The organism is Micavibrio sp. TMED2 (assembly GCA_002168225.1).
GTDB lineage: Bacteria > Pseudomonadota > Alphaproteobacteria > TMED2 > TMED2 > TMED2.
In genome coordinates this window covers 1,780,936-1,896,278 of record NHBH01000001.1, presented here as the reverse complement: position 1 = coordinate 1,896,278, position 115,343 = coordinate 1,780,936, and the positions used below count along the sequence as shown (strand labels likewise).

Annotated in this window: 107 protein-coding genes, 2 tRNA genes and 1 pseudogene (2 of these 110 only partly in view); 46 read left to right on the top strand and 64 right to left on the bottom strand. The window is 57.8% G+C overall.

Annotated elements, in window-relative coordinates; all coding sequences use genetic code 11:
* Both CBB62_09025 and CBB62_09020 read left to right on the top strand, forming a co-directional pair.
* Positions 1 to 2,149, top strand: a pseudogene (locus CBB62_09025) (hypothetical protein); it begins 443 nt to the left of the window's first position.
* Complete coding sequence (locus CBB62_09020; protein ID OUT42403.1) at positions 2,149 to 2,523, top strand: hypothetical protein; 375 nt, start codon at positions 2,149 to 2,151, stop codon at positions 2,521 to 2,523. The pseudogene CBB62_09025 and the gene CBB62_09020 overlap by 1 nt, the downstream one beginning before the upstream one ends.
* A gap of 78 nt (positions 2,524 to 2,601) precedes the next feature.
* Here the strand turns inward: CBB62_09020 and CBB62_09015 are convergent, their stop codons facing one another.
* Positions 2,602 to 3,204, bottom strand: coding sequence for a superoxide dismutase (locus CBB62_09015; protein OUT42402.1), 603 nt, complete (start codon positions 3,202 to 3,204; stop codon positions 2,602 to 2,604).
* A 219-nt stretch (positions 3,205 to 3,423) separates the two neighbouring features.
* On the opposite strand from CBB62_09015, the gene CBB62_09010 reads away from it, so the two are divergent.
* Positions 3,424 to 4,275 carry a hypothetical protein gene (locus CBB62_09010; GenBank protein OUT42401.1) on the top strand — a complete coding sequence of 284 codons (852 nt, stop codon included), beginning with the start codon at positions 3,424 to 3,426 and terminating at the stop codon, positions 4,273 to 4,275.
* Between the two features lies 1 nt (position 4,276).
* Here CBB62_09010 and CBB62_09005 read toward each other — a convergent pair whose 3' ends face one another.
* The 4 genes from CBB62_09005 to CBB62_08990 all read right to left on the bottom strand — a co-directional run bounded on the left by CBB62_09005 (position 4,277) and on the right by CBB62_08990 (position 11,801).
* Positions 4,277 to 5,662: a methylenetetrahydrofolate--tRNA-(uracil(54)-C(5))-methyltransferase (FADH(2)-oxidizing) TrmFO gene (locus CBB62_09005; GenBank protein ID OUT42720.1), complete on the bottom strand. Its 1,386-nt coding sequence runs from the start codon at positions 5,660 to 5,662 to the stop codon at positions 4,277 to 4,279.
* A gap of 109 nt (positions 5,663 to 5,771) precedes the next feature.
* The gene (locus tag CBB62_09000) at positions 5,772 to 7,559 is read right to left on the bottom strand and encodes a hypothetical protein (protein OUT42400.1); all 1,788 of its coding nucleotides are present in this window, start codon (positions 7,557 to 7,559) and stop codon (positions 5,772 to 5,774) included.
* 12 nt (positions 7,560 to 7,571) lie between these two features.
* Positions 7,572 to 8,795 carry a hypothetical protein gene (locus CBB62_08995; protein ID OUT42399.1) on the bottom strand — a complete coding sequence of 408 codons (1,224 nt, stop codon included), beginning with the start codon at positions 8,793 to 8,795 and terminating at the stop codon, positions 7,572 to 7,574.
* A 144-nt stretch (positions 8,796 to 8,939) separates the two neighbouring features.
* Positions 8,940 to 11,801 carry an excinuclease ABC subunit A gene (locus CBB62_08990; protein OUT42398.1) on the bottom strand — a complete coding sequence of 954 codons (2,862 nt, stop codon included), beginning with the start codon at positions 11,799 to 11,801 and terminating at the stop codon, positions 8,940 to 8,942.
* Positions 11,802 to 12,087: 286 nt separating this feature from the next.
* Here CBB62_08990 and CBB62_08985 point away from each other — a divergent pair, with 286 nt between their 5' ends.
* From CBB62_08985 to CBB62_08955, 7 genes are all read left to right on the top strand, one after another.
* The gene (locus CBB62_08985; GenBank protein ID OUT42397.1) at positions 12,088 to 12,585 is read left to right on the top strand and encodes a single-stranded DNA-binding protein; all 498 of its coding nucleotides are present in this window, start codon (positions 12,088 to 12,090) and stop codon (positions 12,583 to 12,585) included.
* A 124-nt stretch (positions 12,586 to 12,709) separates the two neighbouring features.
* Entirely contained in the window at positions 12,710 to 15,538 is a 2,829-nt protein-coding gene (locus CBB62_08980; GenBank protein ID OUT42396.1) for a DNA gyrase subunit A, read from the top strand.
* Positions 15,538 to 16,083, top strand: coding sequence for a pantetheine-phosphate adenylyltransferase (locus CBB62_08975; protein OUT42395.1), 546 nt, complete (start codon positions 15,538 to 15,540; stop codon positions 16,081 to 16,083). The genes CBB62_08980 and CBB62_08975 overlap by 1 nt, the downstream gene beginning before the upstream one ends.
* A 66-nt stretch (positions 16,084 to 16,149) precedes the next feature.
* Positions 16,150 to 16,225, top strand: a tRNA-Lys gene (locus CBB62_08970).
* Between the two features lie 118 nt (positions 16,226 to 16,343).
* Positions 16,344 to 17,066, top strand: a complete 723-nt coding sequence (locus tag CBB62_08965; protein ID OUT42394.1) for a hypothetical protein — start codon at positions 16,344 to 16,346, stop codon at positions 17,064 to 17,066.
* Positions 17,066 to 17,533: a hypothetical protein gene (locus tag CBB62_08960; GenBank protein OUT42393.1), complete on the top strand. Its 468-nt coding sequence runs from the start codon at positions 17,066 to 17,068 to the stop codon at positions 17,531 to 17,533. Before CBB62_08965 ends, CBB62_08960 begins: the two co-directional genes overlap by 1 nt.
* A 308-nt stretch (positions 17,534 to 17,841) precedes the next feature.
* Entirely contained in the window at positions 17,842 to 20,634 is a 2,793-nt protein-coding gene (locus tag CBB62_08955; GenBank protein OUT42392.1) for a hypothetical protein, read from the top strand.
* A 2-nt stretch (positions 20,635 to 20,636) separates the two neighbouring features.
* Here CBB62_08955 and CBB62_08950 read toward each other — a convergent pair whose 3' ends face one another.
* Positions 20,637 to 20,957, bottom strand: coding sequence for a hypothetical protein (locus CBB62_08950; protein OUT42391.1), 321 nt, complete (start codon positions 20,955 to 20,957; stop codon positions 20,637 to 20,639).
* Between the two features lie 148 nt (positions 20,958 to 21,105).
* Between CBB62_08950 and CBB62_08945 the strand changes: the two genes are divergently transcribed.
* Together CBB62_08945 and CBB62_08940 are read left to right on the top strand one after the other, a co-directional pair.
* Complete coding sequence (locus CBB62_08945) at positions 21,106 to 23,310, top strand: hypothetical protein (GenBank protein ID OUT42390.1); 2,205 nt, start codon at positions 21,106 to 21,108, stop codon at positions 23,308 to 23,310.
* 134 nt (positions 23,311 to 23,444) lie between these two features.
* Positions 23,445 to 24,209, top strand: a complete 765-nt coding sequence (locus CBB62_08940) for a hypothetical protein (protein OUT42389.1) — start codon at positions 23,445 to 23,447, stop codon at positions 24,207 to 24,209.
* A gap of 21 nt (positions 24,210 to 24,230) precedes the next feature.
* Here the strand turns inward: CBB62_08940 and CBB62_08935 are convergent, their stop codons facing one another.
* On the bottom strand, positions 24,231 to 26,315 hold the full coding sequence (locus CBB62_08935) for an ATP-dependent DNA helicase RecG (protein ID OUT42388.1): 2,085 nt from the start codon (positions 26,313 to 26,315) through the stop codon (positions 24,231 to 24,233).
* Positions 26,316 to 26,506: 191 nt separating this feature from the next.
* Here CBB62_08935 and CBB62_08930 point away from each other — a divergent pair, with 191 nt between their 5' ends.
* Together CBB62_08930 and CBB62_08925 are read left to right on the top strand one after the other, a co-directional pair.
* A complete protein-coding gene (locus CBB62_08930; protein OUT42387.1) occupies positions 26,507 to 26,806 on the top strand; it encodes a hypothetical protein in 300 nt (99 codons plus the stop codon).
* 33 nt (positions 26,807 to 26,839) lie between these two features.
* Positions 26,840 to 30,373 (top strand): transcription-repair coupling factor, encoded by a 3,534-nt coding sequence (locus tag CBB62_08925; GenBank protein OUT42386.1) that lies wholly within the window; start codon positions 26,840 to 26,842, stop codon positions 30,371 to 30,373.
* A gap of 12 nt (positions 30,374 to 30,385) precedes the next feature.
* Here CBB62_08925 and CBB62_08920 read toward each other — a convergent pair whose 3' ends face one another.
* A complete protein-coding gene (locus tag CBB62_08920) occupies positions 30,386 to 31,075 on the bottom strand; it encodes a disulfide bond formation protein DsbA (protein OUT42719.1) in 690 nt (229 codons plus the stop codon).
* 91 nt (positions 31,076 to 31,166) lie between these two features.
* Here CBB62_08920 and CBB62_08915 point away from each other — a divergent pair, with 91 nt between their 5' ends.
* Both CBB62_08915 and CBB62_08910 read left to right on the top strand, forming a co-directional pair.
* Positions 31,167 to 31,952: a 2-deoxy-D-gluconate 3-dehydrogenase gene (locus CBB62_08915; GenBank protein OUT42385.1), complete on the top strand. Its 786-nt coding sequence runs from the start codon at positions 31,167 to 31,169 to the stop codon at positions 31,950 to 31,952.
* Positions 31,953 to 32,023: 71 nt separating this feature from the next.
* Positions 32,024 to 32,446, top strand: coding sequence for a hypothetical protein (locus CBB62_08910; GenBank protein ID OUT42384.1), 423 nt, complete (start codon positions 32,024 to 32,026; stop codon positions 32,444 to 32,446).
* 19 nt (positions 32,447 to 32,465) lie between these two features.
* On the opposite strand, the gene CBB62_08905 is transcribed toward CBB62_08910, so the two are convergent.
* Entirely contained in the window at positions 32,466 to 32,966 is a 501-nt protein-coding gene (locus CBB62_08905; GenBank protein ID OUT42383.1) for a hypothetical protein, read from the bottom strand.
* 193 nt (positions 32,967 to 33,159) lie between these two features.
* Positions 33,160 to 33,249, bottom strand: a tRNA-Ser gene (locus CBB62_08900).
* Between the two features lie 121 nt (positions 33,250 to 33,370).
* Between CBB62_08900 and CBB62_08895 the strand changes: the two genes are divergently transcribed.
* The 12 genes from CBB62_08895 to CBB62_08840 all read left to right on the top strand — a co-directional run bounded on the left by CBB62_08895 (position 33,371) and on the right by CBB62_08840 (position 46,011).
* A complete protein-coding gene (locus CBB62_08895; protein OUT42382.1) occupies positions 33,371 to 34,210 on the top strand; it encodes a hypothetical protein in 840 nt (279 codons plus the stop codon).
* Positions 34,211 to 34,378: 168 nt separating this feature from the next.
* Positions 34,379 to 35,521 carry a hypothetical protein gene (locus CBB62_08890; GenBank protein ID OUT42718.1) on the top strand — a complete coding sequence of 381 codons (1,143 nt, stop codon included), beginning with the start codon at positions 34,379 to 34,381 and terminating at the stop codon, positions 35,519 to 35,521.
* A gap of 60 nt (positions 35,522 to 35,581) precedes the next feature.
* Entirely contained in the window at positions 35,582 to 36,577 is a 996-nt protein-coding gene (locus CBB62_08885) for a hypothetical protein (GenBank protein ID OUT42381.1), read from the top strand.
* Positions 36,578 to 36,638: 61 nt separating this feature from the next.
* Complete coding sequence (locus CBB62_08880; protein OUT42380.1) at positions 36,639 to 37,790, top strand: D-alanyl-D-alanine carboxypeptidase; 1,152 nt, start codon at positions 36,639 to 36,641, stop codon at positions 37,788 to 37,790.
* A gap of 1 nt (position 37,791) precedes the next feature.
* Positions 37,792 to 38,457: a dTMP kinase gene (locus tag CBB62_08875; protein OUT42379.1), complete on the top strand. Its 666-nt coding sequence runs from the start codon at positions 37,792 to 37,794 to the stop codon at positions 38,455 to 38,457.
* A complete protein-coding gene (locus CBB62_08870) occupies positions 38,427 to 39,488 on the top strand; it encodes a hypothetical protein (protein ID OUT42378.1) in 1,062 nt (353 codons plus the stop codon). Before CBB62_08875 ends, CBB62_08870 begins: the two co-directional genes overlap by 31 nt.
* 18 nt (positions 39,489 to 39,506) lie before the next feature.
* A complete protein-coding gene (locus CBB62_08865) occupies positions 39,507 to 41,078 on the top strand; it encodes a methionine--tRNA ligase (GenBank protein ID OUT42377.1) in 1,572 nt (523 codons plus the stop codon).
* 20 nt (positions 41,079 to 41,098) lie between these two features.
* Positions 41,099 to 41,875, top strand: a complete 777-nt coding sequence (locus CBB62_08860) for a LuxR family transcriptional regulator (GenBank protein ID OUT42376.1) — start codon at positions 41,099 to 41,101, stop codon at positions 41,873 to 41,875.
* Positions 41,875 to 42,690 (top strand): hypothetical protein, encoded by an 816-nt coding sequence (locus CBB62_08855; GenBank protein OUT42375.1) that lies wholly within the window; start codon positions 41,875 to 41,877, stop codon positions 42,688 to 42,690. The genes CBB62_08860 and CBB62_08855 overlap by 1 nt, the downstream gene beginning before the upstream one ends.
* A gap of 9 nt (positions 42,691 to 42,699) precedes the next feature.
* The gene (locus CBB62_08850; GenBank protein OUT42374.1) at positions 42,700 to 44,757 is read left to right on the top strand and encodes a DNA helicase RecQ; all 2,058 of its coding nucleotides are present in this window, start codon (positions 42,700 to 42,702) and stop codon (positions 44,755 to 44,757) included.
* Between the two features lie 60 nt (positions 44,758 to 44,817).
* Positions 44,818 to 45,381 carry a hypothetical protein gene (locus CBB62_08845; protein ID OUT42373.1) on the top strand — a complete coding sequence of 188 codons (564 nt, stop codon included), beginning with the start codon at positions 44,818 to 44,820 and terminating at the stop codon, positions 45,379 to 45,381.
* A gap of 168 nt (positions 45,382 to 45,549) precedes the next feature.
* Entirely contained in the window at positions 45,550 to 46,011 is a 462-nt protein-coding gene (locus tag CBB62_08840) for a hypothetical protein (protein ID OUT42372.1), read from the top strand.
* 133 nt (positions 46,012 to 46,144) lie between these two features.
* Here CBB62_08840 and CBB62_08835 read toward each other — a convergent pair whose 3' ends face one another.
* From CBB62_08835 to CBB62_08750, 18 genes are all read right to left on the bottom strand, one after another.
* Positions 46,145 to 46,462 (bottom strand): hypothetical protein, encoded by a 318-nt coding sequence (locus tag CBB62_08835; GenBank protein OUT42371.1) that lies wholly within the window; start codon positions 46,460 to 46,462, stop codon positions 46,145 to 46,147.
* A gap of 67 nt (positions 46,463 to 46,529) precedes the next feature.
* Positions 46,530 to 46,766, bottom strand: coding sequence for a hypothetical protein (locus tag CBB62_08830; protein OUT42370.1), 237 nt, complete (start codon positions 46,764 to 46,766; stop codon positions 46,530 to 46,532).
* Positions 46,759 to 46,962 carry a hypothetical protein gene (locus tag CBB62_08825; protein ID OUT42369.1) on the bottom strand — a complete coding sequence of 68 codons (204 nt, stop codon included), beginning with the start codon at positions 46,960 to 46,962 and terminating at the stop codon, positions 46,759 to 46,761. Before CBB62_08825 ends, CBB62_08830 begins: the two co-directional genes overlap by 8 nt.
* Positions 46,963 to 47,119: 157 nt before the next feature.
* Positions 47,120 to 47,620, bottom strand: a complete 501-nt coding sequence (locus CBB62_08820; GenBank protein ID OUT42368.1) for a hypothetical protein — start codon at positions 47,618 to 47,620, stop codon at positions 47,120 to 47,122.
* Positions 47,620 to 47,814 (bottom strand): hypothetical protein, encoded by a 195-nt coding sequence (locus tag CBB62_08815; GenBank protein ID OUT42367.1) that lies wholly within the window; start codon positions 47,812 to 47,814, stop codon positions 47,620 to 47,622. The genes CBB62_08820 and CBB62_08815 overlap by 1 nt, the downstream gene beginning before the upstream one ends.
* The gene (locus CBB62_08810) at positions 47,814 to 48,119 is read right to left on the bottom strand and encodes a hypothetical protein (GenBank protein ID OUT42366.1); all 306 of its coding nucleotides are present in this window, start codon (positions 48,117 to 48,119) and stop codon (positions 47,814 to 47,816) included. The genes CBB62_08815 and CBB62_08810 overlap by 1 nt, the downstream gene beginning before the upstream one ends.
* Positions 48,119 to 48,778 (bottom strand): hypothetical protein, encoded by a 660-nt coding sequence (locus CBB62_08805; protein ID OUT42365.1) that lies wholly within the window; start codon positions 48,776 to 48,778, stop codon positions 48,119 to 48,121. Before CBB62_08805 ends, CBB62_08810 begins: the two co-directional genes overlap by 1 nt.
* Positions 48,779 to 49,351, bottom strand: a complete 573-nt coding sequence (locus tag CBB62_08800) for a hypothetical protein (protein ID OUT42364.1) — start codon at positions 49,349 to 49,351, stop codon at positions 48,779 to 48,781. It abuts the gene before it with no gap.
* On the bottom strand, positions 49,351 to 49,761 hold the full coding sequence (locus CBB62_08795; GenBank protein ID OUT42363.1) for a hypothetical protein: 411 nt from the start codon (positions 49,759 to 49,761) through the stop codon (positions 49,351 to 49,353). The genes CBB62_08800 and CBB62_08795 overlap by 1 nt, the downstream gene beginning before the upstream one ends.
* On the bottom strand, positions 49,758 to 50,078 hold the full coding sequence (locus CBB62_08790) for a hypothetical protein (protein ID OUT42362.1): 321 nt from the start codon (positions 50,076 to 50,078) through the stop codon (positions 49,758 to 49,760). The genes CBB62_08795 and CBB62_08790 overlap by 4 nt, the downstream gene beginning before the upstream one ends.
* Before the next feature lie 16 nt (positions 50,079 to 50,094).
* Positions 50,095 to 50,337 (bottom strand): hypothetical protein, encoded by a 243-nt coding sequence (locus CBB62_08785; GenBank protein ID OUT42361.1) that lies wholly within the window; start codon positions 50,335 to 50,337, stop codon positions 50,095 to 50,097.
* Between the two features lie 9 nt (positions 50,338 to 50,346).
* Positions 50,347 to 51,156 carry a hypothetical protein gene (locus tag CBB62_08780; protein ID OUT42360.1) on the bottom strand — a complete coding sequence of 270 codons (810 nt, stop codon included), beginning with the start codon at positions 51,154 to 51,156 and terminating at the stop codon, positions 50,347 to 50,349.
* Positions 51,157 to 51,497: 341 nt separating this feature from the next.
* Positions 51,498 to 52,136, bottom strand: coding sequence for a hypothetical protein (locus CBB62_08775; GenBank protein OUT42359.1), 639 nt, complete (start codon positions 52,134 to 52,136; stop codon positions 51,498 to 51,500).
* Entirely contained in the window at positions 52,120 to 52,722 is a 603-nt protein-coding gene (locus CBB62_08770; GenBank protein OUT42358.1) for a hypothetical protein, read from the bottom strand. Before CBB62_08770 ends, CBB62_08775 begins: the two co-directional genes overlap by 17 nt.
* 344 nt (positions 52,723 to 53,066) lie before the next feature.
* Positions 53,067 to 54,203 carry a hypothetical protein gene (locus tag CBB62_08765; GenBank protein ID OUT42357.1) on the bottom strand — a complete coding sequence of 379 codons (1,137 nt, stop codon included), beginning with the start codon at positions 54,201 to 54,203 and terminating at the stop codon, positions 53,067 to 53,069.
* Between the two features lie 68 nt (positions 54,204 to 54,271).
* The gene (locus tag CBB62_08760; GenBank protein ID OUT42356.1) at positions 54,272 to 54,763 is read right to left on the bottom strand and encodes a hypothetical protein; all 492 of its coding nucleotides are present in this window, start codon (positions 54,761 to 54,763) and stop codon (positions 54,272 to 54,274) included.
* Positions 54,763 to 55,023, bottom strand: a complete 261-nt coding sequence (locus CBB62_08755; protein OUT42355.1) for a hypothetical protein — start codon at positions 55,021 to 55,023, stop codon at positions 54,763 to 54,765. The genes CBB62_08760 and CBB62_08755 overlap by 1 nt, the downstream gene beginning before the upstream one ends.
* A gap of 165 nt (positions 55,024 to 55,188) precedes the next feature.
* On the bottom strand, positions 55,189 to 55,587 hold the full coding sequence (locus CBB62_08750; protein OUT42354.1) for a hypothetical protein: 399 nt from the start codon (positions 55,585 to 55,587) through the stop codon (positions 55,189 to 55,191).
* A gap of 406 nt (positions 55,588 to 55,993) precedes the next feature.
* Between CBB62_08750 and CBB62_08745 the strand changes: the two genes are divergently transcribed.
* The 3 genes from CBB62_08745 (at position 55,994) to CBB62_08735 (ending at position 59,400) form a co-directional block, all read left to right on the top strand.
* Complete coding sequence (locus CBB62_08745; GenBank protein OUT42353.1) at positions 55,994 to 56,353, top strand: hypothetical protein; 360 nt, start codon at positions 55,994 to 55,996, stop codon at positions 56,351 to 56,353.
* 48 nt (positions 56,354 to 56,401) lie between these two features.
* Complete coding sequence (locus CBB62_08740; GenBank protein ID OUT42352.1) at positions 56,402 to 57,604, top strand: hypothetical protein; 1,203 nt, start codon at positions 56,402 to 56,404, stop codon at positions 57,602 to 57,604.
* Positions 57,605 to 57,696: 92 nt separating this feature from the next.
* On the top strand, positions 57,697 to 59,400 hold the full coding sequence (locus CBB62_08735) for a hypothetical protein (protein ID OUT42351.1): 1,704 nt from the start codon (positions 57,697 to 57,699) through the stop codon (positions 59,398 to 59,400).
* Here the strand turns inward: CBB62_08735 and CBB62_08730 are convergent.
* Positions 59,397 to 60,062: a thiamine diphosphokinase gene (locus CBB62_08730; GenBank protein OUT42350.1), complete on the bottom strand. Its 666-nt coding sequence runs from the start codon at positions 60,060 to 60,062 to the stop codon at positions 59,397 to 59,399. The two genes, CBB62_08735 and CBB62_08730, sit on opposite strands and share 4 nt — an antisense overlap.
* Positions 60,063 to 60,070: 8 nt before the next feature.
* Positions 60,071 to 60,412 carry a hypothetical protein gene (locus tag CBB62_08725; GenBank protein OUT42349.1) on the bottom strand — a complete coding sequence of 114 codons (342 nt, stop codon included), beginning with the start codon at positions 60,410 to 60,412 and terminating at the stop codon, positions 60,071 to 60,073.
* A gap of 191 nt (positions 60,413 to 60,603) precedes the next feature.
* Here CBB62_08725 and CBB62_08720 point away from each other — a divergent pair, with 191 nt between their 5' ends.
* Positions 60,604 to 61,434: a nucleoside triphosphate pyrophosphohydrolase gene (locus tag CBB62_08720; GenBank protein ID OUT42348.1), complete on the top strand. Its 831-nt coding sequence runs from the start codon at positions 60,604 to 60,606 to the stop codon at positions 61,432 to 61,434.
* Positions 61,435 to 61,449: 15 nt separating this feature from the next.
* Here CBB62_08720 and CBB62_08715 read toward each other — a convergent pair whose 3' ends face one another.
* From CBB62_08715 to CBB62_08670, 10 genes are all read right to left on the bottom strand, one after another.
* Positions 61,450 to 62,286 carry a hypothetical protein gene (locus CBB62_08715; GenBank protein ID OUT42717.1) on the bottom strand — a complete coding sequence of 279 codons (837 nt, stop codon included), beginning with the start codon at positions 62,284 to 62,286 and terminating at the stop codon, positions 61,450 to 61,452.
* Positions 62,287 to 62,413: 127 nt separating this feature from the next.
* On the bottom strand, positions 62,414 to 63,733 hold the full coding sequence (locus CBB62_08710) for a GTPase HflX (protein ID OUT42347.1): 1,320 nt from the start codon (positions 63,731 to 63,733) through the stop codon (positions 62,414 to 62,416).
* A gap of 106 nt (positions 63,734 to 63,839) precedes the next feature.
* On the bottom strand, positions 63,840 to 64,100 hold the full coding sequence (locus CBB62_08705) for an RNA chaperone Hfq (GenBank protein OUT42346.1): 261 nt from the start codon (positions 64,098 to 64,100) through the stop codon (positions 63,840 to 63,842).
* 109 nt (positions 64,101 to 64,209) lie between these two features.
* Complete coding sequence (locus tag CBB62_08700; GenBank protein ID OUT42345.1) at positions 64,210 to 64,866, bottom strand: hypothetical protein; 657 nt, start codon at positions 64,864 to 64,866, stop codon at positions 64,210 to 64,212.
* Complete coding sequence (locus CBB62_08695; protein OUT42344.1) at positions 64,854 to 65,744, bottom strand: D-amino acid aminotransferase; 891 nt, start codon at positions 65,742 to 65,744, stop codon at positions 64,854 to 64,856. The genes CBB62_08700 and CBB62_08695 overlap by 13 nt, the downstream gene beginning before the upstream one ends.
* A gap of 69 nt (positions 65,745 to 65,813) precedes the next feature.
* Positions 65,814 to 67,190, bottom strand: coding sequence for a Trk system potassium transport protein TrkA (locus CBB62_08690; GenBank protein ID OUT42343.1), 1,377 nt, complete (start codon positions 67,188 to 67,190; stop codon positions 65,814 to 65,816).
* Between the two features lie 126 nt (positions 67,191 to 67,316).
* Positions 67,317 to 68,765: a sigma-54-dependent Fis family transcriptional regulator gene (locus CBB62_08685; GenBank protein OUT42342.1), complete on the bottom strand. Its 1,449-nt coding sequence runs from the start codon at positions 68,763 to 68,765 to the stop codon at positions 67,317 to 67,319.
* Between the two features lie 54 nt (positions 68,766 to 68,819).
* Positions 68,820 to 71,114 (bottom strand): hypothetical protein, encoded by a 2,295-nt coding sequence (locus CBB62_08680; protein OUT42341.1) that lies wholly within the window; start codon positions 71,112 to 71,114, stop codon positions 68,820 to 68,822.
* A gap of 60 nt (positions 71,115 to 71,174) precedes the next feature.
* The gene (locus CBB62_08675) at positions 71,175 to 72,626 is read right to left on the bottom strand and encodes a nitrogen regulation protein NR(I) (protein ID OUT42340.1); all 1,452 of its coding nucleotides are present in this window, start codon (positions 72,624 to 72,626) and stop codon (positions 71,175 to 71,177) included.
* Positions 72,623 to 73,732, bottom strand: a complete 1,110-nt coding sequence (locus tag CBB62_08670) for a two-component sensor histidine kinase (protein ID OUT42339.1) — start codon at positions 73,730 to 73,732, stop codon at positions 72,623 to 72,625. Before CBB62_08670 ends, CBB62_08675 begins: the two co-directional genes overlap by 4 nt.
* A 147-nt stretch (positions 73,733 to 73,879) precedes the next feature.
* On the opposite strand from CBB62_08670, the gene ispDF reads away from it, so the two are divergent.
* Both ispDF and CBB62_08660 read left to right on the top strand, forming a co-directional pair.
* Complete coding sequence (gene ispDF, locus CBB62_08665; GenBank protein OUT42338.1) at positions 73,880 to 75,100, top strand: bifunctional 2-C-methyl-D-erythritol 4-phosphate cytidylyltransferase/2-C-methyl-D-erythritol 2,4-cyclodiphosphate synthase; 1,221 nt, start codon at positions 73,880 to 73,882, stop codon at positions 75,098 to 75,100.
* Positions 75,097 to 75,594: a damage-inducible protein CinA gene (locus CBB62_08660; GenBank protein OUT42337.1), complete on the top strand. Its 498-nt coding sequence runs from the start codon at positions 75,097 to 75,099 to the stop codon at positions 75,592 to 75,594. The genes ispDF and CBB62_08660 overlap by 4 nt, the downstream gene beginning before the upstream one ends.
* Before the next feature lie 8 nt (positions 75,595 to 75,602).
* Here the strand turns inward: CBB62_08660 and CBB62_08655 are convergent, their stop codons facing one another.
* From CBB62_08655 to CBB62_08645, 3 genes are all read right to left on the bottom strand, one after another.
* Positions 75,603 to 76,118 (bottom strand): ubiquinone-binding protein, encoded by a 516-nt coding sequence (locus tag CBB62_08655; protein OUT42336.1) that lies wholly within the window; start codon positions 76,116 to 76,118, stop codon positions 75,603 to 75,605.
* 27 nt (positions 76,119 to 76,145) lie between these two features.
* The gene (locus tag CBB62_08650; protein ID OUT42335.1) at positions 76,146 to 77,099 is read right to left on the bottom strand and encodes a lipoyl synthase; all 954 of its coding nucleotides are present in this window, start codon (positions 77,097 to 77,099) and stop codon (positions 76,146 to 76,148) included.
* Between the two features lie 106 nt (positions 77,100 to 77,205).
* A complete protein-coding gene (locus CBB62_08645) occupies positions 77,206 to 77,460 on the bottom strand; it encodes a hypothetical protein (GenBank protein OUT42334.1) in 255 nt (84 codons plus the stop codon).
* A gap of 96 nt (positions 77,461 to 77,556) precedes the next feature.
* Here CBB62_08645 and CBB62_08640 point away from each other — a divergent pair, with 96 nt between their 5' ends.
* Positions 77,557 to 78,351, top strand: coding sequence for a hypothetical protein (locus CBB62_08640; protein OUT42333.1), 795 nt, complete (start codon positions 77,557 to 77,559; stop codon positions 78,349 to 78,351).
* Positions 78,352 to 78,400: 49 nt separating this feature from the next.
* Here CBB62_08640 and CBB62_08635 read toward each other — a convergent pair whose 3' ends face one another.
* The 10 genes from CBB62_08635 to CBB62_08590 form a co-directional block, all read right to left on the bottom strand.
* The gene (locus CBB62_08635; protein ID OUT42332.1) at positions 78,401 to 79,801 is read right to left on the bottom strand and encodes a dihydrolipoyl dehydrogenase; all 1,401 of its coding nucleotides are present in this window, start codon (positions 79,799 to 79,801) and stop codon (positions 78,401 to 78,403) included.
* Between the two features lie 28 nt (positions 79,802 to 79,829).
* Complete coding sequence (locus CBB62_08630) at positions 79,830 to 81,179, bottom strand: pyruvate dehydrogenase complex dihydrolipoamide acetyltransferase (protein ID OUT42331.1); 1,350 nt, start codon at positions 81,177 to 81,179, stop codon at positions 79,830 to 79,832.
* 35 nt (positions 81,180 to 81,214) lie between these two features.
* Positions 81,215 to 82,594: a pyruvate dehydrogenase complex E1 component subunit beta gene (locus CBB62_08625; GenBank protein OUT42330.1), complete on the bottom strand. Its 1,380-nt coding sequence runs from the start codon at positions 82,592 to 82,594 to the stop codon at positions 81,215 to 81,217.
* A 61-nt stretch (positions 82,595 to 82,655) separates the two neighbouring features.
* Positions 82,656 to 83,705 (bottom strand): pyruvate dehydrogenase (acetyl-transferring) E1 component subunit alpha, encoded by a 1,050-nt coding sequence (locus tag CBB62_08620; GenBank protein OUT42329.1) that lies wholly within the window; start codon positions 83,703 to 83,705, stop codon positions 82,656 to 82,658.
* 278 nt (positions 83,706 to 83,983) lie between these two features.
* Positions 83,984 to 84,313, bottom strand: a complete 330-nt coding sequence (locus CBB62_08615; GenBank protein ID OUT42328.1) for a hypothetical protein — start codon at positions 84,311 to 84,313, stop codon at positions 83,984 to 83,986.
* A gap of 103 nt (positions 84,314 to 84,416) precedes the next feature.
* Positions 84,417 to 85,694 (bottom strand): phosphopyruvate hydratase, encoded by a 1,278-nt coding sequence (locus CBB62_08610; protein OUT42327.1) that lies wholly within the window; start codon positions 85,692 to 85,694, stop codon positions 84,417 to 84,419.
* Positions 85,695 to 85,722: 28 nt separating this feature from the next.
* Complete coding sequence (locus tag CBB62_08605; GenBank protein ID OUT42326.1) at positions 85,723 to 86,559, bottom strand: 3-deoxy-8-phosphooctulonate synthase; 837 nt, start codon at positions 86,557 to 86,559, stop codon at positions 85,723 to 85,725.
* Positions 86,559 to 88,184, bottom strand: a complete 1,626-nt coding sequence (locus CBB62_08600) for a CTP synthetase (GenBank protein ID OUT42325.1) — start codon at positions 88,182 to 88,184, stop codon at positions 86,559 to 86,561. Before CBB62_08600 ends, CBB62_08605 begins: the two co-directional genes overlap by 1 nt.
* 60 nt (positions 88,185 to 88,244) lie before the next feature.
* Complete coding sequence (locus CBB62_08595; GenBank protein ID OUT42324.1) at positions 88,245 to 88,631, bottom strand: preprotein translocase subunit SecG; 387 nt, start codon at positions 88,629 to 88,631, stop codon at positions 88,245 to 88,247.
* A gap of 155 nt (positions 88,632 to 88,786) precedes the next feature.
* Positions 88,787 to 89,605 carry a triose-phosphate isomerase gene (locus CBB62_08590; protein OUT42323.1) on the bottom strand — a complete coding sequence of 273 codons (819 nt, stop codon included), beginning with the start codon at positions 89,603 to 89,605 and terminating at the stop codon, positions 88,787 to 88,789.
* A 129-nt stretch (positions 89,606 to 89,734) separates the two neighbouring features.
* On the opposite strand from CBB62_08590, the gene CBB62_08585 reads away from it, so the two are divergent.
* Both CBB62_08585 and CBB62_08580 read left to right on the top strand, forming a co-directional pair.
* Complete coding sequence (locus CBB62_08585; GenBank protein OUT42322.1) at positions 89,735 to 91,636, top strand: hypothetical protein; 1,902 nt, start codon at positions 89,735 to 89,737, stop codon at positions 91,634 to 91,636.
* A 55-nt stretch (positions 91,637 to 91,691) separates the two neighbouring features.
* Entirely contained in the window at positions 91,692 to 93,203 is a 1,512-nt protein-coding gene (locus CBB62_08580) for an anthranilate synthase component I (protein OUT42321.1), read from the top strand.
* A gap of 16 nt (positions 93,204 to 93,219) precedes the next feature.
* Here the strand turns inward: CBB62_08580 and CBB62_08575 are convergent, their stop codons facing one another.
* Positions 93,220 to 94,575, bottom strand: a complete 1,356-nt coding sequence (locus tag CBB62_08575; GenBank protein OUT42320.1) for a hypothetical protein — start codon at positions 94,573 to 94,575, stop codon at positions 93,220 to 93,222.
* 340 nt (positions 94,576 to 94,915) lie between these two features.
* Between CBB62_08575 and CBB62_08570 the strand changes: the two genes are divergently transcribed.
* The 6 genes from CBB62_08570 to CBB62_08545 all read left to right on the top strand — a co-directional run bounded on the left by CBB62_08570 (position 94,916) and on the right by CBB62_08545 (position 100,066).
* Positions 94,916 to 95,521 carry an aminodeoxychorismate/anthranilate synthase component II gene (locus CBB62_08570; GenBank protein ID OUT42319.1) on the top strand — a complete coding sequence of 202 codons (606 nt, stop codon included), beginning with the start codon at positions 94,916 to 94,918 and terminating at the stop codon, positions 95,519 to 95,521.
* A 19-nt stretch (positions 95,522 to 95,540) separates the two neighbouring features.
* Entirely contained in the window at positions 95,541 to 96,575 is a 1,035-nt protein-coding gene (locus CBB62_08565) for an anthranilate phosphoribosyltransferase (GenBank protein OUT42318.1), read from the top strand.
* A gap of 3 nt (positions 96,576 to 96,578) precedes the next feature.
* Positions 96,579 to 97,394 (top strand): indole-3-glycerol phosphate synthase, encoded by an 816-nt coding sequence (locus tag CBB62_08560; GenBank protein ID OUT42317.1) that lies wholly within the window; start codon positions 96,579 to 96,581, stop codon positions 97,392 to 97,394.
* A complete protein-coding gene (locus tag CBB62_08555; GenBank protein ID OUT42316.1) occupies positions 97,391 to 97,885 on the top strand; it encodes a cyclic pyranopterin monophosphate synthase MoaC in 495 nt (164 codons plus the stop codon). Before CBB62_08560 ends, CBB62_08555 begins: the two co-directional genes overlap by 4 nt.
* Entirely contained in the window at positions 97,882 to 99,129 is a 1,248-nt protein-coding gene (locus tag CBB62_08550; protein OUT42315.1) for a hypothetical protein, read from the top strand. The genes CBB62_08555 and CBB62_08550 overlap by 4 nt, the downstream gene beginning before the upstream one ends.
* A 232-nt stretch (positions 99,130 to 99,361) precedes the next feature.
* A complete protein-coding gene (locus CBB62_08545; protein OUT42314.1) occupies positions 99,362 to 100,066 on the top strand; it encodes a repressor LexA in 705 nt (234 codons plus the stop codon).
* Between the two features lie 16 nt (positions 100,067 to 100,082).
* Here the strand turns inward: CBB62_08545 and CBB62_08540 are convergent, their stop codons facing one another.
* Positions 100,083 to 102,287: a hypothetical protein gene (locus CBB62_08540; protein OUT42313.1), complete on the bottom strand. Its 2,205-nt coding sequence runs from the start codon at positions 102,285 to 102,287 to the stop codon at positions 100,083 to 100,085.
* Positions 102,288 to 102,408: 121 nt separating this feature from the next.
* Here CBB62_08540 and CBB62_08535 point away from each other — a divergent pair, with 121 nt between their 5' ends.
* The 3 genes from CBB62_08535 (at position 102,409) to CBB62_08525 (ending at position 105,640) form a co-directional block, all read left to right on the top strand.
* Complete coding sequence (locus CBB62_08535) at positions 102,409 to 103,815, top strand: glutamate--tRNA ligase (GenBank protein OUT42312.1); 1,407 nt, start codon at positions 102,409 to 102,411, stop codon at positions 103,813 to 103,815.
* Positions 103,816 to 104,033: 218 nt separating this feature from the next.
* Positions 104,034 to 105,368, top strand: a complete 1,335-nt coding sequence (locus CBB62_08530) for a citrate (Si)-synthase (protein OUT42311.1) — start codon at positions 104,034 to 104,036, stop codon at positions 105,366 to 105,368.
* Between the two features lie 23 nt (positions 105,369 to 105,391).
* Complete coding sequence (locus CBB62_08525) at positions 105,392 to 105,640, top strand: hypothetical protein (GenBank protein OUT42310.1); 249 nt, start codon at positions 105,392 to 105,394, stop codon at positions 105,638 to 105,640.
* 1 nt (position 105,641) lies between these two features.
* Here CBB62_08525 and CBB62_08520 read toward each other — a convergent pair whose 3' ends face one another.
* The 9 genes from CBB62_08520 to CBB62_08480 form a co-directional block, all read right to left on the bottom strand.
* Complete coding sequence (locus CBB62_08520; GenBank protein OUT42309.1) at positions 105,642 to 106,823, bottom strand: lipid-A-disaccharide synthase; 1,182 nt, start codon at positions 106,821 to 106,823, stop codon at positions 105,642 to 105,644.
* On the bottom strand, positions 106,820 to 107,677 hold the full coding sequence (locus CBB62_08515) for a hypothetical protein (protein ID OUT42308.1): 858 nt from the start codon (positions 107,675 to 107,677) through the stop codon (positions 106,820 to 106,822). The genes CBB62_08520 and CBB62_08515 overlap by 4 nt, the downstream gene beginning before the upstream one ends.
* A gap of 3 nt (positions 107,678 to 107,680) precedes the next feature.
* Complete coding sequence (locus CBB62_08510) at positions 107,681 to 108,481, bottom strand: acyl-[acyl-carrier-protein]--UDP-N-acetylglucosamine O-acyltransferase (GenBank protein ID OUT42307.1); 801 nt, start codon at positions 108,479 to 108,481, stop codon at positions 107,681 to 107,683.
* A gap of 19 nt (positions 108,482 to 108,500) precedes the next feature.
* Positions 108,501 to 108,965, bottom strand: coding sequence for a 3-hydroxyacyl-[acyl-carrier-protein] dehydratase FabZ (locus CBB62_08505; protein OUT42306.1), 465 nt, complete (start codon positions 108,963 to 108,965; stop codon positions 108,501 to 108,503).
* 26 nt (positions 108,966 to 108,991) lie between these two features.
* Positions 108,992 to 110,026, bottom strand: coding sequence for a UDP-3-O-(3-hydroxymyristoyl)glucosamine N-acyltransferase (locus tag CBB62_08500; GenBank protein ID OUT42305.1), 1,035 nt, complete (start codon positions 110,024 to 110,026; stop codon positions 108,992 to 108,994).
* Between the two features lie 33 nt (positions 110,027 to 110,059).
* A complete protein-coding gene (locus CBB62_08495) occupies positions 110,060 to 110,695 on the bottom strand; it encodes a hypothetical protein (GenBank protein ID OUT42304.1) in 636 nt (211 codons plus the stop codon).
* 63 nt (positions 110,696 to 110,758) lie between these two features.
* Positions 110,759 to 113,080 (bottom strand): outer membrane protein assembly factor BamA, encoded by a 2,322-nt coding sequence (locus CBB62_08490; protein ID OUT42716.1) that lies wholly within the window; start codon positions 113,078 to 113,080, stop codon positions 110,759 to 110,761.
* A gap of 45 nt (positions 113,081 to 113,125) precedes the next feature.
* Complete coding sequence (locus tag CBB62_08485; protein ID OUT42303.1) at positions 113,126 to 114,661, bottom strand: RIP metalloprotease RseP; 1,536 nt, start codon at positions 114,659 to 114,661, stop codon at positions 113,126 to 113,128.
* Between the two features lie 97 nt (positions 114,662 to 114,758).
* Positions 114,759 to 115,343, bottom strand: partial view of a 1-deoxy-D-xylulose-5-phosphate reductoisomerase gene (locus tag CBB62_08480; GenBank protein OUT42302.1) — the 3' end only. The gene runs 627 nt beyond the window's last position; 585 of the gene's 1,212 nt are visible here — the last part of the coding sequence; its start codon lies beyond the right edge, outside the window; the stop codon is at positions 114,759 to 114,761.

Genomic DNA, 115,343 nt, shown 5'->3' with positions numbered 1-115,343 from the left:
TGAGTTTGCCCAAACCGAGCTGGTCGAGAGCATTATGTCCCAGGCGGTTGAGGTTATCCGTCGCCGGGTGGATGCGCTCGGTACCACCGAGCCGGTAATTCAGCGTCAGGGCGATGATCGTATTCTGATCCAGTTGCCGGGTGAGACCGCTTTCCCGCCGATCCCGCGTGGCCAACTCAGCATTCATCTGGTCGATATCGATGCCACGGCTTCTGACCTGCAAAACGGTCGGGCACCGGAGGGCTCCATGCTGGTGCCATCGGATCAAAGCCCGTTTGGCGTGATTGCAATCACGGAAAGGCCCATCATCCGTGGTGACAACCTTGTTGGCGCCAGCACCGGTATCGGTGTGTCCGGCGATCCGATCGTCAATTTCCGCTTCGATGGTGAGGGCGCACGGCGCTTTGCCGATGCGACAACCCAGTTTGTCGGTCGTCAGATGGCGATTGTGCTGGATGGTGAGGTACTGAGCGCACCTGTGATCCGTGAGCCGATTGTCGGCGGGGCGGGCCAGATTTCCGGTAACTTCACGGTTCAGGAAGCCAGCGATCTGGCACTGGTCCTGCGTTCCGGTGCACTGCCTGCGGATCTGACGCCGCTTGAGGAACGCACGGTCGGCCCGAGCCTCGGTCAGGATTCCATCGAGGCAGGGCAGATCGCCTCGGTTATCGCGATTATCTTCGTTGCCATCTTCATGATTGCTGCCTATGGGCTGTTCGGTGCCATGGCGCTGTTTGCCCTCGGTATCAACATTGCGGCCATCGTTGCCGTCCTGTCGATCCTGCAGGCCACCCTGACCCTGCCGGGTATTGCCGGTATCGTCCTGACCATCGGTATGGCGGTTGATGCCAATGTGCTGATCTTCGAGCGCATCCGTGAGGAGCTACGCAATGGCCGAACCCCGATTTCGGCGATTGATGCCGGTTATGGCCGGGCACTGACCACGATTATCGATGCCAACCTGACCACATTGATCGCAGCAGCCTGTCTGTTTGCCTTCGGCGCCGGTCCGATCCGCGGTTTCTCGGTCACGCTTACCATCGGTATCCTGACCTCGATGTTTACCGCGATCATGGTGACCCGGTTGCTCGTCGTGCTCTGGCTGCGCAAGACCAGACCAACCACGCTGCCGCTCTGATAACTGTAAGAATTTGCTCCAACCTGTTGGTTTGACAAGAAACGTAAGGAAGTCCCGATGAAGGGAATTGTTAGCTACCTGCCGGAACATACCGCCATCCCGTTCATGCGGCGTCGGATGATCGGCTTTATCATCTCGGCCCTGCTAATCGTGCTCGGCACCGGCGATATGCTGTTGCAGGGGCTGAACCTCGGCATCGATTTCCGCGGTGGTATCCTGCTGGAGATCAAAACGCCCGAGCCTGCCGATCTGTCACAGATGCGCCGTGACATCAGCAATCTCGACCTCGGGGAGATCAACCTGCAGGAGTTCGGTGCCGATGATGTGGTGCTGATCCGTATCCAGCGGCAGGAAGGCGAAGAGGATGCCCAGGCCGCCGCTATCGACCGGGTCAAGGAAGCGCTCGGCTCCGAAATTGAAATCCGCCGTCAGGAATTTGTCGGCCCGCAGGTCGGTCGTGAGCTGATCAAGGCGGGGCTGCTGTCGATCCTGTTCTCCCTCGGCGGCATCATGATTTATATCTGGTTCCGCTTTGAGTGGCAGTTCGCCGTCGCAGCCGTGCTCGCCCTGTTGCATGATACCATTGCCACGGTGGCGCTGTTCTCGTTGACCCAGATGGAATTCAACCTGTCGACCGTCGCGGCGGTACTGATGATTGCCGGTTACTCGATCAACGATACGGTGGTCGTGTTTGACCGGATGCGCGAGAACCTGCGCAAATACAAGCGTGAGAGCCTGATCACCATTATCGACCGGTCCCTGAACGAGACCCTGACCCGGACCTTGCTGACCAGTGGTACGACGCTGGTGGCACTTGCAGCGCTGTGGATCTTCGGTGGTGAGGTTATCCGTGGTTTCACCATTGCCCTGATCTGGGGTATCGCGGTCGGTACCTATTCCTCGATCTTCATCGCGGCACCGATGCTGATCTTCCTGAAGCTGCGACCTGAACAGCTGTCGCGCGTCAGCGGTGAGAAAGCCGATAGCGATGGAACCGTGGCCCAATCCTGATGGATGTAACGCCGCTCATACCATCCGATCGCAAGGTCATTTCCGGCTACGGGCCGGGGATGTTCCGGATCAATGATACCGTGGTCAATCATCCGATCATGCTGTTTCCCGGCCGGATGATGCCATGGGAGCCATCAGACCACGGCAAGCTGGCGCTGGATGATTTTACCCTGATGGCCGACCAACCCGAACCGGTCGAGGTGCTGTTGATCGGCACCGGCGAGACCATGCAGTTCATGCCGCCAAAACTACGCCAGGCGATCCGCGACATGGGGCCGGTGCCCGATATCATGGATACCGGTGCCGCCTGCCGGACCTATAACGTGCTGCTCGCCGAGGGCCGTCATATTGCAGCGGCCTTGCTGCCAATCTGATAGCACTCACTTCATAAAAAAACGGCCCGCTTGGTACGGGCCGTTTTGCATTTGTCTGATTGGCTATCCGGGAATGGATCAGGCTGCTTTCTCGAACAGCTCGGTGACATATTCCCAGTTCACCAGATTGTCGAAGAAGGCTTCGAGATATTTCGGGCGGGCATTGCGGTAATCGATGTAATAGGAGTGCTCCCAGACATCGCAGCCGAGCAGGGCGGTCTTGCCATGGGCGAGCGGGTTTTCACCATTCGGGGTCTTCATGACACCGAGCTTGCCATTGTCCAGCACCAGCCAGACCCAGCCGCTGCCGAACTGACCGGCACCATTGGTCAGGAAGCTGTCACGGAAGGCGTCAACCGAGCCGAAATCTTCCTTGATCTTGGCTTCGAGATTGCCGGGAATGGCACCGCCGCCATTAGGCTTCATCCAGTTCCAGAAATGAATATGGTTCCAGTGCTGGCCAACCTGATTGAACAGACCGCCATGCTCCGGGCTTTTGAAGGTGCCGACAACGGCTTCTTCCAGGCTCTTGCCTTCCCATGGGGTGCCCTTGACCAGCTCATTGCCCTTCTGGACATAGGCATTGTGGTGCTTGTCATGGTGGAACTCGAGCGTCTCACGCGACATGTATGGGGCGAGCGCTTCATAGTCATAGGGAAGGTCGGGCAGTTCGTAGCTCATGATGAGGCCTCTTGATTTTTGAGATTTGGTCGGCTTGGGTGTAGTCAGCCTGACGCGGGGAAATTCGATAATCCGCATATATGCGAACCCGTCCCTGTTCACATAACAATTTAACGCACAATGTGAAGGGCAGGTTGCATGAATTCTGGCTTGTGTTGCCAAGTTCCGGCATAAAGCCGCTGTTTTTTGCAATACAGGCCAGCCTGTTCCAGCATTGTTATGCCTCAGCCAAACTTAAGCTATTGCGGCGATCTCGTTCGCCAGCACGATCCCGACCGCTTTCTGACCAGCCTGTTTGCCCCCTCCGGCGAGCGGGAAGCAATCTGGAGCCTGCTTGCCTTCAATTATGAGATTGCCAAGACCCGGGAAGTGGTGAGCGAGCCGACAATCGGCCATATCCGCCTGCAATGGTGGCGGGATTCGATTGCCGAAGCCTTTGCCGGGGAGCCGAAACAGCATGAGGTGCTACAGCCGCTCGCTTGCCATGCCCGGACATATGGCTGGGATCAGGCCTTGTTTGATGCCCTGATCGATGCCCGCGAGCGCGATCTCGAGGCGACTTCGCCGACCGATGTTCCGGCTCTCGTGGATTATGCCAGTGCGACAACCAGACCGCTGATATTGCTGATATGTCAGACCCTTGGCGGCAATATCGGTGATGGGAATATCAAACAGGCTGCACATCATGCCGGTGTTGCCCATGCCCTGACCGGGATCATGCGAGCGATGGCGCATTACCTGAATGAACAGCGCCAGATGCTGCCGGAAGACCTGCTCGCAGATCAATCGCTGACCGCGAGCCGGGTATCCGATTTTCCCCATGACGAACGCCTGAAACCGGTGATCATGCAACTGGCTGGTGAAGCCCGGCAGCACCTGACCGCGGCGCGCGATCTGCGGCCATGGGTGCCGCGCAGGCTGACCCCGGCATTCCTGCCGGCGACACTGGCCATGCTCGGGCTGCGGCAACTGGCCAAGGCGGGCTATGACCCGTTTGACATGCGTGTCATATCGGCCCATCCGCATCAGGCGCTGAGCCTGAGCTGGCGGGCACCACTCGGCCTCTGGTAATTTACTCGGCTGCGACGAGCTGTTGCTTGTCCTGCCACTCGGCAAGATCGTGCAAGGCCCTATCGGACATGGCTTTCTTGCGATCCTTGCCCTTCAGATGGCGTGGCTTCTTGCCCGGTGCCGGGGCAACCTTCTCCGGTGGTGGAAACAGCCCGAAATTGATGTTCATCGGCTGGAAGGTTGATGCCTCAGCCCCGCCGGTAATGTGATTGAGCAGGGCGCCGAGGGCCGTGGTTTCAGGTGGCAGAGCCGGTTCGGCACCAAGGCGCTCCGCTGCCGCCATGCGCCCGGCCATCAGCCCGACCGAGGCACTTTCCACATAGCCCTCGCAACCGGTGATCTGTCCGGCAAAGCGCAGGCGTGGCATGGCCTTGAGGCGCAGGGTCTGGTCCAGCAGTTTCGGGCTGTTGATAAAGGTATTGCGGTGAATGCCGCCGAGCCGGGCAAACTCCGCATTCTCCAGCCCCGGGATCATCTGGAAGATTTCCTTCTGGGCACCGTATTTCAGCTTGGTCTGGAACCCGACCATATTATACAGCGTGCCGAGCTTGTTATCCTGACGCAGCTGTACCACCGCATGGGGTTTCACATCGCTGTTCGGGTTGGTGAGGCCAACTGGCTTCATCGGCCCAAAGCGCAATGTTTCGATGCCGCGTTCGGCCATGACCTCGATCGGCAGGCAACCCTCGAAATAGGGCGTATTCTCTTCCCATTCCTTGAATTCAGTTTTAGGAGCTTCGAGCAAGGCATTGATGAAGCGCGTATATTGCTCTTCATCCATGGGGCAGTTGATATAGTCCTTGCCGGTGCCGCCGGGACCGGGTTTGTCATAGCGGGACTGATACCACGCCTTGTCGAAATCGATGCTGTCGGTGTGGATGATCGGTGCAATGGCATCAAAAAACGCCAGTTGATCCTCGCCGGACAGGCTGCGGATGGCAGCGGCGAGATCGGGCGAGGTCAGGGGGCCGGTAGCGATGATCACACTATCCCAGTCCTCGGGTGGCAGACCGGCAATCTCGCCCCGTTCAATGGTGATATTCGGATGGTTTTCCAGTGTCTTGCTGACATCATCTGAGAAGGCATCGCGGTCAACGGCAAGCGCGCCGCCCGCGGGCACCTTATGCCGGTCACCCGCCGCCATGATCAGCGAGTTCATCCGGCGCATTTCCTCATGCAGCAGGCCGACGGCGTTGTATTCGTGATCATCGGAGCGGAAGGAGTTGGAGCAGACCAGCTCGGCCATACCATCGGTCTGGTGGGCATCGGTCTTCCGCTCCGGGCGCATTTCATGGAGGATCACCGGCACGCCAAGCTGTGCCGCCTGCCATGCGGCTTCCGAACCGGCAAGACCGCCGCCGATAATGTGAATGGGCTTCAATGCCATAATCTTCAACCTTCCGAGCGCATATGGATTGGACCCGTGATTTAGCACGGGCACAGTCTCGACGCCACGGTTGAGACTCCACGTTTGAAGTGTAGATGTCAGGGCAGCCTTAATTCGGCAGGCTGGCGCTCTGCTTCGCCTTGTTTTCGGTAATCGGGTTCAGGCCGTCGACAGAGAACCAGAACAGGCCACGGGCCGGCATCCGCTCCAGTTCCTCACCGCTTGGCGAGATCAGCGCATCTTCTGTCACCTTCCAGAGACCACCGCCGGAGCCATAGACCCGGTCGACAAACTCGCTCGGTCCGAAGATCGCGCCTTCTGGACGCTTGAACACCCGGATGGTGCAGTTGATCGGGTTTTCGACAATGATCACAACACCCTGATCACCAAACCTGTGATTGATCACAGCCTTGCCCTTGAGGTCAGCAAGGCGGATGGCCTGATCATGATCGCCGAGATCGACCAGCAGCATCCGTTCCTTGGCGGGCAGGGCAGTTGAATTGAGATAGGCCGGATAGATCAGGCTTTCAGCACCGACATAATCATCATAGCGCTCAAGGCTGTCCGGCGTTGCCTCTGGTGCCTGAGCGGTATCCATTACCGTGGTTTCAGGGTAAGCGCTGCGCCAGGCCGACCAACTGGTAAAGGTGGCATTGGCCAGCGGCAGGCGCTCACGTGCCTGACTGGCGGCACCGGTTACCGAGCGCATGGTGCAGGGGTCCCAGAGCTGCTGATCGCCGTCGAGGGTATAGAGCAAGCGCGAAGAGCGATATACCAGCCCGGCCCATGCCATCGGTGCCATACTCGTGTTACCGACATGGCCTCGGTCAATGGCGATCGGGAAGCCACAGAGCGGCTCATAGGCAATGGTGACCTCATGATCGCCGAGCACATCATTGATGATCGGATTGGCCAGCAGCTGGGATACCGGATAGGCGCGGTAGGTGCCATTCAGGCTGACGCCGAGCACGAGATCGTTATGGTCAATGTCAAAGGCCTGATTGGGGCCAACCACTGTCGGCTTGATTACCGGGTCGACCTCGTCCACCCGGGTACCATCCCAATAGATTGATGCCTTCGGTACCTGTGTCACCCGGTTGGGTGGCAGGATCGCGCGATACTTGCCATCGATGGCACTCCACATGGCAACCACGGCCTGCGCCAGGCCCGGTGTCAGAATCAGGTCGGGATGGCTCTCCAGCCACTGCGCCCAGGCAAACCAGGTCTTGCCCGGATTGGCACCTGTGATCCGGCGTAAGGTATCGGCGATACGTGCTTCACCCAAAAGGGAAAATTGCATGGCGTGAACCAGCGGTGGCACCAGTGCCATATCGTTGCGCAGCTCGATCTGACGCAGGGATTCCAGTGCGCCTTCGGGCTCGTCATGGGCAACCGAATAGAGCCTGCGACCGATGGCATCCATCACATCGAGCGGGGTAATATCGTCAAATGTAGTGCGGCTGGCATAGCCATATTCCGGTGGCAAAGGCTTGTGGCCGGGGATTGCAACATGGCCAGCAGGCTTGGCGGCACCATGGCCCGGCGGATGCCGATAGGTCGGATCAGTCCTCAGCGGGCGATAGAATACCGGTCGTTCCGCCTCGGCATCATCGGTGTCCTCATCGCCATCATTATCCGTTGAATCCATGGTTGTGGTGGTTGCGGTCGCATCACCGCTATCCTGAGCAGGATAGGTAGGTATAGCGTTATCCCGATTCGGATAACTCATGGCGCCATCCAGTGGCGGCGCATCTGCGGCCAGCACCATAGCGGGTAGAACGCTGGTCATCATCACTGCCAACGCAAGGCAAAACACCAGTGTTTTCACATTTGAAAACAAACTGTTGAGGAGTTTTTCTCGCGTATATCGAACGGCTCTCGGGTGAAGTTCTTTCATCCCGCTGCTCCCTTACTCTTCGTCATCATCAAAGATCAGATCGTCACCGATCTTGGCACAGCACTTGTTATTGCCCTTGGATTTGGCTGCCGTCAGTGCCTTGTAGGCGGCGTCATATAACGTTTGCCAGTCCTCATCCGGCGCGCTTTCCGACAGGCCGAATGAGGCTGTCAGCTGGATTTTGCGGCCACTGGGGATGCTGAACTTGGTATTCAGCAGGGTGGTCTGACAGCGCCGTGCCGCCTCAAAACCGCCCTCGGCCGGCGAATTGGGCAGCATCATCGCAATTTTGCCGCCACCGGCGGTATAGACCTTGTCATAGGGGCGCAGGGTTTCGGCGAGCACACCGGCAGCCTGTCGCAATACGCTGTCGACCGCCTCGGCACCCAGCTTGTCACGCATGGCCTTGATCTTGTCGATGACACAGATAACCAGCGTAAATATCTGATCCTGATGGCGAACAAAGCGGGCCATCTCGGCGTGCAGATCGGCTTCCAGACGGCGGCGACCACCGATAACCAGCGGGCTGTCGGCTGACACGCTGTGCTCACTGACCACAATCTGCAATTCGACCAGTCGGTCGAGCAATCGCTCGCGGATGGTAGCTATGTTCTCATAGGTGGCGTCATTGGCGACCCGACCGGCCATACGCTCCTGAATCCGCATCCGGGCGGTTTTGAACAGATCCTCATCGGCCTCAAGGATCAGCGAGACATTCACCTTGTTCTTCACCGACATCGGCACTTCATCGAGCCAGCGCATCAACCGGTCACGGGCGAGGTCGTGATCGGCATCCAGTGTGGTGTTGTTCGGGTTGAAGTAGTAATTCACCACCAGCGCATGGGACCATGTGCGGTATTCGTGAATAACCTGTGCCGCGACACCACCGGATTTCGCCGGGCTGGCCTCGGTGATCGCCTCAAACAGCGCCTCACGGCAGTCCATGAGGCTGCGATAGTCATCAACTGTGATGGCATCGACCTTGTCGCGTTCCTTCATCAGCTGTTTGCTGCGGGTGATCAGGTTTTTGATGGCTTTCTGGACATTGGCGATAGCATCGGCAGCGGCATTGGCCTGCAATGCCTGAACCAGTTCCTTGATCCACGGCTCTTCGGTCGACAGGCTGGCCGCAGCGGTCTGGTCGTTGAACAGCACAACGTAATCAATGGTTTCGTTGTAGTATCTGACTTCACGCAGCATCTCCGGGAGCTTGCTGCCAAGATTTTCGTCGCTCATTGCACTGGTTCACTACCGCCTCAATAGCCGATCACAGCTATTAAGGTAGCGCAGGCAAGTACCGTCAGTCGATCTATTGCCGGCAACCCCCAGACGGCACCGGCACTATGTCGCCAGTGTCGCAAAGCGGCAGTTTTTGCCGGGTCAGGCGGTTTTCTTTGAGCTGTCAGCCGGTTGCTTCTGGCTGAGATAGGGTTGGAGATACTGGCCGGTATAGCTTGATTCGGTGGCGGCAACCGTCTCCGGCGTGCCCTCGGCCACGATCTGGCCGCCACCATCACCGCCCTCGGGGCCAAGATCGATAATCCAGTCAGCGGTCTTGATAACCTCGAGATTGTGTTCGATGACGAGCACGGTATTGCCCTGATCGACAAGCGCCTGCAGCACCTCCAGCAGCTTGCGCACATCCTCGAAATGCAGGCCGGTGGTCGGTTCATCAAGGATATACAGGGTCTTGCCGGTCGCACGGCGCGCCAGTTCCTTGGCGAGCTTGACCCGCTGTGCCTCACCGCCGGACAGGGTGGTCGCCTGCTGGCCGATCTTGACATAGCTGAGACCGACCCGATTCAGCATCTCCAGTTTGTCGCGGATGCTCGGCACCGCCTTGAAGAACTCGACACCTTCCTCGACTGTCATGTCGAGAACATCGGCTATCGATTTGTTTTTGAACTCGATTTCCAGTGTTTCGCGATTGTAGCGCTTGCCTTTGCAGGCATCACAGGTGACATAAACATCGGGCAGGAAGTGCATCTCAATCTTGATTACGCCATCGCCCTGACAGGCCTCGCAGCGACCGCCCTTGACGTTGAAGGAGAAGCGACCGGGGCCATAACCGCGGGCCTTGGCTTCCGGCAGGCCAGAGAACCAGTCACGGATCGGGGTGAAGGCACCGGTATAGGTCGCGGGGTTGGAACGTGGTGTGCGTCCGATTGGGGACTGGTCGATATCGATGACCTTGTCGAGGAACTCGACGCCGGTGATATCCTCATGCTTGCCAGGCTGTTCCTTCGCCTTCATCAGCCGTTTGGCCAGCGATTTGTAGAGCGTGTCGATAATCAGGGTGGATTTACCGCCGCCGGAAACGCCGGTGACACAGGTGAGGGTGCCGAGCGGGATGGTGGCGCTGACATTCTTCAGGTTGTTCGATGTGGCACCGACAATGCCAAGCTTGCGATTTTTCAGTGCCTTGCGCCGCTTTTCCGGTACCGGGATGAACTTCTGCCCGGTCAGATACTGGCCGGTCAGGCTGTTCGGTGACTGCATGATCACCGGTGGCTTGCCAGCGGCAACCACGGTGCCGCCATGGACACCGGCACCCGGGCCCATATCCACGAGATAATCGGCGGTGCGGATAGCATCTTCGTCATGCTCGACCACGATCACCGTATTGCCGAGATCACGCAACCGGCGGAGCGTGGCCAGCAGACGGTCATTATCGCGCTGGTGCAGACCGATTGACGGCTCATCGAGAACATAGAGCACACCGGTCAGGCCGGAACCAATCTGGCTTGCCAGACGGATACGCTGGCTCTCACCACCGGACAGGGTACCGGACATGCGTGACAGCGACAGATAGCCAAGGCCAACCGCATTAAGGAAACCGAGTCGCTCATTGATTTCCTTGAGGATTCTGGCGGCGATCTCGTTGTTCTTCTCATTCAGCTTGGCGGGCAGGGCTGCAAACCACTCGCCAGCCGCCTCAATCGAGCGATCAGTAACCTGGCCGATATGCTGATGGTCAATCTTGACCGCCAGCGCTTCGGGTTTCAGGCGATAGCCGCCACAGCTCTCACAGGCCGCCGTATTCTGGTATTTGCCGAGGTCATCACGGGTCCAGCTGCTGTCGGTTTCGACAAAGCGGCGGGTCAGGTGTGGGACCAGCCCTTCAAACGGCTTGGCAGTCTTGTAGCTGCGCAACCCGTCATCATACTCAAAGGTAACATCCTCATCGCCGGTACCGAACATCAGCGCATTATGGAACGTCTCGGATAACTCGGCATAGGGCTTGTGCATGCTGGCCTTGTAGTGTTTGGCAAGGCTCTGCAGCGTCTGTTGGTAATATTGTGAGGATGAGCCGGCCCATGGGGCAATGGCACCATCGCGCAAGGAGACGCGATCATCGGGCACGATCAGTTCGGGATCGAAATACAGTTTGGTACCGAGACCATCACAGGTCGGGCAGGCGCCATGCGGGCTGTTGAATGAGAACAGGCGCGGTTCGATCTCATCAATGGTGAAGCCGGAAACCGGGCAGGCGAATTTGGCCGAGAACACATCAAGCTCTGCCGTATCGGCATCGAGGACATAGACCAGCCCATCGGACAAATTCAGTGCGGTTTCAACGCTGTCCGCCAGCCTGTTGCCGAGGTCATCACGCACGACGAGGCGGTCAACAACCACCTCAATATCATGCTTTATCTTCTTGTTCAGGCTTGGTGTTTCGTCGATTTCATAGATTTCTCCATCAATCCGGATGCGCTGAAAACCCTTCTGTTGCAGATCGCGGATTTCCTTGCGGTACTCGCCCTTGCGACCACGCACGATGGGAGCGAGGATATAGAGCCGTTTGCCATCGCCCTTGTCGGTGATCCGATCGACCATTTGACTGACGGTCTGGCTCTCGATCGGCAGGCCGGTTGCCGGAGAATAGGGCACGCCAACCCGGGCCCAGAGCAGGCGCATATAGTCATATATCTCGGTAACCGTGCCGACGGTGGAGCGTGGGTTGCGGCTGGTGGTCTTCTGCTCGATTGAAATCGCCGGGGACAGGCCCTCAATGCTGTCCATATCCGGCTTTTGCATCAACTCCAGAAACTGCCGGGCATAAGCGGAGAGACTCTCCACATAGCGGCGCTGACCCTCGGCATATATGGTATCGAAGGCGAGGGATGATTTGCCCGAGCCTGACAGGCCAGTGATCACCACAAGGCTGTCCCGTGGCAGGTCCACATCGACACTTTTCAGATTGTGTTCGCGGGCACCGCGTACGGAAATGGTTTTCAACATGCTATGACTTTCTCGCCCTTGCTGCAGTGCAAACGCCAACTGCCGACACATATATAAAGCAGCATGCGTTCACGTGAAGGGTAGTATTTAGTGCACCGCCACAAGGCGGTTTTGCGGAAATATGTGCATTGCCGAAAGTTACCCCCAATCTGCGGGTAAAAATGGCGGCAGAACACGCCTTTCTGTGATTGCGGCGAGGGGATCAGATGTTTACGATCCGGCCACCGCATCCGGCACTATATGTCGGCAATGCTCATATAGAAATCAAATCACGAAGGAACAGGCAGTGGCTGGCAGCGTCAACAAGGTCATCTTGATCGGTAATCTGGGCAAAGATCCCGAGGTTCGCACCATGGGCAGCAGTGGTGGCCGTGTCTGCAATCTCGCGGTCGCGACTTCCGAGAGTTGGAAGGACAAGAACAGCGGTGAGCGCAAGGAGCGCACCCAGTGGCACAATGTGGTGCTGTTCAATGAAGCACTGGTCGGTGTTGCCGAGCGTTTCCTGCGTAAGGGGTCAAAAGTTTATATCGAAGGCCAGCTGGAAACCCGCAAATGGCAGGACCAGAACGGGCAGGACCGTTACACCACCGAGGTTGTGCTGCGTCCGTATCGCGGCGAGCTGACCATGCTCGATGGCCGTAACGAAGGCGGCTCCGGCGGCGGCAATTATGGCGGCGGCAGCGGTGGTTACGGGAATCAGGGTGGCGGCATGAGCCAGCCAGAGCCTGAACCAGCCTATGCCGGTGGCAGCGCACAGGATCTGGACGACGATATTCCGTTCTGATTTCCGGCACGACCGGCAATCCAGCCGAATTAGGTGAAATCAGGCGGTGTGCTATAATAGGGGCCATCTGTCTGGCTGATTTTGTTTCAGCTTTTCTGTTCGTTAAATCAAGGGTTTAACTGCCTTGTCTGATCAATCGGGTAACGACTCCGATATCGCTCCCGTCTCGATTGAGACCGAGCTGCGTCGCTCCTATCTCGATTATGCGATGAGCGTAATCGTCAGCCGTGCGCTGCCTGATGTGCGCGACGGCCTGAAGCCGGTGCACCGCCGTATCCTCTACGCCATGAAAATGGGCGGATATGACAGCACCAAGCCGTTCCGCAAATCGGCCCGTATCGTCGGTGACGTCATGGGTCAGTATCACCCCCATGGTGACAGCGCGATTTACGACGCCATGGTGCGGATGGCGCAGGATTTCTCCATGCGCCTTCCACTGGTTGACGGTCAGGGCAATTTCGGCTCGATGGATGGCGATCCGGCTGCGGCCATGCGTTACACCGAGGCCCGTCTGGCCCAGGCGGCGGAAAGCCTGTTGGCCGATATCGACAAGAACACCGTCGATTTCCAGCCCAACTATGACGAACAGACCGAAGAACCGGTGGTTCTGCCCGCACGCTATCCGAATATGCTGGTCAATGGTGCCGGTGGTATCGCGGTTGGTATGGCGACTAATATTCCGCCGCATAATCTCGGCGAGGTGATCGACGCCTGTATCGCCTATATCGAAGATCCCGATATCAGTATCGAAGCGCTGATGGAGCATGTGCCCGGTCCGGACTTCCCGACCGGCGGTCAGATTCTCGGCAAGACCGGTATCTATCGTGCCTATAGCCAGGGCAATGGCTCGGTCATGGTGCGCAGCCGCACCCATATCGAGACCTTCGGTAAGGACCGTGAAGCGATCATCGTCACCGAAATCCCGTATCAGGTGAACAAGTCCCGCCTGATTGAGCGGATTGCCGAGGTGGTCAATGAGAAGATCGTCGAGGGTATTTCCGATCTGCGTGACGAGAGTGACCGCGACGGCGTGCGCATGGTGATCGAGCTGAAGCGCGATGCCGTGGCCGATGTGGTGCTGGCTCAGCTGTTCAAATACACGCCGCTGCAAACCAGCTTCGGCTGTAACGTGCTGGCGCTGAATGGCGGTCGTCCGCAGACCATGACCCTGCGTGACATCATCAAGGCATTCGTTGATTTCCGCGAGCAGGTGATCACCCGCCGGACCATCTATGAGCTCGGCAAATCCCGCGAGCGCGCCCATACCTTGATCGGTCTGGCTGTTGCGATTGCCAATCTCGATGAGATGATCGAGCTGATCCGTCGTGCTCCCGATCCACAGGAAGCACGAGCGGAAATGCTCGCGCGCGAATGGCCATCCGCAGACGTGGCACCGCTGATCAAGCTGGTCGAAGGTGATGCCTCTGACTTTAATGAGTCTGCTTATAAGACCTACAGGCTCAGCGAAGCTCAAGCCAAGGCGATCCTTGATCTGCGCCTGCATCGCCTGACCGGTCTCGAGCGGGACAAGATCGCTGAAGACCTCGGTGAGGTCACCGACAAGATTCGTGACTATCTCGACATTCTGGCAAACCGTGCCCGTGTGCTCGAGATCATGGTCAATGAAATGGCCGAAATCCGGGAGAAGTTCGGCACACCGCGCCGGACCGAACTGGTCGAGGCCGAGTTTGAAGCGGATATCGAAGACCTTATCCAGCGTGAGGAAATGGTCGTGACCGTTTCCCATGGCGGCTATATCAAGCGCGTGCCGCTGTCGACCTATCGCGCCCAGCGCCGTGGCGGCAAGGGTCGTTCCGGTATGTCGACGAAGGATGAGGATTTCGTTTCCCAGCTCTTCGTGACCTCGACCCATACGCCGCTGTTGTTCTTCTCTTCACGCGGCATGGTCTACAAACTGAAGGTCTACCGCCTGCCACTCGGCACGCCGCAATCGCGTGGCAAGGCACTAGTCAATCTGCTGCCGCTCCATGGTGGCGAGACCATTACCGCGATGATGCCATTGCCGGAGGATGAGGAAACCTGGGCAGACTGGCATGTCATGTTCGCCACCTCGCGTGGCGGCATCCGGCGTAACCTGCTGTCCGATTTCGCCAACATCCGCGCCAATGGCCTGATCGCCATGAAGCTGGATGAGGGCGAAAGCCTTGTATCGGTGCAGACCTGCCGCCCGGATCAGAATGTCATGCTGGCAAGCCATAACGGCTACTGCATCCGGTTTGCGGTTGAGGATGTTCGCGTCTTCAGCGGTCGGACATCAACCGGTGTCCGCGGTATCCGTCTGGAAGAGGGCGATGAGGTTATCTCCATGTCGATCATCGATCATGTGGAGGCAACGCCGGATGAACGCTCGGCCTATCTCCGTCATGCCAATGCCCTGCGTCGGGCCGGTGATGAGGAAGAGGGCGAGAATGCCGGTGCGGAAGAAGGCAACAGCAATACAAGCCTGAGTGATGAGCGGATTGCTGAACTGGCCGCTGCCGAACAGTTCATCCTGACCGTCAGTGAAACCGGGCTTGGCAAGCGTACCTCGGCTTACGAGTATCGCCTGACCGGCCGGGGCGGCAAGGGTATCTGGAATATGTCCATGACCGACCGGGTCAAAGCAATCGCTGCCAGCTTCCCGGTCACCGAGGGTCAGCAGATCATGCTGGTGACAGATGGTGGCCAACTGATCCGTATGCCGATCACCGGTATCCGCATCGCCGGTCGGATGACTCAAGGCGTCATGCTGTTCCGGGTTTCCAAGGATGAGAAGGTGGTCTCTGTCGCCGTCGTCGATGATGCCGAGGATGAAGATGAAGCACTCATTGAGGGCGCAGAAGGTGAGGCTGTCGCTGAACAGGGTGCCGAGGCAGAGAATGCAGAAACCCCTGATAATACTAACAGTGGCGACAGTGATGCCGGTGATGAAGCGCCCGAAAGCGACGCGTAATGGCTAAACTGGTTGGCTTGTACCCTGGCACATTTGATCCGATCACCCTCGGTCATATGGATATCATCAAGCGAGCGGCCAAGGTCGTCGACCATCTGGTCGTGGCGGTTGCCCGTAATGCCGGCAAGGGGCCACTGTTCTCCACCGACGAACGCCGGGAACTGGTCGAACAGGAAATTCATGGGCTGAAGGATCAGGGCTACTCAATCGAGGTCCGTACCTTCAACAATCTGCTCATGCATTTTGCCGCCGAGCTCGGTGCCAGCGTCGTAATCCGTGGCTTGCGTGCCATATCTGACTTTGAATACGAATTTCAGATGACAGGTATGAATGCACGTCTTGACCCGAATATCGACACCGTCTTTTTGATGGCGTCTGAACGCTATCAATTCGTGTCTTCCAGATTTGTTAAGGAAATCGGTAGGTTAGGCGGCGATATTTCGGAATTTGTCTCCCCGAATGTCTGTGATCGACTGATCTACAAGTTCAATCTGGAAGCCAGTCCGGCCGAACATTCGACCAGAATTGACGCAAAGCAAAAATAACTGGGATATTGGTGTTGACGCTGTCGTAAGGTGTGCGTATTTTCCCGCTCACTCACCGAGAGGTGGGAGCGTGTAGCTCAGCCGGTAGAGCAGCTGACTTTTAATCAGCAGGTCCAGGGTTCGAACCCCTGCGCGCTCACCATTCGGTGACATCCCGGAAAAATCAATCAGTTACCGGCCCGCGGTCAGATGGTTCTCGTATCATCGCGCGGGCTTTGTTATGCTGGAAAGATCAGTGACCGATGTCGATATCTGGGCCAATGACCTTCTTCCGTGACTTCTTCTCCATGCTGCGTGAGCGACCGAAACTGTTCGTCGGGATCTTCGCGCTGGCGTTTCTCACGGTATTTGCCACGCGCTATGTTGTGGCAACGGTGAGTGCCATCAACGATCCCGAGGTGGCAGCCGCTGACAGCGTCCTGACCCCTGAGCAACAAATTGTATCGTTACCAGCCGCCATCCAGCGCCAACTGGCCAAAACCGAGCGTTATCTCTTTGCCAGCGATCTGGCCGCGCTCGACAATTACGAGTTTGCCAAACGGATTGAGGCATCACGGGTTCTGGGATTGGAAGCGGCTGGCCTGTCCGATGAGCTGCTGAAGCGTGTCACCAAATACCAGCAAACCGTTGCCAGCAGTGATGATACTGAAACTGAAGCAGAGCCGGCCCATTCCACTGCAGTGATTGCCGAGAATATCGGTGCCTATTTCGACAATATGGTGCGTCGGGTTGCGCTGATTGACCTCAATATGGGCAAGGGGCTGTTAAGTGATGAAACCGGTGCCTCCGTCAATGGCGTGTCGAAAGCGGAAAGCGCCAGCGATTACCTCATTAGCCTGCGCAAGCTGACCGATGAGCGGAATGACATCCTCGAGAAAATCAAGCAGGCCGGGGCAGAGATCGAACAATGGTATGCCGATCACTGCCATGAACACATGGATTGCGCCTCGATCTCGACCGCCGATCTCGGGCTGAGCCGGTAATGCCCACCGATCCATTGAGCGGTGGTTTTTATCCTGATGCCTATCAGGATACCGATCCGATCATCGAGGACTACGCCAGTGCCCTTGGGCATATCATCATCAGTTTCAATGCCTTGGAAGCCGCTTTGCTGGTATTGGCCCGAAAACTCTGGCCGGATCATCAGCTTGAACAGATAACCCGGCAGTTCGGTCGCCGAAGCATGGATGAACGCCTGAGCATGATGGCACAGCAGATCGGGGCATCGGCTGTTCCTCGCAACAGACATGATGATCTCGATCGCCTGCTTGGCGAGATACGTCGCCTGACCGAGCAGCGAAATGCCGCCATCCATGCCAAGCACGACTTCTATGTCCGATCGGAATCAGGGAAGGCCATGATTGTGGATGATGATCTGCTCGCGAGGCTGTGGGAGCTGTCGGCCAATCTTGATCAGGCACGCGATCGAGTTGCGATGCTCTGTGCATGAGCCGCTGGGTCGAATCGGTTGGAAAATCAGTTTTTTTTTTGCCCGTAACAGCGGTTTCAGCCGGGTTTCCGCATGTCCGAATATAATTTTCGGGCAAGGGCCGGACAGTAAAAAAAATATCCTGCCGGGCAAACAATAGCAATTATCAAGGAAATCAGCGCACTAGAGCCACTGCTTACACATTATCAGCTTTGCCTAACCGATTTCCCGCTTTTGACTTCGGCTCGACACTTCACATCGAAGATAGCATTTGTCAGTTTAGTGCTTCGTCACAGAATGATGACTAACCGTTACAAGGACCGGATGCTATGAGTGGTTTTAATGTGATTGATGGCGATCAGGGAATGGCGCCTATCCCCGGTACCGACCCTCAGCTGTTTGAACCAATTCTCGATGAGCAGATTGATGGAACGCCCGGCGCTGATTCCATCAATGGCAATCTGGGCATGGATACCATCAATGCCGGTGATGGTGATGACATTCTGATCGGCTTTGTGGGCGAAGATCAGTTGTTCGGTGAAGAGGGTGCCGACACCCTCGATGGCGGTTCCAGTAACGACACCCTCGATGGCGGTCCCGGTGCTGACTCCATGAGCGGCGGTAGCGGCAATGATCTTTTCTTCGTTGATAACTCGCTTGATGTGGTCCTCGACAGCTCCGGGTTTGATACTGTAGAGGCAACACAAAACTATACCATCGACCTCGGGATCGAGGTTCTTCGTTTGAATGAGGAATCTCCGTTTGCGTTCAATGGCACTGGCAATGATGCGCTGAACATAATCTATGGCAACAATTTGGATAACGTGTTGTCTGCCGGTGCAGGAACCGATTTTGTTTATGGCAGTGCCGGAAATGACTTCATCACGGGCGATGCCGATAATGATACGCTCTATGGTGGCGTGAATAACGATACCATTGATGGCGGCACTGAAGTCGACCAGATGTATGGTGGTGATGGCAATGACATTCTGATCGTGGACAATATCAGTGATCAGGTCTTCGGTGGTACCGGCACTGACGAGGTCCGCACATCAGTCAGCTACTCGATTGATCGCTTTGTTGATGATGCTTTAGAGGATATTGAAAACCTCACACTCCTGTTCGGTGCAACGGACGGTTTCGGCAACGAGTTAGACAATGTTATTACCGGCAATGATGCTGCCAACTTCCTGTTTGGTAATGAAGGCGCGGATACTCTTGATGGCGGCATCGGTATAGATACCCTGAGTGGTGGTCTCGGTAATGATGTCTATCTCATCAATAGCGTAGTCGACCAGATTACCGAGCTTGAGAATGCCGGTGATGACACCACCATCTATACCAACATCACCTCGGTCACGCTGGACCAGGGTGTTGAAAACCTAGTCATGGGCCTTAACGTCTTCAATGCGATAGGCAATCAGGCTGGCAATATCATCGAGACCAATGGCGGCGATAATCTGGTTTATGGCCTGCAGGGTGCCGACACGATCGGTCTTGATCCGTTCGATACTGCGCTCATCAACAATGAAGGCAATGACACCCTCTATGGCGGTGAGGGCGATGATGTGATTTTTGCCGCTGGCGGCGTCGATCTTGTCTTCGGCGGTGATGGTTCCGACATTGCGCGTCTTGGCCTTGGTGCCGACACCATGTTCGGCGGTGACGGCAATGATCTCATCTATGGCAGTCAGGATGATGACCTACTGTATGGTGAGGAAGGCGATGACAACCTGCAGGGCGAGACGGCCGCGGACACACTTTATGGCGGAGATGGCTCCGATGCCCTAAGCGGTGGCGACGGTGACGATGTCCTGTTTGGTGAAGATGGCAACGACACCGTCTATGGCGGTGATGGCGTTGACTTTATCGTGCTTGGCAACGGTAACGATGCGGCCAATGCCGGTGACAGCAATGATCAGGTTTATGGTGGCTTCGGTGCTGATGTGATTGATGGTGGCGATGGCGCCGATACGATCTATTCCGAACAGGATGCCGACAGCATCAATGGCGGCAACGGCTTTGATTACATTGTCGGTGATGATGGCAATGACACCATCCTTGGTGGTGATGATGCCGACACCCTGTTCGGCAATATCGGTGCCGATGTCATTGATGGTGGCAACGATAATGACACGATCTACGGCGGTCAGGATGCCGACAGTATCAGCGGTGGCAACCAGGATGACCTGCTCTATGTCGGGGTTGGCTCGGATACCGCTCTTGGTGGCGATGGTGCGGATACCGTCTTCGGCGAGGATGGCGATGATGTCATCAGCGGTGACCTTGGTGACGACCTGCTCTATGGCAATACCGGCATCGACATTATCGATAATGGCGGCGGTGATGACATTTCCTACGGTGGCCGGAATGCTGACAGCATTATCGGTGGCTTTGGTAATGACATCATTTACGGCAACAAGGATGCCGATACCCTCTATGGTGGCACCGATCAGGACACGCTCTATGGCGGCAGTGAAAATGATCTGATGCATGGCGAGCAGGGCTTTGACCGTCTCTACGGCAACCTTGGTGATGACATCCTTTATGGCGGCGACGATCAGGACAGCGTCTATGGCGGTCAGCAGGACGATGTTGTCTACGGCGATTTCGGTGATGATGCCGTCTATGGCAACTTCCATCAGGACACCGTCTATGGTGGCAATGGCCTTGATAGCCTCTATGGCGGGCAGGGCAATGACATCATGTTTGGCGGTGCTGATGATGACCGTCTGGCCGGCAACCTTGGTGATGACGTCCTGATCGGGGAGTTGGGGGCTGATACCTTTGTTTCCGGTGCCAATCAGGGCTTTGACGTCATCTTCGATTTCAATCAGGCAGAGGGCGACAAGCTGTTTTTTGCCGGTTTCAGTGCCCTTGATGTTTTGAACTCGGCAACCCAGATTGCGATTGATTTCACGGCAATCGACTCAACCGCAACGGCCCCGTCGGGCACCAACGTGGTTGGTGTTGAAACCCTGTTTGATCCGGGATTGCTGGATGACCTCGTGGCCTATGCGCCCGAGGCAACCGACACAGCGACATTCCTGTCTGTTGCCGGCACTGTGGTTGTGCTGATGGGCATTGCACAATCGGAACTGTCGATTAACGCATTTGCCTGAGGTCAGATGTGATCTTTTGCTGCCCCGTCATCAGTATTCGATGATGGGGCAGTTTTTATTTCAGCACTATCAATGGTCTCCGCTTCCGGAGTCAGCTCATCAGGCTTCTTGATCTGCTGAACCTGCACCAGAATATCCGAGACCACATCCTGAATAAGCCCACTGAACAACAGGCACATGATCAGGATGATGCCGATCAGGGGGATGAACAGAAAAGCTGTGTTTTCCGTGCCGGTATTCTTCAGAATGACAGCGATCACAAGACCGCCAATCGTCAGACACAATCCGACAATCCAGAGGATTTTACGCAAAGAAACCGGCATGACTGAGAGGAAAACCGAGGGGATATAATGTATCAATACAATTGCACATTGCCATAACCCCCTGCCAAGCGCCATCCTTCCGCTGTTCATCGAGGCGGGGTTTATCAAGAATGTTATCCAAGGATCACTGTTTCCGGCACGTCATATCATGTGGGCGCCGGATCAGGACACAAAAAATGGCCCGCACATAACATCAGAGAGCTCAGGTAAAATCATGTTTTCAAACAATAAATCTGAAACCAAATCGTCACTTAATCGCCCTGTCATACTGGCAACGGCCTTGCTGACGAGTACATGCCTGAGCACGCCCTTCACCTCCGCCCAGGCACAGGAATTGTCTCTCGAGCGCGTGGTGCTGTCATCCGGCGGGGTCGGTTATTTCGAATATGGTGCCAATATCGCCGGGGATGCCGATCTCGAGGTGGATATCCGCCTTGATCAGGTTGACGATGTGCTGAAAAGCCTCGTGGTCTTTGATGGCGGTGGCAGCCTTGGTCTCGTCAGTATGCCGGGCAAGGCGCCGCTCGATGTGGCATTCCGGGATCTGCCGTTTCCGCGCACCGCCCTTGGCAATATGCCGGCGCTGCTCAATTCCCTGACCGGTGCGGAAATTGTCATTGCCGGTGATCGTGAACTCTCCGGTAGGCTCGTCAATGTCACTGCCGAACGTGGCAATACCGGCAACAGCACGGATTTCGTCCAGCACCGGGTCAACCTGCTGACCGCCAGCGGGCTGCAAAGCACCGTGCTGGAGCGCAGCACCTCACTGCGGTTTGTCGACAAAGAATTGCAGGCACAGATCGACCGCGCGCTTGTGGCCATTGCCGATAACCGCCGTCAGGATCGCCGCCAGCTCGATGTGCGCCTCGAGGGGCAGGGCAGCCGCGACATTCGCCTCGGTTATGTGGTGGCGGCACCGCTCTGGAAAACCTCCTACCGGCTGGCCGTATCACCGGATGGTGATGATACCGGCGAGATGACAGGCTGGGCCATCCTCGAGAACATGTCCGGGCAGGATTGGGATGATGTGGAACTGGTCGTCACCTCCGGCAACCCGGTTACCTTCCGTCAGGCGCTGTATGAGAGCTATTTCGTCAACCGCCCCTCGATCCCGGTCGAGGTGCTGGGCCGCATCCTGCCCCCGGTCGATGGCGGCAGCGTGGCGATGGAAGCCGATAAAGAACGTCTGCAGAATTTGCGCGGCCCAATGGAGCAGAAAATGAGCTTCGCGGCAGGAAGGTCTGCCGCGCCAATGCAGGAGAGCATGGCGGATGCCATGATGATGAGTGGAAATGCAATGGCTGAACTGGCACCCGCGGCACCGCAACCGATTGCCCAGGCCCAGATGCAGGCAGCCAGCAGTGAGGAAGCCGCCACGCAGGTGGTGTTCAAGTATCCCGAGCCGGTCAGTCTCGAGAGTGGCGGCTCGGTGATGCTGCCGATCATTTCCCGCTCGGTACCGGCGGAACAGATCGCGCTCTATAACCCGGGCACCCATCCGACCCATCCGCTCGCCAGTATCAAGCTGACCAATGATGGCGAGGCCAGCCTGCCACCCGGTGTGGTGACGCTCTATGACCGTGACAGCGGGCAGGCGGTGAACTTTGCCGGCGATGCCCAGCTCTCGCCATTGCCAGCCGGTGACAGCCGCATCCTCAGCTTTGCCCTCGACCAGAAGGTGAGCGTCGTCAAAACCAATGACTTTGAAGAACGTCGGATCGGCGGCACCATCATCGACGGCATTTTCAATCTCAACGTCAAACAGCTGAGCAAGACCTCCTACACGATTGAGAACAATGGCGAAACTGACCGCAAGATGATCATCGAGCATCCCAAGCAGGGCGGCTGGGAATTGCAGATGGCCAAGGAAGAGGGCGGCGATGACATTGAGGAAACCAATGCCTTCTACCGTCTGCCGGTTACCGTGCCCGCCGGTGAGGACAAGCCGTTCGATGTGATCCTCGAACGCCCGATCCAGCAGCGATATGAACTGACCGGCCTCGACGGCAACATGATTGCCGCCTTTGTCGCCAGCCGCACCCTGTCCGAGGAAATCCGCGCGGTCTTTGCCGAATTATCGGAGTACAAGCAAAAGGTCGAGGATCGCCGCCGGGTGCGCGATGGTCTCGACAACCGCATCGAACGCCAGAAGAGTGATCAGGAGCGGGTACGTCGCCTGCTGACCTCTGTGCCGAGCAATTCCGACCTCTACCGCCGTTATCTGGCCGACCTGAACAAGCAGGAAGATATCGTTCAGCGCCTGATGGGCGAACGGTTCGAGGCAGATGAGGCGGTCCGTGAGGCGGAAGCCGCCATGCTGACCTATGCCCGACAGATCAGGATTACCGGCTAGGCTGGTGTTGCCCATCTTTTGCCATTGCTGCGGCGCATTATCGGGTTATATGTAAGCCCTATCGGGATTATGAATAACCCTAATGTACCCGGTCGGGCCTATCCGGCCTGTCCGTCAGCTGACAGCGACCATAGATGACCAAAGATACAGGCAAGTCCACCGGCAGCGGTGATGAGACCACAGCACGCCAGACCACGATTATCGGGCGGCTGCGGAATTATCTGATTACCGGCATTCTGGTGACGGCACCGATTGCGATTACCGTATCGCTCGTCTGGATGCTGATCGACCTGATTGATTCCGCGGTCCAGTCGCTGTTGCCGGTTCACGAATACCCGGCGCTCTATCTGCCGTTCAAAATACCGGGTTCGGGCGTTGCCCTGACCCTTGCGACGCTGATCCTGATCGGCTGGTTCGCCGCCGGGGTACTGGGCAATTTTCTGGTCCGGATCGGTGAGGGGATCGTTGCCCGCACACCGATTATTCGTAGTGTTTACGGTGCCTTGAAGCAGATTTTTGAAACCGTGCTGGCGCAACAGTCGAATGCGTTCCGGCAGGTGGTCCTGCTCGAATACCCCCGGCGCGGCATCTTTGCCCTCGGCTTTGTCACCGGTGTTACCCAGGGTGAGGTTCAGAACCTGACCGATGATACGGTAATCAATATCTTCCTGCCGACCACACCGAACCCGACCTCCGGTTTCCTGCTGTTTATCCCGAAACGTGATCTCGTAGTGCTCGACATGACCGTCGAGGAAGGCATCAAGATGGTGATTTCGGGCGGTATCGTGACCCCGCCGGATCGCCATGCAAAAGATCACAAGAAGGCCGTGGCCGATACCCAGCTGCCAGCACAGGCCAAAGCCGATGGTGGCAAGTCGATTGATCGCATCGACGCCTGAAGCGTCTAATGGCTCAGCAGATTAACCCGATTGCAGATAGCGGATCGCGGCATCACGCTCGAACAGATAGAGCAGCACCCGTAAGGCATCTGATCTTTTGCCCTCAAGCTTCGGGTCCTGCTCGATGATCAGCCTTGCGTCCTGATGTGCCATCTGCAACAGATCCTGATGATTGTCGAGATCGGCGAGACGGAAGGCGGGCAAGCCGGCCTGACGGGTGCCGAGCACTTCACCGGCCCCGCGAATGCGCAAATCTTCCTCGGCAATTTTGAAGCCGTCATCGGTTTCCCGCAGGATACGCAGGCGATCGCGCGCCGTGGCACCGGCCTTTGACTGATACAGCAGGACACAGCTCGATGACTTGTCACCGCGCCCGACCCGGCCACGGAGTTGGTGCAGCTGGGCTAGGCCGAACCGGTTGGCGTCCTCGATCACCATGATTGTCGCTTCCGGCACATTGATGCCGACCTCGATCACCGTGGTCGCCACCAGAATGCTCAACCGTCCGGCGGCGAAGTCGCCCACGACCTGATCCTTCTCCGCCGTATCCATCCGGCCATGGACGAGACCGACCTGACCGGGCAGGGCCTGACGCAGGGTTTCGGCCCGCTGTTCGGCGGCAATCATGTCGGACTTATCGGAATCCTCGACCAGCGGACAGACCCAATAAGCGCGCTCCCCATTGGCCACGGCCTGTTTGAGCCGCTCGATCACATCCGGCAGACGGTCGCTCGACAGCGCCCGCGTTACCACCGGCTGCCGCCCCGGCGGTTTCTCGTCAAGGATAGAGACATCCATATCGCCAAATGCGGTCATGCTAAGGGTGCGCGGGATCGGGGTCGCGGTCATGACCAGCATATCTACCTGTTCGCCCTTGGCACCCAGCGCCAGCCGCTGCCCCACGCCGAAGCGATGCTGCTCATCCACAATGACCAGCCCGAGATTGCCGAACGCCACCTTCTCCTGAAACAGCGCATGGGTGCCGATCGCAAGGCTGATGCTGCCATCGGCGAGGGCGGCGGCATTGGCGTTGCTGGTGGCGCGATCAACCTTGCCGGTCATCAGCGCTATGGAGATGCCACAGGCATCGGCCCAGGGCTGGATGGTCTCCAGATGCTGCCGGGCTAGCAATTCGGTCGGCGCCATGATCGCGGCCTGATACCCGGCCTCAATGGCACGCAGCGCGGTCAGATAGGCCACCACGGTCTTGCCGCTGCCCACATCGCCCTGCAGAAGTCGGAGCATCCGTTGACCCTCTCCGAGATCATGGTCGATTTCCTGCAGCGCTCGGGTCTGGGCACCGGTGAGCGGGAAAGGCAGCGCCTTGATCGCGGTCTGGCGCAGTGCGCCTGCCGGGGGCAGTGGCCGTCCACGCTGTCGTCGTTGTCGTTGTCGGACCAGTGCCAGCGCCAGTTGATCGGCCAGCAATTCATCATAGGCCACACGACGGCGGGCAGGGGCGTTGATCGAGCGTGGAATATCCGCATCGCCAATCCCGTGCAGCTGTTTCAGGGCATCGGTCAGCGAGGACCATTGCTCGCGACCGGCCAACCCGTCCGGCAACCAGTCGGGAAACTCCGGCAGGCGCTCAAGCGCGCCCTGAACCGCATTGCGCATGACCTTGGCGGTCAGGCCAGCGGTCAGGCCATAGACCGGTTCCAGCCGTGCCACCTCGTGCAATTCATCGGGTTTGGCGACAATGTCCGGGTGCACCATCTGCACCTGTCCATGGCGCAGTTCCGCCTTGCCGGATACCAGCCGTTCCTCGCCGGGCGGAAACTCGCGCATCAGGTAGTCCGGTCGGGCATTGAAAAACACCAGCGTCATGGCAGCCGAGGCGTCGGTCACCTCGATCCGGTAGGGCAGGCCACGCCGGGCTGCCGGTTTGTGCCGCTCGATCCGCACCACCATGGTGACGATATTACCGTCGGTCGCGTCGCCGATGGGCGCGACCTTGCTGCGGTCGATCACGCTGAACGGCAGATGCCAGAGCAGATCGACAACCCTTTCCCCGGCGGCCTTGGCAATCAGCTTGGCCAGCCGCGGTCCGACGCCTTTCAGGCGCTCAACCGGTTCAAACAGGGGATAGAGAAGACGCGGACGCATCAGACCATGGGGTGACGGTTCAAATACAGATATGGATATACCACCATCGTGCTTAACCGGGTTTGAGTGGAATGGGTAGGGGCTATGTGCTCCGAACTGCGTCTCGCGGGTTGTCGCCGGGCGATACACATGTCATATCGCTCCCATTCAAAGAGACAGTCGACGCAGATGCCAGCCTAGGGACACGCGATATGAGTGACCGCGAGATACAGCTTGATGCCAATGAAGAGCGCGCCGCCCGGCAGCGCCGCCTGCGTTACCGCAGCTGGAAACGTGGCACCAAGGAAATGGACCTGCTGATGGGCAATTTCGCCGATAGTCTGGTGCCGACCATGGATGATGAGGAACTGGATCAGTTCGAGGCGCTGTTGCTGGAGAGTGATCCCGACCTCTACAACTGGTATATGGGCAAGGCCGAGCCACCGGCTGACAATACCAATCCGATGGTCGCCCGATTTCTCGCGTTCCATTACACACCTGAAGAACGATAACCTTTTCAGAACAGATTGTTAGAAACAGTTTCTATGTCTGATATAGCCAGCCAGATTGCCGAGAATATCGCTGAGGATGACGCGGATGCCGCCCTCGGTACGCCGATTATGGGCGCACCGCCGGGACAGGATGCCCGCACCCTGATCGGGCTTGCCCGCGACAGTACCCATGGCCTGATCCATGTGGCCCTCGACGATAATCGCACGACCCTGCTTGAAGAGCTGATCGGGTTCTTCGCCCCTGACATTGAGGTGATTACCTTTCCGGCATGGGATTGTCTGCCCTATGACCGGGTGTCGCCGAAGATGGAGATTGTCGGCCGCCGGATTGATGCACTGAGCCGCCTCGGTCGCCCTGCGGAAAGCAGAAACGGCCCGTTGATCGTGCTGACCACCATCAATGCGGCACTCCAGCGGGTACCAAGCCCGACCATTTTCGCCGAGGCCAGCCTGAATATCAGCGTCGGTGCCCGGCTTGATCCTGATGAGTTGCAGCGGTTTCTGGGCAAGAACGGCTATGCCCGTGCCCATACGGTGCGTGAACCGGGTGAATATGCCATTCGCGGCGGGATCATCGATCTGTATCCACCGGCCTCCGATGCGCCGATCCGCATTGATCTGTTCGGTGACGAGATTGACAGTCTGCGGCTGTTCGATCCGGTCTCACAACGCACAACCGACAAGATCGAGCAGGCCAATCTGGTACCGATTACCGAACTGTTCCTTGATGATGCCTCGATCCAGCGGTTCCGGTCCGGGTATCGGTCACTGTTCGGTGCGATCAACGACAGCGATCCGCTCTATGAGGCAGTCAGCAGCGGGCGCAAACATCCGGGCATGGAACACTGGCTGTCACTGTTCCATGCGGAATTGACCAGCCTGTTTGCCTATCTGCCCCGGGCGGTTGTCAGCTTCGATCCCCAGTCCGATGCCGCCCGTGAGTCGAGACAGGACCAGATCACCGATTTCTATGACGCCCGCCGCGCCATGATGGACCAGAAGGTCAAGGACGGGGCGAGTGCCGGCGCGCTCTACCGCCCGGTGCCGCCGGGGCATATGTATCTGATGCAGGATGACTTCGCCCATGCGCTTGCCGGGCGGGATACGTTCAGCCTGACCACGCTGGGGGCCAGCGCCGCCGCGACCCATGAGGGCGCAGTGCGCAATGCCGGGGCCAAGCGTGGACGCGATTTCGGTGATATTCGCGCCTTGCCGGACGGCGATGTGTTTGCCGCGCTCAAGGAGTATGTGGATCGGCAGTTCCAGTCGAACCGCCGGTTCATGCTGGTGGCCTACAGCCACGGCTCGCTCGACCGCTTGCAGGCGCTGATGGCGGATCATGGCCTGCCGTCGCCGTATCTGATCGATCATTGGCAAGATGCTGAAAAACAGAAGAAAAGCACCTGGCTTGCCGGGCTGCTCAGCCTCGATAACGGCTTTGAGGCAGAAGACCTCGCCGTGGTTACCGAACAGGACCTGCTCGGTGACCGCCTGACCCGTCGCCGTAAGAAGCGTCGCCGTTCCGACAAGTTCCTGCTTGAGGTATCCGGGCTCAGCGAGGGCGATCTGCTGGTCCATGCCGAGCATGGCATCGGCCGCTTCGAGGGGCTGATTACAATCGATGTGGGCGGCTCACCCCATGATTGCCTGAAGGTGATCTATGATGGCGGCGACAAGCTGTTCGTCCCGGTCGAGAATATCGACGTCCTCAGCCGCTTCGGTTCCGATGAAGCCACTGCATCGCTCGACAAGCTTGGTGGAGCGGGTTGGCAGGCACGCCGCGCGCGGGTCAAGAAGCGCCTGAAAGACATGGCCGAAGAGCTGGTGCGGATTGCGGCAGCACGCGAGGTTCGGACCGCCAAGCCGATCACCCCGCCAGCCGGTGCCTATGACGAGTTTGCGGCCAAGTTTCCCTATGACGAGACCGACGATCAGGCCTCGGCCATTGAGGACACACTCGGCGACCTCGCCAAGGGCAAGCCGATGGACCGGCTTATCTGTGGTGATGTCGGGTTCGGCAAGACCGAGGTGGCGATCCGGGCCGCCTATGCCGTCGCCATGTCCGGGCAGCAGGTGGCGATTGTCGTGCCGACCACGCTGCTGTGTCGTCAGCATTATCAGAACGTGAAGGAACGCTTTGCCGGTCTGCCGATCAAGGTGCGCCAGCTGTCACGGCTAGTCGGTGCCAAGGAAACCAAGGAAATCAAGGCCGGTTTGGCCGATGGCACGGTTGATGTGGTTGTCGGCACCCATTCGATACTGGCGAAATCCATCGAGTTCGACCGCCTCGGCATGTTGATCGTCGATGAGGAACAGCGCTTCGGTGTGCGCCAGAAGGAACGGCTGAAGCAGATCCGCGATGATGTACACGTACTGACCCTGACCGCGACGCCGATCCCGCGTACGTTGCAGTTGTCCCTGACCGGTGTGCGTGATCTGAGCCTGATTACCACGGCGCCGGTAGACCGCCTTGCGGTGCGGACCTTCGTTCTGCCGTTCGACAGCGTGATTATCCGCGAAGCTCTGATGCGCGAGCATTTCCGCGGCGGCCAGTCCTTCTATGTCTGTCCGCGGATCGAGGATCTGGACAAGGTATCGCGGCGTATCCGTGAGATGGCCCCGGAACTGCGTCTGGTCATGGCCCATGGCCAGATGGCGGCGTCCGAGCTTGAGGACGTCATGGATGCCTATGACCGGGGCGAATATGACGTGCTGCTCGCTACCAATATCATTGAGGCCGGGCTGGATATCCCCAATGCCAACACCCTGATCGTACACCGCGCCGATATGTTCGGCCTTGCCCAGCTGTATCAGATCCGTGGCCGGGTCGGGCGATCCAAGGTGCGCGGCTATGCCTATATGACCTATGCCCCAGATCGCAAGCTGACACCACAGGCGGAAAAGCGCCTGCAAGTGCTTGAGACGCTGGATACATTAGGGGCCGGGTTCACGCTTGCCAGCTATGACCTCGACATTCGCGGTGCCGGCAACCTGCTCGGCGAGGAACAGTCCGGCCATATCAAGGAAGTGGGTATCGAGCTGTACCAGCAGATGCTGCGTGAGGCCGTGGAAGAGGCTCGCAACGGTGGCGCGGTCGAGGATTTCCCGAGCGAGGGCTGGAGCCCGCAGATCAATCTCGGCATGCCGGTGATGATCCCGGAAAGCTATGTTCAGGACCTCAATGTGCGCCTGTCGCTCTATCGTCGGATCGGCGACCAGCGCGATGTGGAGGATATCGACAGCTTTGCCGCCGAAATGGTCGACCGGTTCGGCCCGCTGCCGGTCGAGGTCGAAAACCTGCTCGGCGTGATCACGATCAAGAATCTCTGCCGGACCGCCAATGTGTCGAAGCTGGATGCCGGACCGAAGGGCGCGATGATCGGGTTCCATCAGGACCGGTTCCCCCATGTGGACCGGCTCATGGACTACATCAACAAGCAGCGCGGCATGGCGAAACTGCGCCCGGATCAGCGGCTTGTGTTCCCGCGCATGTGGGAGGATCGCAAGCAGCGGCTGGCGGGCGTTACCCGCATCCTGCAGGAACTGGCCGATCTCGCGGTTGGCTGAGGTATAGGCTGATCAGCGGAACGACAGGCTGGCCATCTGGTCGATCAGGCCGCTTGCCTGATCCTGCCCGTTCAAGCCGCCAATGGCTGCCAGATCGAACAGCGGGCTGAAGGTCTCCGGATCATGCGCCCCGGCGAGGGCATAGCGCTGGTCGATGATAAAGCACGGCACCGCATGGATACCGAGCCGACGGGCGCGGATATCCGAATTGCGCACCGCGGCGGCATCGTCATGTCCGGCGAGGTAGCCGAGCGCATCCTGCTCGTTGATGCCAAGCTCCGCCGCCAGTTCCGCCAGTATCTCGTGATCGCTGATATCGAGGCCGAGGACGAAATAGGCCTCGAACAGCGCATTGACCATACCGGCCTCGACATTATGCCGGGCGGCGAGGCGGATCATCCGATGGGCATCGACCGTATTTGGCGTGCGCTGGATGGCATCGAGATCAAGCGGCAGGCCATCACGCTCGGCCGTCTGCTCGAGCATCGAAGATACCTGCAGGGCCCGCTCGCGACTGCCGAATTTCAGGGTCAGATAGGCCGAACGCTCCATGCCCGAGGCAATCATGTCGGGGTTCAGCTGAAACGGCAGCCATTTGATCGTCACGTCACGCAGGCGGCGCTCCTCGAGCGCACGCTCAAGCCGGTGCTTGCCAATATAGCACCAGGGACAAACCACATCTGCGAAGACTTCGATCAACATGGATGGCAGTATGCCACCAACAAACCCAAATGGGAATCGGGTCATGGCGATTCGATCCATATAAGCATGAGATAAATCAGGGGCAGGGAGCATGACCATCACCATCAGCCTTGAGGGCGAACACGCTCTGGTTACCGGAGCATCATCGGGCATCGGCGCCCATATGGCGGCGACACTGGCCGCAGCCGGTGCCGTCGTGACCCTCGCGGCGCGCCGGATCGAGCGGCTGGAGGAACTGCGCGACCAGTTGCGTGGGCAGGGAGCACAGGTCGAGGCAATCGCCCTCGACGTCACCGATACGCCGAGCCTGCCCGACAGATTAGCCGCCACCGCTAACGCCTTGGGAACGCCGGGTATTCTGGTCAATAATGCTGGAATTGCGGTTACCAGATCAGCCCTCGACCATAGCGAGGATGACTGGGACGCGGTGATGAATACCAATCTCAAGGGCGTGTTCTTCACCGCCCAGGCCTTTGCCCGCAATCTGCGGCAGGCGGTAGAGGCAGGCGAGCGCAAGGGTGGCTCGATCATCAACACCGCCTCGATCACCGGCCTGAACCCGGCGGGCAGCATCATCGCCTATGCAACAGCCAAGGCCGGGGTGGTGCATCTGACCAAATGTCTCGCTGGTGAATGGGCGCGTTATGGCATCCGGGTCAATGCCATCGCACCGGGCTATATCGAAACCGACATCAACCGCGATTATCTGCAGGGTGAGGGCGGGCAGAAGCTGACACGCCGAATCCCCCAGCGCCGGGTCGGTCAGGTGGATGACCTCGACGGCGTGCTGCTGCTGCTCGCCGATGAAAAACGCGGCGGTTTCATCACAGGCAGCATCTATACCGTCGATGGCGGGCATGTGGTCCAGTCGCTCTAGGCTTTACCCCATGGCTCGGTTATCCTGTCAGTAGGAAACTACCCTGTGTGCAACAGACGGCGAGACGGATCATGGCAAGCGTTGGACAACATAAACGGGAGCGATTGAAGGCAGCGCTGATTGCCAGCAAGGGCAATGCCTCGGAAGCCCGTCGCCGGATCATGAAGGAACTGGAGAGCGATGACCTGCTGTTCCGCGAAATTGCCGCCCCGTTCATGCACGGTCTGGTCAGTCACGCGATCGACACCTATGCCAAGGCTGTGGGCCTGCCGACCAGCATGAGCCCGCGTCAACCGGAAAAGGCGGAAGAACCGGCCCCGACCCAGCAACTAGATCCCGAAATTCTCGATCAGGTCATCGGCCAGATGGGCCGTAATGCTGGCCCTACACCCACCGCCAGCGATAAACCGGTCGAACACAACCCGCAAAAACAAGCCAACACCATGCGCGCCCTCGCAGACCTCTACAAAAAGCGCCGGGTCGAGGATTATTGAGACAGACCGTGTTGGCAACTTAACAAAGCTCTATTGCTCGTATCGTCTCCTCAAGAACTTCGAGTTGGTATCTCCACCAGTAAACGGCTTCACGGAATAGCTGGAAAGCATCTTGGCCATTGGCATACTCAATAAAGTAACCATACTCGTCGGAACTAAGTTTTGCGCCAAAAGTATATGTTTTGAGTAGGTTGTTTCTTTCCTCATTGATGAATTTCCAAAAGATCGCCGAGGATTGCTTGTCTGCCTTTAGAGTGGACCATAATCTTTCAACAGCCGCTGTATGAGCGGGAGAGGCTAAGGCGTCAACCTTAGCAAGGACATGACCGACCGTTCTCAATAGAGAAATACCCGAAACCCAGTACAGTCTCCATTCAGTCAGTTCTTCGTCTCCGTCTACGATGTCGGAATTCTGAAAAAGAAACAAAACATCAACACAGTCCGAATACGGTTCCCAAGCCTTTAATGTCTGAATTGGTGGAATCCGAGTGAAGATGTCGTCTGTTATAAAGCTAGTCATGATTCAAATCTGCACAAAACAAATAAGAGTGTTATTCGTAAGAGAAAACACTCTCCAATCAAGCTAATGAAATGCAGAAGAGATTGCTGTGCACAAGATATATCAGGCCAAAGCACATATTTCGCGGCTTACACACTGCGGAATGCAGTGGCAGGAGGCATATAGACTATTGTATGCGGTTATCGGCAATCAGTGGCGGATGGGGTGGGATTCGAACCCACGGAGGGCGTGAACCCTCGCTGGTTTTCAAGACCAGTGCTTTCAACCGCTCAGCCACCCATCCGCGTGTGGCGAGTGTAATAACAACTCCGTTTCGCTTTGGCGAGAGTCTAAGTTATGAATTTGCCATCAAAATTTTCCACACCGGTCATCTGACCAACATTTTTCCCGTTTAAGAGCATTTCATGACGTTCATCAGCAAGCTTGCCGAACTTGTCATTCTCCCCAGTATCCTGCTGGTTTTGCTGGGTATCATCGGCATTTTGTTGATCCGTAAATCACCGGAGACGGGGCGGAGCATGGTGCTTGGCAGCCTGCTTGGTCTCCTCGTCTGTGGATTGCTGCCGGTTGGGGAAACCATGGTGCGACCGTTGGAAAACCGTTTCGAGCGACCCGACTCAGACATGCTGGCGACCATGCACGGTGCCATTCTGCTGGGTGGTGTTGTTCAGGGCAGCATCATGAAGGACCGCAATGTTCTGGCCCTGAATGGCGCTGCCGAACGGTTGGTGGAGTTTGACCGGCTGGCCTTGCGCGATCCCAACCTGCCGCTGGTGATTTCCGGCGGTTCCGGCTCGCTCTGGGATCAGCAGGCCGAGGCACCGTTGATTCGCGACTGGCTGACCTCGGTAGGGGTGCCGAAGCACCGGATACTTGTTGAATCGACCTCGCGCAATACATGGGAAAATGCCCATGCGTCGCTCAGCATGCTGAACGAGCATCTGGATCTGAATGTGCCCAGAAGCCTGCTGATCGTCACCTCGGCAGCCCATATGCCGCGCGCCATCGGCAGTTTTCGTCAGGCGGCCAGTGATCTCGGTTATGAGCAGCTGGAGTTCTTTGCCTGGCCGGTGGATTATCGCAGTACCCCGGTAACGGTGTTGCGAATACAGCGCTTGGGTGACGGGTTGAGCAATCTCGATCAGGCATTTCGTGAATGGCTTGCCCTCACGGCCTATTTTTTATTCGGTCGCACGGCAGAATGGCTGCCGGGACCATACGGGACAGCGCCGACGCAATCCTGAGCTAAACAGGGGCTTTACTTCATGCCATCAGCATCACCCGGCCGGCTTTTTACGGCATCCGCACTGGCCACCTTGCTGACACTGGCGACAGCACCGATTGCATTGGCACAGGGGGCTGAAGAGATAGACCCGGTGCGCAAGCCGCTGGTGGTGCCACCGGGCACCATGATGGCGACACCAATCCCCAACCCGCCAACCGGCGCGGATAGGGGCAGGCCTACGGTCACCCCGCCTGTCTCCAAACCGGCAGCGCAGCCATCGCCACAACCCACGGCAAAGCCTGAACCAACAACCGCCGCATCACCCGTGCCAAAGCCACGCCCGGAGCAGGGGGCGGAACAAGAGGCAACAGAGCAGGGGACCATTGCCGTTCCTGCGCCAAAACCGGAAACCGAACTGGCCGGATTTGCCAAATGGGTCAATGGCTTCAAGGTGGATACTGCCAAGACTGGCAAATTCACCGCTGAGTTTCTCGATACGGCATTGACCAATGTTCGGTTTATTCCGCGCGTGATCGAACTCGACCGTCGCCAGCCGGAATCGACCCTGACCCATGCGACCTATCTCGACCGGGTTGTCGGTGCCGTGCGCATTCGTGAAGGCCGCGAGAACTTCCGGGAGAACCGCGATGCCCTGATGGCGGTCGAGGCGAAATATGGCGTACCAGCCGAGGTGATCACAGCACTTTGGGGTATTGAGACCAGCTATGGCCAGATCACCGGCGGCTTCCGGGTGCTGGATGCGCTCGCCAGCCTTGCCTATGAGGGCCGCAGACGGGAGTTCTTCCAGACCGAGCTGGTCAATCTCCTGACCATCATCAGGGAGGAAGAGCGCTCGCCGGATGATTTTCAGGGATCATGGGCCGGTGCCATGGGCCAAAGCCAGTTCATGCCCTCGAGCTTTCTGGCCTATGCCGTCGATCATGATGGCGATGGCAAGCGCGATATCTGGGGCACAAAGGCAGACGTTTTTGCCTCGGCCGCCAATTATCTCAAGCAATCCGGCTGGAAAGCCGATGAGCGCTGGGGCCGACAGGTGACCTTGCCTGCGGGCTTTGATCGCGCACTGGTGGATGGCAAGACCGTAAAGCCGCTGACCGCATGGCAAGAGCTCGGGCTGCGGCTCCAGAATGGTGCTGATTTGCCGACCGCAGGAACCGATTTCACCGCCCGGTTGATCCAGCCGGACGGGCGCGGGGGACCGGCCTTTCTGGTCTATGGCAATTACGATGTCATCCTGCGCTGGAACCGATCCAACTATTTTGCCACAGCGGTCGGAATACTCTCCGACAGGATCGCTGAAGAGCGGTAATTCGCCGTTTTTTGTCCTAAACTGCCACCCATCATTATCGCGAGCATCGGGGTTGGCTTCATGGCATTGGCATTATGCGCGGCACGTATTCTGTCCAGGGTTCGAAATATCTGTCTGCTGGGTGCCGTTCTGGCGCTCCCGGCCTGTGCCGAAACCAGTTTTGTCAGCCAGATGGCCAAAGGCGTGCCGATTGATCTCGGCCCGGAAGTGGCCGCTCTCGGCAATCTCGCACATCCCCATCGTGGTGGCCGGTACAAGGTCGGTCTGCCCTATACGATCAAGGGCATTACCTATCGTCCCGAGGTTGATTATTCATACAACAAGGTCGGCATTGCCTCATGGTACGGCCCCGGCTTTGACGGCAAGCTGACTGCCAATGGCGAGGTCTATGATCAGGATCTGCTGACCGCGGCGCACAAGACCCTGCCGATGCCCAGTCTGGCCCGGGTGACCAATCTGGAGAATGGTCGCTCGGTCGTTGTCCGGGTGAATGATCGCGGTCCCTTTGCCCCGGGGCGGATCATCGATATGTCCGAGCGCGGTGCCAAGCTGCTCGGTTTCCACAAGAACGGCATTACCAAGGTCCGGGTGCAGATACTGGCCGAGGAGAGCAAGATACTCGCTGCCGCCGCCAAGGGCGAGCCGGTGCCACGCTATACCGGCATGCAGCCGCATAAACTTGCCCTGTTGCCAGCACCGCCAGTGCCCAACCGCAAACCGCGCCTGATGATGGCGCCGACCGTGCCAGAGGTGCAGCTCGCCACTGCCGTGCTGAGAAACGAGCCGCCTGCCATTGAAATTCCACGTTTTGGCGATAGTTCAAACGCAGGCGGGCTGTATATCCAGCTTGCCGCCTTCCAGAACCCGGACAATGCCGACCGTGCCCGCCGTTCCGTCAGTCATCTCGGCCCAGCCGCCGTCTATCGTGCCGATGTCTCCGGCGATACCTTCTATCGTCTGCGCCTCGGACCGTTTGTTGATCCAAATGACGCAGATCGTTTACTTGCCCAGGTGGTGCAGGCAGGCTATCCCGGTGCAAGGATCACCGCCGACTGATTAACCGGTCTGTTCACCAATACCCGCCCCAACCAAGTCCGAAACCGAGCCGATTTCATTCATGTTTGCCAAACGCTCAACCGCCTCACTGTTTTCCGCCGTCTGTGCCGCCGCCATTCTGTCGATGGCCGCATCGCCGGTGTCGGCCCAAACGATCCAGACCGATGCCAGAGAGGCCATCGTTCTGGACCATGCCACAGGCCGTATTCTGCTAGAGAAGGCTTCAGACACCCGGATGCCGACCGCATCCATGAGCAAACTTGCCACCATGTATATGGTGTTTGAGGCGATCGAAAACGGTCGACTGCAGCTTGATGACGAGTTGCCGGTCAGTGAGAAAGCCTGGAGCAAGGGCGGCTCCAAGATGTTTGTTGAGGTCGGCAGTTCCGTATCGGTTTCCGACCTGATCCGCGGCGTGATCGTTCAGTCCGGCAATGATGCGACGATTGTGCTGGCGGAAGCGCTCGGCGGTACCGAGGATGCCTTCGCGCAGTCCATGACCCGGCGCATGCATGAGATCGGCATGACCAGCTCCAACTTCATGAATGCCAGCGGCTGGCCCGACCCCGAGCACTATTCAACCGCCCGCGATCTCTCGACCCTGGCGCGTCACCTGATTGATGATTTTCCGGAATTCTATCCGATCTATTCCGAGTTGGAATTTACCTATAACGGGATCAAACAGGGTAACCGCAATCCGCTGCTCTATCGCAATATCGGTGCCGATGGACTGAAAACCGGCCATACGGAAGAGGCGGGATACGGGCTGGTGGCATCGGCCAAGCGCAATGACCGGCGGATCGTGCTGGTCGTCAGCGGTCTTGATAGTATGCAGGCCCGTGCCGATGAGAGTGCCAAGCTGCTCGAATGGGCCTTCGCCAATTTTGACAATTACCGGATCTATGAGCCGGGCAGCACTGTTTATGAACTGCCAGTCTGGCTCGGTGCCGATGCGCGGGTGCCGCTGGTGCTTGAGGATGAGGTGCAGGTCACCCTGTCCATGGCCGAGAAGGGCAGCCTTTCCGCCCACATTGAAGCAACCCAACCGGCACCGGCACCGGTCAATGCCGGGGATATCCTCGGCCAGCTGGTTGTCTCAATCGACGGTCAGGAAACAAAATACCCGTTGCGGGCGGGCAAGGATGTGGCGCAACTTGATTTTGCAGGCCGTGTTGAGGCGGCACTGACCCACATCGTATTCGGGAGTCAATGAGTTGAGTACCAGTTTCGGCAAACCGTCATCGGGCATTTTCATTACCGTCGAGGGCGGGGATGGTGCCGGAAAAAGCACGCAGGTCAAACGGTTGGCCGAGCATCTTGAAACTCTCGACATGCCGCTTACCATCACCCGCGAGCCGGGCGGTGTCGGTAATGCCGAGAAAATCCGCGACTTCTTCCTCAACCATGATGGCGCGCCATGGGAATCATGGACCGAGGCTTTCCTGATCGCCGCCGCCCGTCGTGAGCATGTGGCCCAGCTGATCCGACCCAAGCTGATGGAAGGCGGCATCGTTCTGTGTGACCGGTTTTCCGACAGTACGCTGGCCTATCAGGGCTATGGCCGCGGCTTGCCGATGTATGATCTGAGCCGTCTCGTTGAAATGGCGGAGCAGGGGGTCACACCCGACCTGACCATTGTGCTCGACATCGACCCGGCGATTGCCAAGGAGCGGATCGCCCAGCGCGGCGCGGCAACATCGTCATTCGAAGGTGCAGGGGCGGCCTTCCAGAGCCGTATCCGTCAGGCCTATCTCGACTTCGCCCGGGAAGATTCCTACCGCTACCGGGTTATTGATGCCGGTCGGTCGGAAGCAGAGGTTGCGGCTGACATTCGTTCTGTTACTGATACATTCATCAGCGAACGTCAGGCCATCGCCTGAGAGCCGAAAGCACGATCATCGTGACAGACACCATTGATGGTACCGATATTCCGCATCCTGCGGACCAGCAGGCATTGTTTGGCCACAGCGCTGCCGAACGGACATTACTGTCATCCATGGCCGGAAACCGGTTGCACCATGCCTGGCTGATCTCGGGCCTGCAGGGGTTGGGCAAGGCCACGCTGGCCTATCGGCTGGCCCGGTTTCTGCTGACCCATGGTCAGGGTAATCTCGGTACTGCTGCCCAGTCGTCCGACGATCTGAACAGCCATATAAACCAGTCTGTTAAGGCACGCATTTCAGCCCGCAGCCATGGTGACCTGCTGGCAATCGAGCGGGCCTATGACGAGAAGCGTCAGCGCTACAAGGAAGAGCTGACCATTGACCAGATCAGGCAGATACCGCCCTTCCTGCAGAGCACGTCCGCTGAGGGCGGCTGGCGCATGGTGATCATTGATGGCGCCGATGCCATGAACCGTTCCGCCCAGAACGCCATCCTCAAGGGGCTGGAAGAGCCGCCGAACAAGACCCTGATTGCACTGGTTGCCGAACGGCCCGAACGCCTGTTGCCAACCATCCGTTCACGCTGTCGCGATCTGCCACTGGCCCCTCTGGGGAATACAGACATGGCGGCGGCACTCGAACACCTGCTGGGCAGCCAGACATCAGCGGCAGAGCGTGAGCGGCTGACAGAACTCGCCGATGGTCGCCCGGGAGCTGCGGTCCAGCTCTGGCAGGCCGATGTGGATGCGCTCTGGCAGGATATTCAGGCGGCACTTGCGCCCGACGCCAGCAGTGAACGGCACCGGGTTGCCGCCACCATTGGCGCGGATCAACTGCGCTGGCAGTATTTTGGTGATTTGATGCGACGCTGGCTGCGCGGATTGCTTGAAAGCAATGGCCGGGTTGATCCGGTATTCAGCATGTGGGACAAGACCAATCAGCAACTGGCCGATGCGGAAATACGCAATCTGGACCGCAAGCTCGTTACCTTACAAATTCTCGAGAGCGCGAGCCGTCTTCGCCTCTAACCATTCTGGATTTATTCAATGAAACCGGCATATTACATCACGACCCCGATCTATTATGTGAATGACAAGCCACATATCGGCCATGCCTATACCACGCTTGCCTGCGATGTGCTCGCCCGGTTCAAGCGGCTCGATGGTTATGACGTGATGTTCCTGACCGGCACTGATGAACATGGCCAGAAGGTACAGAAATCGGCTGAAAAGGCAGGTATCGACCCGCAAAGCTTTACCGATCAGGTCAGCCAGAACTTCCGCGACCTCACCGAATTGCTGAATTACTCCAATGACGACTTCATCCGCACAACCGAAGAACGGCATCGGGAGTCCTGTCAGGCCCTGTGGCGCAAGCTGGTAGAGAAAGGGGATATTTATCTCGGTTCCTATGCCGGTTGGTATGCCGTGCGTGACGAGGCCTATTATCAGGAAGACGAACTGACCAACGGCCCGGATGGCAAGAAGATCGCCCCGTCCGGCGCGGAATGTGAGTGGGTTGAGGAATCCAGCTATTTCTTCCGTCTGTCGGCCTGGCAGGAACGCCTGTTGGCATTTTACGAGGCTAACCCGGATTTCATCCGCCCGACCGCCCGGCGCAATGAGGTGCTGAGCTTCGTCAAGGGCGGCCTCAAGGATCTGTCGATCTCCCGGACCACCTTCGATTGGGGCGTGCCGGTGCCGGATACCGGTGATGGCGCCCATGAAGGCCATATCATGTATGTCTGGCTCGATGCCCTGACCAATTACATCACCGCGCTCGGCTATCCGAATGTGGATGCCGAGAAGTATCAGCGTTTCTGGCCAGCTGATGTGCATATGGTGGGCAAGGATATCCTGCGCTTTCACGCCGTTTACTGGCCGGCCTTCCTGATGGCAGCTGAGCTTGACCCGCCGAAGAGCGTCTTCGCCCATGGCTGGTGGACGATTGAAGGGCAGAAAATGTCCAAGTCTCTGGGCAATGTGATCGCGCCGTCCGAACTCGTCGCCCGCTATGGTCTCGACCAGACCCGCTATTTCCTGATGCGCGAAGTGCCGTTCGGCAATGATGGCGACTTCTCCGCCCGCGCCATGGTTGGCCGGGCCAATGGCGATCTTGCCAACGATATCGGCAATCTGGCGCAGCGGGTGCTGTCCATGGTCAACAAGAACTGTGATGGCGCCGTGCCGGAGCCTGGCCCGTTCACCGATGCTGACAAGGCCCTTTTGAAGAAAACCGACCGGCTGCTCGACGGTGTGCGTCAGGAACTGGACGCGCAATCATTCCACAAGGCATTAGAACTGATCTGGCAGGTTGTCGGCGACGCCAACCGTTACGTCGATGATCAGGCCCCGTGGACGTTGAAGAAAACCGACCCGCCACGCATGGGCACCGTGTTGTATGTGCTGGCCGAGGTGATCCGTAACCTGTTCATCCTGATCCAGCCATTTGTGCCGGATTCCAGCGCCAAGCTGCTGGTACAGCTGGGTTATGACGGTGTGGTCGGCTTCGACCAACTGGGTGAGGGCGGACGCCTCAAGCCCGGTACGCCGATTGACAAGCCCGTGCCGATCTTCCCGCGCCTCGAACTGGAAGAAGCAGAAGCCGTAAGTGCCTGACAGAAAACAGGATCAGAGCCGTGCTGATTGACAGCCATTGCCATCTCGACTTTCCCGATTTTGCCACCGATGGGCTGGATACGGTTCTCGACCGTGCCCGCGCTGCCGGTGTACATCGGTTTCTCACCATCTCGACCCGCCTGACCACGGTGGACAAGCTGTTTGCCATTGCCGGGGCGCATGAGGATGTGTCCTGCACCATTGGCGTACATCCGCATAATGTCGCTGAACAGGGCGTTGCCAGTGTCGAAACGCTGGTCGAACTGGCCGGTAAGCCAAATGTCATCGGCATCGGCGAGAGCGGCCTTGATTACTTCTATGACAAGAGCCCGCGGGACGAACAGGCGGAGAGTTTCCGCAATCACTGCCGGGCCTGTGTTGAAACCGATCTGCCACTCGTCGTCCATGCCCGTGACGCCGATGAGGACGTGGCGACGATCCTGAAAGAAGAGAGCCAGGGCGGCAAGTTACGCGGTATTCTTCACTGCTTTTCCAGTGGCCGCGGTCTGGCTGAAGCCGGGCTGGAATTAGGCTTCTATATCTCGCTTTCCGGTATCCTGACCTTCAAGAAGTCCGAGGAACTGCGCGCCATTGCCCGTGATGTGCCGATGGACCGCCTGCTGGTTGAAACCGATGCGCCGTATCTTGCGCCCACACCCTATCGGGGCAAACGGAACGAGCCGTCCTTTGTTGTCGAAACCGCCAAGGTTCTGGCTGCCGAAAAAGGTGTGACGCTTGAGGAAATCGGCGCGCAAACCACAGAAAACTTCAATCGCCTGTTCAAGATAGCGGCCTGATGACCCAAACCAACACGCCAGCAAATGACCGGTTGCGCGTGACGGTGCTGGGCTGTGGCGGTTCCCTTGGGGTGCCGGTGATCGGCAATGACTGGGGCTGCTGCAATCCCGATAACCCGCGCAATCGCCGGAGCCGGGCGTCGATCATGATGGAGGGGCAGGGCACCCGCCTGCTGGTCGATACGCCGCCGGATATCCGGTCCCAGCTGTTGCGGGAGAATATCGACCGTTTCGATGCCTTGCTCTTCACCCACCACCATGCCGATCACACCAATGGCCTTGATGATCTGCGCCCGGTGTCATGGAAAAACGGCAAACCGATTGATGTTTATGCCCACCCGGAAACCCTGACCGATCTGGAAGCCAGATTTTCATATATATTCAAAGCGTTGCAGAACACTGATGAGAAACCGCTCTACCGGCCATTCATGTCCGTGCATCATCTCGCCGCGACCCAGCAGATCGGCAATCTGACTGTACAGGCCTTTGAGCAGGATCATCACACCTGCATCTCCATGGGCTTTCGGGTTGGTGGCTTTGCCTATTCAACCGATCTGGTCCGCCTCGACGACAATGCCTTCCGCGTGCTGGAAGGCGTTGATACCTGGATTGTCGATTGTACCCGTCGCGAGCCGTTTCCGTCCCATGCCCACATGGATCTGACGCTGGAATGGATCGAACGGGTCAAGCCACGCCGGGCGTTTCTAACCCATATGAATTTCACCATGGATTATGACGCCATCGATGCCGAGACCCCTGATCATGTAAAGCCGGCTTATGATGGGCTGTCATTTGACGTCAGCCTGAGTGAGTAAGGTGCTGTTTTGACAGATATATCAACAGTCAGAACGATCCTGAAGACGGTCTTCGGCTATGAGGATTTTCGCCCCGGTCAGGAAGAGATCGTCAGCGCCATTCTGGCCGGTGAGGATGTGCTTGCCATCATGCCGACCGGCGGCGGCAAGTCGCTCTGTTATCAACTGCCGGCACTGGCCCGTGACGGGCTGACCGTCGTTATCTCGCCGCTCATCGCCCTGATGCGCGATCAGGTAGCCGCCCTGCAACTGGCCGGGGTTGAGGCGGGGGCACTGACCTCCAGCAATACACCGGAAGAGAATGCCGCCGTAATGAGTGGGATAGAGCAGGGAACCCTGAAGCTGCTCTATCTGGCGCCGGAACGGCTCGGCTCGGCCATGGGGTTATTGCGACGGGCAGGGGTGTCGTTTCTGGCGGTGGATGAGGCCCATTGTGTCAGCCAGTGGGGTCATGATTTCCGCCCGGATTACCTGAAAATTGGTGAATTGCGCGATACGCTCGAAAACGTGCAGATTGCCGCTTTCACTGCCACTGCCGACCGCGCCACACAGGCGGAAATCATCGGCAAGCTGTTCCCGACCCAGCCCAGCACCTTCCTGCGCGGTTTTGACCGGCCAAATATCTTCATCAGTTTCGAGCCAAAGAACCGGCCACGCGATCAGTTGCTGAGCTATGCCAAGGCCCGGCGCGGCCAGTCCGGCATTGTCTATGCCATCTCTAGAAACAAGACAGAAACCCTCGCCAAGGCATTGAATGATATTGGTATTACCGCCTTGCCATATCATGCCGGTCTGGACAATGAGACCCGCGCCCTGCATCAGGAGCGGTTCCAGCGTGAGGATGGTATTGTCATCTGCGGCACCATTGCGTTTGGCATGGGGATCGACAAGCCCGATGTGCGCTATGTCATCCATGCTGATCTGCCGAAGTCGGTTGAGGCCTATTATCAGGAAATCGGCCGGGCCGGGCGCGATGGTGAACCATCGGAAGCCATGACCCTGTTCGGGATTGATGACATCAAGATCAGGCGGGCACAGATTGATGAGAGCCTCGCCGACGACTCTATAAAGCGCATTGAACATCAGCGTCTTAATGCGCTTCTCTCATTGGCCGAAGCACCACGATGCCGCCGTCAGATACTGCTCGGGTATTTCGACGAAGTGCTGGCCGAGCCTTGCGGTAACTGTGATCTGTGCAAGAAGCCACCAGAGCTGTTTGATGGCACGGTTGCCGTCCAGAAGGCACTGTCTGCGATCAAACGCACCAGCGAACGCTTTGGTGCCAACCATCTGATCGCGGTACTGCTCGGCGAAGACAATGAGCGTATCCGGTCGCTTGGCCATGACAAACTCTCGGTTTATGGCGTTGGCACGGAACATACGTCACAGGAATGGCACGGCATCCTACGCCAGCTATATGGGCTTGGGCTGGCGGCGCTTGGTTCTCATGGTGACTGGCAGCTGACCGAGGCCGGTTGGGAGGTCATGCGCGGCAACCGCACGGTTCAGCTGCGCAAGGACACGATCCGGCGCAAGACTGAAAGCAATAGCAGCAACGTCAAGGCATTGCTGGAAGATGCTGACGAACCACTGTTTTCAGCACTCAAGGTTGTGCGCAGGCGATTGGCGGAAGCCCAGAAAGTACCGGCCTATGTGATCTTCCCGGACCGGACATTGCTGGAAATGGTGCAGATCAAGCCGCAGACACTGGATGATATGGCGCTTTGCCACGGTATCGGGCTAAAGAAGCTTGAACGCTACGGCAGGGAGTTTCTGCCGGTGTTTATCAATGCGCCGGTGCTGCAGCCGGAAAAACGCCGGCTGAAGGCGGCTGCCAATGGTGAGGGCGCCACATTTGACGCCCTGATCGCGGCCCAGCTCGATCTGCAATACGGGCCTGCTGGCACCGATAAACCGCTGTTATGCAACCGGTCCGCCATCGCCCGGATTATTGAGCGACAGCCGAAGAATATTACCGAACTTGCCGCTATATCCGGTGTTGGCGAGGCAAAGGCTGCGCGATTTGGAGAGCTTTTCCTTGAAATCCTTAACAACAATGGTCACTGATTCACTTAAGTATATGCTGCCGAGGAGCAGGGTCTTGTGAATGAATAGTACGACGTGAGCATGATTATGGAACCAGTCAGGAAGAAGATGTATCGCGCGGACGGGGTACTATTTTTGGCGGCGGCCTGTTGCTGGTTCTTGGCATTTCGGGCTCTGGTCCGGATTGACGCGATTTATTCGGGTGACCCATTGGTTGCCTACAGCATGGCTGAGGATATGGGGGTGCCACTTGCTGGCGCTCTGACGCTGGCGTTTTTTCTAGGCATGATTTTGTCATATCATGAGATGGATGATACGACGTATTTGCTGGTCTTGACTGCTATCATTTTTATCTTTGGATTCGGGTTTTTAGCCACAGACATTGGAAAATTATTGGTTCCAAGTCACCAGTCAGAATTGGCCGGGTATCTTGAATGTGCGACGAGCCGGCCTGATGACAAACCAGATACTGAGAAAGATGAGGACAGCATATTTGATATTGTTGTTGTAGCCAGAGACATGAGTATCTGTGAGGCCTTTCGCGTCTCAATTGCCGACAAACGCATCAGTACCGAGCGTTTTGCCTATAAAATCGATTTCTCAGATGTTGAGGCGTTCAAAAAAGTGCTTAGCCAGGGCTCATGAAAGCTAGCATCTCTATATATTAGATTTTCCATAATATATATTATCATTCTTTACTTGTTATGCTGTCCGGTCATAACTGACATGCAAAATCAATAGGTTAAAAGTTATCCGCAGCGCTGCATATGACACACCCCTAGAAAACCATAGCATTATCAGGGAGTTAATTTCATGGATCAGCCATTACTTGACCACGTCATTCAAAGTGCAGATTTGCACCAGTTGGAAACACTCCACAAAAAATATCGCGCCATCGCTGACGATCTAGGCCGCCGCATTACCAAAATCACTGAAAAGACCGAATCAGCGCGCCGATTGCGCAGCCGTCGCCAGATGGAAATGAACAACGAACGCGCAACAAAGGTGCTTGAACACCAGCACCGGACTGGCTGCACACGCCTGCAAGCGTGCCAGCACGTTGCCAGCGAGACCGGCGATACGCCAGAACGCCTTATGACCCTCGCCCGCCTGCGTTGGCGACCGTGGAAACAAGCGCAGATGATCCGACGCCGCGAGAATGTGGGCCGATATGCCAAGCTGGGGCTGTCGAATTATGAGATTGCCCGGATGCTCGATCTATCGACAACCACGGTCGCAAAGGATCTGGCAGAGTACAAAAAAAGGGCCGGCTGAATGCCGACCCTCTCTTTTTTGATGGATCCATCAAATTACCGACGCTTGCGGGCCTTCACCACGCGTCCGCCCTTGGCATACCGATAGCCTTTTTTCAGCCGACCATTGGCCTTAACACCTTTTGCCATGTGTCCTACCTCGTTGCGGCGGCGATGATGATCAATCCCACGATTGCCGCCACGATCATGGAATTGTTTTGTCCTGGCACCGGTGGTTTCGGCGCTGGCACCGGTGGATAATCCACCAAATTACCCTCGGTTATATCGATCCGCAGCGGCTCGGATGATCCGCCCGGCACAATCTGGTTATTCAGCGTGACCAGCTGCATGGTGGCCCAATCGCGAAACACCGGCTCGATCGGGCTTGTGTAGTCAATCTCACCATCCGGTTCCCATGTCGCATGCTGGCCAAGAACTTCATCGACCAGCACACGGCGAGAAAATGGGTCCATCCATCCCCAAGGGCTTGTTATAAGCCCCTGCCCTGACGGAAACCGGTTGGCAGAATTGACGGCCATATCAGCGCTTCCGCTCACCCATGAACATGGAGACCAGACCGCCAATCAGCCCGAGCAAGCCAATGGTGATCCCTTGGCTGTCAGGTGACACGGCAATCGCCTGACCGGCACCCTCAATGGCTTGCGCCACCGCATCAGCTTCGCGGATTTTGAACATTTCGCCGAGACCATAGGTAACGGCAGCAAGCCCGGCATAGGTGCTAGGCTCGGAAAAACGGTCTTTGATCTTATCAAACATCAATCTGTTCCTTTTTGACTTCCAGAATGGTCAGGCGGTTGCTGTGATCGTTGATCACGTTGGCAACCGTGTCGAGCCGGGTTGTGATCCGGCCCAATTCCTTGGTTATGGTGCGCAGCATGGCCGAGCCGTAGACGATCCCGGCCACAATCGCGGTATCTGTCGGGGTTGCTATCAGGCTCGCCAGATCGATCATCACAGCACCTTTTTGTAGACGTAATACGCGCCGCCGATCAGCGCCGCGCCGATTGCCATAGTGCCGAGACCGGGGCCGCCACCCTCGGGCGGGCTGACGGCATCACTGACGGTGTCTTTGACGAACTCCCAAGCGATAATGCCGCCGAGAATTGGAATTATGGGCATAGCTGTTCCTTTGCTGCCTGATACTTGCGCCAATGGTTTTGCGTCTGGCTGTTGGAATTACCCGGACCGCCGTTGTAGCTCTCGACAATCCATTGTTCCGACCGCCGCTGGTTACCGTAGAACGACAGCCAGCGGACGAATGCCGCGCCAAAATAGATCGACACCACGGGCCGTTGCAGATCATCCGGTGAATATCGGCGATAGCCCATATCATTGAACAACCAGCGCGCCGTCGAGGGCAGCACCTGCAGCAAGCCTTTGCTGCCCTCGCCTAGATGCGGTTCAAACCGGTATGCGTCCGGCCGGAAATTGCTTTCGATTGCCGCCATGGCAACAATCATGCAGGGATCGACTTGCCAGCCCTCCCCGGCAATCACAGCATCGGCCAGCGTATGCACTTCCTCCGCTGTCATGGGCTTGGTGCCCGAGCGCATGGCCAGCGCCAGCAACCCGCCTACTGCGGCTATGGTGATAGCTTGCCGGGTATCCATCACAACACCCCGGGCGGCACATACACGCCATTTTCGTCAACCTCCACATCAGCCGGGGCCGGGACCGTCAACGGTGTTTCCGTCACGCTTTCCGAGCCATCATCAAACATGACAGTGACCCGCTTGCAGCCGTTCGGATAGGCCGCATGGCCGACCGGGAAAACCTGAGTATTTTTGCCGATTTTTTCTGCCATCAAAGCACCTTGTAGACGCATTCAGCGTCCCCGTTGAAAGTCACGTAATAGCCGGGCGGCACATAAATTGGCATTGCCAGCCCCTGCCCGTAACTGGTTGACGTAACGCCATAATCAGCAACCTGATTATCGTCAGGATCAAACATTCGCATGTAGATGCGGAAACAGGCTGCATAGATGATGAAGCCGCCCGTATTGTCAGCCCCGGCCACCGGTGTCAGAAGGCCAGTGGAATTGCCGGAACTGAGATCATCAGAGACCGTAAACGGCCCAGCGCCGAGCGTGCCGGTAACGCCATAATTCATCACGCATCCTCCCAATACATACGGCTGATAGACAGATCAGCGGCAACACCGATTGCATGGATGCAATACAGATCAGTACCGCCCGGCAGGGTTGCCGAGGCACCAGCCGGAACGTGCAGGCCATTCTTGTTGCCAGCGGTCATGCTGGCATCGCCAATGCGCACCGGGCCGCTACCCAAATTCTGAACCACGACAGCCGTAAAAATGTTTGTGCTGGCACCCTTCGGGCTAACAAACGTCAGGACGCCAGACGGGACGGAAACAGCGCCACAAACCAGCTTTTCCTGAGCGTGGCCGACAATCACCTTGTCGCTGTTCGGCCCGACCACTTTGCCCTCGACCGCCACCGGATCAGTTTCATCATTAGTGATCAGGGCCGTCACCTCGCCAGACTGGCGGTCATCGCTGACCCGATCATCGCCATAGATGAAGGTAATGGTTTGCTCTGTGGCGCCATTGACCAGCGACAGCGTGCGAATCTCCTGCCCGTTTTCGGCATAAACCGTTCGCCCAGACAGCGCATCGATTTTGCCGCCGCCGTCAATGCCGAATTTGCAGGCATAATTTACGGTTACGAAACGGATATGCTTGCCGCTGATCGGCCATTCCAGCGCCTCATTGGCGGCAAGCGTGATTTCCTGTTGCTGAATTTCAGCCATCTAAAAGCCCTTTCGGATCAGGAACGCACCGGCACCAATCACGGCCAGCGTGACAATGGTGCTGTTGATGCGGTCAAAATTGCGCTCGTTTTCGGTTGCGTTCGCCGTGGTCAAATTGTCCGCGAACTGATTTGCGTACTCGCCTGCCCCCGAAAACGCGCTTTCCTGCGCCTCGCGAATTTGGCTCAAGCCATCGGCAACGAAATCGCCAAGCCACTGAAAATTCTGCTCGACCTGCTCGAATGATGAATTGGCAACCGTGGTCGCCAGTGCGAAGCCGTCTTCCGAATTGTCACTGGCAAAGCTGATAATCTGCTCATCGCGCTTTGACTGCGCTTTGATCCGGTCACGCTCGGCACGTTCCGCCGCCTTCGCCTTCTCAATGTCCGCCGCCGCCGATGCCACAACGGCGATATTTGCCGTTTCCAGCGCGCCAGCATCAGCCGCCGTGATCGACACCGTGCCGCCCCGGCTGGCGCTTACGCTGCCATCAGCCAGCGCAATTCGCTCGTCTGCGATATTGGTGGTGGTGGTGGTAGTCTGCGCCTGACTACTGGAGGATTTTCCCGACATTACTGAATAACCTTCGCAAATTCGGTCAATCCATCCTGACCGTTAAAAACAACCTCATAACCTTGGTCCTGATAAAGCCGTTTCAGCCCGGGCCGGGTTGTGTTCATGCCCATGCGGTTGCAACCCTGTGTTCGTCCCCACTGCTCGACCATCGCAAGCCATGTGGCGGCATATTCGAAGCCAGCATCACCGCCCAAGGCCGAGACCCATAACGAATGGCCAATGACCTCATAGGCCCATGTCAGCACCCTCTGGCCATCCATGAACCCGCCTAGCAGCCGACAAGTGCCATCAGCAATTTCCGGGTCATAGTAATTCGGGGGAAAACCAGCCGTCATAGCCGACTTTGCCAAGTGCGCCTTGGCGGTCTCGTCCATGACAACCGGCCTTAACACCAGATCAACCATCATCGCCTCGCCAGCATGACCAAACCAGCAACCACCACAGCAGCAATCAGAACCACATCATTGCTTGCTGTCGCTGGCCGGGACGTTGCCGAACCGGATGCGCTGGGGTCGGAATTGACGCCGTCAGCCGTGTTTCCATCGCCCTGAATGAACGGGGCATTGTATGGAATGCTGACAATGTCACTGGACGACTGCGGCCCGGTGCTGCTGGTGGCGGTTCCCCCGGTAAAGCCGGGAATTGGCAAGCCACCACCTAGCGGCAATGAAAGCAGGTCAAGGGGGTTGGTTCGCACGTTGGTTTTATCCGGGGTTTTCTTCATGCCCCGCCCCCCTTGCCTATCGCCGGATCAGGAGCAATGCCGCAATCGCCGCGCCACCAATGAGGATATAATTCATGGTCGCTTGTGATTGCTGCGCCTGAACAGCGGTTGAATAGTCAATGGCTGGCTGCTGGGATTGTGCCTGAAAGGCCAGATCGCCCTGATTACTGACCTGCTCATAGTCAAGCCAACGATCAAACAGACCTGTTACAGTGCTGAAAGCACTATCCCACCAGTTACCACCAGATTGCTGTTCCATGGTCGCCCCCTATCGGGTTGCCGGGCCGATTTGCTCCGCGATGATCGGAATATTCCCAGCGCCGCTGGTCGTAATGACCAGATCGAAGTTGGTAACGTTCCGGCCATTGACCACAGTGCCAATCAGATCGCCGAGCCGGTGATCAGGAGCGTTCGAGACAACAAAAACGTTGCTCGGGACGGTTCGCTCATAGAGCGCATAAATGTCGTCCAGATCAGCGGCAGCTGCCTCAAAAATAACATCCTGATCCCGGCGAACCTTCACGCCGGTAACAAGGCTTGAGAACAGGTAGAGCGCCTCAAAACCATCATCCAGCGGCAGGGTGTTGTAAACAAAGTCACCCGAACCGGCAGACGTCGCGGTATAGCGGCGGAATTTGCGGATCGGGCCGATATTGCGGATCAGCTTCCGGGCCTCAAAATGCGGCACCAGCGTCGGGTTGGTAACGCCAGCGGCGATATCAACTTCAATCTGTGCGGTGTTCACATTGGCCAGTGACAGGGCCATCTGGTCTTTCGCCTGACGGGTTGCCGCCTTCGGATTACTCATGAACAGGTTCAGATAACCATCAACAAGGGTGTGACCCTTCCACTGGTTGATTGCCAGCATTTCAGCCGCCGTGACTTCCCACATGATCACGCCATTGATTTTCAGGCGGATGCGCTCAAGATTCGCCATAGTCGCAGCGTCGGCAAGGTCGCCGTCTTCTGCATAGACCAGAGAAACCCGGTGGTAAGTGTAATTTTTGGGCAATTCCAGAACCGCAGTAGAGCCAGCGGCTACATTGCGGAATGACGGCCCAATAATTCGTTCTGCCATCTAATTGGCCTCCCGGTTATTAGGCGTCAAAGCCAGAGATTGCGTTTTTGACAAAGTCATTGTCACGAAGTGCATTCATCGCAACGCCTGCGATAAAGACACCAAGAGCCGTCAGAAGGACGGTTTTAGGAGCGGAGCCGAGTTTCATTGTGTTTGCCCATTGAAAAACTTGCGCATTATTACGGCCACGATCACGCCGGAAATAACGCTGGTTAAGATTGCTTGTGAATTGATCGCGTTTGTCATGGGCTAGACATTGACAAGCGAAACTTGATTTTTAACCCCAAAAAAAAGCCCGCCATTGGAAGCAATCCCAATGGCGGAGCATGTTTTTTTCACTGTCAGATGGCCGGATTGTGACCTTTTTGCACCCCTTCGGGACGCCATAACAGGTAATTATGGTCTTTTTGATTTGCCAATTCGTTGGCATGACCATCGCCGATGAAGGTCGTTATTGCCTTCTGGTCGTCTTTATTGGTCAGCGGAAATATCACGAACTCGGAACAGTTGCCGCGATAGTCCTTTGACACCAGCGATGGCCGTTGCGTGATCAGGGCCATTTCAATGCCACGATGACGGCCCTGCAATGTCAGCTTCTGCATTGCCCGCTGACCGGCTTTAAGGCCAGTGACCGGGAACGCAATGTTCGCTTCATCGACAATGAATGTCAGACGCCGTTTCAGGCCATTGCCATAGGGTGCTTGTACCTGCCAGAGCAATTCAGCCAGCCGGTGGCACTCCGCCAGCATGTCGGCATCAGGATCGGGCACGAATGACACTTTGAACCCACTGCGCCAACGGTTACGCAACCACTGTTTTACGTCCAATAGATTGCGTAATTGCGGCAAGTGATATTCACCCATCGGATCGAATACCACCACTGCACGCCGGTCCGGATCATTGACAAGCCGCTTGGCATAGGTCGATTTGCCCGAGCCGCGACGCCCGACAATCAGCTTACATTCAGGCTGTGAAGTCATCGCCAAACCCTCCTGAATTATTGCCCGCCGCGTGAGCCGGGACGGGTTTTGGCTTGGCCTTGGGCTTTCGCTTTGCCTTGACCTCGCCAGCAACCGCCCGGGCTGTCGGGATCGCGAACGCGCCGATTGTCACGGTCCGTTGCAGCCAGACAGATTGAGGCTCGATCAGCCAGCGCATTGACGGGGTCTCATATGCGATTTCCCACAATGTCGCGAATGCTGGTTGTGCTGTATCACGCTCCGCCGCCTGTGCCAGCGTTTCAAGCCCGGTTGCACCACCTGCAAAAGCAAAGGTGCCAGCCATCATCTGGCAAAATTCGTCCTGGCTTAGAACAGTCTCGCCGGATTGAATGTCCAGCTTGCCGGTTTTACCACCGGGCAAATCCTCAGGGGCAATGGCTTCCTCGTCAACGGTGAACTCGTCAAAGTGACCGTCACTAACATCACCATCAATCGTCGAATACGATGCGTTCGAGGAGTGATTTTGCGGATCGGAGTTGCTTGTCTGGTGCTGTGTTTCCGGTTCCGTCGCCGGTGCCGGTTTCGGCACTTGTAGCAGTGCCGGTTTCTTCGTTTCGTCGCTCATTTTTTTGCGCCTTTTCCATTTGGTCTAACAGGTCTCGGCTGTTGCGTGGTCCAAATGTGTGACGCGCCTTGCAGGCTTTATCTTCGATCTCGGCATTGCAGTGATACATGACATATCCCTTTGCCGTTTCCCGAAAATAGACCCTTGCACCGCAGTCATGGCATTGCCCGATTGCGGATAGTTTTGTCATTCTCCCTTCCCTTCTAGCGCAGTCATACGCTGTTCAATGTTTTCAATGGCTTGGAGCGTTCGCCCCAATAGTGCCGGTGCCAATGCAATCGCATTCATTGGCGTCAGCTTCTCCGCTGCCTCTTTAATGGCCAGAATATTAGCCCTGTCGTCAGTCATGCGTGATGCTCCTGCTGGTAAAATTCGTCAGTAATGGAAAGCCGCCTTTTGGCGCGTTGCCGTCGCCGGTTCCAATCTGACTGGTTGAGCGCAGCGTTATTGATTTTCTGCGCTAGGGTTTGTGCCAATGTCGGCACATCATCTGTCTGGCAGACCTCGGATAGAGAAGCCGCCAAACCGACAATCAAGGTCTCATAGGTTTCTTGCAGCACCCGGCGCTTGCCGCTCACGATCCGGCCCGGGACGATGCCGCACAATTCGCCATTGGTAATGGCCATCAGGCGGCTATGCGCTTCATGCCAAAATTCGTGTGTCGCCCAGCGGCTGACATTCTGACCGGTCTTAATGCCAATGATGCGATAGGCTTCCATGGTCATTTTGACGAAGTCAGGCAGCACCGCATCCAATTCGGCCCATGTCTTCACATTCAGCTGCTCGGACAGGTAGCGCTTGCCTGCCCTGATCTCGACCCGCCAAACCGGGTTTTCGCTGCTGTTTTCGTCACGATCCAAGCCCCACACATCAAACCAGTGCAGGTTGCGCTTTATTTTGGCCTCGCGCCGCTTGTTGTAGATGCAGATTTGCCGCCCGGGCATCTTACCGAGCGTTATGCTATCGACCCTGCGCGCCCGGCGATGCACATTCATATCGCCATGATCAGACTGCGTTGATTGAGCCGGGCTGATAATGTTCTCGGGCTGCAATTCAAAGCCCGGCAACATCAGATCAACACACAGATCAACTCGGCCGATGCTCTCCTGCATGACCGTTGCCCCCATGGCTTCGAGCCGCTCATAAATACGGGCTTTGACACCCTCATAACCGTACAAAACCAATGCCTTGGCCTTCACACTTACGCGCAAATTCCATTCTTTCCGATTAACCGAATGCTTGACGAACCATGTTTCGCCATCATCGCCAGTATCGAGGCGATAGGCATAGCCGCCCTTTGCGCCGGTCTCGGCAACGCTGCACTCGGTTTTACCGAGCCAGATCAGGGCTGGCAGCATGTCGGTTTGCGCGCGCTCTTTTGCCGTCTCTAGCGCGGCCAATCCTTCGGCATTGAGAGCGCCCATGAAGGCCACTTCCAAATTATCAACACCGGAATAAAGGCATTTGATTTCGCTGGTCATTTTGCTGTTTTCTTGTGGCTGGTAATTGAACGGGGGGGTGTTACAAGCTCCCCCCCCGTTTTGACTGATTACTCGCGGCAAAGGCACTTGCTTGGGCGCATCCAGCACGGGTGATCCATGGGCGAGGCCGCACGCTCGGCACATGGCCCGAAGCACTGGTCAATATCGACACAACCGCCATGCCCATACTGGTCAGTCAGGGCCATTTCGAGGATAAGCAGATCGACCGCCCATTGAGCGATAAAGCCGACGCCATCCACATCACGCGGGCCGCTTTCGATTTGCGCGGCCATGTACCCGGCAACAAGCATCTGCCGATGCTCTCCGGCATGGCAAAGCGCATCGCCGATGCCCTCACCTGCGCGCCATAATTCAACGCCGCGCCAATAGGTTGCCTGCAATTCTTCATTTCTCGCGGCAATGTCTTCATCCACGAAAAAACCGCCGCAGCGACCGCCCCAATTCTCGGCGCAATCGCATTTCGGCGGTTCATTATCCGTGGTGCTGCGGAACACAGCACCACGGATCGGTTGCAGGAATTTGCTGCACTGTTGGAACATCAGGTGACGAGACGAAAATTGTTGTCGCCAATGATCCGGCGAATGCCACCGGCAATAATGTTCGCATCAGCCAGCAATTCGACTTTGCCCGTTGCGACAAACTCAAATGGCAGAGGCAGCACCTTGCAGAGCATCCGCAGCCGGGTATCGCATTCCAAATCGCCCCATTCCTTGCAATGATTGCCAATCTGATCAATGTAGCCAGCATCGACATTTGAGTAGGCTACTATCTGCGTCGTACTCAAACCGCTTGCACACATAGCGACTAACAGCCGAGCGCCGAGGACAAACTCAGAAAGATGAGCGCTGATTTCTTCAAGCATAGAAGCAATGTCATGATCTCCGGTATCGCTAGAAACCGAACGAATACAATCAAGTATTTCTGCGACTGCGATTTTGTTAAATTCGACCATATCAATGGCTCCTTAGAATGGGTTGTGATCGTCAAGGGCTTGTTCGGCACTGGCCTTGCCCATTTCCAGCGTCCAGTCAGGCAGCAACGCGCCGTCTTCATCGACCTGCGGGAAGGCAAACATGGTCATGTCGCCGGATTTCAGCTTGAAACGGAGCGTCAGATATTTGCCGCCCGGGATCGTGTCTGGCTCGCGCTCGTCATTGAGCCACGCAACACCAGCATCGACCCAACGCGACCGGCCATTGCGGGGCTGGATCAGATAGCCAATGGTGAAATCAGGGCTGCTATCCTGACGCTTGGCCCGGGGCTGAAGGATGATAGCGCCGTCCAGATCGAAATTGACCACGCGGCCCTCATAGGCGACGCCGTCACGGGTGCTTTCACGCACGTATGAATGTTCAATTTGCATGTGTTTGCTCTCTTGATAATGGTTCACTGCTCCGCGCCCCTTCGGGGCTTGGGGTGTTTTTTTAGGTTTGGGTGAGGGCCGGTTTTTTCACCGAACCCCCACCTTCACCGCTTTGCGTTTGGCGTCCATGAGCCTCACCGCAAACCCCCGGGTATTTTGGTCACCACACCTCACCCGGGCTAAACCCGGTCCCGGGTGAAGGGGGCAGACTCACCGCCCGCCCCCTTCGGTGGTGTGAACCACGCTCGCCGAGACCCCCAAACGAGAACACACAACATTTGGTATGTCGAGTGCCGCGCGGCACTAGACATGGCTGTGAATAACTGCGGGATTATTTCGGGATTGCTTGTGTCAAGCGCTGGTGACAACTTACGGCATCAACAGCGATTACATTGAGGCCAGAACGATGCGAACACCGTGGGACTACATGCACGAAGCGATGGAGGCCAAATCATTCTCCACATTGAACCAGCTTTCAAGGCATCTGCGCATTAACCGCCAGACCGCCTATTCATGGGCTAAGGGCCGCTTTGTGCCTAGCGAAGACTATTTGATAACCATGGCAAAAATGATTGGAGCAGACCCGCGCATTGCATTACTTGAACGCCAGTGTTGGATTTCTGCCATAGATAGAGACAAGCAAAAACTTACTATGTGGATGCAAATACTAAAGACATTGACCGGCGAGTTGCCAGAGTTACCAGAAGCCTATAACTACGAAATGAAAACCCAGTACAAGTTTAGAACGCCCGATTTTCTTGTGTAATCCTAGTATATATTATCATACTTAATACCCGGGATCGCACATCACCCAATGACGCCCCCCATTATCGATAATCAGCGCGCCCGGCGCATATTTTTGCAGCATCACGCATTGGCTGAGCAGCCCACCGGTTCGGCCAAGGGCGAAGCACTGGCGGATCTGGTACGACAGCTGGGACTGGTACAGATCGACAGCATCGCGACGGTCGAGCGTGCGCATCACATGATCCTGCGGGCACGCAGCCAGAGCTATCGGCCTGACGCACTGGCGCCATTGATCGAACGTCATCGCTCATTATGGGAACACTGGACCCATGATGCCTCGATCCTGCCGGTAGAACTGTTTCCGCATTGGCGGCATCGTTTTGCGACCAACCGGGAAACATTGCTCAAACGCTGGACCGGCTGGCAGCGCGACGGCTTTCATGAACGTTTCGATGACGTGCTGAACCGCATTGCCGATCATGGCCCGGTCAGCGCTGCGGATGTCGGCAAAGATGAGAACAAGTCCGCTGGCGGCTGGTGGGACTGGCATCCGTCCAAGGCAGCGCTGGAATATCTCTGGCATGTGGGCGAGTTGGCAATCACCCGGCGTGAGGGTTTTCGCAAGGTTTATGATCTGACCGAACGGGTGATCCCTGCCCCCCTGCTCGGCCTGCGCCATTCCTGTGAGGAAACCGTCGACTGGGCCTGTTCATCAGCGCTGGATCGGTTGGGTTTTGCGACCCCGGGCGAGCTGGCGGCATTCTGGCAGGCTATCTCGATCAAGGAAGCGCGGGATTGGTGTCAGGCTGCCCTTGCGCGGGATGAATTGATTGAAGCGCAAATCGAGGGCTGGTCGGGCCAGCTACGGCGCGTCATCATGCGCCCGGCCACACTGGAAACCGAGCCACCAGCACCCCCGAACCGGGTGCGCGTGCTTTCCCCCTTTGACCCGGCCTTGCGGGATCGCAAGCGGGCCGAATACCTGTTCGGCTTCGCATACAGGATCGAAATCTACGTCCCCGCACCCAAACGGCAATATGGCTATTATGTCTTTCCGGTGCTGGAGGGCGACCGCATCATCGGACGGCTGGATGCCAAGGCACACCGGGATGAAGGCGTCTTGCGCGTTACCGCATTCTGGCCTGAAATATCCGTCAAGCTCGGGGTCGGCAGGCTTGCGCGGCTGGAAGCCGAATTGGAGCGCCTGGCACGCTTTGCCCGATGTGATCAGATTGAGTTTCTGCCGGACTGGCAACGAAAACAGCCGTAATTCGACAAAGCTCAATGGATACGCGCGGTCAATTCTGTTACCGTGCATGAACCTCATATTCACATTAACAAATAAACAATAAGCCGTTGAGAATGTTGGGTTCCAAAATGCATACCGGCGTATTCAAAACCTCGCCGAACACCACATCCATCTTCATTGCACTGAGCATTGCCGCAATCCTGCTGACCAGCATTGGCGGCTTTTGGCTGATCATTCGGCAGAACCCTGTTCATGAGGCAAGCGCCAGCGTGCCCAAGGCATTTTTGCGGCTGGAGCGGGCAATCGGCTATGCCGGTTTTATCCATAATTTCAAGAACTACGTCCTCAGACCCGACGAGCGCGACAGGTATCTGAGGGCTGCCAAGACAGATTATGATGAGGCCCTGAATGCCTTGCATGAGCTGGATATCATCGTCCGCGCGGTTGCAATTGATGAGCATGCAACGACAGAGCATATCCGCAGCACCCTTGCCGCCTATCGGAACATGCTTGATCGCGCCGAACAGATACGTGGCAGTGGTGACGAGATTACCATTGAAGCACTCGATCAGATTGTCAGGGTTCCCGATGATGAAGCCGCCGAAGAACTGATCCATTTACAGCGGCATATCGATGAGTTCCTGTCAGCAGACTATGATCGCTATGCCAGACAACAGCTTTATATGGCGATCATTGATGTCATCATCATGCTGGTCGCTATCGTAACGGTGATATTGGGCTTCAGACAGCGGCATCGCCAGCAGGAACGCGCGCGCAAGGATGCCAAGCAGACCCTGTTGATCAATGAGCTCAATCACCGGGTGCGCAATATTCTGGCCCTCGCCTGCTCGATCGCCCAACTGACCAGCAAGACCGAAACCACGGTCGAGGATTATGCCAAGGAGTTTGAAGCCCGCATGCGCGCTCTTGCGGTTGCCCATGACCTTGGTGCCGGCGGTGGCTCCGAGGCGATCTCGATCCGGAAGCTGATCGAACTGGAACTATCACCCTATGCCTCCAACGATCCCGGCCGGTTTGTGATCAGGGGTAATGGCGTGCAGATCAGCGCCGAACGTGCGCCGATCTTTGCGCTCGTGATCCATGAACTCGCTACCAATGCGGTGAAATACGGCGCCCTCTCCACCCCGACCGGCAAGATCAATGTGCGGCTGGACAGAAGCGATGACGGCCTTGATGTTTCCTGGATTGAACAGGATGGACCGGAAGTCATGACGCCGATGAAAACCGGCCTCGGCTCCAGCCTGATCGAGAGAGCGGTTCCGTTTGAACTCGGGGGTCGGGCGGAGATTGACTATGACAAGGCCGGGTTCAGGGCCAAGCTGTTCCTGCCTGACAAGGTGCTGGTGGAAGACGCGGACAACAGCCATGCGCCTGCCGAAAAAACCGGTTCTGCCCCCTCGAACTCCGAAGGCACGCCACAGGGCAAAGAACATGTCCTGTTGGTCGAGGACAATTTCATGATTGCATCGGAAATGCAGGAATATCTTGAAGGTTTCGGCTTCCACAAAATCAGCCTGTTCTCCAATCTGCGCGATGCCATGGAATTTCTGGACAAGGAAATCCCGACCGTTGCCGTACTGGATGTCAATCTCGGCCCGAAGGAAACAACCGCGCCCATCGCAGAAAAGCTGCAGGCACATGATGTACCGTTCATATTTGTTACCGGTTACGGCGAAGACAGTGCTGTTCTCGGAGCGTTTGAAGGCGTCACACGATTACAGAAACCGGTCATCAAACCGGTGCTGGAAGCGGAATTGAATGGCGTGTTGAGCGGGCGCAGGCAACAGGTAGCCTAACCGATAAAGGCGCTCATATTTTCCGGATCGGCTGCGATAACCGCACCCGTGCCATCGAAGAAGACGGCAGCCCCTTCCCGTTCGATCTCGTTTGAAACGCTCAGATGCCCACCGACGCTGAGCCGCTTGTTGTCCACCGGCCAGCGCAACCCGCGTGATGACAGGCACCTGATCTGCTTCAGCGGCATGATCGAGACCCGAGAGCCGACCGGCATGCGCAGATGAATGCTGGCCTCATTGGCGAGTACCTTAACCACATCATGATCATCGAGGAACAAGAGCTTCTTGTCCGGGTATCGAAGCACGGTATTCAGGGCCGAAATCGTATGATCCAGCCGCCCGCCCATGAAGCCCAGACACAGGAAGAATGGCGCCTCGATGCTGTAGAGGCATTTCTCGAAATCGGTTGTATCCTGTTCATCCAGCCTGATGAAGCGCCGTCCCAGTTCCTTGGCCCAGATATCGGCGCCGGTGATGGAATCCATGTCACCGATAATCGCATCCGGCTTGGTTTCCAGCCTGACCAGCCGGTCGGCTCCGCTGTCGGCGGCAACCACAATCGGGCAGCGCTCCCGTGCCAGCTTGAGGCTTTTTGCGGAAACCGGACCGCCACCGACAATAGCAACCGGTTCCTTGTGGATCAGAACAGTGTTCGAAGACATTGTTTTATTTACTTTAACGGTTCCGGCAATGGATCGGGCGGCAAGGAGCCCTGCTCTGCCAGCAACTTGCGGGTTTGCCGCGCGCTGAGATTGGGCAGGGTCGCTGGCGGAATGCCCTCCAGTGATGAGGACACGCACCAGAACTCGGCATAGCTGATGCCGTTCAGGGTCTTGGTCTGGCCCATCAGTACCGGCACCTGATCAAGGGCAATGGTCTGGCAATGCTGTTTCGCCTCACCACGGACATAGCCAAAGGCCGGGCCTTCAAATCTCGCATCGAAGGCATAGATAACCTGAGTGTTCTCGGCATAGATTTTTTCGATCGGCAACTGCCGGGCACAGGCGGTCAACACCAGCCCCAGTGCACATAGTACCGCAAATCCTGTCCAGCGCCGCGCGCTCATCTGAAACCACCTCGATATTTCAATCTGGAGATGAAGCTACCATGCTGTTATGTCGGTAGCTGCCAATCACCGCATTCTCCGCACAGGTTACCGGCGGAATGTGGCTATTCATCCGCATGTATTGGAGTTTTCTGCCCATGTCCGTCCCCGCCTCTGCTGCAGCCATCGAGCAACTGCTCCGGATCATGGAAAAACTCCGCAGCCCGGAAGGCTGCCCCTGGGATCGGGAACAGGATTTCAGCACCATAGCGCCCTATACAATCGAGGAAGCCTATGAGGTCGCTGACGCCATTGAGCGGCGGGACATGACGGATTTGCGGGATGAACTGGGCGATCTGCTGCTGCAGGTGGTGTTCCACGCACAGATGGCGAAAGAACAGAATGCCTTTACCTTTGAGGATGTCGTGCAGGGCATCTCAGACAAAATGATCAGCCGTCACCCCCATGTCTTTGGCGATGTGGATGCAGCAAATGCCGATGCGGTCATGGATATCTGGGAACAGCGGAAACAGGCCGAGCGGGATGCCAAAACGGCGGATGATACGGCGCCCGCCAGTGTGCTCGATGGCATCACCCTGTCCCTGCCCGCCCTGATGCGGGCGCAGAAGATTTCCAAGCGCGCGGCCAGAACCGGTTTCGATTGGCCGGATATGCCCTCCCTGTTCGACAAGCTGGATGAGGAACGGGACGAGTTGCGAGCTGCGATGGAAAACAATGAAGGCCAGCAGGCGGTGCATGAGGAACTGGGCGACCTGCTGTTCGTTGCGGTCAACCTCGCCCGACGTCTGGACGTCGATGCCGAGACCGCGCTGCGGGATGCCAATATCAAGTTCGAGCGCCGCTTCCGCAGTATCGAGAACCGGATCGCGGCAACCGGCACCGCAATACAGGACGCGGATATGGATCAGATGCAATCGGCCTGGGAAGCGGTCAAGAAAACCGAGAAATCCCAGACCGATGCAGCCTGAAGCTGATTGTTCCTATCAGTCTTTCGCCAGCAGCTGAATCAGGCTGCTGGTATCCCAGCGACCGCCACCACGAGCCTGAACCTGAGCATAGAACTGGTCAACCAGTGCCGTAACCGGCACCCGGGCACCGACCCGGCCAGCCTCTTCAAGGCAAATCGCCAGATCCTTGCGCATCCAGTCGACGGCAAAGCCGAAATCAAACGCGCCATCGAGCATGGTGGTGCCGCGGTTTTCCATCTGCCATGACTGGGCAGCGCCCTTGGAAATCGTCTCCAGCACCTTGGCCATATCTATGCCTGCCTTCTGGCCGAAATTGAGGCCCTCGGACAATCCCTGCAGAATGCCGGCAATGCACATCTGGTTGACCATTTTGGCATATTGGCCGTGGCCTGCCGGGCCGATATGGGTGGCGTTACGGGCATAGGCATCCATGACCGGGTGAGCCTTGGCAAAAGCCTCATCGGTGCCGCCGACCATGATGGTCAGCACACCATTTTCCGCACCCGCCTGACCGCCGGAAACCGGCGCATCCATAAAGGCGCAGCCCTGCTTTTTCGCGGCGTCATCAAGTTCACGGGCCAGACCGGCAGAGGCCGTGGTGTGATCGACAAAGATCGCACCGGCTTTCAGCCCGGCCAGAATGCCGTCATCGCCATAGACGACAGAGCGCACATCATCATCATTACCGACACAGGCAAAGGTAATGTCGGTGCCCTCGGCGGCCTCGCGGGGCGTATCAACTGCCGTGCCGCTATACTCGCTGGCCCATTTCTCGGCCTTCGCTTTGGTGCGGTTATAGACCTTCACCTCATGACCGGCTTTGACCAGATACCCCGCCATGGGATAGCCCATGACACCGAGACCGACAAAAGCCACCTTCAATCCTGACACGATGCTTCCTCCTGAGAATTTTTCTGCAATTTGATTGGGTCAGGCGGTATGAAATTCAAGCATTTGCATGCAAGACCGCCCGGAAAGATTATTCAGCGGGCTGAGTGTGCGGTTTCTCGACGGCAAGTGCAAGTTCGGGGAAACGACTTTCAAATCTGGCAATATCGGTGTCGGTCATGGAGATGGTCAGTTCGATCTCCTCTGCCTCATCACGCCGCTCGAGAATATCGCCGTGCTGATAAAGCCAGTTGACGATATCGCCCTGCCCCTGCGGTATCCGGCAATAACGAACCTTGTTCTTGGCCCGCTCCAGCCGCCGGATCAATGCCGTCAGATCGCCAGTCCCCTCACCGGTAATGGCAGACAGGGCCAGAACCTGATCCCTTGTGTCGGCACTCTTGCGCCGCCGGGTCGCGGCCAGCATGCTTCCCACATCTTCCGGGTCCAGCTGATCGCTCTTGTTCAGCACCTCGATGATGCGGGTATCCTCATCCGCCTCGATGCCAAGATCTTTCAGTACGCTCTCCACATCCTGCCGCTGGGCATCGGTATCGGCATGGGCCGCGTCACGGACATGGATGATCCAGTCAGCCGCCGTCACTTCCTCAAGCGTTGCCCGGAAGGCCTCGACCAGACTGGTCGGCAGGTTTGAGACGAACCCCACGGTATCCGACATGATGACCCGCAGATCAGGAGCGAGATCAATCGCCCGCATGGTCGGGTCTAGGGTGGCGAACAGCAAATCCTCAGCCCGGACCGAGGCACCGGACAGGCGATTGAACAGGGTGGATTTACCGGCATTGGTATAGCCGACCAGGGCCACAACCGGATATGGCACCTTGGCCCGTGCCTTGCGATGCAGGCCACGGGTGCGGCGTACCTGCTCCAGATCCTTGCGGATACGGTCAATGCGGGTATCAATCAGGCGGCGGTCGATTTCAAGCTGGCTCTCACCCGGACCACCGACAAAGCCCAGCCCACCACGCTGCCGTTCAAGGTGGGTCCATGACCGCACAAGCCGTGAGCGCTGATACTGGAGTGCGGCCAGTTCAACCTGCAGCTTGCCCTCTGCCGTCTGGGCGCGGGCACCAAAAATCTCGAGGATCAGGCCGGTACGGTCGATCACCTTTGCATGCCAGCGCCGTTCGAGATTGCGCTGCTGTACCGGTGTCAGATTGCCATCAATGATGATCAGCCCGGCATTTTCGGCATCGGCCAGATCATTAATGTCTTTCAGAACCGTTTCGGAGAACAGTGTTGCCGGTTTCGGTTGACGGATATTGGCAGCAAGTGCGCTGACCACCTCAAGGCTGATGGCAGCGGCCAGACCGGTCGCTTCAGCCAGGAGTGAGTCTTCATCCCGGTCATTAGGCGCCTGACGCACGGAAAGGATGATCGGTGCCACCACGATTGCACGCTGGGCATCCCGGACCTGTCGTTTTTCAACCTGCTCGGCACTATCGGACCCGAAGGTCGGTGCCTGCGCTTCCTGAGATGACCGAATATCGGGGTCTTTAGACAGTTTCTACCTCTGCAACCGCTTCTTCGGCCGCATCGAAAAGTTGGATCGGCTGAGACGGCATGACGGTCGAAATCGCATGCTTGTACACCAGCTGCGAATGGGCATCACGGCGCAACAGAACGGAGAAATTGTCGAACCAGGTAATGATTCCCTGCAATTTGACACCGTTTACCAGAAATACCGTAACCGGCATCTTGGCCTTGCGGACGCTGTTTAAAAACACGTCCTGAACATTCTGATTGCGTTCTGACATAAAAATAGCTCCTGAGCTATGCGAAGGGTTTCATCCCAACTCTTTGTCGCTCTTCCCTGACCTTCTCTACTCTTCTTGTTTTCAGCACCCCTCACGAGGCACAGCTTTTTTACGAGGCCATAAACAGATCAATAAGGTGATTATTCAAGGACGGTAAATCCACAAAAGTTTTACCAGTATCCAGTTTATTTTTGGTTTCCATACCAACCAGCACACCAAAACAGCTGGTGTTCCGTGCACATTCAATGTCGATATCGGTGTCGCCGACAAACCAGATATTTTCTTGTTGTTCTTGTTTCAGGCTCTCGCGGACTAAAGTTACGGGCGCGGGATTTGGCTTATCATATACAGCATCCCCTGCCCCGATCACTGCGATAAAGTGCTTGCTCCAGCCGAGGTAGTCAACCTCTTTCCGAAGCAGTCGACCAGTTTTGTTACTGACGATGGCAATCGGCAATTTAGCATTGCCGTCCAACCAGTTGATCAATTCCAGCGCCCCGGCCAGCGGACGACATCTCTCAAGGTGGATTGCCTCGAATGATTCGAGATAGACGTCCCGTGCGGTTTCCCATTTGTCGCCAAAGACTTCAGGAAAGCTGTCACGCAACGACTGACGCACCCGCAGGCGTACCTCATCCATCGTCCAGGGCTCATGGCCCATATGGGTGAAGGTGTTATGCAGGGCGTCATGAATGCTGCCCCAGCTGTCGACCAGCGTGTTGTCCCAGTCAAAGATTATCGCTGTCGGGCGGCTCACGCGACCCACCGCGTATCATCGCCCTTCTCGCCATCGGCATAGGCAAGATAGGCGGCGCGCAGCTTCTCACCGAGGCTGCCCGGCTTGCCATTGCCGACCGCATGGCCATCGATTTCGACAATCGGCAGCAGGAAGGTGGTGGCTGAGGACACGAATGCCTCAACCGCCTGATAGGCCTCTTCCGGGGTGAAGGGCCGCTCCTCAAATTCAACACCGGCCTGCTCGGCAAAGCGGAGCAGCGATGTCCGGGTCACGCCCTTGAGGATCATGTTATCGGCATTGCGGGTTACCAGTTTGCCCTCACGGGTTAGTATCCAGGCATTGCTGGATGATCCTTCGGTTATAAAGCCATCATCGTCGACCATCCATGCCTCATAGGCACCGGCCTCATAGGCCTTCTGCTTCGCCAGCACCTGCGGCAGCAGGGCGACCGATTTGATGTCACGGCGTTTCCAGCGGATATCCGGCGCGGTCACAACCTTGACCCCGTCGGCCAGCTGCCGGGTATGGTCGAGCTTGGCCGGACGGACGGTAATCACGAGGCTGCTGTCCGAGCCCTGCCCGGTTTTCTTCGGAAACTTGAAGTCACGGGCGGCAACACCACGGGTCACCTGAATATAGATCAGCGCATTGTTGAGCCGGTTGCGACGGACCAACTGATCGATCACCAGCTGCATGGCCTTCTCGCTCATCGGTGGTTCGATCGACAGCTCGTTCATGGAGCGCCACAGCCGGTCATAATGCCCGGTGGCGTCAGTCATGCGGCCATTGCGATAGGCGATAACCTCGTAAACGCCATCGGCGAACTGATAGCCGCGATCCTCAACATGAACAGCGGCTTCACGCAGTGGCACATAGGCTCCGTTTACATAGGCAATGCGGCTCATTCAGCTATCCTGACTGTGTTTGATTTCAATGTGTTGTTGCGTTGTATTCTAGGTATTCTGGGCCGGGGATCAGAAAAATTCCAGCCGTACGCTGAACATTTTTTCCACCTTCTTGATCTGGCCGATTGTCGACAGAAGAATGACCCTATCAAGTGGTTTGATCACTGTATCCGGTGTCGGGATCAATATCTGATCCTGACGCACTATGGCACCGATAATCACCCCCGATGGCAGGTTCAGGTTCTCGATTTCCTTGTTCACAATGCTGGATGTCTCGAGCGCTTCCGCCTCGATAACCTCGGCAAAGCCGTCACAGATACTATGGACGGATCGGATACGGCCGCGACGCACATGCTGCAGGATTGTGGAGGCGGTAATCGACTTTGGACTAACCACGGCATCGATGCCAAGAGAGCTCAACAATGGACCGTAAGTATTTCTGTTGATTAGGGTAATCGCTCTCTGGCAACCGTATCGCTTGGCCAGAATGGAGCCGAGGATATTGCCCTCGTCATCATTGGTGACGCAAACCACGGTCTCGGTCTGACCGACATTCGCTTCCTCGAGGATTGCGGGATCGAGGCCATCACCATTGATCACGGTGGTATTCGGCAGCTTCTGGGCGATGAACCGTGCCCGTTCCTTGCCATACTCGATAATCCGGACGGTAACACCGGGATAGTTGTTCTCGATCTCCTCGGCCAGCACCAGACCGATATTGCCGCCACCAACAATCAGGATACGGCGCGCTTCCGGCTCCTCATGACCGAAGGCAGCCATGGCGCGGCTGATATGGGCCTCATCAACAACGATATAGGCCTGATCACCGACCAGAAGCTGATCGTCGCCGGTCGGCAGGAAGTAGCGGTCATCACGGGAGATGGTGACGATCTTGATCGCCAGATCGGGAAACAGTGAGGTCAGCTGGCGCAGCGGGGTATTCACGATCGGGCAGTTCTCTTCACAGAGCACGCCGATCAAGCGCACCTTGCCCTCGGCAAAGGGGATCATGTTGAACGCGCCCGGCACCTGCAGGCGGCGGGAAATGGCGCGTGCGACCTCGATCTCCGGCGAGATAATCACATCAATCGGCATATGATCGCGGGAGAACAGATCAGCCCAGATCGGCTTCAGGTAATCCTGTGCCCGCACCCGTGCGATCTTGGTCGTAACATTGAAGATCGAATGGGCCACCTGACAGGCGACCATGTTCACCTCATCGGCATGGGTGACCGCGATTAGCATATCAGCCTCATTGGCCCCTGCCTGCTCCAGCACACTCGGCTGGGAAGCAAGACCATGGATCGATTTCACATCAAGGGTCTGGGCAAGCTCGGTGACAACCGACTGCTCACTGTCGATGACGGTGACATCGTTGCCCTCAACCGCTAGGTAATTGGCGATGTTGCTGCCGACCTGGCCAGCACCGCAGATAATGACTTTCATAACGGCTCAATCAAGCTCTTGGCATGAAAAAGGGATTTGGTGCTGTCGCCACCAATGACAACTGCACCAAATCCCTATTCGCTGCTAATTTCAAGCCCATATCTGGCCTGAAATGCCTATTGCTGCCTAATTTACGGTTGGTGGCGTTGCCATGTCACCGTCGCCGCCAACCATGCTGGCACCGCCGCCGGTCTTGGCACGCAGGCGATCGCTGCTCTGGACACCGAGAGACTTCAGTTTGCGGTGCAGGGCCGAGCGTTCCATGCCGACATAAGAGGCCGTGCGAGAGATATTGCCACCGAAACGGTTGACCTGTGCCATCAGGTATTCACGCTCGAACACCTCACGGGCTTCACGCAGTGGCAGGCTCATGATTTCAGCACCACGCTCCCACTTCACCACATCCGGTGCGCTGGAGCCGATTTCACCCGGCAGCATATCGGCGCGGATGGGGTCTTCTGCAGCCATGATCAGCAGCCAGTCGATGACATTGCGCAGCTGACGGACATTGCCTGGCCATTCATAGGCCTGTAGTGCGGCCATGGCATCATCACCGATTTCACGGGCTGGCAGGCCAGTGGTTTCGGACGCCAGATTCATGAAGTGGCGCAGCAGAACCGGAATATCGTCGCGGCGCTCCTGCAGTGCCGGGACTTCAAGCGGCACGACATTCAGGCGGTAATACAGGTCCTGGCGCATCCGGCCTTCCTGCATTTCTTCCTGCAGGTTGCGGTTGCTCGACGCGATCACGCGGACATCGACACCGATTTTCTGGGTACCACCAACCCGGTGGAAGGTCTGCTCTTGCAGCACGCGCACGATCTTGCCCTGGGTTTCCAGCGGCAGGTCAGCGATTTCATCCAGCAACAGGGTGCCACCATGGGCCTGCTCCAGCAGACCAATCTTGTGCGGCTGGCCCTCGGCGATCTGCTCAGCGCCGAACAGCTCAACCTCGAAATGCTCAGGCCGCATGATGGCGCAGTTCAGCACTACAAACGGGCCATCCTTGCGGCGGGACTGTTCGTGCAGAACGCGGGCAACCACTTCCTTACCGGAACCCGGTGCACCGGTAATCAGCACCCGGCTGTTGGTCGGGGCGACGCGCTCGATGGCGAGTTTCAGGTGGTTTACCTGAGAGGATTTGCCGATCAGGTCAGTGACAGCATTGGCCCGGATACGCAGCTCGCGGTTTTCCCGCCGCAATTTGGCGGCTTCAACGGCGCGATCAACGGTCAGCAGCAGACGGTCGGTCTTGAAGGGCTTTTCGATGAAGTCGTAGGCGCCCTTCTTGATGGCAGCGACAGCGGTTTCGACAGTGCCATGGCCTGAAATCATGAGCACCGGCAGACCCGGATGCTCATGGCGCAGGATCTCAAGAATACCGAGGCCATCCATACGGCTGCCCTCGAGCCAGATATCGAGAATCACCAGACTTGGCTGGCGTGATTTGACGGCTTCCAGTGCCTGATCGGCATCGGCTGCCTGCCGTACCTCATAACCCTCGTCCTGAAGGATATCCGCGATCATTGTGCGGATATCGGCCTCATCATCGACAATCAGAATATCGTGCGCCATGTCTGCTTTTATTCCCGCTGCTTTCCGGCAGCGCTGAACAGCAGCTGCCTGACTTTAAGTGTTGTGACCGATTTCGAGGGCAGCCTCCTGAGCGCCCTCACCGGACTCACTGAGACTTTTCGACAACACTAGTGTTACATATGCGCCACATGTAGGGTTGTCGGCAAGTCTTAATGTTCCGCCGTGATCTTCCACAATCTTCTTCACGATAGCCAGACCAAGACCTGTGCCGCCCTCGCGTTCTGTCACATATGGCTCGGACAGGCGATCCTTGGCCAAATCGGGCAGGCCGAGTCCCTGATCCCGGATATTCACCCAGCAGCTGCTGTCATCCTGTTGAATTTCAACGGAAATCAAATTCCGAGAATCAATCGGCTCGCCCGACTCGGCGAATCCGGCCAGCAGAGTCGAAACCGATTCGACAGCATTCTTGATAACATTGGTCAATGCCTGTGCGATTTGCCGCTGATCCATGACCAGTTCGAGTCGCTCAGGTGATTCTGTGATCTGGATTCGGATTTTTGACACCGCCTGCTGCTGCAGAAACACCACCTCACGCACAACTGAAACCAGATCATCGCGGGCCATTTTCGGTGTCGGCATCCGGGCAAAGGACGAGAATTCATCAACCATGCCGCCAATATCACCAACCTGCCGGATGATCGTATCGATGCAGGTATCGAAGGCCTGATCGTCGCTCGGCACCAGCTTGCCATAACGTCGCCGTAATCGCTCGGCGGCGAGCTGGATCGGGGTCAGCGGGTTCTTGATCTCATGGGCGATCCGTCGAGCCACATCGGACCAGGCGGCCTTGCGCTGGGCACTGACGAGGTCGGTAATATCATCGAATGTGACGATATAGCCGGTGAGCACGCCTTCCTGCAGTTCGGCGGTCAGACGGGTCAGCAGGGTCGCGTTCTCCCCGCTCCCGCGTGGAATGTCGATCTGCTCTTCATAATCGCGCTGAGGCTTCAGACGCGCGCGCGTGATCATCGGCGCCAGCCCCGGAATGTAATCAACCAGCGTTGAATCAATCGCCAGAGGCGGCTCCTCAGCAGCGAAGAAATGCAGCGCATGACGGTTAGCCAGCCTGACCTTGCCCGCGGTATCCAGCGAGACAATGCCTGCCGAGACGCCGGACAGGACCGCTTCGGTAAACCGTCGACGCAGGACCGACTGGCGGTTGGCCTCAATCAGTTCATCGCGTTGCTGCTCAAGTTGTTCCGTCATGCGGTTGAAGGTTCGCGACAGGATGCTGAACTCATCCATATGGGCGGGCTCGGCCACCCGTACACCGAAGTCACCGCCGGAGACCCGGTCCGATGCCTGAATAAGCTGGCTGATCGGCATGGCGATCCAGCTGGCGAATTTCAGCGCCAGACCGATGGCAACAATCAGCAGCAGCAGCGAGGCACCGATAAAGATCAGGGTCATCACCGCGATCAGATTGCCGCGCTGTTCCTCCAGCGCCCGATAACCCGCCGTGGCATCACGGGCGGTCTGCATATGCGCCAGCACTGCCGGATCAATGAACCGCCCGACATAGAGATAGGCATCGACAAAGCGGTCGAGCCGGACAAGTGCGCGTACCCGGTCATCGGTGTCACTGGTCAGGACCGGCACCTCGCCCAGTCGGGCCCGCGCCAGTGCGTCCTCAGGTACGGTTTCAAACTCCATGGCAAAGGTCAGGCCCGATTTGGCCAGCACCTGCCCGGAGCCATTAAACACAACTGCCTCGGTAAGGTTGCGGATCAGGGTCTGGGTCTGCACTGCCTGATTAAGGCGCGGGTCATTGCCCATGAGCGCCAGCGACTGCCGGTTAAGGTCGGTCGCCATGGCCAGCGCATCAGCACGGATCACCTGCTGGTGCTCAGCCAGATAGGCTTCGGCGACACTGAGGCTTTCCTCAACCGCGGTGCGTACCTGGTCGCTGAACCAGCCCTGTACACCGTAATAGAAGAATGTCGCGGCAAAAGCCGCCACCAGCACCGACGGGATGGTCACCAGTACAGAGAAGAATACCACCAGCCGCATATGCAGCCGCGATCCGGCAAGCCCGCGCCGCCGCCGCTGCCATGACTGCACCATCCGGTAGATCAGCACCAGCGCCAGCACCGCGAACAGCGCCAGATTGAGCACGAGCAGCCAGAGCACGGTTTCCGCCTCGGCCTCAACCGCACCGCGTCTGGTCACGATGAACATGGTCGCCAGCAGCGAGACAATCCCGGCGATGGCCAGCAGCATGGCAAATTTGTTCGACCAGATGATCCGGCCGAGCCAGCCGAGTGCCAGCCGCCAGAGCGGCTTTTCGCCCGGTGTTGCGTCAGATGTGCTGGGGTTGGCTGCCATACTGTCCGGCTCGCGAGTATGAATTCATATCAGCCACGGCTGATCGGGTCAGATGTGGTCTTACTTGATTCCGCGCACCACTGGAATGTTTAAACCGCGTATCTTCTTACGAAGCGTATTGCGGTTGAGACCGAGCAACTCTGCCGCCTTGATCTGGTTGCCCTTGGTTGCCTCAAGGCACTGGGTGATCAGTGGGCGCTCGACTTCCTGAATGATCCGCTCATACAGGCCCGATGCGGGCAGTGACCCGTCATGTGCTGCGAAATAGGCCGTAAGGTGGCGACCCACCGCTTCGGACAGGCTCTCGTCGCTCGGAATATGCGAAATACCGGCAACCGGCTCACTCGCCTCGTCCTCATTCAGCTCGGCATCAATGACATCGACATCGATTTCCTCATCCACATAGAGCGCGGACAGGCGGCGGACGAGGTTTTCCAGTTCCCGCACATTGCCCGGCCACTGGTGAACCTGCAGGCGCTGCATCGCCGCCGGGGTCAAACGCTTGGCGATCTTCTCCTCCGGCATGGTTTCGGAGAGGAAGTGGCTGACCAGATCGGGAATGTCGCTGCTGCGCTCACGCAGGGCCGGCAGACGCATGGGCACAACGTTGAGGCGATAGTACAGATCCTCACGGAACAGCCCCTGCCGGATCAGGGTACGCAGATCCCGGTGGGTCGCTGCAATGATCCGCACATCGGCGGCCATGGCAGTACGACCGCCAACGGTGGTGTACTCACCTTCCTGCAGCACACGCAGCAGCCGGGTCTGTGCCTCCGGTGGCATATCACCAATCTCATCAAGGAACAGCGTGCCGCCCTGTGCCTGCTCAAACCGCCCGGTCGAGCGGTTGACGGCACCGGTGAAGGCACCCTTCTCATGGCCGAACAGCTCGCTTTCGATCAGTTCGCGCGGGATTGCCGCCATGTTGACCGGCACAAACGGACCGCGCTTGCGCTGGCCAAGTTCATGCAGCGCCTTGGCTACCAGTTCCTTACCGGTACCGCTCTCGCCAGTAATCAGCACGGTCAGGTCGGTATTCATCAACCGCGCCATGATGCGATAGATATTCTGCATCGCCGGTGAGCGACCGATCAGCGGCAAGCGCTCGCTTTCTTTTGCAACCGGTATATCCGTCTGCTCGACCGCCCCAGCTTTCAGGGCGCGCTCGACCACCTGTATCAGTTCGCTCAGATCAAACGGCTTGGGCAGATACTCGAATGCACCGCGCTCGGCTGCCTTTACCGCGGTCATCAGGGTATTCTGCGCACTCATCACCACCACCCGCAACTCCGGTCGCAAGCGGCGCAGGCGCGGCAGCAGGTCGAGGCCGTTCTCATCCGGCATCACCACATCGGTAATCACCAGATCGCCCTCACCGTCAGATACCCAGCGCCAGAGGGTCGAGGCATTGCTGGTGGTCCGTACATCATAGCCTTCACGGGCCAAAGCCTGGGTCAGCACCGTACGGATCGAGCGATCATCATCGGCAACGAGGATGGTACCTGAGGTCATTGCTCACCCCGCCACATCGGCAGCGCCACCCGGAACACCGTCCGGCCCGGATCGCTCTCGTAACTGATGATACCGCCATGGTCCTCGACCAGCTTGGCCACCAGTGCGAGGCCTAGACCGGTGCCGCCACTCTTGGTGGTGACAAAGGGATCGAACAGATGCGGGCGCACGTTCTCCGGGATGCCGTTACCGTTGTCCTGCACGCTGACCTGCAATGGCAGGTGAATACGGCTCTCCTGCCCGGCCAGTGTTACCCGTACCGTCGGGTTATAGGCGGTGGAGATGACGATCTCGCCACCCTTGGTCGGTGCCGCCTCGGCAGCATTCTTGAGCAGGTTCAGGAACAGCTGCACCAGCTGTTCGCGATTGCCGCGAATATCGGGGAGCGAGGGATCGTATTTCTCCTCGATCTTGATCCCGTCGCAGAAACCGGCCTTGGCCAGCTTGACCACCTGTTGCAGAACCTGGTGGATGTTGACCGGCTCGGACTCAATCGGTCCGGCAACGGTGAACACCTCAACCCGGTCGATCAGGCTCTTGATCCGGTTGGTTTCCTCACGGATCAACTGGGTCAGTTCGCGGTCCTCATCACTGGCCTGTTTTTCCAGCAGTTGCGCCGCACCGCGAATGCTCAGCAACGGGTTGCGCAGCTCATGGGCCAGCATCGCCGCCATACCGGAGATCGAGCGGACGGAATGCCGGTGATTGTTGCGCTGGTCGATCTTGCGCGCCATGGAGCGCTCACCGATCTGGATGGCAACATATTCGGCGGGCACGCCGATCGGGGCGACCTGAACCATCACGGTCTGTCCGGCGATATGGCTGGTATTCAACTCGATCCCGTATTCAGCGATTGAATTACCGGTTTTAAGCGCCTGTGACACCAGTGAGAAGATCGGCGACGCGGTTGGGAAAATGTCGCCCAGATCCATACGCAGGAAGCTGATCCGCGGGGTATTGAAGAAGTCTTCCGCAGACAGGTTGACCTGAACAATACGTCCATGCTGATTGGCGACCACAATCGGATCGGGAAGTGCATCCATCAGCTCTTCGGCGTTGACCAACTTGCCGTCGGTTGCCAGTTTGCGCACGCGCGTCAATGCCATGGGTGTTATAGACCGGTTATTCGTGGTTAAAGGCGTTCTGCGCCATACAGGATCAGACTAGTACAATCTGGGTATTGATTAAATTTTACGCAAGCGTAATACCCGCCCAAACATTCAGCAACACTGTTTTAAGACCCAGCCTCGCCCATGACCGTTCCAGCCACCGCCGCCAAGCCAAAGACCGCTGCCCTGCTCGTTGCTGCCGGGCGTGGTATACGGTTTATGGCAGATCGACCCAAGCAATATCTCGATCTGCAGGGCATGACTGTATTGCGCCGCTCCGTGCTGGCATTTCTCAATCATCCGACGATTGATCTGGTGCAGGTTGTCATCGGCGATGATCACCATGATCTGTACCAGCAGGCGGTCGGCGACCTGCCCTTGCTGCCGCCGGTTATCGGTGGTGAAACCCGCCAGCAATCCGTTGCCAATGGCCTCACCGCCCTCGCCGACCACGAGCCCGAACAGGTACTGATCCACGATGCCGCCCGCCCGCTGATCGGTGCCGAGACCCTCGATGCGGTCATGGAGGCGCTTACGGACAGCATTGGCGCCATTGTGGCGGTGCCGGTTGCCGACACCCTGAAACATGCCGATGACAGCAGCCGGATTGAGCGCACGGTGTCCCGCGAGGATCTGTGGCAGGCCCAGACCCCGCAGGCATTCCGGTTTGCTGATATACTGGCGGCGCACCAGAAACTGGCGGGCCAGAACCTCACCGATGACGCCGCCCTCGCCGAGGCAACCGGTATTGCGGTAAAACTGGTCGAGGCTCGCAGCCCGAATTTCAAGATTACCCGAAAGAATGATCTGATTATGGCCAATGCACTTATCGCCGGTAGCGAAGGCACCGCCGCAGCTACCGCCCCGAAAATGGAAACCCGCACCGGTCTCGGCTTCGATGTGCACCGGCTGGTGCCCGGCCACGGGGTGATCCTGTGCAATGTGGTGATCCCGTCGGATATGAGACTCGACGGCCATTCCGATGCCGATGTGGCCCTGCATGCGGTAACCGACGCGCTGCTGTCGGCCATGTGTGCCGGTGATATTGGCCAGCACTTCCCGCCCTCCAACCCGCAATGGAAGGGTGCTGACAGCGCGCAGTTCCTCGAACATGCGGTCAAGATGCTTGACGATCTTGGCGGTCGCCTGATCCATGCCGATGTCACCCTGATGTGCGAATTGCCGAAAATCGGCCCGCATCGGGATAAGCTCCAAGCGCGCCTCGCCGAAATATTGTCGGTTCCCCTGTCCCGTGCCTCGGTCAAGGCAACCACGACAGAGCGCCTCGGCTTCACCGGTCGCGGCGAAGGCATAGCCTGTCAGGCGGCGGTGACCATCGAACTGCCAGCGGAGCCTGAGGCATGAGCGAGTTTGATCAGGACATAGTTCAGGCAGCGCAACGCGTCCTCGACCTCGGCAATGCACGGGGGAAAATGGTCGCGACGGCTGAATCCTGCACCGGTGGGCTAATTGGCGGGGCGATTACCAGCCTTTCCGGCTCTTCCGCCGTCTATGATCGCGGTATTATCAGCTATTCCAACGAAGCCAAGAACGAGTTGCTGAACGTACCCAAAGAGATTTTGGCGGCACATGGCGCGGTCAGCGAACAGATCGCCATTGCCATGGTCAAGGGCCTGCTAGCCTGTAGTATCGCCGATATCGGTATATCCGTCACCGGTGTCGCCGGGCCGACTGGTGGCACACCAGAGAAACCCGTGGGCCTCGTCTATATCGGCTATGGCAGCCGGGACGGCAGCATTAAGGCCGAGCGCTGCATGTTCGACGGCGACCGAACCGGAATCCGCCGCCAGACGATTATCCGGGCACTGGAACTGGCGGCCAGCCTGCTTGACGCCTGAAATACCGCTCAGGCGGTTTTTTCGATGACGATGGTCTGTGCCTTCTGGCCAGTGCGTTTTTCGGCCTCTGCCAGATCGCCATAGAGCGTCTGGGCGCGATCCTCGAATGCCACAACCATGCGGCTGATGACTTCCGAGAAGAACAGCGATGCCAGCTTCTGCAGCATCTTCGAGCGGAATTCAAAATCGACGAAGAAATCGATCTCGCAGGCCTGACCATCCGGCGTTGGCGTGAACTGCCATTTGTTGCGCAGGGACTTCAGCGGCCCATCCAAATATTCCACATTGATCGCCGCCGGTTTGTCACCATCCGGCGGGAGCAGTTCCACCCGCGAGGTAAAGCGCTCGCGGATCATCTTGAAGCCGATAATCAGGTCGGCCAGCACCATATTGCTTTCGCGTGAGCGGATACGTGCGGCACTGCACCAGGGCAGAAACTCCGGATAGCTGGCAATATCGGCGACCAGATCGAACATCTGATCCGCACGGTATGGCACGATTTTCTTTTCGGTATGGGTTGGCATATGCCCTGCCCTGTTCCTGTCTTCTGCCTAACCGGCCGCTGCCGCCAGCTTGGCCTCACGGGCCGCGCGCAGCTTTTCGAAATCATCACCCGCATGGTGCGAAGAACGGGTTAATGGCGATGCGGAGACCATCAAGAAACCCTTGGCTCGTGCGATCTTCACATAGGATGCGAATTCCTTCGGCTCGACAAAACGGTCAACCGCCGCATGTTTCGTGGTCGGCTGCAGATACTGGCCAATGGTGATGAAATCCACATCGGCGGCGCGCAGATCATCCATCACCTGCAGCACCTCTTCCTTGCTCTCGCCGAGGCCGACCATCAGGCCGGATTTGGTGAAGATGGTCGGATCGGCACGCTTGACCCGATGCAACAGGTCGAGCGAGGTGAAATAGCGCGCACCAGGACGAATTGACGGATAGAGCCGTGGTGCGGTTTCGAGGTTGTGGTTGAACACATCGGGCTTGGCCGCAACGATAATATCAACCGCCTGATCTACCTTGTGCTTGAAATCGGGGGTCAGAATTTCAATCGTGGTTTCCGGTGACTGGCGACGGATCGCGCGGATGGTCTGGGCAAAATGCTCGGCCCCGCCATCGGCGAGGTCATCCCGGTCAACCGAGGTAACCACCACATGGTTGAGACCGAGCTCGGCAGTGGCATCGGCCACCCGTTTTGGCTCGAACGGGTCGAGATCATCCGGCATCCCGGTTGCCACGTTACAGAAGGCACAGGCACGGGTGCAGACCGAGCCGAGGATCATGAAGGTCGCATGTTTCTTGGCCCAGCACTCGCCGATATTCGGGCAGGCCGCTTCCTCGCAGACCGTGTTCAGCTTGAGGCCACGCATCAACTCACGGGTCGAATGATACTCCTGTGACACCGGTGCCTTGACCCGGATCCAAGAAGGTTTCTTCTGGATCGGGTTGTCCGGGCGATGGGCCTTTTCAGGATGTCGAACGCGATTGTTATCGACGGGCATTGTGTGAACTCTCGAAAACTTCCCTGTTACCTATGCTTAACATAGGCATAGCCGCAGTTGATTGAAATAACTTATCCGGGAACCGAATTGCCGCATTGCGTTGTCATCAACGCCGCTGCTTCATCTCTCGGAGCAGCCTGATGCGCTGGGCAATTTCCCAGATGAAGAACAGCGCACCGCCGATGGCCAGCGCCAGCAATACCCACCACATCGAGGGATTATCGCTGCCCGCCTCCCTCGCCGTCTCGACAAAGCCGTAGCCGAGCTTGAGGCAGACGCTCAACCCGAACAGCGACCCCAGCAGAATAAACACATGCCAGAGCCAGAGGGCACGAGCCTTGGTTTTCTGAAATACGGACAAGTTACATCCCTAATGCTGTTGCAGCTTGAATGACTGGTCCCATCCGTACAGGATGAGATAATTCATTACCACAAACCGTACAATCAATAGAGCTGTATGCCCGTTTTCGTCAGACGTACATTATGGGCCCTGACCATTGTCGCGATCGGTCTGGGCGCCCTTTATTTCCTGTTTCCGCCAGCCCGCAATCAGGTCTATCTGAAGGCCGAACCAGCCCAGAAGGCAATGTTCATCAATCTGCTGGTCGCACGGCGGGTCGATCAACTTTACAGCCAGGAACCCCATACTCCGCTGACCGATACCGGATTCCGGGATCAGCCGGATGGCACCTATTGGCACATGCAGGTCAGCGAGACCTCCGAGTTGCAGGTCGACTGGTCGGAAGATGGCAACAGCCTGATTGCCGAATTCAAGGACCTGCCGGAAGACATCTGTGCGCCCGTTCTGTTCGCGGCCAGCATCGCCGACACGATCTACCTGGACCGGTTGCCACTCGTCCCATTTCTGCCGGTTTATACCAATTATCAGACCGAATGGTCCTATGACGAGTTACGCCGGATCATCATTGGCGATGAGGAGTTCCAATCATTCGATCGACGGACACCGCTGGAGATAATGAGCTTCATCGAACCTTGTGAAGCAGCGGTCAGGGACGGCACGGTACAGGCAAGCATAACCTATACCCGCCAGCCCGATGATGCGCCCAATCACCTGACCCGGATGGCGGAGAAAGCCAAGATATTTGAGGAGCAGGTTCGCGCCGATCCCGTCCGTCAGGCGGCGCGCGAAGCCACCGAGATGGAGGTTGAGCGCATCAGACTGATGCGTGAGAAAGAGCATCCGGAACTGAAAGGCGAGGAACTCCAGCGACAAACGCCCGAGCGCTACTGACCGACCAAACTTTCGACAACCAGACTTTCAACGATCAGAATGGCCGTGATCAGAAGTGAATAGCCCGGCCATAGGCGTCGAGCACGCTTTCATGCATCATTTCCGACAGGGTCGGATGCGGGAATACCGTATGCATCAACTCGGCTTCCGTGGTCTCCAGCGTCTTGGCAATGCCATAGCCCTGGATCAGTTCGGTCACCTCGGCACCGACCATATGGGCACCCAGCAGCTCGCCGGTCTTGGCATCGAACACGGTCTTGACCATGCCTTCCGGCTCACCGAGCGCGATGGCCTTGCCATTACCGATGAACGGGAAGCGACCGACCTTGACGTCATAGCCCGCCGCCTTGGCCTTGGCTTCTGACAGGCCGACAGAGGCGATCTGCGGCGTACAATAGGTACAGCCCGGAATATTGCTGGTATCGAGCGGATGCACGCCCTTCTGTCCGGCGATTTTCTCGACACAGATCACGCCCTCATGGCTGGCCTTGTGTGCCAGCCAGGGCGGGCCGGCAACATCACCGATGGCATAGACGCCGGGCTCGCCGGTTTCCATCCATTCATTGATGACGATATGGCCACGATCGGTCTGCACCTTGGTGCCTTCCAGACCAATATCCTCGATATTACCGGTTATGCCGATCGCCATGATGATGCGGTCGTATTTCTCGGTCTGTTTCTTGCCGCCAACATCAATGGTTGCCTCAATGTCCTTGGCACCCGGCTTGGTGCCCTCGACCTTGGCACCGGTGATGATCTTCATCCCCTGCTTCTCAAGGTTCTTTTTGACGAAGGCTGAGATTTCCTCATCCTCAGCCGGGACGATGCGGTCCATCATCTCAACCACGGTGACATCGGCCCCCATGTTGAGGAAGAAGCTGGCGAATTCGATGCCGATGGCACCGGAGCCGATGACCAGCAGCTTTTTCGGCATGGTGTCGGGCACCATGGCTTCCTTGTAGGACCAGATGAACTTGCCATCCGGCTTCAGGTTCGGCAGCACCCGTGCGCGTGCGCCAGTAGCCAAAATGATGTGCTTGGCGGTCAGGGTCTCGCTACCACCCTTCTGCAGATCAACGCTGAGCTTGCCCTTGCCCGCCAGCTTGGCATGACCATCAAACACCGTGACCTTGTTCTTCTTCAGCAGGTGTTTGACCCCGCCGGAGAGTTGCGAGGCAACCCCGCGGGAGCGTTTGACCACCTTGTCGAGGTCAAAGCGGATATTGTCCGCCGCCAGCCCGTATTCATCCAGGTGGTGCAGCATGTGATGCACCTCGGCTGAACGCAGCAGCGCCTTGGTCGGAATACAGCCCCAGTTCAGGCAGATACCGCCCAGATGCTCACGCTCGACCAGCGCCACCTTCATTTTCAGCTGCGCCGCCCGGATCGCAGCCACATAGCCACCGGGTCCGCCACCGACAACGATCAGGTCAAAGGATGTATCAGCCATTATTCTTGCTCCTGCGAGGTGATGCCGCTTACAGCATCATCGCCATTGGGTCTTCGATCAGCTTCTTGAACTCGGCGAGGAATTCTGCGCCGACGGCACCGTCAACCACCCGGTGATCGACCGACAGGGTGCAGCTCATCATGGTGGCGACGGCGAGTGCGCCATCCTTGACCACCGGCCGCTGTTCACCGGCACCGACCGCGAGGATACAGCCCTGCGGCGGGTTGATGATCGCGGAGAATTCCTTGATCCCGAACATGCCGAGATTGGACAGTGAGAAGGTTCCGCCCTGATACTCATCGGGCTTCAGCTTACCGTCACGGGCGCGGATGGCGAGGTCCTTCATCTCTTTCGAGATGGTGGCGAGCCCCTTCTCTTCCGCATGCTTGATGATCGGGGTGATCAGGCCGGTCGGCGTGGCCACCGCGACGGAAATATCCGCGTGCTTGTACTGCAACATCGCCGCTTCGGTATAGGAGGCATTGGCCGCCGGTACCCGCTTGAGGGCAACGGCACAAGCCTTGATAATCAGGTCGTTGACCGAGAGCTTGTATGCCTGATCGCCTTCCGGCGACTTGGCATTCAGTTGTTTGCGGAGATCAAGCAGCGCGTCGATTTCGCATTCCACGGTCAGATAGAAATGCGGCACAGTCTGTTTGGATTCCGTGAGACGCTTGGCAATGGTCTTGCGCATACCGGAATTGGCGATTTCCTCGTATTCCATGCCATAGGCATCGGCGAGCGCCTTAGCATCCGGTCCGGCGGGCATGGACGCAGCGGCAGTCGGCTTTGCGGCATCGGTTTTCTTCGCCGCCTCTGGCGCAGCCTTGCCGGTACCGTCCTTTTTGGCGGCCTCAATATCGGCCTTGACGATACGACCGTTGGGGCCAGTGCCCTTGATTGCGGTTAGGTCGAGACCGGCCTGATCGGCCATGCGGCGGGCAAGCGGGCTGGCAAAAATACGGTTGCCGTCCTTGCTCGGTGCTGCCGGGGCCGGGCTTGCGGGTTCCTCTGGACGCTTTTCCGGTGGTTTGCCCGATGGCGTCACATCGGATTTATCAACGCTCTTTTCTTCCTTGGCCGGTTTATCGTCACCGCCAGCGCTGTCCGCGCCATCAAGATCAGAGGCGCTTTCGCCCTCTTCCAGCAACAGTGCGATTACCTCATTGACCGCGACGCCTTCGGTGCCTGCCTCGACGAGGATCTTGCCGACCTTGCCTTCATCCACGGCTTCCACTTCCATGGTTGCCTTGTCGGTTTCGATCTCGGCGATCACGTCACCGGCGCTAATTTCATCGCCCTCCTTGACGAGCCATGAAGACAGGGTGCCTTCGGTCATCGTCGGGGACAGGGCTGGCATCAGGATTTTGATCGGCATGGTCGTTCGCTTTCAGGCGGTAATCAGCATTGAACTTAGCGGTAGCAGACGGCTTTGGCGGCTTCGATGATCTTCGGCGCGCGCGGCAGGGCCAGCTCTTCCAGATTGGCGGCATAGGGCAGCGGCACATCCGCGCCATTGACCCGCATCACCGGTGCGTCGAGATAATCAAAGGCGTGCTCGAAGATACGCGCGGCGATTTCGGAATTGATGCCGGCATAGGCCCAGCCCTCTTCCACCGCCACGATACGGTTGGTCTTCTTGACACTGTTGACGATGGTTTCGGTATCGAGCGGACGGATGGTGCGCAGGTCAATAACCTCGGCGCTGATCCCCTCTTCCGCCAGCTTCTCGGCAGCCTCAAGGGCATATTTCACCATGAGCGAGAAGGCCGTAATGGTGACATCGCTGCCCTCACGCACGACTTTCGCCTTGCCGATCGGCACGGTGAAGTCCTCATCGGTCGGCACGTCAAAGCTCATGCCATAGGTGATCTCGTTCTCGAGGAAGATCACCGGGTTCGGATCGCGGATCGCGGATTTCAGCAGCCCCTTGCAGTCACCGGCGCTGTATGGCGAGACGACCTTGAGGCCGGGTACATGGCCATACCAGCTGGCATAACACTGGCTGTGCTGCGCCGCGACGCGGGATGCGGCACCGTTCGGGCCACGGAACACGATCGGACAGCCCATCTGGCCGCCGGACATGTACAGGGTCTTGGCAGCAGAGTTGATCAGATGATCCATCGCCTGCATGGCGAAGTTGAAGGTCATGAACTCGACAATCGGTTTCAGGCCACCAAAGGCAGCACCGACACCAAGACCGGCAAAGCCATGCTCGGTGATCGGGGTGTCGATCACGCGCTTATCGCCAAATTCATCGAGCAGGCCCTGGGTTACCTTGTAGGCACCCTGATACTGGGCCACTTCCTCACCCATGACGAAGACGGCGTTATCGGAACGCATTTCCTCGGCCATGGCATCGCGCAGGGCCTCACGGACGGTCTGTTCCTTGGTGTCCTTGTAATACTTGTCCTCATCCGACGCAGGTGCGGTTTCCATCGGCTTCGGTGCCGCAGCCTCGGCAGGTGCCTTGGCTTCCGGCTCAGCAGGTTTCTCATCCGCCGGTTTGGCAGCGCTTGCCCCGGAGGTATCGATATCATCAGCGCTCTCGCCTTCCTCGATCAGAACGGCAATCGGCGTATTGACCGCAACGCCCTCTGTGCCCTCATCAATCAGGATCTTGCCGACCTTGCCCTCATCCACGGCTTCCACTTCCATGGTCGCCTTGTCGGTTTCGATCTCGGCAATCACGTCACCGGCGGTTACGTCGTCGCCTTCCTTGACCAGCCATTTTGCGAGGGTGCCCTCGGTCATGGTGGGTGAAAGGGCTGGCATCAATACCTCAGTAGGCATGTTCGTTTCCTAAATCTGACTATCGTTTCAATGACGAAAATAATGGCTGGGCGCGGGCCGATCAGGCGTCGACGAGAACATCGGTCCAGAGTTCGGACGGGTCCGGCTCCGGGCTGTTCTGAGCGAAGTCGGCTGACTCGTTGACGATCTCCTTGATCTCCTTGTCGATCGCCTTGATGTCGTCTTCGCTGACCTTCTGGTCGAGCAGCATGGCGCGGACCTTCTCGATCGGATCGCGTTGCTGGCGGTACTCGTTCAGCTCTTCCTTGCTCCGGTATTTCGCCGGATCGGACATGGAGTGGCCACGATAGCGATAGGTCTGGGCCTCGAGGATCATGGGGCCGTTGTTGCGGACATAGTCAACGGCTTCTTCCGCCGCTGCCTGCATTGCCAGCACGTCCATGCCATCGGCCTGCTTGCCGGGGATGCCATAGGCCTCGCCGCGACGGAATAGTTCACCGGCGGAAGCGCGCTCCTGACTGGTGCCCATGCCGTATTTGTTGTTCTCAATGACGATCAGGGCCGGCAGCTTCCAGAGTGCCGCCATGTTGAGGGTCTCATAGACCTGCCCCTGGTTCACCGCACCGTCGCCGACGTAACAGACATTGATGCCGCCATCATTCTGGAATTTGTGGGCGAAAGCGAGACCGGCACCGATCGGCACCTGCGCACCGACGATACCGTGGCCGCCATAGAATTTCTTCTCGCGGCTGAACATGTGCATGGAACCACCCTTGCCGCGCGAATAACCGGTTTCACGACCGGTCAGCTCCGCCATGACGCCTTTCGGGTCCATGTCACAGGCCAGCATGTGGCCGTGGTCACGATAGCTGGTGATAACGCTGTCGGTGTCCTTCAGTTTTGACTGGATGCCGACAACAACCGCTTCCTGACCGATATAGAGGTGGCAGAAACCGCCGATCAGGCCCATGCCATACAACTGGCCTGCCTTCTCTTCAAAGCGGCGGATCAGCAGCATGTCGCGGTAGAGCTTCAGCAACTCATCCTTGCTCACCTTCGGCTTCGCAGTGCTGCGCCGTTTGGTGGCGGTCGACTTGCCCGCTGTACTGTCAGACTTTGATGATGCGCTCGAGGAACGACGCGTGGCCATAGAGATGTCTCCCAGTATCGATGACGGTGATTTGTCCGATAAGAAATCGGAAGATGCTTGTTTATCTAGCTGGCTTGCGCGTGATTGCCAGCCACCTGCCTTTAAATTCCGCCTATAGTGCTAAGAGATTCAGCGATTTTGCGCAAACCAATTTGATCTTCGTGGCAACGCAACATTCCATGATAAAACGTATAAATACATGTTAAATATCAGTGCATTGCGGATTGATGCTTAATCCGCAAATATTTTTTCCGATGCTGCGTTGCAAGATGATGTGACTACTGGGTCAGACTGTCATTGGTCATGACAACATACTCATTCGGTCGGGTGAAATTCAGCACGCGCCGCACCCGTTCCTCAAGCATGTCTGGGTCGAGGCTGTTGGTGCGCAACTGTCTGGCGCGCTTCTCCCAACCCTGCCGCTCGGTGACCAACTGATCGCGCTCGACGGCGAGATCATCCACCGTGGTCTGCAATTCGACCATGGCACGAAACCCGCTGTCACCCTGAACAGCGTGATACGCAAAATAGCCGACAATAAGCGAGCCGATGGCCGCCTGACCAATCAGCATGATGCCGGTTCGCAATCTGGATTTAATCCCTGCCATGACCTGATCGAATCACGAATGCGCCACCGGGTCAACAAACCCGATGACGCAGAGAATCGTTAGTGATGAAAGAGTTACCGCAGGGCAACCCGTCGCCAACCCGTCAGCGGCCGAAGATCGATGCGCCGGGGTAAACCGCAGCCGGCCCGAGTTCTTCTTCGATACGCAGCAGCTGGTTGTATTTCGCGGTCCGGTCGGAACGTGACAGTGAACCGGTCTTGATCTGGCCGCAGTTGGTGGCAACCGCGAGATCGGCAATGGTGCTGTCCTCGGTCTCGCCTGAACGGTGCGACATGACGGCGGTGAAACCGGCCTTGTGCGCCATCTCAACCGCTTCGAGGGTCTCGGTCAGGCTGCCGATCTGGTTCACCTTCACCAGAATTGAATTGGCGCTGCCCTTGGCGATGCCATCAGCCAGACGTGCCGGGTTGGTCACGAACAGATCATCGCCAACCAGCTGACACTTGTCACCAATGGTATCGGTCAGCAGCTTCCAGCCATCCCAGTCATCCTCGGCCATGCCGTCCTCGATCGACAGGATCGGGAATTTGCCAACCAGCTTGGCCCAGTAATCAACCATACCAGCGCTGTCGAGGCTGACGCCTTCGCCTTCAAGTTCATATTTGCCGTTCTTGTAGAATTCGGTTGAGGCGGCATCGAGCGCCAGCGCCACATCATCGCCCGGTTTGTAACCGGCTTTTTCAATTGCCTTGAGGACATAGCCGATGGCGTCTTCGGTCGAAGCAACATTCGGGGCAAAACCGCCCTCGTCGCCAACATTGGTCGCCAGACCTGCTTCCGACAGCAGTTTCTTGAGGTTATGGAACACCTCGGCCCCCATGCGCACAGCCTCACCGATGGATGGTGCACTGACCGGCATGATCATGAATTCCTGCACATCAACCGGGTTGTCGGCATGGGCACCGCCATTGATGATATTCATCATCGGCACCGGCATGGTGCGGGCAGAGGCACCACCAATATAGCGATAGAGCGACAGACCGGCATCTTCTGCCGCTGCCTTGGCAACCGCGAGGCTGACGCCGAGGATCGCATTCGCGCCGAGATTGCCCTTGTTGTCGGTGCCGTCGAGGGCGAGCATCATCTGGTCGACGATGATCTGCTCATGGGCATCCATGCCGAGCAGCGCATCCTGAATATCGGCATTCACCGCATTGACCGCGTTCTGCACGCCCTTGCCCAGATAGCGGGACTTGTCACCATCACGGAGTTCAACCGCCTCATGGGTACCGGTTGAGGCACCGGACGGCACCGCCGCACGACCGAAAGCACCGCTCTCGAGGGTAACATCAACCTCGACGGTCGGGTTACCGCGGCTGTCCAGAATTTCGCGGGCGTGAATATCAACGATAGCGGTCATGATGCGTTCTCTCGTCTGATGATTATGGTTATGAGGCTTTTATGAGATTATCGATGTCCTGCAATCTCTTGAGCAGGTCTTCCATCTGATCGATCGGCACCATGTTCGGGCCGTCGGATGGTGCATTGTCTGGGTCCTGATGGGTCTCGATGAAGACGCCGGCAACACCGACCGCAACGGCGGCGCGGGCCAGAACCGGTACGAATTCGCGCTGACCGCCGGATGATGTGCCCTGCCCACCCGGCTGTTGCACCGAATGCGTCGCATCGAAGATCACGGGATAGCCGGTTTCAGCCATGGTTGGCAGCGCGCGCATGTCCGAGACAAGCGTGTTGTAGCCGAAACTGGCACCGCGCTCGGTCAGCAGGATTTTCTCATTACCGGTCGAGGCAAGCTTGGCCGCCACATTGGCCATATCCCAGGGTGCCAGGAACTGCCCCTTTTTCACATTGATGATGGCTCCGGTATCGGCTGCGGCCAGCAACAGATCGGTCTGGCGACACAGGAAGGCCGGGATCTGGAGAATGTCGACAACAGCGGCAACCGGCTCGCACTGCTCGGCACCATGAATATCGGTCAGCACCGGTACCTGCAGTTCCTTGCGCAGATCGGCCAGGATTGGCAGACCTTTGTCGAGGCCCATGCCGCGCTTGCCGGATACCGAGGTTCGGTTCGCCTTGTCGAACGAGGTTTTATAGATGAACGGAATGCCGAGACGCCCGGTGATTTCCTGCATCTGCCCCGCCATGTCAAAGGCATGGTCCCGGCTCTCAAGCTGGCAAGGACCGGCAATCAGCACAAATGGCAGCTTGTTGCCGATCCGGATATCGCCGAGTTCAACGGTCTTTTGCATCGTGTTCAGCATCAAACCAACCGGCTCTGTTGAATGGCGGCCTGAACGAAGCTGGTAAACAGCGGATGCGGCTCGAACGGACGGGATTTCAGTTCAGGGTGGAACTGAACGCCGATGAACCACGGGTGGTCCGGCAGTTCGATCATTTCCGGCAACTGGCCGTCCGGCGACAGACCGCAGAACCGAACACCGACTTCCTCAAGTTGCTCCTTGAAGTGGATATTCACCTCATAGCGATGGCGGTGGCGTTCCTGAATCTGCTCTTTCTTGTAAATCTCATGGACCTTTGATCCCGGCAGCAGGTCACAGGGGAAAGCACCCAGACGCATGGTGCCACCCATCGGGCTGGCGGAGTTGCGTCGCTCAACCGTCCCTGCCCGCTCCCATTCGGTCATCAGACCGACAACCGGGTTCTCCATCGGGCCAAATTCGCTCGAACTGGCATCCTCAAGCCCGGCAAGATTGCGTGCTGCCTCGATGATCGCCATCTGCATGCCGAAGCAGATACCGAAATACGGGATTTTGTGTTCACGGGCGAACTGGGCGGCCTTGATCTTGCCTTCCGCGCCACGCTCACCGAAGCCACCGGGCACCAGAATGCCGTGGATGCCCTCAAGCTGCTGGAGTGTGTCTTCACGCTCAAAAATCTGGCTGTCGAGCCACTCAACGCTGACCTTGACGTTATTGGCGATACCGCCATGGTCAAGCGCCTCATTCAGCGACTTGTAGGCATCAAGCAGTGAGGTGTATTTACCGACAACCGCGATGCGGACTTCGCCTTCCGGTTCACGGACACGACTGACAACCTGCTGCCAGCGGGTCAGGTCAGGTGCCGGGGCATCAATGCCGAAATATTTCAGCACTTCATCATCCAGCCCCTGCTCATGATAGGTCATGGGGACGGCATAGATGGTGTCGACGTCACGAGCCTCAATTACGCGCTCACGGCGGATGTTGCAAAACAGGGCAATCTTGCGCCGCTCGCTCTCCGGGATCGGCTGTTCACAGCGACAGATCAGGATTTGTGGCTGGATACCGACAGACAGCAGTTCCTTGACCGAGTGCTGGGTCGGCTTGGTTTTAAGCTCACCGGCGGCGGCCAGATATGGCACCAGCGTCGCATGGATGAACAGGGCGTTTTCCGGGCCGATCTCGTTGCCGAACTGGCGGATCGCCTCCAGGAATGGCAGGCTCTCGATATCACCGACCGTGCCGCCGATTTCACAGATGATGAAATCCTCATCCGAAGTACCGGAACCGATGAACGCCTTGATCGCATCGGTGACATGGGGAATGACCTGAACCGTGGCACCGAGATAATCGCCGCGACGTTCCTTGGCGATCACTTCGGAATAGATACGGCCGGTTGTGATATTGTCGCCCTGACGTGCCGATACGCCGGTAAAACGCTCATAATGGCCGAGATCGAGATCGGTTTCGGCCCCGTCATCGGTGACGAAAACCTCACCATGCTGATAGGGGCTCATGGTGCCCGGATCGACGTTCAGATATGGATCAAGCTTGCGGATACGAGCCTTGAAGCCGCGGGCCTGCAGCAAGGCCGCCAGAGCAGCTGCCCCCAACCCCTTGCCAAGCGAAGACACCACGCCACCGGTTACAAAAATGAAGCGTGCCATAAATCGATCTGTCCCTGTGTCTGGGTTGGTATTGAGGTAACTGCTGTCCGGTCGTCAGGATTACTCGGCGATTGGAACCTGTGGTTCGGCTGGTTCCTGCGGTGCTGCCGCTTCGGGTGCTTCGCTGCCTTCCTCAGCCCCCTGATCTGTCCGAATGTCGTTGAAAACTTCCGCGCCTTCGATCTGGTCGAGGAAATTGGTGTCGGTATGGTTGCTGGCAAAGATCGCGAGCAACAGGCTGGTGCACATGAAACCGGCCGCCAGAATGGCCGTGGTGCGGGTCAGCAGGTTGGCCGTACCGCGCGCACTCATCATACCGCCGAGACCACCACCGGCGGAACTGCCGCCACCGATGCCGAGGCCACCGCCTTCCGAGCGTTGCAGCAGGATCATGCCGATAAGAGCAACGGCGATCAGCAAATGTATGACAAGAACAATGATTTCCATATTCGCACCTGGGCGAGCGGGCTAACGGCTCATGATGTTTTCGTTAATGTTGACGCCAACATAGTGATTCTTGCACGTGACGCCAGTGCTGTTTTCACCCTTTATCAGGGTAAGTTGTCAATATGCGTTTCCGGTATATATGTCGGGCCCGGTTTTCAGGCCGCATTGATGATACCGAGAAAGTCTTCCGCATTCAGACTGGCACCGCCGACGAGTGCGCCATCCACATGCTCAATAGCAAGGATTTCTGCCGCATTGCCCGGTTTCACCGACCCGCCATAGAGCAAGGGCGGTGACTGGGTATCATTGACCGCCGACGCGGCAACCTGGCTCATCATTCCGTGCATGGCTGCAATATCATCGGTTGATGGTGTGCGACCGGTACCGATGGCCCAGATCGGTTCATAGGCAATCACCACCTTGTCGACGCTGGCGGTTGCCGGTACCGAACGTTCGATCTGGATCGCCACCACATTGCCGGCATCACCGGCATCGCGCTCTGCCTCGGTCTCCCCGACACAGATGATCGGCACCAGACCGGCAGCGATTGCGGCAGCGGCCTGATCACAGACCACGTTATCGGTCTCACCATGATGCTGGCGGCGCTCCGAATGGCCGACGATGACATATTGTACGCCGATCTCGGCCAGCATGGCGGCGGCAACATCACCGGTATAGGCACCCGATTCAGCCCCGTGGCAGGTCTGCGCGCCGAGGCCGATGCGTGAACCGCTGATCCACTCGGTCGCTTCACTGAGGTAAACCGACGGCGGGCAGACCACGACGCTGGCTCTGGTTCCGGCGGTCAGGCCCGTTCTGATTCCCTCGATAAGGCCGACAGCCATCTGACGGGAGCCATTCATTTTCCAGTTACCAACGATCAGCATTTTGTCCTCGATCCGTGTTTTTCGGGGTGAATTTGCCCAATTGGAAAACCAATAGCAAATAAGTGCGAAATCCAAGTCATCAGCCATTGTCAGGCCAAGGTTGCGCTCCTATTATCCTGCGCAACCTGGGGGGTCCAGCAAGTTTTCGGCTTTTGCCGCTGTTCGGACGTACCCGATACCCTGCAACAACGCACCCTGACGAAAGCAACCCTTCTGATGATGAAAGTAGCCCGATCCACCATCGGTAAAGTTTTTATGGCCGTATTGTTCGGGTTGATGTCACTCAGTCTGTTGAGCTTCGGCGTGCCCGGCATGACCAGTATCGGCCAGCAGAATGCCGCCCTCGTTGGCGACTACAAAGTGACGGCAACCGAGCTGGATCAGGAGTTCTCCCTAGAGCTGCAGGAAGAAATGCGCCGCACCGGCACCTTCATCAACCGCATGGATGCGCTTGAGCAGGGCAAGCTCGAGGAAAGCCTCGCCCGCCTGATCCTGCGGCGGCAGATGCAGCAGGCCGCCAAGGATGCTGAAGTTCTGGTGACCGATGAAACGGTGGCGCAGAACATCCGTAACACCAAGGGCTTTCAGGATGATGACGGCAATTTCGACCGCAACCGGTTCGAGTTCATCCTCAATCAGGCGAACATCACACCCGAACTCTACGCCGCCCAGCAGAAGATTGACCTGAGCCGTGGTCAGATGAGCCAGACCATTATCAGCGGTGTGATTGCCCCTGACCTGATGGTTGATCTGCTGCGTGATTTTGAAGGCCGTGCCCGCAACATCTCCTATATCAGCCTGTCCGAGGAAACCATGCCGGTGACCGGCGAGCCGGATGAGGCCGCGCTGCAGAACCTCTATGAAACCAGTATCGAGAGTTTCCAATTGCCCGAGCGGCGCAAGGTTGCGGTCCTGCGCTTTGGCCCCACTGATGTGGAAAACCGGGTAACCGTCACCGATGAACAGGTATTGGCCGAATACAATCGCCAGATCGAGGCATTCCGCGTCGATGCCCAGCGCCGGTTTGAGCAGGTACTGGTTGATACCCCGGAACAGGCCGACGCCATTCTCGCCGCCCGTGCGGACAACGAGCCATTGCAGGAAACCGTAAGCAAGGCCCTGCCCGATCTCGATACCCCGGTACTCGAGGTTGATTGGACCGAGGAGGCAGCACTGCTGCCGGAACTGGCGGAGCAGGTCTTCAGCATGGATGTCGGCGATGTATCAGGCGCGATCCAGACCGATCTCGGCATCTTCGTTGTACGCCTGACCGGTACCAAGGAAGCTGGCACACGTCCGCTCGATGAAGTACGCGACGGCATTGTTGCCCAGCTGAAGCGCCGGAACGCCACCGAGGCGCTGTTCGATTTCAGCGCCGATATCGATCAGGCGCTTATTGCCAGCCGCCCTCTCGAAGAGATTGCCGAGGAATATGGCCTGACCCTGCACACCATTGAGGGCCTCGCCGAGGATGGCACCCAGCCATATGGCGCCACGCGGTTGGATGGTCTCGACTACAAGCTCGTTGCCGATGAGGCGTTCTACCTTGAACAGGGTGAGGTCAGCCCGCTGCTGGAGACCGGTGGCAGTGGTTATATCGCCGTCCGGGTTGAGGGCGTGACACCAGCCAGCACGGAAACAATCGATGCGGTCCATGAGCGACTGGTCGATATGTGGTTGATGCTGGAGCAGCGCAAAGTCGCCGCCGAAGCCGCCAAGGTAATCAACGAGGCACTCACCGAAGGCGCAAGCTGGGAAGATGCCATCGCGAAGGCCGGGCTGGAAGCGTCACGGATCGAGGTCAAAACAGTTACGGACATGACCCGCGGTGATGACAACGGCGATCTGCCGCCATCCCTGCGCCGCGCTGCCTTTGAGCTCGACAAGGAAGGCAGTGCCGACCGTCTGCGCATCGGCAATGCCTGGAATATCCTGCGCCTTGACGGCCTCGGACAGGTAAAAATCAGCGACAATCTGGAGGAGCAGGTCAAGGGAGCGCTGGATAATACCATTGCCTTTGATCTGCTGTCCCAGTATCAGCGGCTTCTCGATCAGCGCTATCCGGCGCGGATCAACTACAATGTTGTCAATGGGTTCCATACTCCCGGTGATAGCTGAAAACAGGACGGACCAGCAGCGTCCGGCCTGAACACGCACCAAACGGATTTCAGTCGTGAAAATCTATCCTGAGTTTTCGGCGTTCAATAAACGCTATACCGAAGATCGCCAGGCCGGGCTGATGTGGACCCGGCTGATTGCCGATCTGGAAACCCCGGTTTCAGCCTATCTCAAGCTGGCTGACGGACAGGCATACAGCTGCCTGTTCGAGAGTGTCGAGGGCGGTGCCAATATCGGTCGCTATTCGATCATTGCCATGCGCCCGGACCTGATCTGGCGCGCGGTTGACCTGAAGCCCGAAATCAATCGCAACCCGCAGCTCGACAGCAATACCTTTGAGACCGATGACCGCCCTGCGCTCGAGAGCCTGCGCGCCCTGATGGCGGAAAGCCGGATCGATCCGGAGCCGAGCCTGCCGCCAATGACTGCTGGCGGGCTGTTCGGCTATCTCGGCTATGACATGGTCCGGCTGGTCGAGAAAATACCGAATGGCAACCCGGATGAGCTGGGCCTCGCTGATGCAGTGCTCATGCGCCCGACCGTGATTGCCGTCTTTGACAATATTGATCGCACCATCACATTCGCGACACCGGTGCGCCCAACCGATGGTATGGATGCGGAAGCTGCCTATGCCGCCGGTGCCGAACGGCTGACCACTGCCCTGCAGAATCTGCGGCGCAGCACGCCGGTAACGCCGCAACTGCCCGAGGGAGAAATTCCGACCGGCGAACCGGTGTCCAACATGACGCCCGAAGACTATATGGGCGCGGTCGAGGCGGCGAAGGAATATATCCGTGCCGGTGATGCGTTCCAGATCGTACCGTCACAGCGGTTCTCGCGCCCCTTCCCGTTGCCGCCCTTCGCGCTCTATCGGGCCTTGCGGCGACTGAACCCCTCACCCTTCCTGTTCTTCGTCAATTTCGACGGTTTCAGTATTGTCGGCTCCAGCCCGGAAATTCTGGTCCGGGTACGCGATGGCAAGGTGACGATCCGTCCGCTGGCTGGCACCCGCCCGCGCGGTGCCACTGCGAAAGAGGATCAGGCACTGGCCGAAGACCTGCTCGCCGATCCGAAGGAACTTGCAGAACACCTGATGCTGCTCGACCTCGGTCGCAACGATGTGGGCCGGGTTGCCGAAATCGGCAGCGTTGAGGTTACTGAACGCTTCGTTATCGAGCGCTATTCCCATGTCATGCACATCGTCTCGAATGTCGAAGGCAAGCTTAGCGCCGATCATGATCCGTTCGATGCCCTGATGGCCGGGTTCCCGGCAGGCACCGTCAGCGGTGCACCGAAGGTCCGGGCCATGGAAATCATCGACGAGATCGAGGTTGCCAAGCGCGGCATCTATGCCGGTTGCGTCGGCTATTTCGGTGCCGATGGCAGCATGGATAACTGCATCGCGCTGCGTACTGCCGTTGTGAAGGATGGCATCATGTATGTGCAGGCCGGTGCCGGTGTCGTTGCCGACAGCGATCCTGCCAAGGAACATGAAGAGACGATCAACAAGGCAAAAGCCCTGTTCCGTGCCGCCGATGAGGCGCTCTCGATCGCCGGCGCCTCCTGAAGCTAGCTTTCAGGTATCAGCGGGCAGAAGCGGCAGCAACCTGCTGATTCTGAGCTTCCATGCGCATTTTGGCGACCGCTGAAATCGGCACCAATGCAATACCGCGCTGTTTCAAGGATGGCAGCCATTCGGCCAGTGCCTCAAGCGTCACCCGATGCGGGTGGCCGATACCGACCGCTACACCGAAATGCCGGGCGGTTGTTTCAAGCTGGGCCAAACTCCTGCGCACCGCTGCCGGATCACGGTCGTGATCGATAAATACGCTGCGCTTGGCCGTGGGCATACCGAGGCTTTCCGCCAGATCACCACCGACGCTTTTTGAGGACGTCTGGCTGTCCAGGAACATCAGCCCGCGCCGTTGCAGCTCTTTAAGTACAACCATCATCCCTTTGGTATCACTGGTGAATCTGCTGCCCATATGGTTATTGATACCGACATAGCCATCAAATGACGACAGGGCCGAGCGCAGGCGGCGCAGCAGTTCGGTTTCGGACAGACTGACCCGCATTGCCTTCGGCCCCGGATCCTGTGACGCATCATAGGGCTCCATTGGCATATGGATCAGCAACTCATGACCCGCCGCACTCGCCGCCCTGGCCTGCTCCGGCAGATTGTCGGCATAAGGCAGAAACGCCATGGTCAACGGCCCCGGCAATGCCGCGGTCCGCGTTGCCCGACTCTTGCTCAACCCCAGATCATCAATAACGATGGCTATCTTCGGCTGGTTCTTTGGCGCGGCACTGGCAACAGCATAGCGCAGCCATGGGGGCGTTTGATCCGGTGCGGCAATCATATCCTCACCAACCATGGCCTGCTGCACAACCGGCTTTGCTGCCACAACAGCAACCGGCTCGGGTTTATCCTCGGACATGACAGCGGTCTGGAGATGCGTATTGTCAATGCGACCGGCATAGACGCGGCGCACACCATCTGCCTGCACCGCCGGTCTGTCAGCAGTGGTGGTAACGGGCGTGGCTGGTACGGCAGGCTTATGCGCCGGTGCAGTGACAGCAACCGCCACTTGCTCAGGTTCCGGGGTCGGATCGACCGTTTCGGCAATCACCGCCACCTGCTCTTCCCGTATGGCATCGCGGGTTAGTGTGTGCTTGTGCGGCATGGCTGGCACTGCGCTTGCCACCACTGGCATAGCACCGCCAATCGCGGATGACAGGGCAACCCCGGCATGGTTGGTGGCGGCTACCGTTACCGACAACTCGGTCCGGGCCCAGGCACCCACTGCCGGGCTGCCCGGTAGCATACCATCACTGAAACCATGCAAGGCGGCGACATATCCGGCGGGGCTGAGCGCAATCGCACCACAGAGGGCCGAGAGCAGAATGGTGCGGGTTGTTGTTCCGGTAAGCCGAGCCATCAGCGGTCCCTTTGTGGCCTGTCGTGATCTCTTGAAATTGTGGCTGACGGCTGTTAACGGCCCGTCAGTGCTGCAACCGACCGTGCAAAATCCCGTCAGAGTCGGTCAAGCCCGACTCGTCACGACTCGAAGAAACGATACTAAGCCATTCAAATACCTTGCGCTTACCCTATCACAGCCTGTTGCATCCGGCATATCGGATATATCATCAGGCATTGCCAGAACAGAAAAACCGAAATCCGGGCATAATGCCTTGATAAGGCTTGATAGCCCGCGGTCTTACCGTGCTATACCAAGCGCAGGACCGGTGGTTGTCATCGGCAGGATATGGTCGGAAAACATGCGCGTATTGCTTATCGATAACTACGACAGCTTCACCTACAACCTCGTGCATGTCATGGGCGATGTGGGGATCGAGTCGGTGGTACACCGCAATGACGCCATTACCGTGGATGAGGCAATGGCCATGGATGTGACCGCGATTGTCATCTCCCCCGGTCCCTGCGATCCCGACCGCGCCGGTATCTGCCTTGATGTAATCGATGCCGCCGCCAAGGCCAAAAAGCCCCTGCTCGGCGTCTGCCTCGGCCATCAAGCAATCGGTCAGGCCTTTGGCGGCAAGGTCGTGCGCGCCGAAACCCCGATGCATGGCAAGACCAGCAAGGTCCGCCACGACAATACCGGGCTGTTTGCCGGGCTGCCCAATCCCTTTGTCGCCACCCGTTATCACTCACTGGTGGTCGATGCCGCGACCTCGCCCAATTCGCTGAGCATTACCGCACAGAGCAATGATGACGACCTGATCATGGGCTATCAACATGCCGAGCTGCCGCTGTTCGGCGTCCAGTTCCACCCCGAAAGCATCGCCACCGAGAATGGTCGGCAGATGTTCGCCAATTTCAAGACGCTGGCCACTGAAGCCGCGCGTCATACAACGTCCAACTGACAAGTTCACCGAAAGCTCAATGACAGATACCGTTTACGACGATGCCTCACTGCGCCCGTTTCTGGCGCGGATCAGGGACGGCAAATCACTTTCCGAAGTCGAGGCGACGGAAGCCTTCGATATCATCATGTCCGGTGCCGCCACCCCGGCCCAACTCGGCGGGTTCCTGATGGGCATGAGCGTTCGCGGCGAAACCACCGACGAGATTACCGGTGCCGCCCGGATCATGCGCCGGAAGGCCGCCACCATCTCCGCCCCGATGGGTGCGATCGATACCTGTGGCACCGGCGGTGACGGTCAGGGCACGCTCAATATCTCGACCGCGGTTTCCTTTGTCATTGCGGCCTGCGGTGTACCGGTGGCCAAGCACGGCAACCGTGCCGCCTCCTCCAAATCCGGTGCCGCCGATGTGCTCGAGGCACTGGGCGTCAATGTCATGGTCGATCCGGAAGCCGTCGAGCGTGTTCTCGCCGAGCACGGCATCGGCTTCCTGATGGCACCCAAGCATCACGCCGCCATGCGTCATGTGGTTGGCACCCGCAAGGAGTTGGGCGTTCGCACAATCTTCAACCTGCTCGGCCCCCTCGCCAATCCGGCCGGGGTCAAGCACCAGCTGCTCGGTGTCTACCATGCTGATTGGCTGGAGCCGATGGCCACTGTTCTCGGGCGTCTCGGCAGTGAATCCGCCTGGGTCGTCCATGGCTCCGACGGCCTTGATGAGCTGACCATCACCGGACCGAGCGAGGTTGCCGAACTCCGCAACGGTGTGGTGCAGCGCTTCACCGTGGCGCCTGAGGATGCAGGCCTGACCAGAGCCAGCGCCAATGCGGTACGCGGTGGCACGCCGGAACACAATGCCGCCGCGCTCAAGGAACTGCTGAATGGCGCCAAGGGTGCTTACCGCGATATTGTGGTACTGAACGCAGCGGCGGCGCTGATCGTCGCCAATCGGGCTGCCGACCTCAGGACCGGGGTCAGCTATGCCCAGACAGTACTTGATAATGGTGAGGCAAAGGCCAAACTTGATGCCCTGATCACGGCAACGGCGAACTGACCCATGGCAACTGTTCTCGATGAAATCTGCGCCGTCAAACGCAAGCATGTGGCCGCCTGCAAGGAACAGGTGTCACTGGTCACGCTTGAAGCACGGCTCGATCAGGCACCGCCGGTACGCGGCTTTGCCCGTCAGTTGCAGGATGCGGCAGCCAATGACGGCTATGGCCTGATCTGTGAAATCAAGAAAGCATCGCCGAGCAAGGGCCTGATCCGGGAGGATTTTGACCCGCCGGTATTGGCGCAGGCCTATGAACAGGGCGGTGCCACCTGCCTGTCGATCCTGACCGATGAACCGTATTTTCAGGGTGCCGACGCCTATCTGGTCGCTGCCCGTGCTGCCTCCAATCGCCCGGTGCTGCGCAAGGACTTCATGGTCGATCCCTATCAGATCGTGCAATCCCGCACCCTCGGTGCCGACTGCATTCTGCTGATTATGGCTGCGCTCAGCGATGCGGAAGCGGCAACCATGGCGAGCCTTGCCCGCTCTCTCAACATGGATGTGCTGGTCGAAGTGCATGACGGTGAGGAACTGGACCGTGCGCTGGCACTCGACACGCCACTGATCGGTATAAACAACCGTAATCTCAAGACCTTGTCCGTCGATGTGGAGACAACCATACGTCTGGCCCCTGCCGTGCCGAAGGATCGGTTGCTGGTATGCGAAAGCGGCCTTGGCGATGGTGGCACGCTTGCCCGAATGCATGAGCATGGTGCCGGTGCCTTCCTGATCGGGGAGTCCCTGATGCGACAGGCGGATGTTGCCGCAGCCACCCGCGCCTTTCTGCCGGAAACCACCTTACAGGCCGCCGCATCGTGAGCGGACAGGACAACAAGCTTAGCCATATCGGCGCCGATGGTGCCGCTCGCATGGTCGATGTCAGCGACAAACAGGTGACCAAACGCACCGCCATTGCCAAGGGCTCTGTCCGGATGTCTGCCGACACCCTGAAGCTGATTACCGACCAGAAGATCAGCAAGGGCAATGTTATCGATACCGCCCGGCTTGCCGGCATCATGGCGGCCAAACGCACCGGCGACCTGATCCCGCTCTGCCACCCGTTGCCGCTGCAGCATGTGGATCTGGATATTGTGCCGGATGATGCCTTGCCCGGCCTGCAGGTAACGGCAACCGCCACCATTACCGCCCGGACCGGGGTGGAGATGGAGGCCCTGACGGCGGTATCGCTGGCCTGTCTCACCATCTATGACATGGTCAAATCAGCCGACAAGTCACTGGTGATAAATGATATTCGCCTGACCTATAAGGATGGCGGCAAGTCCGGCACCTATCGGGCCGATGAGGCATGAACAGCAGCGCATCGTTCCTGAGCGTTGAGGCAGCGCGCGAGCGCATACTCGACCTGATCCAGCCGATACCCGGGATTGAGACCTTACCTCTCGCCAAGGCCCATGGCCGGGTTCTGGCGACAAGCCCAGCCGCACGGGTAACCCAGCCGCCTGCCCCGGTTTCAGCCATGGATGGCTATGCCATGCATGCCGAAGACGTACCGGTTGCCGGTACTGAACTCCGGCTGGTTGGGATCAGCCAGGCCGGAACACCTTTTGACGGCGACGTGCCGCGCGGTACTGCGATCCGCATTCTGACCGGTGCCGTGGTCCCGGCTGGGGCGACAACAGTGGTCATGCAGGAAGAAACGGCGGTCATCGCCGATGACATGATCCGCATCGACATCATACCTGCTGCCGGTGCCAATATCCGTGCCGCCGGCCAGGATTTCAGCGCGGGAGAGACACCGCTAGCTACAGACAAGCAACTGACTGCACGGGATATTGGCCTGCTTGCGGCGATGAACGTGCCCCAGGTGGATGTCCGCCGGAAACCGGTCGTTGCCATTCTTGCGACCGGTGACGAGATCAAAACACCCGGCAGTGCCCTGAAACCCGGTGAGATTGTCGGCAGCAGCGGCCCGGCACTGGCCGCCATGCTGGAAAGCTGGGGTTGTGAAGTACGGGATATGGGCATTGCCGCGGATAATCACGAGGCGCTTGCCGCCGGGCTGAAGGCCGCACTGGGTGCCGATCTGCTGCTGACCACAGGCGGTGTCAGTGTCGGCACCCATGACCTTGTGCGCGATGCCCTTGCCGGTTTTGCCGCCGGTGCGGATGGCAAGCTCGACTTCTGGCGCATCGCCATGCGACCCGGCAAACCGCTGATGCTTGGCCGACTTGGCGATCTGCCGGTGATTGGCCTGCCGGGCAACCCGGTATCGTCGATCGTCTGCGCCCTGCTTTTTGCCTGGCCAGCGATCCGCAAGCTGCGCGCGCTGACCGACATAACCCTGCCAACCAGACCGGCTCGATTGCTGAAACCGCTTGCCGCCAATGGCCAGAGAGAACATTACATGCGGGCCATGTTCGAGCGGGATAAAGATGGTCAGATACACGTCAAGGTGTTTGAAAGTCAGGACAGTGCACGCATGAGTACGCTTGCCCATGCCGACGGGTTGTTAATCCGGCCAATCAACGACCCGGCGCAAGATATTGGTGCGCAAGTAACAATCCTTGATTTCGCTGATTTCAACCTGCTCTAGACCACTAAAAAACCGCAGAATCCCTTGGCGCGGCATCAGCGAATCGCTAGAGTAAGCGATCGGTGAATTGCCACGATAAATAAGCCCGGCGGAAATTTTTCCAATCCTTGCTGGACAAATCAAAAGAACTTATGTAGAACAAAATTGTTTTGCATTTGTTCGTGAATTGTACCCGATCTGACTATTCATAAATCCGGCCCTCATCCGGGATCAGGTCATAAGAGGTTATGTCATGTTGACCAAGAAGCAGGCTGAGCTGCTGAAATTCATCTGCTCGCGCGTCGATGTCGATGGCATCCCGCCTTCCTTCGATGAAATGAAGGATGCGGTGGGCCTCAAATCCAAATCCGGTATTCACCGTCTGATCTCTGCGCTGGAGGAACGTGGCTTCATCCGTCGCCTGCCCCATCGCGCCCGTGCGCTTGAGGTTATCAAGCGCCCCGATGGCAGCGCCAATACGGTTGCCGCCTCTGCCCCGGCATCTGCCTCATCCGCCGCGTCCCAGGCCCCGGTATTCAACACCCCGGCTCCGGCCAATGATGACAGCACTGCTTTTGATGTGCCGATGATGGGTCGTATCGCCGCCGGTACGCCGATTGAGGCTATTCGGCAGGTCGACAACCATGTCAGCATCCCCGCCTCCCTGATCAACGCCAATATCGAAGAGGTCTATGCCCTCGAGGTAGCCGGTGACAGCATGATCGAGGCCGGTATTCTCGATGGCGATACCGTGCTGATCGAACGCTGCACCAGTGCCCATAACGGCACCATTGTGGTTGCCCTCGTCGAGGGTGAGGAAGTGACCCTCAAGCGGTTGCGCAAGAACGGCAGCGCCATTGCCCTTGAGCCCGCCAACCGGGATTACGAAACCCAGCTGTTCAGCGCTGATCAGGTGCAGGTACAGGGTCGCCTCATCGGCCTCATGCGCCAGTACTGATCCTGCAGCAGGTCACCTAACGCGTTTGCTGCCCTGATGCCCAAGGGCGATTGCCGATCAGGTCACGTACCGTGCGCACCACAAGCGTCCCGTCCTTGTCATATAGTGCCAGCCCCTGACTGCCGCGCAGGTCATTGCGGGTGATCATTTGGCTCGCCTTGCACCGATGGCTGCCGGTATGGGGCAAGAGAATGACTGCCGCCATGCCGCAATCCTCGAATATCAGTCCATGGGTTCTGGCGATACCGATCACCGGCTCATTGCCCTCGCGCACAATGCAGCCATCACCGTCACAGCGGATCAGGTCGCTTGTCTGTTCTGCCGTATTCCAGTCGGTGATTTCGGCATCGGCCAGATGCTGCCCCCATTGCCCGGCCATGAAGCTGTTGCGCCGGGTCTGGGACAGATAGAGGCCGTGTTGCGCCATATCCGTGATACCGATCAGGTCACCATCCTCACTGGCCAGCAATCGCGGCACCGGCTGCCACGGTGTGACCGTTAGTGTGATCCCGGCAAGGGCAAGACACAGCAACCCGACCGGCAGCATTCGGGCCAGCGCCAGCAATGTCAGCAGCACAACCGCACCGACCACAGCGGGTTTGACCGCCAGTGTCGCGAGACTGGCGTATGGCATGGCGGCAATATCCGCCGAGACCTGCAACAGCAGGTCAATGCCATAGCCCATGGCCAGCAACGGCCAGTGCTCAAGTCCCATCGGCATCAGCAACAGGCTAACCATACCGGTCGGGATAATCCATAGCGATGCCAGCGGCACACCGATCAGATTGCCGACGAGACCGAAGGTGGCTACCTGCTGGAAGTGATAGATGGCAAAGGGCGCGGTCGCGAGGCTGGCGACAATGGTGGTGATACATAGCCCCAGAACAAACCGCGCCAGCTTGGGCATCGCCCCTTGCCCCGGATTTTGCAGCCATACCCAGCCCTTTGCCTTAAAGAACTGATAGGTGACGATCAGCGCCGTCACGGCAGCAAATGACATCTGGAAGCTGGGTCCGGTTACCGCCTCGGGCCGGAACAGAATCAACAGAATGGCCGCCACCCCTACCAGCCGCAGGCTGAACGGATCACGGTCGAGCCAGATCGCCCCGATCCCGAGGCTGACCATGATAAACGCCCGGATCGTCGGCACCGGCGCCCCGGCCAGCAGCACATAGATTGCCGTCCCCAGCAGGGCTATCGCAGCGCTGTATTTCTTGATCGGATGGCGCAAGGCAAAACCCGGCATTGCCGCCAGCAACAGGCGACACATCAGAAACAGCCAGCCTGACATGACCCCAAGATGCAGGCCGGATATGGCGAGCAGATGCGCAATGCCGGCCCGGCGGATGGTGTCGTAGGTCTCATCCGATATACCGCCACGCTGACCGGTCAGGAGCGCGGTTGCGACCGCACCGCTCTCATCCGGCAAGGTGGCGCGTGCCGCCAGTGCAATCCGCTGACGCGCCGCCTCGACATGGGACCAGAACCCCGAACCCTGATACTCACCAACGGCCTGCAGCTTGCCGATGCTGAAGCCCACAGCACCGATCTGCTCATAAAACAGGTGCCGGGCGAAATTGTATCCGCCGGGTAGCGCTGGCCCCGGCGGTGGCCGCAGAATGGCGCGCAGGGAAACCGTCCGCCCCGGCACCAGAACCGTCTCATCCTCACCGGCCATACTGGCCGACATGCTGACCCGTACCCGCCCTGGTGTTATCTCCGGTTCCATACTGATAATCGCCACATCGGCAAGGGTCAGACGGATACGCTTGTCCTGATATTCCACATGGGTAATCTCGCCGGCCACCGTGACGGGTCGGGTTTCCTCGGCCAGTACCGGCCCTGCCACGATGCGGGTACGGATCTGTGCCGCCGAAAACCCGACAGCAACCAGCAGCAGGGCGACAAGCGCACTGTTGATGCCCTGACGTGCCCAGACCCGGTCGCTGACAGCCAGGAGCGTCACGAGCAACAGGAATGCCAGCAACGGTCCGCTCCAGACCGGTGGCTCGAATAACAGGGCGAAGTAGACGCAGACACCGGTCATCAACCCTGCCGGGGTCCAGACATACCAGCGGGATGCCCATTGATCCGGTCGGGGCAGAAACCAGTCGTGCAGCCATTGCTCCCGTCGGATCAACAGGCCACGGCGTATCGACCGCGCGAGCCGTCCGGCGCGGGATTGCCGCAGCTGTTGATCGAATGGTTCATCAAGTGGCATGAATGCCGACCCCGGTGGTATCGATGCCACCAGCCTGTTTGCCAGAACGCTGGCATATCGTTGAATTTTCTGGCACTACCCCAGCCAGTCCCCCATCCCGTTATATTAGAAAACGCCTGCCATGTCTGTTGTTACGCGCTTTGCTCCTTCCCCAACCGGTTTCCTGCATATTGGCGGTGCCCGCACCGCGCTGTTCAACTGGCTGTTTGCCAAACATCATGGCGGCAAATGCGTGTTGCGGATCGAGGATACCGACCGCGAACGCTCGACCGATGCGGCGATTCAGGCAATTCTCGACGGCCTCGACTGGTTCGGCCTCGATTTCGATGGCGAGCCCGTGTTCCAGTACGCCCGGCGCGACCGCCATGCCGAGGTGGCCAATCAGATGCTGGCGGAAGGCAAGGCCTATTACTGCTATGCCACGGCTGAGGAGCTTGACGCCATGCGCGAGGCGCAACGGGCGGCGGGCGAACAGGTCCGCTATGACGGACGCTGGCGTGACCGCGATTCATCGGAAGCACCAGCAGGGCAGAAGCCTGTCATCCGCCTGAAAGCCCCACAGGTCGGCGAAACTGTGATCAACGATGCCGTTCAAGGTACTGTTACCATTGCCAATTCACAGATGGACGACATGGTCCTGCTGCGCTCTGACGGCACCCCGACCTATATGCTTTCCGTTGTCGTGGATGATCATGACATGGCGATTACCCATGTGATCCGCGGCGATGACCACCTGACCAATGCCTTCCGCCAGAAGCAGATTTATGACGCCATGGGCTGGGATGTGCCGGTTTTTGCTCATATTCCACTGATCCATGGCCCGGATGGCAAGAAGCTGTCCAAGCGACACGGCGCCCTCGGCCTGCAGGATTACCGCGGTATGGGCTTCCTGCCTGAAGCCATGCGCAACTATCTGCTCCGTCTCGGCTGGGCTCATGGGGATGATGAGATCATCACCACTGACCAGGCAATCGAGTGGTTTGACCTCGACGGTGTCGGGCGTGGACCGGCTCGCCTTGATCTGGCCAAGATGGAATCGGTCAACAGTCACTACATGACCCAATCCGATACCACCCGGATCAGCGATCTGGTTATTGCCCGGCTGGCAGAACTCGGCACCACCCCGACTGAAATACAGAAAACATGGCTGGCAGAGGCCATGCCCTTGCTGATCGAACGTCACAGCACCATCAATGAAATTGCTGATAACGTTGGTTATTTCACCGCCACACGCCCGATCCCGCTGGATGAGAAAACCGGCAACATGGTTACCGCCGATAATGCCGATCTGTTTGCTGCCATCCGGCAGACGGTGAGCGATCTCGACCCGCTGACCGAGGACAGTTTGAGTGAGGCGATCAAGGCGCTGGCAGCAGAAAAGGAACTCAAGATGGGCAAGGTCGCCCCCCTGCTCCGTGCCAGCCTCTGCGGCACCATGCAGGCACCGTCTATTTTTGCACTTGCGGCCATTCTCGGCAAAGACGAATGCCTCGCCCGTATCGATGATGCGCTGGCCCGTATCGGCTGAAGTTTCCGGGGTTTTACAGCATTTGCGGCATAAGCCGGGGTGCGGCGATATAGTATGTCTGGCGTCAAAGCCGATTGGCTATTATGGTGCACAGCAATATATTCTGTTTATCGGCACCTGAACCGCCGACACCCAACTGACCCAAAGGCAACCCCTGCTTAACCATTCAGGGGCTATAACAGCCATCCCGGGCAGCTTTTCGAGGAAGGACTTTAACAATGAGCCAGAGCGCACCAGCCAATGCAAACGGCGATGTCGCCAAGGATACCGCGCGCGTTACCGATGGTAACAGCGGCAAGGATTACGATTTCGGTATGCTTCATGGCAGCTTGGGACCGAGCGTCATCGACATTCGCAAGCTGTATGGCCAGACTGACCTGTTCACCTTTGATCCCGGCTTCACCTCCACTGCGTCCTGTGAATCCAAGATCACCTTCATTGACGGCGACAAGGGTGTCCTGCTGCATGGCGGCTATCCGATCGAGGATCTGGCTGAAAACGCATCATTCCTCGAAGTCTGCTATCTGCTGCTCGAAAACGAGCTGCCGAACGAACAGCAGAATGCAGAGTTCACGAACAACATCACCTATCACACCATGGTGCATGAGCAGCTGAACTACTTCTTCCGCGGCTTCCGCCGGGATGCGCACCCGATGGCCGTCATGTGCGGTGTCGTCGGTGCCCTGTCTGCCTTCTATCATGACAGCCTCGATATCCGTGATCCAAAGCAACGGGAAATTTCCGCCCATCGCCTGATCGCCAAGATGCCGACCCTGGCCGCCATGACCTACAAATACAATCTGGGTCAGCCATTCGTCTATCCGCGCAATGATCTGGATTACTCCGAAAACTTCCTGAACATGATGTTCTCGGTCCCGGCCGAGGAGTACAAGGTCAATCCGGTTCTCGCCCGCGCAATGAACAAGATCCTGATCCTGCACGCCGATCACGAACAGAACGCTTCTACCTCAACGGTGCGCCTCGCCGGTTCTTCCGGTGCCAATCCGTTTGCGGTTATCGCTGCCGGTATCGCCTCGCTCTGGGGTCCGGCACATGGCGGCGCCAACGAAGCCGTGCTCAAGATGCTGCAGGAAATCGGCAGCAAGGACCGGATTCCGGAATTTATCAAACGTGCCAAGGACAAGGACGATCCGTTCCGCCTCATGGGCTTCGGTCACCGGGTCTACAAAAATTTCGATCCGCGCGCCAAGGTCATGCGCCAGTCCTGTCACGAGGTTCTGGACGAGCTCGGCATCCGCGACGAGCCGCTGCTTGAACTGGCCATGGAGCTGGAGCGCATCGCTCTTGAGGACGAGTACTTCGTCGAGAAGAAACTCTATCCGAATGTCGATTTCTATTCCGGCATTATCCTGAAGGCGATGGGCATTCCGGTCAGCATGTTCACCGTGCTGTTCGCCGTCGCCCGTACCGTCGGCTGGGTTGCCCAGTGGAAAGAGATGATCGAGGACCCGGGCCAGCGTATCGGTCGCCCTCGCCAGCTCTACACCGGTTATGCCGAGCGTGAGTTCGTACCACTCGACAAACGGGGTTAAGCGCGCCATATCGTCAAGTTACGATGACAAGCAAACCCGTACAGGCCCGTATTCTGATGTCCCCGCCCCATGCCCATAACAGGCATCGCGGGGGCACGCGGCCTCACCAACGCAACTATCCGCAATCACCGGTTGTCTGGAAATGGCGCATTGGCCTGAAAGGTCGTGCGATCAATGACAACCCGACCCCGATCAGGGTTATTGTCCGACGGCTGCTGAAGGCAGCACTAACCGCCATCATCATTACCTCTGTCTTCATGATGCTGAGCTAAATCAGGCCGTGGCTGATTCTGATGCGATCAGGCCGAGGATGGTATCGGCGGCCTGATCAGCCGGGGTCAGATGCCCCAAGCCGAGGTCATGACCGATCTGGGCATAGCCAGCCATGATCGCCTCGCGCCGTTCCTTATTCTCGATCACCGCATAAAGTTCATCGGCGAGCCGTTCCGGCGTGCAGTTTTCCTGCAGGCATTCGGTAATCAACTCACGGTCGAGAATGACATTGGGCAGACCGACATATTTGGTTACCGCCATGCGCCGGAAAATCTCTGCCGAAATCGGATGACCGCGATAGGCGAGCACCGCCGGCAATTTGGTCAGAGCCAGTTCGAGCGAGACCGTACCCGATGCCGCCAGCGCCGCCGTTGATGAGGCCATGGCGGCATATTTGTCAGCCGCACTCGTGGTCACGATCACAGGCATGCTCCAGCCCGCAACCCGTTGCTTTACCTTCTCCCCGACGCTGGAGACGGTGGGCAACAGCACTTTGAACGGCCCGATCCGCTCCTTAAGCTTGACCAGCGCCTCATGGAACACCGGCAGCAGGCGATCAACCTCGCTGTTGCGGCTGCCCGGCAGGACAGTGATGACCGTATCCTCGGGCGTCAGGCCGTGCTGCGCGGGGAAGTCGCCCGGCTCGGCATTGGCGGCGGCACCATTGACCAGCGGATGCCCGATAAAGCTGGTCGCCAGCCCTTCCTTCTCAAAATAGGGCGGCTCGAACGGAAACAGGCACAACAGATGATCATACAGCCCCGCCACCTTCTTCGCCCGTTTGGGACGCCATGCCCAAACGGTCGGGGCCACCACATGCACCTTCGGGCATGACAGCGCCGTCAACTTCTTGACCAGCCGGAAGCTGAAGTCAGGCCCGTCAATCGTCAGCACCAGAACCGGGTTCATCGCTTCTGCCGCCTGTGCCACCTGTTTCAGTCGCTTGAGAATATGCGGTATCCGCGGCAGCACCTCGGTCAGGCCAAAGGCGGTGATATCCGACATGGGAAACAGGGTTTCGAGCCCGGCCTCGATCATCTGTTCGCCGCCAACCCCGACAAACCGGAACCGGCCCGGTGCCTTGGCCTCAATCGAGTTGATAATCGGCCCGCCGAGCGCATCGCCGGATGGTTCGGCGGCAACCACAAAGATAATCGGGCGCTGTCCCGGATTCCTGCTCATGGGGCAACCATGCTGGCCGGGTCAATCCCGATCAGGAACAGGTTATGCTGTTTAACAGCGCTGTAGACGGCGTCAGTATCAATGATCTGGCAAGACCCGGCACTGACAGCAATACCACGCAGACCGGCCTCAGCGACCTTCTGAACGGTTTCCAGCCCTATGGTGGGCAGATCAAGTGAACGGTCCTGCTGTTCCTTGACCAGCTTGACCAGAACGCCGCCGATGCCTTCCCGACGCAACTCACCGGCACGGGCAATCATGGCATCGGTGCCCTCGACAGCCTCGATGGCCAGCACAATACCCTGCTGTACCGTGACCGCCTGTCCCACATCGACCTGGCTGATGGCATTCAGCACGGCAACGCCGCGGCGTATATCATGCATTGCCTGTTCATCCGGCTGTGCCCCGGCCAGCAGTCCCTGCCCGGCCAGAATATCCGGCATCACATCCGGCACACCGATCAGGCGGAAGCCCTCGGCCTCGATCTCCTTGCGCACGGCGCTTAGCAGGCCGTCATCGCCGAGACCACGGATGCTCGCCTTGGTCAGGATCGCCAGAGCCTTGAAATCGGGTTTAAGTTCGCGCAGGCCCGGTCGTTTGACACGACCGGCCATAACCACATCCTGCACCCCGGCCTTGCGCAGGCTGCCAATCAGTTTGGCAGCAGCACCGAGCGGCACGATGTCATAATCGACACCGTCCGGGATCAGATCGAGATCGACGAAATGTTCGAGTGCGAGGACAAAGACCTCGCGCCCCTGTTTTCTGGCTTCATTGATAACCAGAGAGGGCAAGGCACCGCCGCCTGCAACCACCCCGAGCTTACGGGATGTATCAACGGCAGCCGTGCCCATAGCCTAGCGCCCCGAGGGTTTCGGCTGGCAGAGTGCGCGGGACGATTCAGCGTCGATAAAGCCCAGAACAGTGGCCACCAGCTCATTCTCGCCATGGCTTTGCCTGACCGTGGCAAGACGGTCGGCAAGGGTGCCCTCGCCGCTGAACATGATCTTGAACGCCTGACGCAGCTCATTCACCTGATCCCGCGGGAAGCCGCGACGGTCGAGACCAACAAGGTTCAGACCGGCAAGGGTTGCACGCTCACCGACCGCGAGGCCAAACGGAATGACATCATTCTCAATCGCGCTCATCCCGCCGATCATGGCATGGGCACCGATGCGGACAAACTGGTGTACAGCACTCATCCCGCCCAGAATGGCATGATCACCGACGATGACGTGACCGGCAATGGCAACATTATTTGCCAGAATGACGTGATTGCCGACCTGACAGTCATGGGCCACATGGGCACCGATCATCAGCAGGCAGTTGCTGCCGATACGGGTGACCATGCCGCCGCCCTCGGTACCCGGATTGATCGTGACATATTCACGGATCTGGTTGTTCTCACCGATCTCGACACTCGATGGTTCACCGCTGAATTTCAAATCCTGTGGCGGAGAGCCGATGCTGGCAAAGGGGTGGAATTCGGTTCCCGCACCAACGCTGGTCCGGCCATCGATGACCACATGGCTGCGCAGGATCACGCCTTTGCCGAGGGTTACATGCGGTCCGACAACACAAAAAGGACCGATGGTAACGTCATCTGCAATGCTGGCAGCGGGATCGATAACCGCGGTTGGGTGAATGTTTTGAGGCATTTAAAAATTCGCCTGATGCTTAACTGTCCATGACCATGGCGGCAAATTCCGCCTGTGCGCAGAGCTGGCCATCGACCTTGATCTCGCCCTTGAACTTGAAGACATTGCGCCGTGCCTGAACCAGATCCACATGGATCATGGCCTGATCGCCGGGCACAACCGGCCGACGGAAACGGGCATTATCGACCGACATCAGATAGACCACCTTGCCGGCAGATTCATTGCTGAGCGAGCGGACCACGAACACGGCAGCAGTCTGGGCCATACATTCGATCAGCAGGACACCCGGCACGACCGGCTGCTGCGGGAAGTGGCCGACAAAGAAATGCTCATTGATCGTCACATTCTTCAGACCGACAGCACGTTCCCCGGGAACGAGCTCAACAATCCGGTCCAGCATGAGCAGCGGAAACCGGTGCGGGATCAGCTGCATGACCTGCATCACATCCAGGGGCGGCTCTGCTTTGGTGGCATCTTCAGTCATTATTCTTCTTCTCTTACTCTACCTTACTACCCACGGTCGCCCCGGCCTTCGGCCAGTTTTTTCAAGGCTGCGACCTGCCTAAAGAACTGTTTGATCGGCATTGCCGGTGCGCCAATAACCTGCTCACCGGCTGGAACATCACGCATGACCCCGGCCTTGGCACCAACCTGTGCCCCGGCACCAATCTTGAGGTGCCCGGCGACACCGGCCTGTGCTGCCAGAACGGAAAACGGTCCCATCTCCGTGCTGCCGGAAATGCCGCTCTGGGCGACCAGAACCACGCCCGGCCCCAGCTTCACGTTGTGACCAATCTGTACGAGGTTATCGATGCGGCTGCCACGTCCGATGACCGTATCCGGGCCAGCGCCACGGTCGATTGTGGCATTCGCGCCAACCTCGACATCATCCTCGATCACGACCCGCCCGAGTTGCGGTACTTTCAGGTGCCCTTCGGCACTCATATCGAAGCCGAAGCCGTCCTGTCCGATACGCACACCGGGATAGATACGGACCTCGTTGCCAAGGATGGCATGGCTGATGCTGGCGTGGCTGCCGATCCGGCAGTTGCTACCGATCTGGACATTCTCCTCAATCACCGCATGGGGCGCGATGATTGTATCTGCACCGATTTTGACCCCGGCACCGATAACCGCATAGTCGCCGACACTGACCGACGGATCGAGTTCGGCACTGTCGGCCACAACAGCGGTCGCAGCGACAACGCGGCTGCCTTCCGCCTCAGGGTAGAAGGCCTGTGCCAGCTTCGCATAGGCGCGGTAGGGCTTTTCCGAAATGAGGGCAATCACCCCTTCCGGTGCCTGATCGGCATAATCGGGATGCACGAGGCAGGCCGCCGCTTTGGTTTCGCGGAACTGGCCGACATATTTCCGGTTATCGAGAAAGCTGATCTGCCCTTCACCGGCCTGATCGAGGGGCGCTACATCACTGAATTGCTGATCAAGCGCACCCTCAAAGGTATCGGCAACTGCCGCATCACATATGGCCATGACCTCTGCAAGTGTGAAAGGTCCGGCGCGTTTATGAAAACGTGTATCCGGCAACCGACTGTTCCCTTTTATTATTATACCCGGGGCTTATTTGCCTTCGGGAATGTCAGGCATGGTGATGGTAGCGCTCGGCACCTTCTCGTCGAGCAGTGTCAGCACCCGCTCGGTGACATCAAGTGCGGTATCGACCAGAACCACCTGTTGGTTGGACAGGACGAGGTTGGCGCCCTCTTCCTGTGAAATCTCGGCAACCACGGCAATAACCGCCTTGCGCAGCTCATTCATGGATTGGCCGAATGCCTGCTCCAGAACCGATTTGCGCTGCTGAACGCCACGTTGCACCTCGGCGAGCTGCTCGCGGAACTCCTGCTGCTTTTCCTGGAATGCCTCGTTGGAGAGGATCGTGCGCTGTTTCTCAAGCTCAAGCTGGGCGTTTTTCAGCTCTTCTTCCTTGACCGCAATTTCTTCCTGATAGGATTTGCGGCGGGTTTCGAGCTGGGCCTGAATGTCCTTGGCGGCTTTTGATTTTGCCAGAATGGCCGGTACATCAACCACCAGCACGACAAGGTCGACATCGGCAGGCTTGCGCGCCTCGCTGTCACCATCCTGCGCCAGAGCCTGTGACGGCACGGCGAGCAAGAGCATGGCGAGTGTCAGGAGCGAAATCGTCAGGGTTTGGATTGTACCGGCATGATTGATACCGCGTGATTGGTAACGCCGCATAACTGTAATCCTGTGTCGGACCCGCCCTTAACAAGGCAGATCACAGTAGAATGGGGGATCGGCTTAGAAACGGGTACCGAAGCTGAAACGCAGCTCTTCGGTATCGTCATAGTCTTCCTTCATAACCGGCAAGGCTACATCGATCCGGATCGGACCGAAAGGCGACTGCCACGAAACGCCGACACCCACAGCAACTCGTGGTGATGCTTCATCTACAATACCTGGGCCACTCGCATCAATCTCTGTGAGCGTTCCGACGTCAGTAAAGATGTGACCAAGAATGCCAAGTTCATCCGGCAAACCGACCGGAAGCGAGAGTTCAAGCGAGCCTCGGGCAAACAGATTACCGCCGAGCGCATCGTCGGTCAGAATGTCGCGAGGACCGATACCGGAGGTCGCAAAACCGCGCAGGGTCTCACCGCCGATGAAGAAACGGTCCTGAATGCCGACATCATCACTCAGCGCATAGATGGCACCGACCTCGGCAGAGGTGCTGAGCACAACCTGATTGGCAATCGGATAGTAATAGGCACCGCCGGCACGACCGCGGACGAAATAGGTATCGCCGCCAAGACCGGCAATATCGGTACTCAACCGCAGCATGTAACCGTCAGACGGGTTCAGGCGGCTGTTACGTTTGTCATAGACCAGATCCTGACCGACAAGGGAAACCACCCGCTCGCCTTCCTGATCCCGAATAAAGCGGGAGGCATTGGCATCAACATCGGTGATCTCACTGCTCTCGAAGCGATAACGCAGGTTCTGGCGCAGATCGAGGCCCAGATCATAACCGAAGCGGAAACCGAAACCGGTACGACGCTCATCAAAGGATGATTCATCCTGAAAATCGGTCGTGATGTGGAACAGGTCGACACCAGCCGACAGGTCACGGTCGAGGAAGTATGGCTCGGTGAAGCTCAGATCGAATTCCTGACGGCGACCGGACATTTGCGCGGCAAGACGCACATCCTGCCCCTTGCCAAGGAAGTTGCGCTCACGGATCGAGAAGTCGGCCAATGGACCGTCAAAGGACGAGAAACCGGCACCGAGAGAAATCTCACCGGTGGATTGCTCAACCACATCCACATCGATAACGGTCTGGTCAGGCGCGCTGCCCTGCAGGGTTTGCACCTCTACCGTCTCAAAATAATTCAGGTTGTTCAGCGCACGCTCGGACCGCTCAAGCTGGGTACGATTGAAGGGATCGCCCTCAATCAGCTCCAGTTCGCGACGGATCACCTCGTCGATGGTGCGGACGTTACCGCTAATGTCGATACGCTCGACAAATACGCGGGAGCCTTCCTGCACATCAAAGGTCAGGTTGACCGTATTCTCTTCTTCATTGCGCTCACTGCGCGGACGCACATCGGCAAAGGCGAATTGTTGGTCCTGCAGCGTGCTCAGCATCAGATCGATTGAGTTGTCGATCTCGCTGGCATCATACCAGTCACCGGTCTCGAAGGTCAGTTGCTGACGGAGTTCATCGATATCGAGGGTTTCGAGATTGGTTTCAAAGTTGATATCGCCAACTGTGTAACGCTCGCCCTCTTCCACGGTGAAGGTGATGAAGAATTCCTGACGGTCCGGCGTCAGTTCGGCAACGGCGGAAATGACGCTGAAATCGACATAACCATTGCGCAGATAGAACCGACGCAGCAGTTCCTTGTCATATTCGACCCGGTCCTGATCATACTGGTCACCGGAGGCGAGGAAACGCCACCAGGCGGATTCCTTGGTCGAAATCTCGCCACGCAGATCGCTGTCAGAGAAGACGTCATTGCCAATGAAGTTGATCTGGGTCACCCGGGTCATCGGGCCTTCATTGATCTCGAACACCAGATCAACACGGTTCTGGTCAAGCTGAATAACTTTCGGCTCAACGGTTGCCGCGAAGCGACCGGAGCGACGATACAGCTCGAGCAGACGGGAAACGTCGTTCTGAACCTTGGTGCGGGTGAAGACAACGCGTGGGCGAAGTTCGACCTCAACCTCAAGTTCTTCATCCTCAAGGGAATCATTACCCTCGAAGGCTATGCGGTTGATAATCGGGTTCTCGACGACCTCGACCACGAGGTCATTGCCGGAACGGCGCAGGACCACATCGGCAAACAGGCCGGTGGCGAAGAGTGATTTCAGGCTCTCGTCGATCTTGTCACGGTCAAAGCCATCACCGGCCTTGATCGCCATATAGGATTCAACGGTAGACGGATGGATACGCTGGACGCCACGAACGACGACCTGTTCGATTTCCTCATCCGGTGCCTGGGCAACCGTATTGCCGGACAGCGCACTGCCGGATTGTGCCGCAGCATTATATGCTGGGAGCATAATTGAGGCAGTTGCAAGGGCAGCAACCCAAACTGACCGTTTAAGACGGCTAGGCATCATCTTCAAAAAACTCAAAATTCGTCAGGATTGGCGAAAGGCCGCTTATGCCCCAATGCCGAAAAACTGCGCCAAATCATTCCATGTGGCGAATATCATAAGGCATAGAACAAGGGCAAGACCGACTCGAAAGCTGTACTCCTGCATGCGAAGGCTCACGGGCTTACCGCGAAGTGCCTCAAGCGCATAGAAAACAAGGTGTCCACCATCCAGAACCGGAACGGGCAAGAGGTTAATAAGCCCAAGATTGATAGATAACAAGACCATAAAGTGTAGCAAAGACAACACGTTTTGCTTGGCCACATCACCGGAGATGCGCGCAATCTTCAACGGGCCGCCAAGTTCCTTGACGCTGCGGTCCCCGGTCAGCAGCTGACCGATGGCAGTAACCGTGCTGGCACCGATCGAATAGGTTTCGGAAACCGCGCGATAAGCCGCATGGAACGGGTTGCTGTAGATGCGGGTGATATTCGGCAGCGGTGCCCAAGCAATGCCCGGCAAGGTGCCGACAACCTCGGCCTCGTCCGTATTGGTGGCAGGTTCTGCTCCCTCTTCCGCCTCACCACCTAGAGTGTATGGCGCAGGGCGCAGGACGATACGAACCTGTTCGGCATCGGCAGGCGCATCCTCCGGTCCAGCCACATCAGCATCGACCCCGCGCAAAACGGTCAGGGATACCGGCTGATCAGCTTTGTCACGGATCTTGTTGTTAAGATCAGAGGCACTGTAGACCAGATCACCATTCAACTCGACAATGAGGTCACCCGGCTGAAGGCCTGCAGCCTCTTCCATGCTGTCCGGCTCAATTTCGGCCACTCTGGCAGGTGCCGAAGGACCATAGACGCCGAGGAAACCGATCTGACCCTTGCCACCAAAACCATCATCGATGACCCGCACCGCCGGTGTCACCGGAAGATTCACGTTACGACCATCACGATCAACGGTGATGGTCACTTCCGAACCGGCATTGATGCGGATGTTTTTTTGCAATTCCTCAAAGCGATGGATCGACCGGCCATCAACGGCAAGCACAACATCACCGCTCTCGAAACCGGCAGCGGCCGCCGGTGTATCGGGTGCCACGCCTGAAATACGCGCCGGAGTGAAGGTCTCACCGACGGTCATGAACATGACGAAGAAGACAGCGATGGCGAAGATGAAATTGGCCATCGGCCCGGCCAGAACGATAGCCGAACGCTGACCGACGCTCTTGTAGAAGAAGCTATTGCTCTTGTCCTCTTCGGACATGGTGGCGACGGCCTCGCTCGGCATGCTTGCCGGATCGGCATCGCCGAGCATCTTCACATAGCCGCCAAGCGGGATAAGGCAGAATTTCCAGCGGGTACCGGCCCGGTCGGTGATGCCGAACAGCTCCGGCCCGAAACCGATCGAGAAGCTCTCGATCTGCACACCGCAGCGGCGGGCGATGTAGTAGTGGCCCCATTCGTGGATGAATACCAGGACACTCAGAACCAGAACGAATGCAACGCCGTACTCAACGACGGACAATGCGCCACCAAAAAACTGTTCCACGAAATGCTCTGCCTCTGTTGTCGCGCGGTCAAGCCGGACTGTTGAAATCGATTATCTGTAACTTAGTGAAGTTTATCGCAGTGCGAAAGGCACATGCGGCAAAAATCCCTTAAAAACGGTCAGTTCAGCCCCTGCCCGGCTGTATTCAGCCGATAAGCCCCCCGGCATGCTGGCGTGCCCAGTGGTCAGCCGCAAAAACCTGCTCCAGCGCCTCCAGCTTCTCGATACTCGCGGCGGCAACAGTGCGCTCGACAATTTCCGGGATCTGCATGAAGCCAATGCGATTATCGAGAAACGCCGCAACCGCAATCTCATTGGCGGCATTGAGGATGGTCGGTGCCGTCCCGCCAGTGCTGATTGCCGCCCGTGCCATATTGAGACACGGGAAGCGTTCGTGATCCGGCTTCTCGAAGGTCAGCGCATTAAGATTAGAAAAATCAAGACGTTCGCCCGGCTTGCTCACCCGATTTGGCCAGCCAAGACAATGGGCGATCGGGGTGCGCATATCCGGTGTCCCCATCTGGGCCAGCACCGACCCGTCATTATACTCCACCATGGAGTGAATGACCGATTGCGGGTGGATCACCACATCAATCTGCTCAATAGGCAGGTCGAACAGGAAATGCGCTTCAATAATCTCCAGCCCCTTGTTCATCATGGTGGCGCTGTCGACAGAGATTTTTGCCCCCATGGACCAGGTCGGATGGGCCACGGCCTGTGCCGGGGTCGC

Bases quoted from the DNA above. Each gene is read 5' to 3' on its own strand.
- CBB62_08695 (OUT42344.1), bottom strand. From the start codon at position 65,744: ATGAGCCGCATTGCCTATGTAAACGGAGCCTATGTGCCACTGCGTGAA.
- CBB62_08685 (OUT42342.1), bottom strand. From the start codon at position 68,765: ATGGCGCACGATATTCTGATTGTCGATGATGAGGCCGATATCCGCACA.
- CBB62_09015 (OUT42402.1), bottom strand. From the start codon at position 3,204: ATGAGCTACGAACTGCCCGACCTTCCCTATGACTATGAAGCGCTCGCC.
- CBB62_08630 (OUT42331.1), bottom strand. From the start codon at position 81,179: ATGCCGATCAAAATCCTGATGCCAGCCCTGTCCCCGACGATGACCGAA.
- CBB62_08590 (OUT42323.1), bottom strand. From the start codon at position 89,605: ATGGCTGATGACTTGGATTTCGCACTTATTTGCTATTGGTTTTCCAAT.
- CBB62_08845 (OUT42373.1), top strand. From the start codon at position 44,818: ATGATTATGGAACCAGTCAGGAAGAAGATGTATCGCGCGGACGGGGTA.
- CBB62_08535 (OUT42312.1), top strand. From the start codon at position 102,409: ATGTCTGTTGTTACGCGCTTTGCTCCTTCCCCAACCGGTTTCCTGCAT.
- CBB62_08930 (OUT42387.1), top strand. From the start codon at position 26,507: ATGAGTGACCGCGAGATACAGCTTGATGCCAATGAAGAGCGCGCCGCC.
- CBB62_08520 (OUT42309.1), bottom strand. From the start codon at position 106,823: ATGAGCAGGAATCCGGGACAGCGCCCGATTATCTTTGTGGTTGCCGCC.
- CBB62_08815 (OUT42367.1), bottom strand. From the start codon at position 47,814: ATGGCAGAAAAAATCGGCAAAAATACTCAGGTTTTCCCGGTCGGCCAT.
- CBB62_08910 (OUT42384.1), top strand. From the start codon at position 32,024: ATGGCAAGCGTTGGACAACATAAACGGGAGCGATTGAAGGCAGCGCTG.
- CBB62_08760 (OUT42356.1), bottom strand. From the start codon at position 54,763: ATGTTCCAACAGTGCAGCAAATTCCTGCAACCGATCCGTGGTGCTGTG.
- CBB62_08720 (OUT42348.1), top strand. From the start codon at position 60,604: ATGTCCGTCCCCGCCTCTGCTGCAGCCATCGAGCAACTGCTCCGGATC.
- CBB62_08705 (OUT42346.1), bottom strand. From the start codon at position 64,100: ATGTCAGAACGCAATCAGAATGTTCAGGACGTGTTTTTAAACAGCGTC.
- CBB62_08615 (OUT42328.1), bottom strand. From the start codon at position 84,313: ATGGCAGGGATTAAATCCAGATTGCGAACCGGCATCATGCTGATTGGT.
- CBB62_08920 (OUT42719.1), bottom strand. From the start codon at position 31,075: ATGTTGATCGAAGTCTTCGCAGATGTGGTTTGTCCCTGGTGCTATATT.
- CBB62_08775 (OUT42359.1), bottom strand. From the start codon at position 52,136: ATGACTTCACAGCCTGAATGTAAGCTGATTGTCGGGCGTCGCGGCTCG.
- CBB62_08960 (OUT42393.1), top strand. From the start codon at position 17,066: ATGCCCACCGATCCATTGAGCGGTGGTTTTTATCCTGATGCCTATCAG.
- CBB62_08545 (OUT42314.1), top strand. From the start codon at position 99,362: ATGTTGACCAAGAAGCAGGCTGAGCTGCTGAAATTCATCTGCTCGCGC.
- CBB62_08935 (OUT42388.1), bottom strand. From the start codon at position 26,315: ATGCGTCCGCGTCTTCTCTATCCCCTGTTTGAACCGGTTGAGCGCCTG.
- CBB62_08570 (OUT42319.1), top strand. From the start codon at position 94,916: ATGCGCGTATTGCTTATCGATAACTACGACAGCTTCACCTACAACCTC.
- CBB62_08915 (OUT42385.1), top strand. From the start codon at position 31,167: ATGACCATCACCATCAGCCTTGAGGGCGAACACGCTCTGGTTACCGGA.
- CBB62_08865 (OUT42377.1), top strand. From the start codon at position 39,507: ATGAAACCGGCATATTACATCACGACCCCGATCTATTATGTGAATGAC.
- CBB62_09020 (OUT42403.1), top strand. From the start codon at position 2,149: ATGGATGTAACGCCGCTCATACCATCCGATCGCAAGGTCATTTCCGGC.
- CBB62_08975 (OUT42395.1), top strand. From the start codon at position 15,538: ATGGCTAAACTGGTTGGCTTGTACCCTGGCACATTTGATCCGATCACC.
- CBB62_08680 (OUT42341.1), bottom strand. From the start codon at position 71,114: ATGGCAGCCAACCCCAGCACATCTGACGCAACACCGGGCGAAAAGCCG.
- CBB62_08780 (OUT42360.1), bottom strand. From the start codon at position 51,156: ATGGCAGAACGAATTATTGGGCCGTCATTCCGCAATGTAGCCGCTGGC.
- CBB62_08885 (OUT42381.1), top strand. From the start codon at position 35,582: ATGGCATTGGCATTATGCGCGGCACGTATTCTGTCCAGGGTTCGAAAT.
- CBB62_09000 (OUT42400.1), bottom strand. From the start codon at position 7,559: ATGAAAGAACTTCACCCGAGAGCCGTTCGATATACGCGAGAAAAACTC.
- CBB62_08610 (OUT42327.1), bottom strand. From the start codon at position 85,694: ATGACCGCTATCGTTGATATTCACGCCCGCGAAATTCTGGACAGCCGC.
- CBB62_08895 (OUT42382.1), top strand. From the start codon at position 33,371: ATGACGTTCATCAGCAAGCTTGCCGAACTTGTCATTCTCCCCAGTATC.
- CBB62_08585 (OUT42322.1), top strand. From the start codon at position 89,735: ATGATGAAAGTAGCCCGATCCACCATCGGTAAAGTTTTTATGGCCGTA.
- CBB62_08990 (OUT42398.1), bottom strand. From the start codon at position 11,801: ATGTTGAAAACCATTTCCGTACGCGGTGCCCGCGAACACAATCTGAAA.
- CBB62_08650 (OUT42335.1), bottom strand. From the start codon at position 77,099: ATGCCCGTCGATAACAATCGCGTTCGACATCCTGAAAAGGCCCATCGC.
- CBB62_08625 (OUT42330.1), bottom strand. From the start codon at position 82,594: ATGCCTACTGAGGTATTGATGCCAGCCCTTTCACCCACCATGACCGAG.
- CBB62_08945 (OUT42390.1), top strand. From the start codon at position 21,106: ATGTGGGCGCCGGATCAGGACACAAAAAATGGCCCGCACATAACATCA.
- CBB62_08740 (OUT42352.1), top strand. From the start codon at position 56,402: ATGACGCCCCCCATTATCGATAATCAGCGCGCCCGGCGCATATTTTTG.
- CBB62_08525 (OUT42310.1), top strand. From the start codon at position 105,392: ATGACAAGCAAACCCGTACAGGCCCGTATTCTGATGTCCCCGCCCCAT.
- CBB62_08995 (OUT42399.1), bottom strand. From the start codon at position 8,795: ATGAGCGACGAAAATCTTGGCAGCAAGCTCCCGGAGATGCTGCGTGAA.
- CBB62_08560 (OUT42317.1), top strand. From the start codon at position 96,579: ATGGCAACTGTTCTCGATGAAATCTGCGCCGTCAAACGCAAGCATGTG.
- CBB62_08540 (OUT42313.1), bottom strand. From the start codon at position 102,287: ATGCCACTTGATGAACCATTCGATCAACAGCTGCGGCAATCCCGCGCC.
- CBB62_08605 (OUT42326.1), bottom strand. From the start codon at position 86,559: ATGCTGAACACGATGCAAAAGACCGTTGAACTCGGCGATATCCGGATC.
- CBB62_08905 (OUT42383.1), bottom strand. From the start codon at position 32,966: ATGACTAGCTTTATAACAGACGACATCTTCACTCGGATTCCACCAATT.
- CBB62_08575 (OUT42320.1), bottom strand. From the start codon at position 94,575: ATGGCTCGGCTTACCGGAACAACAACCCGCACCATTCTGCTCTCGGCC.
- CBB62_08805 (OUT42365.1), bottom strand. From the start codon at position 48,778: ATGGCTGAAATTCAGCAACAGGAAATCACGCTTGCCGCCAATGAGGCG.
- CBB62_08795 (OUT42363.1), bottom strand. From the start codon at position 49,761: ATGATGGTTGATCTGGTGTTAAGGCCGGTTGTCATGGACGAGACCGCC.
- CBB62_08750 (OUT42354.1), bottom strand. From the start codon at position 55,587: ATGCAAATTGAACATTCATACGTGCGTGAAAGCACCCGTGACGGCGTC.
- CBB62_08770 (OUT42358.1), bottom strand. From the start codon at position 52,722: ATGAGCGACGAAACGAAGAAACCGGCACTGCTACAAGTGCCGAAACCG.
- CBB62_08505 (OUT42306.1), bottom strand. From the start codon at position 108,965: ATGACTGAAGATGCCACCAAAGCAGAGCCGCCCCTGGATGTGATGCAG.
- CBB62_08670 (OUT42339.1), bottom strand. From the start codon at position 73,732: ATGGCATTGACGCGCGTGCGCAAACTGGCAACCGACGGCAAGTTGGTC.
- CBB62_08635 (OUT42332.1), bottom strand. From the start codon at position 79,801: ATGGCTGATACATCCTTTGACCTGATCGTTGTCGGTGGCGGACCCGGT.
- CBB62_08965 (OUT42394.1), top strand. From the start codon at position 16,344: ATGACCTTCTTCCGTGACTTCTTCTCCATGCTGCGTGAGCGACCGAAA.
- CBB62_08825 (OUT42369.1), bottom strand. From the start codon at position 46,962: ATGATCGATCTGGCGAGCCTGATAGCAACCCCGACAGATACCGCGATT.
- CBB62_08840 (OUT42372.1), top strand. From the start codon at position 45,550: ATGGATCAGCCATTACTTGACCACGTCATTCAAAGTGCAGATTTGCAC.
- CBB62_09010 (OUT42401.1), top strand. From the start codon at position 3,424: ATGCCTCAGCCAAACTTAAGCTATTGCGGCGATCTCGTTCGCCAGCAC.
- CBB62_08490 (OUT42716.1), bottom strand. From the start codon at position 113,080: ATGCCTAGCCGTCTTAAACGGTCAGTTTGGGTTGCTGCCCTTGCAACT.
- CBB62_08690 (OUT42343.1), bottom strand. From the start codon at position 67,190: ATGAAAGTCATTATCTGCGGTGCTGGCCAGGTCGGCAGCAACATCGCC.
- CBB62_08595 (OUT42324.1), bottom strand. From the start codon at position 88,631: ATGGAAATCATTGTTCTTGTCATACATTTGCTGATCGCCGTTGCTCTT.
- CBB62_08890 (OUT42718.1), top strand. From the start codon at position 34,379: ATGGCGACACCAATCCCCAACCCGCCAACCGGCGCGGATAGGGGCAGG.
- CBB62_08800 (OUT42364.1), bottom strand. From the start codon at position 49,351: ATGTCGGGAAAATCCTCCAGTAGTCAGGCGCAGACTACCACCACCACC.
- ispDF (OUT42338.1), top strand. From the start codon at position 73,880: ATGACCGTTCCAGCCACCGCCGCCAAGCCAAAGACCGCTGCCCTGCTC.
- CBB62_08655 (OUT42336.1), bottom strand. From the start codon at position 76,118: ATGCCAACCCATACCGAAAAGAAAATCGTGCCATACCGTGCGGATCAG.
- CBB62_08880 (OUT42380.1), top strand. From the start codon at position 36,639: ATGTTTGCCAAACGCTCAACCGCCTCACTGTTTTCCGCCGTCTGTGCC.
- CBB62_08600 (OUT42325.1), bottom strand. From the start codon at position 88,184: ATGGCACGCTTCATTTTTGTAACCGGTGGCGTGGTGTCTTCGCTTGGC.
- CBB62_08955 (OUT42392.1), top strand. From the start codon at position 17,842: ATGAGTGGTTTTAATGTGATTGATGGCGATCAGGGAATGGCGCCTATC.
- CBB62_08835 (OUT42371.1), bottom strand. From the start codon at position 46,462: ATGGACCCATTTTCTCGCCGTGTGCTGGTCGATGAAGTTCTTGGCCAG.
- CBB62_08785 (OUT42361.1), bottom strand. From the start codon at position 50,337: ATGGAACAGCAATCTGGTGGTAACTGGTGGGATAGTGCTTTCAGCACT.
- CBB62_08735 (OUT42351.1), top strand. From the start codon at position 57,697: ATGTTGGGTTCCAAAATGCATACCGGCGTATTCAAAACCTCGCCGAAC.
- CBB62_08820 (OUT42368.1), bottom strand. From the start codon at position 47,620: ATGGATACCCGGCAAGCTATCACCATAGCCGCAGTAGGCGGGTTGCTG.
- CBB62_08810 (OUT42366.1), bottom strand. From the start codon at position 48,119: ATGAATTATGGCGTTACCGGCACGCTCGGCGCTGGGCCGTTTACGGTC.
- CBB62_08565 (OUT42318.1), top strand. From the start codon at position 95,541: ATGACAGATACCGTTTACGACGATGCCTCACTGCGCCCGTTTCTGGCG.
- CBB62_08765 (OUT42357.1), bottom strand. From the start codon at position 54,203: ATGACCAGCGAAATCAAATGCCTTTATTCCGGTGTTGATAATTTGGAA.
- CBB62_08620 (OUT42329.1), bottom strand. From the start codon at position 83,705: ATGGCCACGCGTCGTTCCTCGAGCGCATCATCAAAGTCTGACAGTACA.
- CBB62_08830 (OUT42370.1), bottom strand. From the start codon at position 46,766: ATGTTTGATAAGATCAAAGACCGTTTTTCCGAGCCTAGCACCTATGCC.
- CBB62_09005 (OUT42720.1), bottom strand. From the start codon at position 5,662: ATGGCATTGAAGCCCATTCACATTATCGGCGGCGGTCTTGCCGGTTCG.
- CBB62_08925 (OUT42386.1), top strand. From the start codon at position 26,840: ATGTCTGATATAGCCAGCCAGATTGCCGAGAATATCGCTGAGGATGAC.
- CBB62_08640 (OUT42333.1), top strand. From the start codon at position 77,557: ATGCCCGTTTTCGTCAGACGTACATTATGGGCCCTGACCATTGTCGCG.
- CBB62_08550 (OUT42315.1), top strand. From the start codon at position 97,882: ATGAACAGCAGCGCATCGTTCCTGAGCGTTGAGGCAGCGCGCGAGCGC.
- CBB62_08950 (OUT42391.1), bottom strand. From the start codon at position 20,957: ATGCCGGTTTCTTTGCGTAAAATCCTCTGGATTGTCGGATTGTGTCTG.
- CBB62_08515 (OUT42308.1), bottom strand. From the start codon at position 107,677: ATGGGCACGGCTGCCGTTGATACATCCCGTAAGCTCGGGGTGGTTGCA.
- CBB62_08940 (OUT42389.1), top strand. From the start codon at position 23,445: ATGACCAAAGATACAGGCAAGTCCACCGGCAGCGGTGATGAGACCACA.
- CBB62_08675 (OUT42340.1), bottom strand. From the start codon at position 72,626: ATGACCTCAGGTACCATCCTCGTTGCCGATGATGATCGCTCGATCCGT.
- CBB62_08855 (OUT42375.1), top strand. From the start codon at position 41,875: ATGACCCAAACCAACACGCCAGCAAATGACCGGTTGCGCGTGACGGTG.
- CBB62_08495 (OUT42304.1), bottom strand. From the start codon at position 110,695: ATGCGGCGTTACCAATCACGCGGTATCAATCATGCCGGTACAATCCAA.
- CBB62_08530 (OUT42311.1), top strand. From the start codon at position 104,034: ATGAGCCAGAGCGCACCAGCCAATGCAAACGGCGATGTCGCCAAGGAT.
- CBB62_08790 (OUT42362.1), bottom strand. From the start codon at position 50,078: ATGAAGAAAACCCCGGATAAAACCAACGTGCGAACCAACCCCCTTGAC.
- CBB62_08510 (OUT42307.1), bottom strand. From the start codon at position 108,481: ATGCCTCAAAACATTCACCCAACCGCGGTTATCGATCCCGCTGCCAGC.
- CBB62_08745 (OUT42353.1), top strand. From the start codon at position 55,994: ATGCGAACACCGTGGGACTACATGCACGAAGCGATGGAGGCCAAATCA.
- CBB62_08660 (OUT42337.1), top strand. From the start codon at position 75,097: ATGAGCGAGTTTGATCAGGACATAGTTCAGGCAGCGCAACGCGTCCTC.
- CBB62_08715 (OUT42717.1), bottom strand. From the start codon at position 62,286: ATGGGCTATCCCATGGCGGGGTATCTGGTCAAAGCCGGTCATGAGGTG.
- CBB62_08730 (OUT42350.1), bottom strand. From the start codon at position 60,062: ATGTCTTCGAACACTGTTCTGATCCACAAGGAACCGGTTGCTATTGTC.
- CBB62_08755 (OUT42355.1), bottom strand. From the start codon at position 55,023: ATGTGTGCAAGCGGTTTGAGTACGACGCAGATAGTAGCCTACTCAAAT.